The sequence below is a fragment of the Rhodoplanes tepidamans genome (genome assembly GCF_030813915.1).
Taxonomy (GTDB): Bacteria; Pseudomonadota; Alphaproteobacteria; order Rhizobiales; family Xanthobacteraceae; genus Rhodoplanes; species Rhodoplanes tepidamans.
Genome location: NZ_JAUSUJ010000023.1, coordinates 1 through 110,824, shown reverse-complemented (window position 1 = coordinate 110,824; position 110,824 = coordinate 1). Strand labels below are relative to the sequence as shown.

The 110,824-nt window shown below is 71.1% G+C and carries 100 protein-coding genes, 2 tRNA genes and 1 pseudogene (1 of these 103 cut by a window edge); 51 read left to right on the top strand and 52 right to left on the bottom strand.

The window, feature by feature from the left end:
* A protein-coding gene (locus J2S22_RS23740; protein ID WP_272779697.1) for an invasion associated locus B family protein crosses the window boundary here: on the top strand, positions 1 to 306 show its 3' portion. The gene continues 213 nt to the left of window position 1, outside the view; the window shows 306 of its 519 coding nt (coding positions 214-519); its start codon lies off the left edge, out of view; its stop codon occupies positions 304 to 306.
* A 34-nt stretch (positions 307 to 340) separates the two neighbouring features.
* Here J2S22_RS23740 and J2S22_RS23735 read toward each other — a convergent pair whose 3' ends face one another.
* Complete coding sequence (locus J2S22_RS23735) at positions 341 to 1,093, bottom strand: transglutaminase-like cysteine peptidase (protein WP_272779696.1); 753 nt, start codon at positions 1,091 to 1,093, stop codon at positions 341 to 343.
* A gap of 649 nt (positions 1,094 to 1,742) precedes the next feature.
* Here J2S22_RS23735 and J2S22_RS23730 point away from each other — a divergent pair.
* Positions 1,743 to 2,522: an outer membrane protein gene (locus J2S22_RS23730; protein ID WP_272779695.1), complete on the top strand. Its 780-nt coding sequence runs from the start codon at positions 1,743 to 1,745 to the stop codon at positions 2,520 to 2,522.
* Between the two features lie 443 nt (positions 2,523 to 2,965).
* Here the strand turns inward: J2S22_RS23730 and J2S22_RS23725 are convergent, their stop codons facing one another.
* Genes J2S22_RS23725 through J2S22_RS23710 form a run of 4 tightly spaced genes read right to left on the bottom strand, consistent with a single transcriptional unit; the run spans position 2,966 to position 6,107 of the window.
* Positions 2,966 to 3,592, bottom strand: coding sequence for a HupE/UreJ family protein (locus tag J2S22_RS23725; RefSeq protein WP_272779694.1), 627 nt, complete (start codon positions 3,590 to 3,592; stop codon positions 2,966 to 2,968).
* Entirely contained in the window at positions 3,589 to 4,197 is a 609-nt protein-coding gene (locus J2S22_RS23720; protein WP_272779693.1) for a HupE/UreJ family protein, read from the bottom strand. Before J2S22_RS23720 ends, J2S22_RS23725 begins: the two co-directional genes overlap by 4 nt.
* 42 nt (positions 4,198 to 4,239) lie before the next feature.
* Entirely contained in the window at positions 4,240 to 5,217 is a 978-nt protein-coding gene (locus J2S22_RS23715; RefSeq protein ID WP_272779692.1) for a HupE/UreJ family protein, read from the bottom strand.
* A complete protein-coding gene (locus J2S22_RS23710) occupies positions 5,214 to 6,107 on the bottom strand; it encodes a peptidylprolyl isomerase (RefSeq protein WP_272779691.1) in 894 nt (297 codons plus the stop codon). Before J2S22_RS23710 ends, J2S22_RS23715 begins: the two co-directional genes overlap by 4 nt.
* 292 nt (positions 6,108 to 6,399) lie before the next feature.
* Here J2S22_RS23710 and J2S22_RS23705 point away from each other — a divergent pair, with 292 nt between their 5' ends.
* Both J2S22_RS23705 and J2S22_RS23700 read left to right on the top strand, forming a co-directional pair.
* Complete coding sequence (locus J2S22_RS23705; RefSeq protein ID WP_272779690.1) at positions 6,400 to 8,316, top strand: hypothetical protein; 1,917 nt, start codon at positions 6,400 to 6,402, stop codon at positions 8,314 to 8,316.
* Between the two features lie 103 nt (positions 8,317 to 8,419).
* Complete coding sequence (locus J2S22_RS23700; RefSeq protein WP_272778136.1) at positions 8,420 to 11,068, top strand: fused MFS/spermidine synthase; 2,649 nt, start codon at positions 8,420 to 8,422, stop codon at positions 11,066 to 11,068.
* Here the strand turns inward: J2S22_RS23700 and J2S22_RS23695 are convergent.
* The 12 genes from J2S22_RS23695 to J2S22_RS23640 form a co-directional block, all read right to left on the bottom strand.
* Complete coding sequence (locus J2S22_RS23695) at positions 10,965 to 11,462, bottom strand: copper resistance protein CopC (RefSeq protein WP_272778135.1); 498 nt, start codon at positions 11,460 to 11,462, stop codon at positions 10,965 to 10,967. The two genes, J2S22_RS23700 and J2S22_RS23695, sit on opposite strands and share 104 nt — an antisense overlap.
* A gap of 62 nt (positions 11,463 to 11,524) precedes the next feature.
* Positions 11,525 to 12,145 carry a TIGR02466 family protein gene (locus tag J2S22_RS23690; protein WP_272778134.1) on the bottom strand — a complete coding sequence of 207 codons (621 nt, stop codon included), beginning with the start codon at positions 12,143 to 12,145 and terminating at the stop codon, positions 11,525 to 11,527.
* Positions 12,146 to 12,269: 124 nt separating this feature from the next.
* Positions 12,270 to 12,941 carry a general secretion pathway protein GspN gene (locus tag J2S22_RS23685; RefSeq protein WP_272778133.1) on the bottom strand — a complete coding sequence of 224 codons (672 nt, stop codon included), beginning with the start codon at positions 12,939 to 12,941 and terminating at the stop codon, positions 12,270 to 12,272.
* The gene (gspM, locus tag J2S22_RS23680) at positions 12,938 to 13,522 is read right to left on the bottom strand and encodes a type II secretion system protein GspM (RefSeq protein WP_272778132.1); all 585 of its coding nucleotides are present in this window, start codon (positions 13,520 to 13,522) and stop codon (positions 12,938 to 12,940) included. The genes J2S22_RS23685 and gspM overlap by 4 nt, the downstream gene beginning before the upstream one ends.
* Positions 13,519 to 14,574, bottom strand: a complete 1,056-nt coding sequence (locus J2S22_RS23675) for a PilN domain-containing protein (protein WP_272778131.1) — start codon at positions 14,572 to 14,574, stop codon at positions 13,519 to 13,521. The genes gspM and J2S22_RS23675 overlap by 4 nt, the downstream gene beginning before the upstream one ends.
* Positions 14,571 to 15,458: a type II secretion system minor pseudopilin gene (locus J2S22_RS23670; RefSeq protein WP_272778130.1), complete on the bottom strand. Its 888-nt coding sequence runs from the start codon at positions 15,456 to 15,458 to the stop codon at positions 14,571 to 14,573. The genes J2S22_RS23675 and J2S22_RS23670 overlap by 4 nt, the downstream gene beginning before the upstream one ends.
* Complete coding sequence (locus J2S22_RS23665; protein ID WP_272778129.1) at positions 15,455 to 16,165, bottom strand: PulJ/GspJ family protein; 711 nt, start codon at positions 16,163 to 16,165, stop codon at positions 15,455 to 15,457. Before J2S22_RS23665 ends, J2S22_RS23670 begins: the two co-directional genes overlap by 4 nt.
* Positions 16,162 to 16,563, bottom strand: coding sequence for a prepilin-type N-terminal cleavage/methylation domain-containing protein (locus tag J2S22_RS23660; protein ID WP_272778128.1), 402 nt, complete (start codon positions 16,561 to 16,563; stop codon positions 16,162 to 16,164). The genes J2S22_RS23665 and J2S22_RS23660 overlap by 4 nt, the downstream gene beginning before the upstream one ends.
* Entirely contained in the window at positions 16,541 to 17,053 is a 513-nt protein-coding gene (locus J2S22_RS23655) for a prepilin-type N-terminal cleavage/methylation domain-containing protein (protein ID WP_370878245.1), read from the bottom strand. The genes J2S22_RS23660 and J2S22_RS23655 overlap by 23 nt, the downstream gene beginning before the upstream one ends.
* Positions 17,010 to 17,477: a type II secretion system major pseudopilin GspG gene (gene gspG / locus J2S22_RS23650; RefSeq protein ID WP_272778127.1), complete on the bottom strand. Its 468-nt coding sequence runs from the start codon at positions 17,475 to 17,477 to the stop codon at positions 17,010 to 17,012. Before gspG ends, J2S22_RS23655 begins: the two co-directional genes overlap by 44 nt.
* Before the next feature lie 23 nt (positions 17,478 to 17,500).
* A complete protein-coding gene (locus J2S22_RS23645) occupies positions 17,501 to 18,724 on the bottom strand; it encodes a type II secretion system F family protein (protein ID WP_272778126.1) in 1,224 nt (407 codons plus the stop codon).
* A gap of 4 nt (positions 18,725 to 18,728) precedes the next feature.
* Entirely contained in the window at positions 18,729 to 20,411 is a 1,683-nt protein-coding gene (locus tag J2S22_RS23640) for a GspE/PulE family protein (protein WP_272778125.1), read from the bottom strand.
* 405 nt (positions 20,412 to 20,816) lie between these two features.
* On the opposite strand from J2S22_RS23640, the gene gspD reads away from it, so the two are divergent.
* From gspD to J2S22_RS23625, 3 genes are read left to right on the top strand one after another with little or no spacing between them, the layout of a single operon-like run.
* Entirely contained in the window at positions 20,817 to 23,105 is a 2,289-nt protein-coding gene (gene gspD, locus J2S22_RS23635; RefSeq protein ID WP_272778124.1) for a type II secretion system secretin GspD, read from the top strand.
* 11 nt (positions 23,106 to 23,116) lie between these two features.
* Positions 23,117 to 23,716: a prepilin peptidase gene (locus tag J2S22_RS23630; protein ID WP_272778123.1), complete on the top strand. Its 600-nt coding sequence runs from the start codon at positions 23,117 to 23,119 to the stop codon at positions 23,714 to 23,716.
* 10 nt (positions 23,717 to 23,726) lie between these two features.
* A complete protein-coding gene (locus J2S22_RS23625) occupies positions 23,727 to 24,251 on the top strand; it encodes a tetratricopeptide repeat protein (protein WP_272778122.1) in 525 nt (174 codons plus the stop codon).
* A 77-nt stretch (positions 24,252 to 24,328) separates the two neighbouring features.
* Here the strand turns inward: J2S22_RS23625 and J2S22_RS23620 are convergent, their stop codons facing one another.
* Positions 24,329 to 26,365, bottom strand: a complete 2,037-nt coding sequence (locus tag J2S22_RS23620) for a TonB-dependent receptor (protein ID WP_272778121.1) — start codon at positions 26,363 to 26,365, stop codon at positions 24,329 to 24,331.
* Positions 26,366 to 26,702: 337 nt separating this feature from the next.
* Between J2S22_RS23620 and J2S22_RS23615 the strand changes: the two genes are divergently transcribed.
* From J2S22_RS23615 to J2S22_RS23595, 5 genes are all read left to right on the top strand, one after another.
* Positions 26,703 to 28,568 carry a sensor histidine kinase gene (locus tag J2S22_RS23615; RefSeq protein ID WP_272778120.1) on the top strand — a complete coding sequence of 622 codons (1,866 nt, stop codon included), beginning with the start codon at positions 26,703 to 26,705 and terminating at the stop codon, positions 28,566 to 28,568.
* Positions 28,565 to 29,215: a response regulator transcription factor gene (locus tag J2S22_RS23610; protein ID WP_272778119.1), complete on the top strand. Its 651-nt coding sequence runs from the start codon at positions 28,565 to 28,567 to the stop codon at positions 29,213 to 29,215. The genes J2S22_RS23615 and J2S22_RS23610 overlap by 4 nt, the downstream gene beginning before the upstream one ends.
* Positions 29,216 to 29,291: 76 nt before the next feature.
* Complete coding sequence (locus J2S22_RS23605) at positions 29,292 to 30,539, top strand: MFS transporter (RefSeq protein WP_272778118.1); 1,248 nt, start codon at positions 29,292 to 29,294, stop codon at positions 30,537 to 30,539.
* A 494-nt stretch (positions 30,540 to 31,033) separates the two neighbouring features.
* Positions 31,034 to 31,106 (top strand) — tRNA-Thr (locus tag J2S22_RS23600).
* A 320-nt stretch (positions 31,107 to 31,426) separates the two neighbouring features.
* On the top strand, positions 31,427 to 32,578 hold the full coding sequence (locus J2S22_RS23595; RefSeq protein ID WP_272778117.1) for a slipin family protein: 1,152 nt from the start codon (positions 31,427 to 31,429) through the stop codon (positions 32,576 to 32,578).
* 103 nt (positions 32,579 to 32,681) lie between these two features.
* On the opposite strand, the gene J2S22_RS23590 is transcribed toward J2S22_RS23595, so the two are convergent.
* From J2S22_RS23590 to groES, 3 genes are all read right to left on the bottom strand, one after another.
* Entirely contained in the window at positions 32,682 to 33,242 is a 561-nt protein-coding gene (locus J2S22_RS23590) for a Uma2 family endonuclease (RefSeq protein ID WP_272778116.1), read from the bottom strand.
* 187 nt (positions 33,243 to 33,429) lie between these two features.
* On the bottom strand, positions 33,430 to 35,067 hold the full coding sequence (groL, locus tag J2S22_RS23585; RefSeq protein ID WP_272778115.1) for a chaperonin GroEL: 1,638 nt from the start codon (positions 35,065 to 35,067) through the stop codon (positions 33,430 to 33,432).
* A gap of 132 nt (positions 35,068 to 35,199) precedes the next feature.
* Entirely contained in the window at positions 35,200 to 35,514 is a 315-nt protein-coding gene (gene groES / locus J2S22_RS23580) for a co-chaperone GroES (protein WP_272778114.1), read from the bottom strand.
* 355 nt (positions 35,515 to 35,869) lie between these two features.
* Here groES and J2S22_RS23575 point away from each other — a divergent pair, with 355 nt between their 5' ends.
* Entirely contained in the window at positions 35,870 to 36,139 is a 270-nt protein-coding gene (locus J2S22_RS23575) for an usg protein (RefSeq protein WP_210208269.1), read from the top strand.
* 171 nt (positions 36,140 to 36,310) lie between these two features.
* On the opposite strand, the gene J2S22_RS23570 is transcribed toward J2S22_RS23575, so the two are convergent.
* The gene (locus tag J2S22_RS23570) at positions 36,311 to 36,523 is read right to left on the bottom strand and encodes a DUF2283 domain-containing protein (RefSeq protein ID WP_272778113.1); all 213 of its coding nucleotides are present in this window, start codon (positions 36,521 to 36,523) and stop codon (positions 36,311 to 36,313) included.
* 239 nt (positions 36,524 to 36,762) lie between these two features.
* Positions 36,763 to 38,013: a NupC/NupG family nucleoside CNT transporter gene (locus J2S22_RS23565; protein ID WP_272778138.1), complete on the bottom strand. Its 1,251-nt coding sequence runs from the start codon at positions 38,011 to 38,013 to the stop codon at positions 36,763 to 36,765.
* 263 nt (positions 38,014 to 38,276) lie between these two features.
* On the opposite strand from J2S22_RS23565, the gene J2S22_RS23560 reads away from it, so the two are divergent.
* Positions 38,277 to 38,651, top strand: coding sequence for a cyclophilin-like fold protein (locus tag J2S22_RS23560; RefSeq protein ID WP_272778112.1), 375 nt, complete (start codon positions 38,277 to 38,279; stop codon positions 38,649 to 38,651).
* 281 nt (positions 38,652 to 38,932) lie between these two features.
* Positions 38,933 to 41,857: a hybrid sensor histidine kinase/response regulator gene (locus J2S22_RS23555; RefSeq protein WP_272778111.1), complete on the top strand. Its 2,925-nt coding sequence runs from the start codon at positions 38,933 to 38,935 to the stop codon at positions 41,855 to 41,857.
* Between the two features lie 16 nt (positions 41,858 to 41,873).
* Here J2S22_RS23555 and J2S22_RS23550 read toward each other — a convergent pair whose 3' ends face one another.
* Positions 41,874 to 42,647: an SDR family oxidoreductase gene (locus J2S22_RS23550; protein WP_272778110.1), complete on the bottom strand. Its 774-nt coding sequence runs from the start codon at positions 42,645 to 42,647 to the stop codon at positions 41,874 to 41,876.
* A gap of 195 nt (positions 42,648 to 42,842) precedes the next feature.
* On the opposite strand from J2S22_RS23550, the gene J2S22_RS23545 reads away from it, so the two are divergent.
* Positions 42,843 to 44,297 carry a caspase family protein gene (locus J2S22_RS23545; RefSeq protein WP_272778109.1) on the top strand — a complete coding sequence of 485 codons (1,455 nt, stop codon included), beginning with the start codon at positions 42,843 to 42,845 and terminating at the stop codon, positions 44,295 to 44,297.
* Between the two features lie 118 nt (positions 44,298 to 44,415).
* Here the strand turns inward: J2S22_RS23545 and J2S22_RS23540 are convergent, their stop codons facing one another.
* The 4 genes from J2S22_RS23540 to J2S22_RS23525 form a co-directional block, all read right to left on the bottom strand.
* Complete coding sequence (locus tag J2S22_RS23540; RefSeq protein WP_272778137.1) at positions 44,416 to 45,162, bottom strand: proteasome-type protease; 747 nt, start codon at positions 45,160 to 45,162, stop codon at positions 44,416 to 44,418.
* A gap of 139 nt (positions 45,163 to 45,301) precedes the next feature.
* Positions 45,302 to 46,129, bottom strand: coding sequence for a transglutaminase family protein (locus J2S22_RS23535; protein WP_272778108.1), 828 nt, complete (start codon positions 46,127 to 46,129; stop codon positions 45,302 to 45,304).
* 26 nt (positions 46,130 to 46,155) lie between these two features.
* Complete coding sequence (locus tag J2S22_RS23530) at positions 46,156 to 47,097, bottom strand: alpha-E domain-containing protein (RefSeq protein ID WP_272778107.1); 942 nt, start codon at positions 47,095 to 47,097, stop codon at positions 46,156 to 46,158.
* Positions 47,098 to 47,101: 4 nt separating this feature from the next.
* Positions 47,102 to 48,520, bottom strand: coding sequence for a circularly permuted type 2 ATP-grasp protein (locus tag J2S22_RS23525; protein ID WP_272778106.1), 1,419 nt, complete (start codon positions 48,518 to 48,520; stop codon positions 47,102 to 47,104).
* A gap of 268 nt (positions 48,521 to 48,788) precedes the next feature.
* Between J2S22_RS23525 and J2S22_RS23520 the strand changes: the two genes are divergently transcribed.
* From J2S22_RS23520 to J2S22_RS23490, 7 genes are all read left to right on the top strand, one after another.
* Entirely contained in the window at positions 48,789 to 49,583 is a 795-nt protein-coding gene (locus J2S22_RS23520; protein WP_272778105.1) for a competence/damage-inducible protein A, read from the top strand.
* Positions 49,584 to 49,691: 108 nt separating this feature from the next.
* Entirely contained in the window at positions 49,692 to 50,213 is a 522-nt protein-coding gene (gpt, locus tag J2S22_RS23515) for a xanthine phosphoribosyltransferase (RefSeq protein WP_272778104.1), read from the top strand.
* A gap of 16 nt (positions 50,214 to 50,229) precedes the next feature.
* Positions 50,230 to 50,814 (top strand): hypothetical protein, encoded by a 585-nt coding sequence (locus tag J2S22_RS23510; protein ID WP_272778103.1) that lies wholly within the window; start codon positions 50,230 to 50,232, stop codon positions 50,812 to 50,814.
* A 347-nt stretch (positions 50,815 to 51,161) separates the two neighbouring features.
* Positions 51,162 to 51,248: transfer RNA gene (locus J2S22_RS23505), tRNA-Leu, on the top strand.
* Positions 51,249 to 51,631: 383 nt separating this feature from the next.
* Positions 51,632 to 52,162 carry a GNAT family N-acetyltransferase gene (locus tag J2S22_RS23500; protein ID WP_272778102.1) on the top strand — a complete coding sequence of 177 codons (531 nt, stop codon included), beginning with the start codon at positions 51,632 to 51,634 and terminating at the stop codon, positions 52,160 to 52,162.
* Between the two features lie 244 nt (positions 52,163 to 52,406).
* A complete protein-coding gene (locus J2S22_RS23495) occupies positions 52,407 to 52,730 on the top strand; it encodes a hypothetical protein (protein WP_272778101.1) in 324 nt (107 codons plus the stop codon).
* 353 nt (positions 52,731 to 53,083) lie between these two features.
* On the top strand, positions 53,084 to 53,485 hold the full coding sequence (locus J2S22_RS23490) for a hypothetical protein (RefSeq protein ID WP_272778100.1): 402 nt from the start codon (positions 53,084 to 53,086) through the stop codon (positions 53,483 to 53,485).
* Positions 53,486 to 54,221: 736 nt separating this feature from the next.
* Here the strand turns inward: J2S22_RS23490 and J2S22_RS23485 are convergent.
* Positions 54,222 to 55,262 (bottom strand): GMP reductase, encoded by a 1,041-nt coding sequence (locus J2S22_RS23485; protein WP_272778099.1) that lies wholly within the window; start codon positions 55,260 to 55,262, stop codon positions 54,222 to 54,224.
* A 288-nt stretch (positions 55,263 to 55,550) separates the two neighbouring features.
* On the opposite strand from J2S22_RS23485, the gene J2S22_RS23480 reads away from it, so the two are divergent.
* From J2S22_RS23480 to clpS, 4 genes are all read left to right on the top strand, one after another.
* Positions 55,551 to 56,537, top strand: a complete 987-nt coding sequence (locus tag J2S22_RS23480) for a Bug family tripartite tricarboxylate transporter substrate binding protein (protein WP_272778098.1) — start codon at positions 55,551 to 55,553, stop codon at positions 56,535 to 56,537.
* A gap of 539 nt (positions 56,538 to 57,076) precedes the next feature.
* Positions 57,077 to 57,601 carry a YbhB/YbcL family Raf kinase inhibitor-like protein gene (locus tag J2S22_RS23475; protein ID WP_272778097.1) on the top strand — a complete coding sequence of 175 codons (525 nt, stop codon included), beginning with the start codon at positions 57,077 to 57,079 and terminating at the stop codon, positions 57,599 to 57,601.
* Between the two features lie 67 nt (positions 57,602 to 57,668).
* Positions 57,669 to 58,655, top strand: coding sequence for a Bug family tripartite tricarboxylate transporter substrate binding protein (locus J2S22_RS23470; protein WP_272778096.1), 987 nt, complete (start codon positions 57,669 to 57,671; stop codon positions 58,653 to 58,655).
* Between the two features lie 265 nt (positions 58,656 to 58,920).
* On the top strand, positions 58,921 to 59,238 hold the full coding sequence (gene clpS / locus J2S22_RS23465; RefSeq protein WP_272778095.1) for an ATP-dependent Clp protease adapter ClpS: 318 nt from the start codon (positions 58,921 to 58,923) through the stop codon (positions 59,236 to 59,238).
* Positions 59,239 to 59,305: 67 nt separating this feature from the next.
* Here the strand turns inward: clpS and J2S22_RS23460 are convergent, their stop codons facing one another.
* Positions 59,306 to 59,824 (bottom strand): DsrE family protein, encoded by a 519-nt coding sequence (locus J2S22_RS23460; RefSeq protein ID WP_272778094.1) that lies wholly within the window; start codon positions 59,822 to 59,824, stop codon positions 59,306 to 59,308.
* A gap of 320 nt (positions 59,825 to 60,144) precedes the next feature.
* On the opposite strand from J2S22_RS23460, the gene J2S22_RS23455 reads away from it, so the two are divergent.
* Positions 60,145 to 60,642 carry a DUF2846 domain-containing protein gene (locus J2S22_RS23455; protein WP_272778093.1) on the top strand — a complete coding sequence of 166 codons (498 nt, stop codon included), beginning with the start codon at positions 60,145 to 60,147 and terminating at the stop codon, positions 60,640 to 60,642.
* Positions 60,643 to 60,684: 42 nt separating this feature from the next.
* Here J2S22_RS23455 and J2S22_RS23450 read toward each other — a convergent pair whose 3' ends face one another.
* Both J2S22_RS23450 and J2S22_RS23445 read right to left on the bottom strand, forming a co-directional pair.
* Positions 60,685 to 60,891, bottom strand: coding sequence for a KTSC domain-containing protein (locus J2S22_RS23450; protein ID WP_272778092.1), 207 nt, complete (start codon positions 60,889 to 60,891; stop codon positions 60,685 to 60,687).
* Between the two features lie 103 nt (positions 60,892 to 60,994).
* The gene (locus J2S22_RS23445; RefSeq protein ID WP_272778091.1) at positions 60,995 to 61,318 is read right to left on the bottom strand and encodes a hypothetical protein; all 324 of its coding nucleotides are present in this window, start codon (positions 61,316 to 61,318) and stop codon (positions 60,995 to 60,997) included.
* 351 nt (positions 61,319 to 61,669) lie between these two features.
* Between J2S22_RS23445 and J2S22_RS23440 the strand changes: the two genes are divergently transcribed.
* On the top strand, positions 61,670 to 62,122 hold the full coding sequence (locus J2S22_RS23440) for an FKBP-type peptidyl-prolyl cis-trans isomerase (RefSeq protein ID WP_272778090.1): 453 nt from the start codon (positions 61,670 to 61,672) through the stop codon (positions 62,120 to 62,122).
* On the opposite strand, the pseudogene J2S22_RS23435 reads toward J2S22_RS23440, so the two are convergent.
* Together J2S22_RS23435 and J2S22_RS23430 are read right to left on the bottom strand one after the other, a co-directional pair.
* Positions 62,067 to 62,249 (bottom strand): annotated as a pseudogene (locus tag J2S22_RS23435) (DUF2442 domain-containing protein); the annotation flags it as partial. The gene J2S22_RS23440 and the pseudogene J2S22_RS23435 overlap by 56 nt on opposite strands.
* Before the next feature lie 170 nt (positions 62,250 to 62,419).
* Positions 62,420 to 62,743 carry a nuclear transport factor 2 family protein gene (locus J2S22_RS23430; protein WP_272778089.1) on the bottom strand — a complete coding sequence of 108 codons (324 nt, stop codon included), beginning with the start codon at positions 62,741 to 62,743 and terminating at the stop codon, positions 62,420 to 62,422.
* A 56-nt stretch (positions 62,744 to 62,799) separates the two neighbouring features.
* Here J2S22_RS23430 and J2S22_RS23425 point away from each other — a divergent pair, with 56 nt between their 5' ends.
* The gene (locus J2S22_RS23425; RefSeq protein ID WP_272778088.1) at positions 62,800 to 63,243 is read left to right on the top strand and encodes a winged helix-turn-helix transcriptional regulator; all 444 of its coding nucleotides are present in this window, start codon (positions 62,800 to 62,802) and stop codon (positions 63,241 to 63,243) included.
* Between the two features lie 445 nt (positions 63,244 to 63,688).
* Here J2S22_RS23425 and J2S22_RS23420 read toward each other — a convergent pair whose 3' ends face one another.
* The gene (locus J2S22_RS23420) at positions 63,689 to 64,588 is read right to left on the bottom strand and encodes a hypothetical protein (RefSeq protein WP_272778087.1); all 900 of its coding nucleotides are present in this window, start codon (positions 64,586 to 64,588) and stop codon (positions 63,689 to 63,691) included.
* A 308-nt stretch (positions 64,589 to 64,896) separates the two neighbouring features.
* Between J2S22_RS23420 and J2S22_RS23415 the strand changes: the two genes are divergently transcribed.
* Positions 64,897 to 65,673 carry an NYN domain-containing protein gene (locus J2S22_RS23415; RefSeq protein ID WP_272778086.1) on the top strand — a complete coding sequence of 259 codons (777 nt, stop codon included), beginning with the start codon at positions 64,897 to 64,899 and terminating at the stop codon, positions 65,671 to 65,673.
* Positions 65,674 to 65,909: 236 nt separating this feature from the next.
* Here the strand turns inward: J2S22_RS23415 and J2S22_RS23410 are convergent, their stop codons facing one another.
* Both J2S22_RS23410 and J2S22_RS23405 read right to left on the bottom strand, forming a co-directional pair.
* Positions 65,910 to 66,845 (bottom strand): toll/interleukin-1 receptor domain-containing protein, encoded by a 936-nt coding sequence (locus J2S22_RS23410; RefSeq protein WP_272778085.1) that lies wholly within the window; start codon positions 66,843 to 66,845, stop codon positions 65,910 to 65,912.
* Positions 66,846 to 67,364: 519 nt separating this feature from the next.
* On the bottom strand, positions 67,365 to 71,201 hold the full coding sequence (locus tag J2S22_RS23405) for a vitamin B12-dependent ribonucleotide reductase (RefSeq protein WP_272778084.1): 3,837 nt from the start codon (positions 71,199 to 71,201) through the stop codon (positions 67,365 to 67,367).
* A 1,205-nt stretch (positions 71,202 to 72,406) separates the two neighbouring features.
* On the opposite strand from J2S22_RS23405, the gene J2S22_RS23400 reads away from it, so the two are divergent.
* The 3 genes from J2S22_RS23400 (at position 72,407) to J2S22_RS23390 (ending at position 77,215) form a co-directional block, all read left to right on the top strand.
* Positions 72,407 to 73,771 carry an SLC13 family permease gene (locus tag J2S22_RS23400; protein WP_272778083.1) on the top strand — a complete coding sequence of 455 codons (1,365 nt, stop codon included), beginning with the start codon at positions 72,407 to 72,409 and terminating at the stop codon, positions 73,769 to 73,771.
* A gap of 163 nt (positions 73,772 to 73,934) precedes the next feature.
* Positions 73,935 to 75,887 (top strand): sensor histidine kinase, encoded by a 1,953-nt coding sequence (locus J2S22_RS23395; RefSeq protein ID WP_272778082.1) that lies wholly within the window; start codon positions 73,935 to 73,937, stop codon positions 75,885 to 75,887.
* Positions 75,884 to 77,215, top strand: coding sequence for a sigma-54-dependent transcriptional regulator (locus tag J2S22_RS23390; protein WP_272778081.1), 1,332 nt, complete (start codon positions 75,884 to 75,886; stop codon positions 77,213 to 77,215). The genes J2S22_RS23395 and J2S22_RS23390 overlap by 4 nt, the downstream gene beginning before the upstream one ends.
* 80 nt (positions 77,216 to 77,295) lie before the next feature.
* Here J2S22_RS23390 and J2S22_RS23385 read toward each other — a convergent pair whose 3' ends face one another.
* From J2S22_RS23385 to J2S22_RS23375, 3 genes are all read right to left on the bottom strand, one after another.
* A complete protein-coding gene (locus tag J2S22_RS23385; protein WP_272778080.1) occupies positions 77,296 to 78,189 on the bottom strand; it encodes an amidohydrolase family protein in 894 nt (297 codons plus the stop codon).
* Between the two features lie 67 nt (positions 78,190 to 78,256).
* Positions 78,257 to 79,057 carry an SDR family NAD(P)-dependent oxidoreductase gene (locus J2S22_RS23380; RefSeq protein WP_272778079.1) on the bottom strand — a complete coding sequence of 267 codons (801 nt, stop codon included), beginning with the start codon at positions 79,055 to 79,057 and terminating at the stop codon, positions 78,257 to 78,259.
* Between the two features lie 106 nt (positions 79,058 to 79,163).
* Positions 79,164 to 79,715, bottom strand: a complete 552-nt coding sequence (locus J2S22_RS23375; RefSeq protein WP_272778078.1) for a carboxymuconolactone decarboxylase family protein — start codon at positions 79,713 to 79,715, stop codon at positions 79,164 to 79,166.
* 131 nt (positions 79,716 to 79,846) lie between these two features.
* Between J2S22_RS23375 and J2S22_RS23370 the strand changes: the two genes are divergently transcribed.
* Positions 79,847 to 80,791 (top strand): LysR family transcriptional regulator, encoded by a 945-nt coding sequence (locus J2S22_RS23370; protein ID WP_272778077.1) that lies wholly within the window; start codon positions 79,847 to 79,849, stop codon positions 80,789 to 80,791.
* Positions 80,792 to 80,815: 24 nt separating this feature from the next.
* Here the strand turns inward: J2S22_RS23370 and J2S22_RS23365 are convergent, their stop codons facing one another.
* Positions 80,816 to 82,129 (bottom strand): cation:dicarboxylate symporter family transporter, encoded by a 1,314-nt coding sequence (locus J2S22_RS23365; protein WP_272778076.1) that lies wholly within the window; start codon positions 82,127 to 82,129, stop codon positions 80,816 to 80,818.
* A 356-nt stretch (positions 82,130 to 82,485) separates the two neighbouring features.
* Positions 82,486 to 83,400, bottom strand: coding sequence for a DUF3313 domain-containing protein (locus tag J2S22_RS23360; protein ID WP_272840515.1), 915 nt, complete (start codon positions 83,398 to 83,400; stop codon positions 82,486 to 82,488).
* 203 nt (positions 83,401 to 83,603) lie between these two features.
* On the opposite strand from J2S22_RS23360, the gene J2S22_RS23355 reads away from it, so the two are divergent.
* Complete coding sequence (locus tag J2S22_RS23355; protein WP_272778074.1) at positions 83,604 to 84,239, top strand: TetR/AcrR family transcriptional regulator; 636 nt, start codon at positions 83,604 to 83,606, stop codon at positions 84,237 to 84,239.
* Positions 84,240 to 84,293: 54 nt separating this feature from the next.
* On the opposite strand, the gene J2S22_RS23350 is transcribed toward J2S22_RS23355, so the two are convergent.
* Positions 84,294 to 85,379 (bottom strand): mechanosensitive ion channel family protein, encoded by a 1,086-nt coding sequence (locus J2S22_RS23350; protein WP_272778073.1) that lies wholly within the window; start codon positions 85,377 to 85,379, stop codon positions 84,294 to 84,296.
* Between the two features lie 256 nt (positions 85,380 to 85,635).
* Here J2S22_RS23350 and J2S22_RS23345 point away from each other — a divergent pair, with 256 nt between their 5' ends.
* The 3 genes from J2S22_RS23345 (at position 85,636) to J2S22_RS23335 (ending at position 88,363) form a co-directional block, all read left to right on the top strand.
* Complete coding sequence (locus tag J2S22_RS23345; protein ID WP_272778072.1) at positions 85,636 to 86,052, top strand: NADH:ubiquinone oxidoreductase subunit NDUFA12; 417 nt, start codon at positions 85,636 to 85,638, stop codon at positions 86,050 to 86,052.
* A gap of 199 nt (positions 86,053 to 86,251) precedes the next feature.
* Complete coding sequence (locus J2S22_RS23340; protein WP_272778071.1) at positions 86,252 to 87,148, top strand: DUF2155 domain-containing protein; 897 nt, start codon at positions 86,252 to 86,254, stop codon at positions 87,146 to 87,148.
* Between the two features lie 144 nt (positions 87,149 to 87,292).
* Positions 87,293 to 88,363 (top strand): methyl-accepting chemotaxis protein, encoded by a 1,071-nt coding sequence (locus tag J2S22_RS23335; protein WP_272778070.1) that lies wholly within the window; start codon positions 87,293 to 87,295, stop codon positions 88,361 to 88,363.
* Positions 88,364 to 88,378: 15 nt separating this feature from the next.
* Here J2S22_RS23335 and J2S22_RS23330 read toward each other — a convergent pair whose 3' ends face one another.
* The 5 genes from J2S22_RS23330 to J2S22_RS23310 all read right to left on the bottom strand — a co-directional run bounded on the left by J2S22_RS23330 (position 88,379) and on the right by J2S22_RS23310 (position 93,875).
* Complete coding sequence (locus tag J2S22_RS23330) at positions 88,379 to 89,317, bottom strand: LysR family transcriptional regulator (protein WP_272778069.1); 939 nt, start codon at positions 89,315 to 89,317, stop codon at positions 88,379 to 88,381.
* Positions 89,318 to 89,394: 77 nt separating this feature from the next.
* Positions 89,395 to 91,080: a carbon-nitrogen hydrolase family protein gene (locus tag J2S22_RS23325; protein ID WP_272778068.1), complete on the bottom strand. Its 1,686-nt coding sequence runs from the start codon at positions 91,078 to 91,080 to the stop codon at positions 89,395 to 89,397.
* 55 nt (positions 91,081 to 91,135) lie between these two features.
* Entirely contained in the window at positions 91,136 to 91,972 is an 837-nt protein-coding gene (locus J2S22_RS23320) for an ABC transporter ATP-binding protein (protein WP_272778067.1), read from the bottom strand.
* Between the two features lie 83 nt (positions 91,973 to 92,055).
* The gene (locus J2S22_RS23315; protein ID WP_272778066.1) at positions 92,056 to 93,054 is read right to left on the bottom strand and encodes an ABC transporter substrate-binding protein; all 999 of its coding nucleotides are present in this window, start codon (positions 93,052 to 93,054) and stop codon (positions 92,056 to 92,058) included.
* A 32-nt stretch (positions 93,055 to 93,086) separates the two neighbouring features.
* Positions 93,087 to 93,875 (bottom strand): ABC transporter permease, encoded by a 789-nt coding sequence (locus tag J2S22_RS23310; RefSeq protein ID WP_272778065.1) that lies wholly within the window; start codon positions 93,873 to 93,875, stop codon positions 93,087 to 93,089.
* A gap of 462 nt (positions 93,876 to 94,337) precedes the next feature.
* Here J2S22_RS23310 and dsrO point away from each other — a divergent pair, with 462 nt between their 5' ends.
* The 4 genes from dsrO to J2S22_RS23290 all read left to right on the top strand — a co-directional run bounded on the left by dsrO (position 94,338) and on the right by J2S22_RS23290 (position 100,629).
* Positions 94,338 to 95,069 carry a sulfate reduction electron transfer complex DsrMKJOP subunit DsrO gene (gene dsrO, locus J2S22_RS23305; protein WP_272778064.1) on the top strand — a complete coding sequence of 244 codons (732 nt, stop codon included), beginning with the start codon at positions 94,338 to 94,340 and terminating at the stop codon, positions 95,067 to 95,069.
* Complete coding sequence (nrfD, locus tag J2S22_RS23300) at positions 95,066 to 96,166, top strand: NrfD/PsrC family molybdoenzyme membrane anchor subunit (RefSeq protein WP_272778063.1); 1,101 nt, start codon at positions 95,066 to 95,068, stop codon at positions 96,164 to 96,166. The genes dsrO and nrfD overlap by 4 nt, the downstream gene beginning before the upstream one ends.
* A 10-nt stretch (positions 96,167 to 96,176) precedes the next feature.
* Positions 96,177 to 99,266, top strand: a complete 3,090-nt coding sequence (locus J2S22_RS23295) for a molybdopterin dinucleotide binding domain-containing protein (protein WP_272778062.1) — start codon at positions 96,177 to 96,179, stop codon at positions 99,264 to 99,266.
* A 265-nt stretch (positions 99,267 to 99,531) separates the two neighbouring features.
* On the top strand, positions 99,532 to 100,629 hold the full coding sequence (locus J2S22_RS23290; RefSeq protein WP_272780771.1) for a YeeE/YedE family protein: 1,098 nt from the start codon (positions 99,532 to 99,534) through the stop codon (positions 100,627 to 100,629).
* A gap of 107 nt (positions 100,630 to 100,736) precedes the next feature.
* Here J2S22_RS23290 and J2S22_RS23285 read toward each other — a convergent pair whose 3' ends face one another.
* A complete protein-coding gene (locus tag J2S22_RS23285) occupies positions 100,737 to 101,126 on the bottom strand; it encodes a thioredoxin family protein (protein ID WP_272780770.1) in 390 nt (129 codons plus the stop codon).
* A 136-nt stretch (positions 101,127 to 101,262) separates the two neighbouring features.
* On the opposite strand from J2S22_RS23285, the gene J2S22_RS23280 reads away from it, so the two are divergent.
* Positions 101,263 to 102,000: a cytochrome c biogenesis CcdA family protein gene (locus J2S22_RS23280; protein ID WP_272780769.1), complete on the top strand. Its 738-nt coding sequence runs from the start codon at positions 101,263 to 101,265 to the stop codon at positions 101,998 to 102,000.
* A gap of 56 nt (positions 102,001 to 102,056) precedes the next feature.
* Here J2S22_RS23280 and J2S22_RS23275 read toward each other — a convergent pair whose 3' ends face one another.
* Complete coding sequence (locus J2S22_RS23275) at positions 102,057 to 102,752, bottom strand: hypothetical protein (RefSeq protein ID WP_272780768.1); 696 nt, start codon at positions 102,750 to 102,752, stop codon at positions 102,057 to 102,059.
* Positions 102,753 to 102,764: 12 nt separating this feature from the next.
* On the opposite strand from J2S22_RS23275, the gene J2S22_RS23270 reads away from it, so the two are divergent.
* The gene (locus J2S22_RS23270; RefSeq protein ID WP_272780767.1) at positions 102,765 to 103,337 is read left to right on the top strand and encodes a thioredoxin family protein; all 573 of its coding nucleotides are present in this window, start codon (positions 102,765 to 102,767) and stop codon (positions 103,335 to 103,337) included.
* 143 nt (positions 103,338 to 103,480) lie between these two features.
* Here J2S22_RS23270 and soxX read toward each other — a convergent pair whose 3' ends face one another.
* Both soxX and soxA read right to left on the bottom strand, forming a co-directional pair.
* Complete coding sequence (gene soxX, locus J2S22_RS23265) at positions 103,481 to 104,152, bottom strand: sulfur oxidation c-type cytochrome SoxX (RefSeq protein ID WP_272840532.1); 672 nt, start codon at positions 104,150 to 104,152, stop codon at positions 103,481 to 103,483.
* A 9-nt stretch (positions 104,153 to 104,161) separates the two neighbouring features.
* A complete protein-coding gene (soxA, locus tag J2S22_RS23260; RefSeq protein ID WP_272780765.1) occupies positions 104,162 to 105,022 on the bottom strand; it encodes a sulfur oxidation c-type cytochrome SoxA in 861 nt (286 codons plus the stop codon).
* Positions 105,023 to 105,467: 445 nt separating this feature from the next.
* On the opposite strand from soxA, the gene soxY reads away from it, so the two are divergent.
* The 6 genes from soxY (at position 105,468) to J2S22_RS23230 (ending at position 110,603) form a co-directional block, all read left to right on the top strand.
* On the top strand, positions 105,468 to 105,917 hold the full coding sequence (soxY, locus tag J2S22_RS23255; RefSeq protein WP_272780772.1) for a thiosulfate oxidation carrier protein SoxY: 450 nt from the start codon (positions 105,468 to 105,470) through the stop codon (positions 105,915 to 105,917).
* Between the two features lie 36 nt (positions 105,918 to 105,953).
* The gene (gene soxZ / locus J2S22_RS23250) at positions 105,954 to 106,289 is read left to right on the top strand and encodes a thiosulfate oxidation carrier complex protein SoxZ (protein WP_272780764.1); all 336 of its coding nucleotides are present in this window, start codon (positions 105,954 to 105,956) and stop codon (positions 106,287 to 106,289) included.
* A 93-nt stretch (positions 106,290 to 106,382) separates the two neighbouring features.
* Complete coding sequence (gene soxB, locus J2S22_RS23245; RefSeq protein WP_272780763.1) at positions 106,383 to 108,083, top strand: thiosulfohydrolase SoxB; 1,701 nt, start codon at positions 106,383 to 106,385, stop codon at positions 108,081 to 108,083.
* Between the two features lie 108 nt (positions 108,084 to 108,191).
* Positions 108,192 to 109,484 (top strand): sulfite dehydrogenase, encoded by a 1,293-nt coding sequence (soxC, locus tag J2S22_RS23240; RefSeq protein ID WP_272780762.1) that lies wholly within the window; start codon positions 108,192 to 108,194, stop codon positions 109,482 to 109,484.
* Positions 109,468 to 110,235 (top strand): c-type cytochrome, encoded by a 768-nt coding sequence (locus J2S22_RS23235; RefSeq protein ID WP_272780761.1) that lies wholly within the window; start codon positions 109,468 to 109,470, stop codon positions 110,233 to 110,235. The genes soxC and J2S22_RS23235 overlap by 17 nt, the downstream gene beginning before the upstream one ends.
* Positions 110,232 to 110,603 (top strand): c-type cytochrome, encoded by a 372-nt coding sequence (locus tag J2S22_RS23230; protein ID WP_272780760.1) that lies wholly within the window; start codon positions 110,232 to 110,234, stop codon positions 110,601 to 110,603. The genes J2S22_RS23235 and J2S22_RS23230 overlap by 4 nt, the downstream gene beginning before the upstream one ends.
* Positions 110,604 to 110,824 lie beyond the last annotated feature (221 nt).

The following is a 110,824-nucleotide window of genomic DNA, read 5'->3' as shown; positions in this document are numbered from 1 at the left end:
ATCGGCCGGCTGACCAAGACCGATCCGATCAGGATCGTGTTCCAGGTGCCGATCAACGTCTGGCTGCCGAGCGGCGTGAAGCTCGCCGCCGACGACAAGGACCCGGGCATCGTCGCCGGCTATCGGCGCTGCCTGCCGGCGGCGTGCCTGGCCGAGGCCGAGATCAGGGACGACGTGATCAGGAAGCTGCGGGCGCTCGCCGACAACGGCAAGCTGCAGTTCAAGGACGGGGCCCAGCAGGACGTCGCCATCCCGGTCTCGTTCAAGGGGTTCGGGCAGGCCTACGACGCCATGCTCCGGCCCTGAGCGGGCCGTCGCGCGTGTCTCCGCGTCGCGGCGCTCACCGGGCCGCGGTGCGCAGCACGGCGGCCGCGGCCGGGCCGTCCGGCTCCGCATAGGCGTCGACGCCGGCGGCCCCGAGCGCGAAGAGCGGGGCGAAGCGGGGCAGGGCGGCGTCGACGCGCGGCTCCGCCCAGCGGTTGTCGAGCAAGTACCAGCGGCTGCCGTCGCGCACCGACAGGACGGCATGGACGTCGCCGACCCAGCGGTCGCGGACGACGAGAAGGCGCAGATCGGCCTCCGGCGTGCCGGCCGCCCGCAGCACCGCGTATTTCAGGATCGCGATGTCCTCGCAGTCGCCCTGCCGGGTCGCCAGCGTGGCGAGCGGAGCCGACCAGCGGTCCGCGACGCCGTGCTGGTCGAGATCCGCGACGAACCGGACGGTCTCGTTGACGGCGCGGTTGAGGCGGTCGAGCCGCTCGACACCGGTGCGCGCGGCGGCCGCGTCGACGAGCGCGACGAAGGCTTCGGCCTCGGCCGGGCATGCCGCCGGCGCGGCGCGGCAGGCGGCGATCCGGGGCGCCTCCGCCGCCATCTCGGCCTGCACGGTCCGCCACCGCGCCGTCAGGCGTCCGTCGGGCGCGCGGACGAGCGAACGGCCGAACGGCTCGCCCGGTTCGGCGAGGGCCATCGTCGGACGCGTGACGGCAGCGGAGATCTGGGCGGTCGCCCGGTCGGCCGCCGCGCAGGCGACGAGGCCTGCGGCGGTGATCGCGAGGCAGAGAAGCCTCCGGGCGGAGAGAGAGAGCGACATGCTCGGCGCGCCTGTCCTCCGGGACGGGGGCCGAACGTGTCGAGGGTCCGCGAGCCGGATGGTCGTTGCCTCGGGGATACCCCACGGGCCGCCGGAATCGGGTTAACCGGGCGCGAAACGGCGATCCTTTCCGGTGCGCGTGGTGGCGAAAGCCGCAGCGGCGCAGTGAGAAATCGATTTCAATCAGCGACAATTCGACTCGATCGCATCGCGTCGCCCCGGCCGCGAACGGCCGGTGACACGCGCACGCCGGGCCGGACGCGCCCGCCATGCCGGGTGCCTCCGGGCCGCTCACACGCAGCGTCGACCGGATGTCGCTCAATAGGGTTTGTAACAGGGCGATGACGTTTTTGCGAAAGTCATGACAGTCTCATGTCTGTCGACAGAAAACTATCTGGCGATCAGCTCGTAAGTTGAAAAAAAGATCGCCCAATCCCGGGTGGGCGCGTGCGGCGGGCGAGCGAAATAAATCAGGTCGCTGAAACGACGGGAGTCCCCGACACTTGCACGGCGTTCCGTAGCGGTGTTTCGTGTCGGTGGTGTGACAGTGTTGTTCCGGCCACTGTTGCCCGTGGGATACAGCCCATTCGGTCGAGTTAGGTTATGAACCATCCCGCAGGCTTTTCTTTCCGTCCTCGGGGGGTATCACATGAACAGGCGCCTGATCGTCACGAACATTCTCGCCGCGGTGCTGTCCGCCGGCGCCGCCCAGGCGGCGGATCTGCCGGCCCGGATGCCGGTGAAGGCGCCGGTGGTGGCCGCGCCGGCCTTCACCTGGACCGGCTTCTACATCGGCGCCCATGCGGGCTACGGCTGGGGCAAGAACGAGTGGAGCGACGCCGCTGATCCACTGAACGATTTCTCGGTGCCGGGTGCCGATGCGCACTACGACATCAGCGGCGGCCTGGCCGGCGGCCAGATCGGCTTCAACTGGCAGGTCAACCAGTTCGTCCTCGGCATCGAGGCCGACGGCGCCTGGGCGAACATCAAGGGCGACGGCTCGATCTTCACTGGTGGGGTCGGCAGCTGCCTCTTGAGCAATGATCCCTGCACCTCCAAGATCGACTCGCTCGGTACCATTACGGGCCGGGTCGGTGTCGCCTTCGATCGCGCGCTCTTCTACGCTAAGGGCGGCGCGGCCTGGGCACATACCAAGCACACCGTCGGCTATACCGATCCGGCGTTCCCGGCCGACAACTATCACGCCGAGGTGGATGAGACGCGCTGGGGCTGGACCGTCGGTGCCGGCCTTGAGTATGCGTTCCTGCCGAACTGGTCGGCCAAGATCGAGTACAACTACATCGATCTCGGCGACGACCGTGTCACCTTCACCTACACGCCGGCTCAGACTTTCGGCACGAGTGGTGCGGACGATCTGACTCTCCACGTCGTCAAGGCCGGCATCAACTATCGCTTCTGGGGCAACTGAGCCTCGGCGCGAGAGCGCGGCGCGGGTCCGCCCGCGCCGCTCTGGTCCTTCTCCTGCGTCCAGACGACCCGACGTCCGAAGTCCCAAGCTCTCGGCGTCTCCTCGAAAGCCCCGGCCCTCGGCCGGGGCTTTTTCTTTGGTGGTCAGCCGGTCGTCGCGCCCGGACGAAATCGAAACGGCGCCGTCTGCGAGGACGGCGCCGCGGATCGCGACAGGATCGAGCGAGGGCGGAGCGGCCTCGTCCGCCGCGTCCTGGGATCGGCTGACTGGTCGGCACTCCTTCCGGAGCGCGGACCGCAGGTCCACGAACCCGGACTTCAGCCACGATTCTCGTGCGTGTCGCCGGATTCCGGGTTCGCACCGGAGGCTGCACTCGGACGGCGCGAAGCGCCGATCCGGGTGGCGCGCTCCGGAGTGACCGAGCTGTTCGGGCGGATTTCGTATCAGCCGGCCGTGGCCGGGGCGGCGAACTGCAGGCCCAAGACCATGATTCCGACCGCCGCGACCCAGCTGCCGGTGGCGCGCAGGGCGATCGGGCGCCAGCCGCCGACGCCGCGCAGGAAGGCGAGGGCGCCGCCGGTCGCGAGCGTCATCACGGCGTAACCGGCCGCGGTGGCGCCGGCGAGGAACAGCAGCCGGTCGGTGCTCGCCGGCAGTCCCTGGCCGTTCTGGAGCCCGTGCAGCAGGCCCATCACGGTGGACAGGCCGATCAGCACCGGCAGCGGCAGGCGGGCCGCAGCCGCCAGGGCCAGGCCGGTGGCCGCGACCAGCCCGATCCCGAGGATCGGCCCGAAGGGCGGGGCCGGCAGCAGCAGGGCGGCGGCGCCGCCGGCCAGCAGCGCGAGCGGAAACGCGACGATCACCCAGCGGGCCCGCCGCGCCCCCTGGAAGGCGGCGAGGGCGGCCAGCGCGACCCACGGCAGCAGCTGGTCGAGCTCGGTGAGCGGGTGGAGGGCGCCGCCGTAGAAGTCGCCGAGCCGCGTGTCGACCAGATGGGCGTGCGCGGCCGTCGGCGCCGCGAGCGCCGCCGCGACGGTGGCGGCGGCGAGCAGGCGGGCCTTCGTCCTCACGACAGCACCCCGACCGAGGCGAGCAGGAAGTAGAGGCCGACGCAGCCGATGGCGGCGCCGCAGGCGCGCACCAGCCGGGCGCCGGCCGGCCACGCCACCATGACGCCGATCAGGATGCCGACGAGATGCAGGAGGCCGGTGGCGACGACGAAGCCGACCGCATAGGCGGTCGGGTCGGCGGCGCCGGGCAGCTCGCGGCCATGGGCGTAGCCGTGGAAGATGGCGAAGACGCCGACCACCACGGCCGCGACCCACAGCGGCGGACGGACATGCAGCGCGATCAGCAGGCCGAGCGCGAGGCCGGACAGGGCGACCACCGGCTCGACCAGAGGCAGCGGCACGCCGGCGAGGCCGATCAGGCCGCCGATCGCCATCACCAGCGGGAAGGTGATCGGCAGCACCCAGATGGCGGGCGCGCCGAGCTGCGCACCCCACAGGCCAACCGCCACCATGGCGACCAGGTGATCCGGTCCGGTGATCGGATGCAGCAGGCCGCTCTGCAGCCCGACGGCGACGCCGCTGCCGGTGTGCGCCAGCGCCGGCGCCAGCGGGATCAGGCTCAGAAGGGCGGCGAGCGGCAGGCTCGGCTTCGACGGAACGGTCATGGTGGGGTCCTCACTCGTGTCTTGGCCAGCGATCGTGCCCGCTCACACGCGGGCCAGGAACCAGAACGCCGCGATGCTGCCGATCGCGTAGGCGGGCAGGGCGGCGCCCCAGCGCGGCAGCACGGCCCGCGCCTGCCGGTGCGCCCAGATCAGCGCCAGCACCGCGAACACGAAGGCGAGCTGTCCGATCTCGACGCCGATATTGAAGAACAGCAGCGCGATCGGCAGCGTCGCCTGCGGGATGCCGAGATTGGTCAGCGCGGTGGCGAATCCGAGCCCGTGCAGCAGCCCGAACGCGAAGGCGACGATCCACGGGTAGCGCGCCGTCAGCCCGATCTCGCCGCGCTGCAGCTTCACGATCTCGACGCCGACGAACACGATCGAGAGGGCGATCGCGGCGTTGAGCGGCTTCTCCGGGATGCCGACCCAGCCGAAGGTGGCGGCGGCGAGCGAGATGCTGTGACCCACCGTGAACGCCGTGATGGTCCGCACCAGCATCCAGCCGCTGCTCGTGAGCCAGATCAGGCCGAGCACGAACAGCAGGTGGTCGATGCCGCGCAGGATGTGGTCGATGCCGAGATTGACGTAGGTCTCGGCGAGGTCGAGCCAGACGGCGAGGTCGGTGCCGGGATCGCGGGCCGCCATGGCGGTCGGCTTGGCGGCGCTCACCGTGTAGGCCTGCATCGGCCCGTCGCGCGGAATCACCCGGATGGTCGCCACCGACTGCGTGCTGCCGAGACCCATGAAGCTCAGCCGGCCGATCAGCCCGCGCTCGCCGCAGACGAGCTCCGGCGGCTCCCAGCGGCAGTGCGCCGGGAAGATCGGCTGCAGGGTCGGGTCGGCCGGCGGCATTGTCCACTGGCCGAGATAGCGGCCGGGCGCGATCTCGCGCAGCGTGATCACGGCCATGCTGGCCTCGTGCGGCGCCGCGGGCAGGGCGGGCAGCAGCACGCCGACCAGGGTGACGACGGCGAGCAGCGCGAGCCGCAGGCGGATCCGGAGCTCGGTGACGGTCGTCATGGCTCGCCGCGCCGGATCACATAGGCCTTGCCGAGCTCGCGGGTCGCTGCGATGGCGAGCACCCGCCGGCGCTCGTCCTTCCAGGCCTGTGCGGCCTGGACGGACACCTCGGCGAGCGGCACCTTGCGGCCCGGCACGAAGCCGTCGAGCCGTACGACGTGCCAGCCGGTCGCCGAGCTCAGCGTCCGCCACTCGCCGGGCGGCAGCGCGACCAGCGCATCGACGAAGGCCTGGCCGAAGGACGGCACCAGCGTGTGGCGCGGCCGCTTGGGGAAGATCTGGGCCCGCAGGCGCACGTCCTCGGGCTCCTCGCCGGCCTCGATCTGCTGCAGCACGGCGCGGCTCTCGGCCTCGGCCGCGTCTCCCGTGAACGGCACGTCGATGAAGGTGACGAGGTCCGGGATGTCGTATTGGAGCCGGCGCTTCTCGTACCACTCCTGCAGCTCCTGCGGGGTCGGCTCGTTGACCTGCACGCCGCCGAAGATCAGGAGCCGCATCTTGTGGACGATGCGGTCGCGGATCATCTCGTCGCCCTTGTCGAGCCCCTGGGCCAGCGCCTCGCGGAACGTGATCTCGTTGAGGATCCACAGGTCGATCAGGCGGGCGAGCTCGTCGGAGCCCGGCTCGCGTCCCTCGTGGGCCCGCTTGAATGTGTCGACGATCGTCTGTCGGACGTCGGGCGTCACCTCGATCAGCCGTTCCTTGCTCACCGAAGGCGTCACCGCCGCGTGAACCGCGAAGATCACGGCGCCGATCAGCAGGAAATGAAGGAGCGGCTCGCGCAGCAGGCGCCGAATCGGATTGTCCCGGCCGCCGGCCGGCGTCTTCGCGCCGGCGTCGGGCGCCCCGACACGCGGCTCTGCACGCGGCTCCGCACTCGTCGATGACACGTCGTATGTCCCCCCGCACGATTCCTGGCCGGCCGGCGCTCGTCCCCCGGGCCGCCGTGCCGGCCGTCCAACTAAGGGAGAAGCCGTGTCGTGTTCATGACAGCGGCGTGCATCGGGATCGGCTCCCACACCCGCGCGGCGCGAGGCCCGCGAGGTCTCACCGGACCGTGAGCATTCGAGTGCGTGTTTCATTTTTCCGTCACGTCAGTTTCATCGCCGATTGAGAGGTTGCCCAGCGGAGCACCAACGTGGCGGGGCTCTATGGAAATGACATCGACATAGGGGTTGGAGAATGAAGAGCGGGACGCTGTCGCGTCAGGTCTTTGCGGGTGCGTCGGTTCTCGCGGTCGCCGCGGGAGCCGTGGTGCCGACGACGCCGTCTGTCGCCGACAGCTACATGGCCGGCGACTTCCACAACCATACGCCGTGCTCGGACGGCCGGTCGTCCGTCGAGACGATGGTGACCAAGGCCGTGCAGAGCTACGGGCTCGAATGGCTCGGTGCCGCCGATCACGGCGGCTCCAGCCCGCGCGACTGCCGGGTCGACGATCCCGAGGGCGACGGTTCGACCACCGGCCTCGGCAAGTATTTCGACGAGGAGCAGGGCTCGATCCCGGCCATGACCATCTACGGCAACACCGCGACCTCGCAGGGCCATCGCTCGATGTGGCGCTGGCAGAGCGTCGAGGAGATCGTCTATCCCGAGCTCGCCCGCCTCGCGCAGCAGCTCAACAAGCCGATGCTCTATGCCGGCGTCGAGACCAACGTGCCCGGCCACGAGCACACCAGCATGGCCGTGATCGGCAACCAGAAGCCGGAGAATTTCGGCGGCGATGTCGGCAACGCTAGCGCGGTCGCCGAGTTCGAGTACCGGTTCGACCGCAGCGACACCGACACCCAGCTCGGCGCTCCGAATCACAACTGGACCGGCAAGGTCGCCAATGCCTCCGGCACCGGGTCGGGCACCGCGAACCACAACAACAAGGCGGTTCCGAGCGTCGCGTGGTTGCAGGCGAACTATCCGCTCGACAGCTACTACGTGCCCGCCCATGTCGAGCGCGCCGGCGTGTTCAACGCCAACGGCAACAACGGCTTCAACGTCGAGCACTTCCGCGACTTCAACAATGCCGGTCCGACCGTCGCGGTCGGCTTCGAGACGATGCCGGGCCACCAGGCGAGCAACAATCGCGGCGAGTACCGGGCCGGCTTCTGCGGCACCGGCTGCGATTCGGTCGGCGTGACGACTTACGGCGGCACCGGCATCTACGGCGCCAAGATCGGCGGACTGTGGGACGCGCTGCTGGGCGAGGGCCGCAACTGGTTCTTCTACGCCAGCTCCGACTGGCACAACCGCGGCGCCTTCAGCATCTACGAGGCCGGCTCGACCAACGACTTCTATCCGGGCGAGTACCAGAAGCTCTACATTCCGCGCCCGGCGAACGGCACGACGCTCCGGCCGCAGGTCGTCGTCGACGCCGTCCGCTCCGGCAACTCCTACTCGGTGGCGGGCGACCTGATCACGGGCGAGCTCACCTACAAGGCCGAGGTCGTGGGCTACGCGGCCGCCGGTACGGCCAAGATGGGGCAGACGCTCGTCGTCCCACGCGGCCGCAGCGTGAGGATCACCCTCGAGGTAAACGTTCCGACCGGCACCAACCACTCGCCCTACAGCTTCAACAACCCGTCGCTGGCCCAGCTCCAGATTCAGGAGCCGCTCAACCGGCCGACGCTGCGCTTCGTCCAGTTCATCAAGGGCAACGTCACCGGCGTGATCCCCACGACGAGCTCCAGCTACACCAACGCGACCAACTCGACCGCCGGCGTGGCCGCGACGTTCAACTCCAGCAACTGGACGGCGAGCGGCCAGAAGCGGACCATGACGTTCACCATCTCGAACGTTCAGAACAACATGTATGTCCGGGCGCGCGGCAGCAACCTGCCGCCCGGCACGCCGAACGAGACCGACAACCTCGGCAATCCGCTCAACGACTGGGATCCGGAGAACTCCGCCCAGAGCGGCTTCGTGCCCTGCACGGATCCGGCCTGCCCGGACCACATGGCGGTGCGCGACGGCGTCAAGGTGTCGAGCTACGACGTCGCCGGGTGGTCGGACCTGTGGTTCTACACCAACCCGATCTTCATCCGCGTCTCCGGCCAGCCGCAGCTCCTCGTCGAGACCAACGCCGCCAAGGCCGCCGCGCTGAAGTGAGCCGAGATCGACGGCTGCGGCCCGCCGCCGCCGCTCGATGCAACCATCGGACCGGGGGCCGCTCGCGGCCCCCGGTTCGCTTTGCCGAAGGTGCGTGAGGTCCATGCTCGAGGCTGGCGCGTATTCCCCGGCCGGCGCCGCCGCGGCGCCGCGGCGGGTCCTCGTCGTGGCGACGATCGCGGCGCTCTCCGGCTTCGCCGGGCTCGGCTACGAGATCGTCTGGACCCGGCTCCTCGCGGTGTCTCTCGGCCACGAGATCGTCGCCGTGCTCGGGGTGGTCTCGGCGCTGTTCGCCGGGCTGGCGCTGGGCAGCCTGGTGCCGGGCCGGCGGATCGCCGCGAGTCCGCGCCCGGGCCGCTGGTACGCCGGCCTCGAGCTGGTCATCGGGCTGTGGGCGCTCGCGCTGGTGCCGCTCGCACCGCTCATGGCCGACCTCGTCCCGCTGCTGGTGCCGGTCGACGCGGCGCCGACGCGCCAGTGGCTGGTCGCCTTCGCGCTGCCGTTCTGGCTGCTGCTGCCGGCGACGCTCGCCATGGGGGCCACGCTGCCGGCGCTCGAGGCCGTGCTGGCGCCGCGCCTCGCCTCGGGCCGGGCGGTCGGCCCGGTCTATGCGGCGAACACGCTGGGCGCCGTCGCCGGCACGCTCGTCACGACGTTCCTGATCATTCCGGCTGTCGGGCTCTCGGCCACCCTGGTCGCCTGCGCGGCCGTCAACCTCGCCTGCGCGGCCGCGATGTGGCTCGCGGAAGGCGGCAGCGTCGCGCCGGCGCCGAAGCGTCCGGCGGCCGGCCGGCCGTCGCTCCGCGCGCTGGCGCCGCTGTTCGTCGGCGGGCTTCTGGGCCTCGGCTACGAGGTGCTGGCCATCCGGGTGGTCGGCCAGATCCTCGAGAACACCGTCTACACCTTCGCGCTGCTGCTCGCCGTCTGGCTGCTCGGCACCGCGCTCGGCGCCGCGCTGCGCGATCGCCTCGCGGCGCGGCCGACCGCAGGCGACGCCCTGACCAGTGGCCTCGTCGCCGCGACCGCGCTGGCCTGCCTCGGCGGTGCCGCCGCGATGGCCACGTCCGACGCGATTCTCCTCGGCCTGCGCGAGGCGCTGCCGGCCACCGTGCCGGGCCGGCTCGCCGCCGAGCTCGGCATCGCGGCGGTCGCCTTCCTGCCGCCGACCGTCGCCATGGGGGCGCTGTTCGCGCAGCTCGCCCAGGCGGCCAGCGACCGCGATGGCGGCATGGGACCCGGGCTCGCCGTCAACACACTCGGCGCGGCGCTGGCACCGATCGTCTTCGGGCCTGTCCTGATGCCGCTCGTCGGCGCCAAGCTCGCCTTCGCCGGGCTCGCCGCCGGCTACGTGCTGGCGCTGCCGAACCGGCGTCCGCCGGCACTCGCCGCCGCGGCGGCGATCGGGGTAGCGGCCGTGGCACTGGTGCTGTCGCCGCTGTCGCTGCGCTTCGTCCAGGTGCCGCCCGGCGGTGCGCTGGTCTGGCACCGCGACGGCGTGATGGCGGCGGTGAGCGTGGTGCGCAACCGCGCCGGCGACCATCACCTCCAGGTCAACAACCACTTCCGCATGGGCGGCAGCGCGTCGGAGCGCTCCGACCATCGCCAGGCCCACATCCCGCTGCTGCTGCATCCGGCGCCGCAGCGGGCGCTGTTCCTCGGGCTCGGCACCGGGGCGACCGTCTCGGCGGCGGCCGACCATCCGGGCCTCGTCGTCGACGGCGTCGAGCTGGTGCCCGAGGTGGTCGAATCGTTCCCGCTGTTCGCCCGCTCGGCCCCGCAGATCGGCCGCAACCCCGACCTCCACATCCACGTCGCCGATGCCCGCCGCTTCGTCCGCGCGCCCGGCGCCGGCTACGACGTGATCGTCGCCGACCTCTACCATCCGTCCGTCGACGGCTCGGGCGCCCTCTATGCGCGCGAGCACTTCGCCGCGATCCGCGACCGTCTCGCCGCGGGCGGCCTGTTCTGCCAGTGGCTGCCGCTGCATCAGCTCGACATCGCGACCCTGCGGGTGATCGTCCGCACCTTCCTCGACGTGTTTCCGCAGGCGAGCGCCCATCTCGCCCAGCTCAGCGTCGAGACGCCGCTGATCGCCCTCGTCGGTGCTGCAGGGCCGCGCACCTATCCGACGGAGTGGCTCGGCCGGCGGATCGTCGATCCGGCGCTGCGGGCCCGGCTCGCCGCCCTCGATCTGGCCGACGACTTCGGCCTGTTCGGCCTGCATCTCGGCGGCGCCGCGGCGCTGCGTGCCTTCGCCGGCGAGGGGCCGCTCAACACCGACGACCGCCCCGTGGTCACGGCGGAGGCGCCGCGGCTCGCCTATGCGGCGGCGGAGCGGCCGGGCGACCGGCTGCTGACCCTGCTCGCCGCGCTGCGGGGGACGCCGGACGACGTCCTGGCCGCGCCGGCGACGGCAGAAGCCGAGCCGGACGCCCGGGACCACGACCGGGACCGGCGCCGCCGGCTCGTCGCGTACTGGCAGGCGCGCGACCGCTATCTGGAGATCGGGGTGCGGACGCTCGGGGCCGGCGCGCGGGGCCGCGACCTGGTGGGCGAGATCGCCCCGCAGCTCGTCGATCTCGTCCGGCTCAGCCCGGACTTCGAGCCGGCCTATCGTCCGGTGCTGGCGATGGCGCGGCAGCGCGCGGTCAGCGACCCGGCGGTGGCGCGGCGGCTCCTAGAAGCGCTCGATAGGGCGAGGCCGGACCGACCCGAGGCACGCCGCCTGCTGTCGGCGCTGCCGCCGGGCTGACCGGCGCCGCGGTCGCGGTGCCGTCCGCCGATGCGATCGTGAACGGCACCGAGCCGCCGTCGGGATGCCAGTGGCGGCGCACATAGCCGTTCCACTCGATCGAGTAGTTGCCGGGCGGCAGCGGCTCCAGCGGCCGGAACTCGGCGGCCCGGACCTCGGTGGGGCTGCGGACCCAGTCGATCGGCCACTCGGCACGGGCCTCGTCGAACAGCCGGACGTCCTTCAGCTCGATCTCGATCGAGAACTGCAGCGTGATCGGCTCCTGCAGGGCCTGGAGCACGTCGTTGGCGTTCGGATAGGACTGGTCGAAGGCGCACTGGGCCCGGGCCTCGCCGGTCGTGACGGCGATCAGTCCGAGGAGCGGCAGGACCGCGATCAGGCCGCGCATGCGCATCGATGGTCTCCGTATGTCTGGTCGGGGGTATGTCTGCACGGTGTCGTTCCGGCGGCCGGCCGTCACGCGAAGCGGATCGCGTAGCCGAAATTGTCGAGCCGGTCGGGGATCGCGTTGAACGCGATGGTGATGCGCCGCTCGCCCTGATTGACCGGCACCTCGTGCAGCAGATAGCTCGGGAACATCACGAGGTCGCCGGCGCCGATCTCCGGCACCATCCACTTGCCGCCGTTGAACTGGTTGATGCGGGCGTTCGGGTTGTTGTTGCCGAAGATGAAGCCCGAACCGCCGAGGCTGCGGTGGAACACCAGGCGGGCGGAGGGATCGGGCGAGGTGAGATAGAACACCCCCGAGACGAAGCTGTTGGCGTGGGTGTGGATCGCCTGGCGGCCGCCGGGCTCCAGCACGTTGACCCAGATCTCCTTGATCTGCCACGCGAGCGGCTCGCCGAACAGCACCTCGCCGAACTCGGTCACCTTGGGCAGCGCCAGGGCGCCGAGGCTGGTGAACAGCGCCGACGTGTCGGCAGCCGCGACCGGCGTGTGCGACAGCCGGTCCGAGAAGGCGTTGGCGAGCGTCGTGGTGTTTTCGATCTCGGCGACGACGGCGGCGACGCGCTCGCCGTCCAGGAGCTTCTCCACCCGCATGACCGGGGTCGGGAAGAGACCGAAGATCTGGCTCACGGGGGCATCCGCACGTTTGGAGAAACGGAGAGGCGCGTCCCGTCCGAAGGGTGGGATGCACGACGCGCCGGTTCACTCTGGCGGCGGTGGATGACCGCCGCATGACTGCGATCCGATCCCGCGGTCAGTGGTCCGGATAGGGCTCGATCAGGGGCGGCGGGCGGCGCGGCACCACGACGACGGGCTTGCCGGGGCTCGTCGCCGGGCGGAGCGTCGGCGTGCGCGCCGTCGACTCGGCGTCGCGCGCCGGCAGCGTCAGCACCGCGCTGCTGCGCTCCTTCTGCAGCATCACGTCGCGGCCGCTCACCGAGCGCAGCACCCAGCCGTCGTGCGCCTCGCCGGTCTTCAGCCGCACCACGGCGCCGGCCGCCGGGTCGAGGAAGACGCCGAAGCCGCCGCGGGCGTTGACCACGATGCCGATCAGCTCCAGGCGCGGCCGGGCCGGCGGACTCGGCGCCGGCGGGGGCGGAGCCGCGGGAGGCGCCGGCGGCGCCGCCGCGACGATCGGGGGCGGCGGCCGCCGGCTCGCCGAGAACAGCGGTCGCGCGCGCGTCTCCGTCAGCGTCTCCAGCGGGATCGCCCACAGCGGGTTGCCGTGCCGCGCCGGCGGCTCCGCCTCGGCGGGGCGTCCCGGTGCGCCGTCGGCCCGCACCGCCGGCGGCGCGATGTCGACGACGCCGGTGCGCCGCTCGCCCGGGTCGAGATCGGCGGGCGATGGCGCGGCGAGCGACAGCACGGCGGTGCCGGCCAGGGCGAGGCCGGCGATCGCGGCGAGGAGGCGTCGGGCCCGGGTCATCGTGCGCCCTGCCACTGGCCGTAGACCGTCATCAGCACCCGCAGGCGGCCGTCCTGCGCCTCGGCCGCGGTCGCCGGCGCCTGCGCCACCAGCTGGTCGACGAACAGGAACGGCAGGCCGGCCTCGATCTCGTAGAGGAGCGACTGGAAATCCGCCTGACCGATCTCCAGGTTCGTCGTGACGCCGAGGAAGCCGGCGCCGAGCGGCGTGCCCTGGAGCTCCACCCGCGACGACAGGATGCGGCCGTCGAAGCGGGCGACGGCCTCCGACACCCGCTGCATCAGCCCGGCTCCGGCGACCGTCACGGTCGGCCCTTCGAGAAAGGGCGATCCGCGGCGCAGGCCGGCCGGCATCCCGGCGCTCGCGGGCGGTGCGGACCGCCGGCCCTCCAGCCGGTCGAGAATGTCGGCGGCGGCCGCCACCGCGGCCTGCCGGGCGACGAGATCGGTGACGGCGCCCCAGGCGAGCTGGACCAGCAGTGCCACCGCGGCCGCATAGGCCAGCACGGCGAGAGCGGCGCGGCCGGGCGGCACGCGCGGCGGGACGACGGGGGTGCGGACGGAGGCTGGCTGCGGGGTCACGGCGTCACCTCGATCGGCGCCCGGATGCGCGCCTCGATGTGGAAGCGCTCGCCCGGATCCTCGGCGGCCCGGGTGGTCGGCGCGTAGAAGGTTGCGCGGGTGAAGTTCGACGACTGCTCGAGCAGCCGGATCAGCGCCGGCGCATCCCGCGACAGGCCCATCACCTGCACCTTGTCGCCCTCGATGTGCATCTCGGTGACGAAGGTGTGGTCGGGCAGGGCGCGCGACAGCGCCTCCAGCACCAGCACGGTCGGAGCGCCGTCGTGCTTGCGCTGCTCCAGCGCCCGCACCGCGGCGGTCGCCGCGTCGCCGCCGCCGCGCGCCGCGAGGAGGGCGATGCGGCGCGCCGCGATGCGGCGGTCGAGGTCGGCCCGGGAGGCGTCGAGGTCGGCCCCGACGATCTGCTCGGCCAGCGTCGCCGCGACGGCGGCGAGCGCCGCCGCGATCAGCACGGCGAGGAGCGCTCGCCGCACCTGCGCGATGCCGATCCGGCCGGGCAGGGCGTGCTCCAGCACCCGCACGGGCGCCGCCGCGTCGTCCGGCCGGACCGCGACGACGATGGTCCGGGCGCCCTCTCGCGTCAGCGCGTCGAGCAGCGGCGCGATGCCGGTGCGGGCCGTCGCCGCCACGGTGAGCGCGATGCGCTCGCCTGCCGCCTCGGCCGGCGGCGTCCAGCCGTAGACGGCGTCGCCGGCGTGCCACGGCGTCAGGCGGTCGAGCTGGGCCCGCACGATGCCGTCCAGGAACGCCGCCGCCTGGCGCGGCAGGTCGAGCGGCCGGAACAGGAAGCGCCCGCGAGCGAGCTCGAGCGCGACCGCGCGGCCGGCGATCCGGGCGGCGACCCCGGCGGGCAGGCGACCGCCGTCGTCGAGCCGGATCGGCGCGGCCGCACCGGAGTCCGCCGCGTCCGCACCGGCCATGACGAAGCGGCCGGGCTCGGTCTCGACCAGCGTCACGCTGCGACGTCGGCCGAGCCGCCCGGCGGCGCCGACGAGCGCGCCGGCGACCGTGTCGATCCAGGCCGAGAAGCGGTCGAGCAGGCTGCGGCTCATCGTCGGGTCTCCTGCGGCGGACGCAGCGGCGGCGGCGTGTCGAGGTCGTCGCGCCAGGTCAGCACCCGGTAGGGATCGTCGCCGAAGTCGCGCACCAGGATCACGGCCTCGGCGGCCCGGGTGCCGCCACGGTCGAAGTCGATCCGCACCGTCACGCGGACGGCGTCGCCGCCCTCCGGCGTGGTGCCGCGCCGGAGCGGCGGGGCATTGCCGGCCGGCCCGTCCGGCGTCTCGCCCGGCAGGGCGGCGAGCACGACCGGATCGGCGTCGCGCGCCAGCACGTCGGGCCGGCCGCCGTAGATGGTGAGATGCGGCAGCGCCTGCTCGATCAGGGCCGGCGGGATGCCGAGCACCAGCCACAGCTCGTCGGCGTGCACGAACGGCTTGCCGCGCGGGCCGTGGTCGAGGCCGGCCTCGCGATAGCGCGAGCGTTCGCGCTCCAGCGTCGCGTCGCCGGAGGGCGCACGCCACGCGACGATCCGTTCGGCATAGGTGTCGGCGTCGTCGGGCTGCGCGCCGAGGACGACGAAGAGGCCGGCGAGCAGCTCCTTCGGCGCGGCGTTGAGGTCGATGCGGGCGGCCTCGTTGACGAAGGTGGCGAGCACCCGGGCCCGGCCCCGGCGAAACGCCAGGTCGCCGCGGGTCGGACGGACCTCCTTCGGCACGGCGGCCAGCCGCTGAGCGGCGAGCTCGACGCCGGCGGTGGCGAGCGCGCGGGCGAGCAGCGCCTCGTCGCGCACCGCTGCGGCGGTCGCGGCGCCCGAGACATGGACCGAATAGATGGTGACGAGCGTCGCCAGCGCGGCGAGGATCCACAGCACCGCGATCAGCACGAAGCCGTCGCACGGGCCGCCGGACGTCGGGCTCGGTCGCGCACGGCTCATCGGGTCGGCACTCCCGTGTCGGTCGTCGCGGCGGCCGGCGCCGCCGGGCGGGGGCCGCAGCCCTCGGCCGTCGTCTCCACCACGCATTCGGCGCGCAGCTCGGCCCGGATCGGCGCGACGGTCGAGGCGGCGAGGGCGCGGCCGCTGGTACCGTCGCGCACCACCACCCGCACGGCCCGCGGCAGCTCCTTCATGTCGATCCACTCGGCCTGCCAGACGCCGTCGCGCCCCGCATAGGAGAACGACACGCGGTACGGCGCGCCGAGCAGCGGCACCGCGTCGAAGAAGCGCGGCGGCAGGTCCTCCGGATCGCGCGGCAGGTAGGGCGCGGCGCTGCGCGCGAGCGCCAGCCCGTGGCCCGCCGCGGCGATCCGCACGATCTCCAGGCCCGGCCGGGCGTTGGGCCCGAGCGCGGTGCGCACGACCGTGACGGCGAGCGCGGTCCCCTCGAACAGCGGCGCCTTGCTCTCGCGGTCGCGCGGAACCATCTCGGCGGCGGCGAGGTCGGCGACGACGCGGTCCATCGCCAGCGCGACCTGCTCGGCGCGCTGGACCCGGACGAGGCCGCGGTTCCAGCCGGGCAGCCACTGCGCCGTCACGGTGGCGAGGGCGCCGAGCACCACGCCCATCAGGACCGTGGCGACCAGCGCCTCGACCAGCGTGAAGCCGGCCTCCGCCGCCCGACTGACAGATGCCGTCCGGCTCATTCGGTCGGCCTCCGGGTCAGCCGCACGGTCTCCAGCACCAGCGTCGCGCCGGACGGGCCGCGCACCGTCACGATCACGTCCTTCGCCTCCCACGGCGAGCCGGCGGGCACCCCGTCGGACGCGAGCGGCCGGACCTCCGTGCGCCAGCGATGGCCGGCGAGCTCGCCGTCCAGGCCGCCGGCGGCGAGGTCGCGGCGCGGCGGCAGGCCGGCCAGGACGGCGCGCGCCGTCTGCTCCAGGGCCACCCGTGCCTCGACGGTCCGCGTCGCGCGCGCGTTGGCGGCGACCACGCCGCCGATCGCGGCGAGCGCGGCGGCCACCACGGCGAGCGCCACCAGCACCTCGATCAGCGTGAAGCCGCGGCGGCGCCGCCGCTCACGCGCTGTGACGCGGGACAATCTCGACCCCTCCGGTCAGCCAGTTCACCCGCACCTCGAATCCGACCCCGTCGCGCGACAGAACGACCGCCCCGCCGCACGACAGGCCGGACGGCAGGAAGCCGATGCTCGACAGCGCCGGCCGGCCGGCGCAGCGCTGCGGCAGCATCGCCTGCATCCGCACGTCGCGGGGCAGGCGAAGGATCCGCCCAGTGGCGCCGGAGCGCAGGGCGCGCGCCGCCGCGTTCACCTCGGTCGCGACCGGCCGCCGGCGCCGCATGGCGGCGGTGCGGTCGGCCCGCAGCAGCGCCGCCGCCTCGACCGCGTAGGCCTGGAGCCGCGGCGTCGAGGTGCCGAGCGGCAGCCGCGGCAGGGCCAGGGCGGCGAGCGCCGCGACGATCGCCACCACGGCGACGATCTCGACGAGGCCGAAGCCGGCCTGTGCGCCGCCGCGGATGCGGCCGGGCTCAGCGCGTCCAGCTGGTGATGTCGGCCGCGGTTCCGCTGCCACCTTCCTGCCCGTCCGATCCGAGGGAGACGATGTCGTAGGGTCCGTGGTCGCTGGGCGACCGGTAGACATAGGGCTTGCCCCAGGGGTCGGCCGGCACGGTGCCGCCCTTGAGATAGGGGCCGTTCCAGTTGGCGGTCCCGGCGGTGCGCTGGACGAGCGCGCCGAGACCCTCCTGGCTCATCGGGTAGCGGCCGGTGTCGAGATAGAAGAGGTCGAGCGCGCTGGCGAAGCCCTGGATCTGGATCTTCGCGGTCTTGACCTTGGAGTCGCCGAGATAGTTCAGCACCCGGGGCCCGACCAGGGCGACGATCAGGCCGATGATGGTGATCACCACCAGGAGCTCCACCAGCGTGTAGCCCTCCTGGCCGCGGCGGCGCCGCCGGCGGATCGGCCGCGCGCGGGCCGGTGAGAACGTGGATTCCATGACTCCGTTCCGTTGCACTGCTTTCATCCGATGCTCTGGCTGACCGACAGGAGCGCGGTCATGACCGACACGATCAGTCCGCCGACGACCACGCTGATGGTGACGATGGCGAGTGGGCCGACGATGCCGACGACCCGCGCGAGCGCCGCCTGCAGCTTGGCCTCGTAAAAGTCGGCGATGCGGCCGGCGAGCAACGCCAGCTGCCCGGTCTCCTCGCCGAGGCGCAGCATGCGCACCGCCATGGCGGGCAGGGCGCCGCCGGCGGCGAGCGCCTCCGACAGGCGGCCGCCGTGGCGCACCTTGTCGGCGGCGGCGCTCCACACCGCGGCGCCGTCGCCGGTCGCCATCACCTCGACGATGATGCGCAGCGCCGCCGTCAGCGTGACGCCGTTGCCGAGCAGGATGCCGAGGTTGCGGCAGAACACGGCGGCGCGCCGGAACGAGAGGATCGTGCGCACGCCGGGCAGCCGCGCGGCGGCGCCGAGCAGTGCGACGCGGGCGCCGGGCCGGCGCAGCACCAGCCAGGAGGCGAGCGGCATCAGGACGGTCGCGGCGGCGACCTCGGCCGTGTGGGCCTGCAGGAGATCGGAGAGATCGAGGATCGCCTCGACGGCCGGATCGAGCTTCGCCCCCATGTCGCGCAGCACGGTGGAGAACTGCGGCAGCACGAACAGGAGGAAGAACACCAGCACGCCGCCGGCCGCGACCAGGATGAAGGCCGGGTACTGTAGGGCCTCGGCGAGGGTCTTGCGCAGCGCCTCGGCGCGGGCCCGTTCGGCCGCGAGCTGCTCGAGCGTGGTGTCGAGCGTGCCCGACGCCTCGCCGACCCGCACCAGGGCGACATAGACGGGCGGGAACAGGGCCGGATGCGCCGCGATGGCATCTGCGAAGGTCTCGCCCGACAGGACGCCGGCGCGGATCCTGCCGACCACCGGGCGCATGCGGCCGAGATCGGCGTCGCCGGCGAGCAGCTCCAGCGCGTCGTCGAGCCGCGCGCCGGCGCGCAGCAGCAAGGCGAGGTCGCGGGTGAACACCGTCACGTCGGCCGGACGCGGGCGGCTCGTCAGGGCGGCGAGCGACAGGTCGAGGCGGGGGCCCGCCGCCGCCTCGGCTCCGGCCGCCGTCTCGATCGGCACGAGCCCGAGGAACTCGATGCGCTGCGCCACCTCGGCGGCGTTCGGGGCGGCGATCGTCCCGGTCACCAGCTCGCCGGTCTGCGTCAGGGCGCGGTAGTGGAAGTTCGGCATCGGCTCAGCGCACCGTGGTGACCCGCAGCACCTCGGCGGGCGAGGTGAGGCCGGCCCGGCACTTGGCGATGCCGTCGTCCAGCATGGTGGTCATGCCGGCCGTGATCGCCGCCCGGTCGAGGGCGCCGGCGCCCGCGCTGCGGTCGATCTGCTCGCGGATGGCGTCGGAGAGCGTCAGGATCTCGAACACGCCGACGCGCCCGCGATAGCCGGCGCCGGCGCAGCGCTCGCAGCCGACCGGCTCGTGCACGGTGTCTCCGGCCGCGAATCCGAGCGCGGCGAAGCGCGGGTCGGCGGCGATGTCGGCCGCCGCGAGGGTGCGGGGCCGCTTGCAGCGGTCGCAGAGCTGGCGCACCAGGCGCTGGGCGACCACGGCCCGCAGCGTCGACTTCAAGAGGAAGCTCTCGACCCCGAGATCGAGCAGGCGCGGCACCGCGGCGGCGGCCGTGTCGGTGTGCAGCGTGGTCAGCACCAGATGGCCGGTGAGGGCGGCGTGGACGGCGATGTGGGCGGTCTCCGGGTCGCGCACCTCGCCGACCATGATCACGTCCGGGTCCTGGCGCACGAAGGCGCGCAGCGCCGCCGCGAAGGTGAGGCCGATCGAAGGCTTCACCTGCGACTGGTAGATGCCGCGAATCTCGTACTCGACCGGATCCTCGATCGTCAGGATCTTGCGGGTCGGCTCGTTGAGGATCGACAGCATGGTGGCGAGCGTCGTCGTCTTCCCGCTGCCGGTCGGTCCGGTGACGACGATCATGCCGTGCGGCAGGTCGAGCAGCCGGGTGAGCGTCGCCCGGTCGGCGGCCAGAAGCCCGAGCCGGTCGATCGACAAGAGGCCGCGGTCGCGCGGCAGCAGGCGGATGACGGCGGATTCGCCGTGCTGGGTCGGCATGATGGCGACACGCACGTCGAGCTCGTCGCGGCCGAGCCGCAGCCGCGCCGCGCCGTCCTGCGGCAGGCGCCGCTCGGCGATGTCGAGGCCGGCGAGGATCTTGATGCGCGAGATGATCGCCTGCGGCAGCACCCCGGCGGGCGCCGGCACCGGGCGCAGCAGGCCGTCGACCCGCATGCGCACCTCGAGGCCGGTGCGGAACGGGCCGATGTGGATGTCGCTGGCGCGCAGCTCCACGGCCTTCTCGAACAGGCCGTCGACGGCGCGCACCACCGGAGCGCCGCTGGCGAGGTCGCGCAGGCTGTCGATGTCGTCGGCGGCCCGGCCGGCCGCCGGCGCCTGGAGATCCGGCGCGGCCGTCGGCTCGTCCTCGCCGAGCCGCTCGGCCAGCACGGTGGCGACGTCCTCGAAGGAGGCGACCGCGAGCGCCACCGGACCGCCGAGCACGATCTCGGCGGCGCGCGGCCCGGCCGTGTCGGTCGGATCGGCGACGGCGAGGCAGGCGCCGCCGTCCGCGGCGCGATAGGGGAACACTGCGAGCTCGCGCAGGAAGCGCGGCGAGAACGCCCGGGTCAGCGGCGGCGCCGCCATCAGGACCGGCAGGGCGATGCGGGGAAGCGCGAAGAACTGCGCCACCGCGTCGGCGAAGTCGCCGGCGCCGAGATCGCTCGCCTCCCACAGCCGGCGCAGGCTCGGAGCGCCGGCATCGGCCGCGGCGACGTCCGCCTGCGGGTCCGCGATGCGGCCGGAACGGACGAGATGGCTCGCGAAGTCGCCGGCGCTGGCGGAAGTCATCGGAGCATCCTCGTCCTCGTCCGGCGCGATCACCGGCCCGCGCAGTCTCCGGGTCTGTCGATGGTGCCGACGATCCGGCCGGCACGACACCGGTCAGGCTCGCGTCGGGGCGATCGTCGCGCATGCCGTCGCGCCGCGGCTCGGCGGCGCCACGCGCAGCGGGCGGCATATTGGTCGCGCTGCATGAAGCTTTTGCGTCGGATCGATGACGAATGCGCCGCGACGGCTCGCGCACCGGAGGAAGTCCACAGGCGCTGCCGCCCGCCGGCGTGCTCTTATAAATCTGTCATATGGGACCGCTAACAACGATCATCCCGCATCGGCGTCTGCGGGCGACCGTCCGCCCGACCGGACGGTCGAGACAAGAGACAGCGGGTGGCGTGAGTGGACAGACCGGCCGGAACGATGCGATCGCATCGGGGCGGAGCAGCCGTCGCGGCCGCGCTTCTGTGTGTCGCGGGCCTTTGCGTCGGCCTCGGCGCGTGCAGCGGGCTCGTCGACGACAACCGCCCGCCGGGCGTGCTCGATCAGATTCGCTCGCTCGATCTGCTGCCGCGCCGGCCGGCGCCGGTCGGCCCCACCGGCGCCCTCCCGGACGATCGCCGCGCGGTCGAGTATCAGACGAGCAGCGCTGCGCCGCCGACGGGCGGCCGCGGCGACACGACCGGCGCCGTCGCGGGCGGCACGGTCGGGCAGGGGGCGGCGGCCGCCGCGGGCGGCGAGGGCTACGAGCTGAATTTCGAGAACACGCCGCTGTCCACCGTGGCCAAGGTGGTGCTCGGCGACATCATGGGGGCCGGCTACACGATCGACCCGCGCGTCCAGGGCACGATCAGCCTCGCCTCGGGCCGGCCGGTCGCCCGCTCCGACATGCTCTACGTGCTGGAGAACGCGCTGCGCACCAGCAACGTGGCGCTGATCCGCGATCCTTCCGGCTACCGGCTGGTGCCGCTGTCGGAGGCCGCCGGCGCCGGCGTCACCGACGCGGGCCTCGCCCGCGCCGAGCCGGGCTTCGGGCTCTCGGTGGTGCCGCTGCGTTTCGTGTCCGCCCAGACGCTGATGCCGCTGCTCGATTCCTTCGCCACCCGCACCGGCGCGGTACGGGCCGATCCGGGGCGCAACATCCTGCTGATCCAGGGCACCGGGAGCGAGCGTCGGGCCGCCATCGACACGGTGCTGAAGTTCGACGCCGACTGGATGCGCGGCCAGTCGGTCGGCATCTATCCGGTGCGCAACGGAACGCCGGAGCCGATCGTCGCCGAGATCGAGAAGGTGATGGACGCCGGCGAGGGCGGCATGACCCACAGCCTGGTCAAGCTCCAGCCGATCACGCGGATGAACTCCATCATGGTGGTCGCCCGCAAGCCGGAGCTGCTGCGCACCGCCGCGACCTGGATCGGCCGGCTCGACCGCGCCGACACCAGCACGGGCGTGCGCGTCTACCGCCTGCGCTACGGCGACGCCAAGCAGATGGCCAAGGTGCTCAACGAGATCTTCGTCGGCGGCACGTCGACCTCGCTCGACCAGACGGCGAGCCAGATCGCGCCGGGCTCCGGCGTGGCGGTGACGACCAGCAGCGGCGGCACGGACGCCGGCTCGGCACAGGCGAAGAGCGTGCAGCAGAAGCTCGGGCAGGGGCTCGGCCAGCAGCAGTCCGCCCTGGCGGCGGCCCGCTCCGCCGCGAGCGCCGATCCGCCGCCGTCCGGCGGATCGGGTGCGGCGGCCGCGGCGCTGCTGCCGGGCGTCCGGATCACGGCCGACTCGGTGAACAACACGCTGCTGATCTATGCGAGCCCGGAGCAGTACCGGATCGTCGAGCGCACCGTCGCCCAGCTCGACCAGCCGCTGCTCCAGGTGGCGATCGAGGCGACGGTCGCCGAGGTCACGCTCAACGACGCCCTCGGCTACGGCGTGCAGTTCTACCTGACCAGCAAGGACCTCGGCCTCGGCTCCGACAAGGGCTCGGTGCTCAACACGCTGTCGAGCAGCGTGTCGGACGCCTTCATCAGCCGCAGCGTGCCCGGCTTCAACCTGCTGATCGGGTCGGAGAGCAACCCGCGCATGATCCTCGACGCGCTGCACACCGTCACCGACGTCAAGGTGCTGTCCAACCCGTCGCTGGTCGTCGTCGACAACCAGCCCGCCACCCTGCAGGTCGGCGACGAGGTGCCGATCTCCACCGGCAGCGCCACGGTGCTGACCAGCAGCAACACCGTGGTGAACACCTACGAGTACAAGAACACCGGCATCATCCTGCGGGTGGTGCCGCGGGTGAACGCCAACGGCAATGTCCGGCTCGAGATCGAGCAGGAGATCAGCAACGTCTCCGATTCGACGACCACCACGTCGAGCAGCAGCTCCAGCTCGACCTCGACCAATCCGACCGTGTCGCAGCGCAAGGTCAAGAGCACGATCGCGGTGGCGAGCGGCCAGACCGTGCTGCTCGCCGGCCTGATCAGCGAGAAGCGCAACGGCACGCGGTCCGGCATCCCGGTGCTCGACAAGGTGCCGGTGCTCGGCGAGGCGTTCTCCCACACCGACAAGAGCGTCAGCCGCACCGAGCTGATCATCTTCATCCGGCCGCAGATCATCCGCGACGGCTCCGATGCCCACGTGGTCGCCGAGGAGCTGCGCGCCAAGCTGCGCGGCAACATCGGCACGGCGCCGGGCGGCCCGTTCCCGCGCTTCAACTGACGGGGCGATGGATGCCGGCCGCGCTGCGCAACGCCCTGGCGACGATCGGCGGCGATCTCCGCGACGGCGCCGTCGTGCCGGCGGTGGCGGCCGGGACGTGCGGGGCGGCGGCGAGCCTGTGGATCGAGCCCGGCCCCGGCGGCCTGCTGGCGGCGGGCTTGGCCGCAGTGGCGGTCGCGATCGCGGCGATCGACGCGCGGCGCTTCGTCATCCCGGATGCGCTGTCCGCGACCGGCCTCGTGCTCGGCCTCCTGTATGTCTGGACGACCGATCCATGGCCCGTCGACGCGCTGACGGCGGCGCTGCTGCGCGGCGCCGCGCTGGCGCTCGTCTTCCTGCTGCTGCGGATCGGCTACCGCCGACTGCGCGGCCGCGACGGCCTCGGGCTCGGCGACGTCAAGCTCGCGGCCATGGCCGGCGTCTGGCTCGACGTGCCGGCGATCCCGGTGGCGGTCGAGATCGCCGCGCTGGCGGGCCTCGCCGCCTACGGGGTGCGTCAGCTCCGCTCCGGCGGCCCGATGCGCGCGACGGCGCGGCTGCCGTTCGGCCTGTTCTTCGCGCCGGCGATCTGGATCGCCTGGATCGTGCAGCGCTGGCTCTTCGAAGGCTGAGGGACGCGGGATGATCCGGACCGTCACGACCCGTCGACACGCCTTGTGGGGCGCCGTCTCGGCGGCGGCTGTTCTCGGCGCCGGGCTCGCTGCCCCGGCCCGGGCGCTCGACGCCTTCGCGCTGCATGCGCGCGGCGACGACGCCGCGGCGGCGGTCCGGCTGGCGCGGCTCGCCGAGGCCGGCAACGCCCGCGCCCAGGGGCTGCTCGGCTTCCTCTACGAGTACGGCCGCGGCGTGCCGCAGAACTTCGAGATCGCGGCGATGCTGTACACCTGCGCGGCGGAGCAGGGCGAGGCCACCGCGCAGCATCTGCTCGGGCTCCTGTACGACAAGGGCCGCGGCGTGCCGCGCGACGTGGTGCTGTCGCACAAGTGGCTGATTCTCGCCGCGGCGCGCGCCGGCCGGCGGGACCGCGACGCCTACATCCGCATCCGCGACGCGGTCGCCACCAAGATGAGCGAGTCGCAGCGCGCCCTCGCCCAGGCGATGGCGACCGCCTGGGTGCCGGCACCGCCGACGCCCATGCGGTGGTGATGATCGCCGGGTGATCGGACCGGTTTCGATCCTCTTGCGCGGCCGGTCGGGTCGCGCCCGACGACGACGCCCGCCGCTCACCAGCTCTTGGCGAGCGACAGGCGGACGGCGAGGGGCTCGACCGCGTGGACGTGGCGGTCGTAGACGGCCTCGGTCTCGCCGGCGAGCCGGGACTCGTAATAGTACTCGATCTGGTTGGTCTTGGTGTTGAACAGGTTGTAGGCGTCGAGCTGCACCTTGACCCCGTTGTCGAAGCGGTAGCCGAGCCGGGCGTTGACCAGGAAGGACGACAGCGACCGCACGCTGTCGTCCTCGATCAGCGGCCGCGGGCCGAAATAGCGCGCCTTCAGCGAGCCGAACCAGCCGGTCTCGGTGCCGAGATTGACGGCGAGCGACCCGACCCAGGCGGGCGCGCCGGGGATGGAGGCGCCGGCCGGGTCGTCGTCGGTGAAACGGGCATGCGTGTAGGCGAGGTCGAGGTCGACGCTCAGCCAGCGATTGATCCGGTAGTCGTTGGTCCACTCGACGCCGACGCGGCGGCTCGGGCGGCTCGCCTCGGTGGTGCCGGCGTCGCCGACGAACAGCAGCTCGGAGTCCTGGTCGAGCACGAACACGGCGACCGACGTGGTGAGGCCGTCGATCGACTTGTTGCGCATGCCGACCTCGGCGCCCCTGGTGCGCACCAGCAGCGGCACGCGGTCGACCGGCGTCGTCTTGTCGAGCGGATCGACCGTGATGGTGGCGCCGCGGATGTCGTTGGAGTGGAAGCCGTAGCCGGCATTCAGGAAGAACTCGGTCCTGAACCACGGGCCGAGCACCAGCCCGGCCTTCGGGCTGGTGATGGCGTCCGACGCGTCGCCGGAGTTCAGCGGCGTGTCGCTGTCGACCGTCCCGGAGAACCAGTCGCGGCGGATGCCCACGGTGGTGCGCAGCCAGTCGGTCCACTGCACCGAATGGTCGGCCCACAGGCCGACGCTGCCCTCGGTGACGCTGTCGGCCCGGGTGGTCGAGAGGTACTGCCGCTGCGCCGTCTTCAGCAGGCCGATGGCGATGTCGTCGTAGCGGGTCTGCACGCCGACGCGGGTGACGGTCGGCCGGTCGAGGAGGTTGGACTTGAAGGCGTGGCTGGCGTTGACGCCGAGCACGGTGCGCCGGTCGGTCTGGCTGAACTGGTCGCCGTTGACCGGGTCGTCGAGGAAGTAGGTGAAGTTGTTGTAGAGGGTCAGGCTGGAGTTGATGGCGAAGGCGTCGATCCGGGTGGTGCCCTGCTGGTCGGAGCGGGCCCAGCGGCCCGACACGCTGTAGCGGCTCGCCTCGCCGCCGTCGGTCGGGTCGAGCGAGCCCCAGCGGCTGATGATGCCCTGGTCGATCGCCCGCTGCGCCACCTGATCGGTCGAGGTCCAGCGGTTGCGATAGGCCATGCCGGTGAGCGAGAAGCCGTTGTCGGCGGTGCCGTCGACCCAGCGGACGACGCCGTTGAGCTTGCGGACCCGGTCCGGCACGTCCCACGGGCCGTCGTAGGTGATGCCCTCGCCGGCGGCGATCAGGGTGGCGCCGGTGTCGGTCTTGGTCGACAGCACGGCGACGCCGCGGCCGTAGCCGAACATGCCGAGCGTACCCTCGACCATGTTCTTCGGCACGTCGCGCAGATAGTCGATGTGCACGGCGCCGGCCGAGGAGAAGTCGCCCTCGTCGGCGTAGTAGGGGCCCTTGCGCACGTGCAGCGACTGGACGAGCTCGGGCAGCAGGAAGTTGATGTCGGCGTAGCCCTGGCCGTGGCCGTGGGTGCGCATGTTGACCGGCATGCCGTCGACCCAGATGGCGAGGTCGGTGCCGTGGTCCAGGTTGTAGCCGCGCAGGAAGTACTGGTTGGCCTTGCCCTCGCCGGAGTGCTGGGTGACGACGAGGCCGGGCACCACCTCCAGCATCTCGCCGACCCGGGCGGCCGGGATGTCGCGCATCTCCTCGCCCGAGATGGTCAGCTCGCTGGCGGCGGCGGCCGGCGCCGAGGCGCGCGCCTTCGCCTCGGAATCGACCACCTCGAGGGCGGGGAGGTCGACATACTGGGCCGCCGCCCGGTCGCTGCAGCCGACGGCGAGCACGACGGGGAGCACGGCTGACACGCCGGCGACGCGACGAAACCCGAACGATCGCATATGCACTCCCGCGCGCCGGCGCGCGCCCTGCAAACCCGTCCGCGCGCGTGGAGGAGGCCCCCGGCATGCGCCCCGCGTGTCGCCCGCCGGCGTCTCGCGCGCCGAACGTAGTCGGGGCGCGGTGACACGATTATGAAGAATTGCTTAATTCGTGCGACGCGGGACAGGCCGTAGCGGCGGGGCCACACCCGGGTCGCCGCGGTCGGCCGTGCGCCGCCGCACCGCCGTCCGCCCGGCCGCGGCGCCGCATTTCAGCGGATTGAAAACCCCGGCGAGTCCGGTCACATCTGCGGCCATGCGCCTGGTCCGCCGTGCCCCGCGACCGTTCGGCGGCCGCGGGCGTCCGTTCCGCTTCGGCCTTCTCCTCCTGCTCGGCGCCCTCGCGGGGCTGCCGGCCGGCATCGCGCGCGCCGAGACGATCCGCATCGGCGTGCTCGCCTTCCTGGGGGCCGAGCAGAGCTTCGAGGACTGGGGCCCGACGGCGCGCGCCATCGAGGCGGGGCTGCCGGGCAGCACCGTGGTGCTGGTGCCGCACGACCATGCCGGGCTCGACCGCGCCGTGGCGGAGGGCGCCGTCGACTACGTGATCACCAATCCGGGCCACTATGTCGAGCTGGAGGTCGCGCACGGGGTGTCGCGCATCGCGACGCTCGACTCCGGCATGCCGGTCGCCTCGGCGATCATGGTGCGGCGCGAGCGCAGCGACCTGAACACGCTCGCCGATCTCGCCGGCAAGCGGGTGGCGATCGTCGGGACGACCGCCTTCGGCGGGTTCCAGGCGGCATGGCGCGAGCTCGCCGCCGCCGGCTTCGATCCGTTCCGCGACCTCGCCGGCCTCGACACGGTCGGCTTCCCGATGACCCGGGTGATCGACGCGGTGCTGTCGAACCGGGTCGACGCCGGGATCCTGCGCGGCTGCCTGCTGGAGCAGCAGGAGGCCGAGGGCGCCTTCGCGGCCGGCGCCCTGCGGGTGCTGGCGCCGCGCGACAGCCCCGGAACGACCTGCGCGGTGTCGAGCCGCGTCTATCCGGACTGGCCGATCGCCAAGCTGCGCACGACCCCGGCGGTCGCGGCGAAGCGGGTCGCCACCGCGCTACTGACCTATCAGCCGCCGCCGGGCGTGCCCGGCTGGACCGTGCCGCTCGACTACCAGCCGGTCCACGACGCCTTCCGGGATCTGAAGATCGGCCCCTACGAGTCGCTCCGCCACATCACCGCGCGCGAGCTGCTGGCGCGCTACTGGCAGGTGCTGGCGCTCGCCGGCATCGCGCTCGGCGCCTGGGCCGTGCACGCGCTGCGGGTCGAGCGGCTGGTGCGCCGGCGCACCGCCGAGCTCGCCACCGTGAACGCCGATCTCGTCCGCGAGATCGAGCATCGCCGTCGCGTCGAGGAGCAGGAGGCGCTGCACCGCAAGGAGCTCGACCACGCGGCGCGCCTGTCGATCCTGGGCGAGATGGCGGGCGGCATGGCGCACGAGCTGAACCAGCCGCTCGCCGCCATCGCCAACTACGCCGACGGATGCGAGCTGCGGCTGCGCACGACCCCGGTCGACACCGGCGCGCTGGTCCACGCGACGAAGCTGATCCGCCAGCAGGCGGAGCGCGCCGCCCAGGTGATCCAGCGCATGCGCGCCTTCGTGCGCAAGCGCGAGCCCGTGCACGCGCCGGTCGACCTCGACGAGGTGGTGACCGAGGCGCTGGAGTTCTTCGAAGGCCCGGGCCGCCGGGCCGGCGTGACGATCGAGACGGCGCTCGCCGGCGCGCTCCCGCCGGTGTGCGGCGACCGCATCCAGCTCCAGCAGGTGATCCTCAATCTCCTGCAGAACGCGGCCGACGCGTCGGTGGGACGCGGGGCGGGGCCGTGGCCGGTGCGGGTCGAGACGCTCGCCTGCGAGGGCGGCGCCTGCGTCGCCGTCGCCGATCGCGGCGAGGGGATGTCGGAGGAGGTGAAGGCGCGGCTGTTCGAGCCGTTCTTCACCACCAAGCCGGCCGGCCTCGGCCTCGGGCTGGCGCTGTGCCACTCGATCGTCGAGGAGCATCGCGGCCGCCTGCAGGCGGTCGACAATCCGGGCGGCGGCACCGTGATGCGGCTGTGGCTGCCGGCGGCGCCCGGCGAAGCGGGCGTCGCGCGATGCGGCGACGAGGCGGGGGAGGCCGCATGAGCGCGGGCGAGGCGAAGGCGCCGGTGGTCTACGTGGTCGACGACGACGACGCGATGCGGGACTCGCTGGTGTTCCTGCTGGAGCCGCTCGGGCTCGCCGTCGAGACGTTCCCGTCGGCCGCGGCGTTCCTGGCCGGCCACGATCCCGACCGCGTCGCCTGCCTGGTCGCCGACGTGCGGATGCCCGGCATGAGCGGGCTCGAGCTGCACGAGGAGCTGGTGCGGCGCGGCGCCGTGATGCCGGTGGTGATCATCACGGGCCACGGCGACGTGCCGATGGCGGTGCGGGCGATGCGCACCGGCGCGCTCGACTTCATCGAGAAGCCGCTCAACAACCAGGTGCTGATCGAGCGCATCCACCAGGCGTTGCGGCTCGCCGGGACGCGGCTCGCCGCGGCGCGCGAGATCGGCGCCATCCGGGCGCGGCTCGACCGGCTGACGGCGCGCGAGCGCGAGGTCGCCGGCCTGGTCGCCGCCGGCAAGCAGAACAAGGCGATCGCCCACGCGCTCGGCATCAGCCTGAAGACGGTGGAGATCCACCGCCACAACGCGATGGAGAAGATGGCCGCGACCACGGGCGCCGACCTCGCCCGCATGCTGACGCTGGCCGGCGGCACCGGCGAGCCCGCCCCGGACGGGCCGGCCTAGAGGCGCGGCGGTGCTGTGGCGCGGCGCCGCGGCCGTGCTAGGATCGGCGGCTCTCCCCCGCCACAGGACTTTCGACATGCCCCCGACCGAGCGGCGCGACGGCGCGACCCAGACGGCGCAGCAGACGCGGCGCTCGATCGCCTTCCTCAACGTGGCGCACGGCATCGACCATTTCGTGCTCGGCATCTATCCGACCGTGGTGATCGGGCTCGAGGCCGTCTACCAGCGCTCCTATTCGGAGCTGATCGTCCTCTCCACCGCGATGTTCGTCGCCTTCGGCCTGTTCTCGCTGCCGGCCGGCTGGCTCGCCGACCGCCTCAGCCGCCGCGCCATGATGGCGGCGTTCTTCATCGGCTGCGGGCTGTCGCTGGCCGGCTGCGCGGTGGCGCCGACGCTGACGATGCTGGCGGTCGCGCTGTTCCTGCTCGGCATGTTCGCCGCCATCTACCACCCGGTCGGGATGGCGATGCTGATCCAGGCCTCGGGCGCGCGCGGCCGCACGCTGGCCTTCAACGGCGTGTGCGGCAATCTCGGCGTGTCGCTCGCCTCCGGCGTCACCGCGGTGCTGGCCTCGTCGGTCCTCGGCTGGCGCGGGGCCTTCCTGGTGCCGGCCGTGGTGTGCCTCGCGCTCGGCGTCGCCTATCTGGCCATGGTGGCCGACGACCGCCACGAGACCGGCAGCCGCACGCGGGTCGCCGACATCGTGCTGCCGCGCCGCGCCGCGATCGCCTTCTTCGGCCTCTACACCATCATCTCGTTCTGCGGCGGGCTCACCTTCAACACCATCGTGGTGGCGCTGCCCAAGATCGTCGACGAGCGGCTCGGCGGCGGCGTCGGCCTCGCCGCGGTGGGCGGGCTCGCCAGCATCGTGTTCCTGTGCGGCGCCGTCGCCCAGCTCGTGGTCGGGCGCATCGCCGAGCGGGTCGCGCCGCATCTCCTGTTCGCCGTGGTGGTCGGCCTCCTGTTCGCCGGTGCCGCCTGGTCGGTGCGGGCCGACGGCATGATGCTGATCGCGGCGCTCGCCGTGGTGATGGCGGCGCTGTACGGGCAGGTGACGGTCGGCGACATGGTGATCGCCCGCTACACTGCGGACGCCTGGCGCGGCCGCGTCTACGCGGTGCGCTACTTCCTGTCCTTCGCCTCGGCCGGCGTCGCCGTGCCGGTGATCGCCTGGCTGCACGCGCGCGGCGGCTTCGACCTCGTGCTGATCGGGCTCGTCGCGGTGTCCGGGCTGTTCCTCGCCGCCGTGCTCGGCCTCGTCGCGATCGTCACCGTGTCGGCACCGCGCGTGATGGTGCCGCCGGACGCGGCCCCGGCCGAGTAGGGCCGCTCCATGGGCGGCGGCAGCGGTATCTGACTCCTTTTCAGCGAGGTGCGGATTATTTTCGCGCCGTTAACGTCGCGTTAACCGTTCGGCGGCATGCTGTTCGAGAAGGGCGCTGCGGCGCCCACGACCACGGCGGCAGATGACGCCGGATGTACGCGCATCGGACGGCGTGGTCGTGACTGATTTCCCGCGGGGGCGGGTAGAGGGGACCAGCGCCTGGTGGCGCTGACGGAAAGGCCCGGGCGGCGACGTCCGGGCCTTTTTCGTTTCTCGTCCGGCGCTCGTCGCGGGCGTCGCTCGCCCCGGCGCCTGCGAATCTGATCACGTCATCGATTTGTGACTTGAAACCGGTCGCGAACCGGATTATCAGCGCCGTCCCTTCACGAGGCCTCGGGTCCGGGTTCGCGAATCCCGGCCGGCGCGTGCCGCGGTGCGGCGTCGTGTTCCGCCGAGGAAGGGACGGTCGTGGCTCGGGCAGAGCGCGACCACAAGCGAGGATAGCTCAGTGGAAGAGCAGATGGCTTGTAACCATCCTGACGCGGGTTCGAATCCCGCTCCAGCGCGTCTCGACGGCCGCATAGGCTGACCCGCAAGGGGACCGGGCGCGCGCTTCAGTCGCGGTCCGGCCGATCTGCCGCAAGGCGTTTCGTTCGAACCCAGACACCGACAGACCGGCCTGCGCCGGGGCGGATACCGCCTGCGCGCGACGCCGGATGCATCGTCTCGCCTTCGCGCTCCGGCGCGGAGCGCGCGCGTGCGTCCGTCGTCGGCGCCGGCTGAAGCCGCGGCCCGCCGGCTCGGTCGGGAAGCGTGCGTCCGGGACCTGCTGTCCTCGATCGTCAACCGTCCCGGCCGCCGTGGCCGGGCGACCCTGGAGGTGTGCCATGAGCCGGCACCTGATCATGCTGCGCGTGACCGTGAAGGACGGCGAGCGCGCCATCCTCACGCGCAATGGCCGGTTCGAGCGGGTGCTCGAGCCCGGCCGCCATCGCGTCGTCGATCCGCTGCACCAGTGCGTCTGCGAGGTGCACGCGGTCGTGCGCGCCGAATTCCCGGCGGACCGCTGGGCCGTCCTGAAGGCGGCGCGGCCGGACGTCGCCGCGGCGCTGTTCGAGGCGGTGGAGACGCGGGCGAACGAGATCGCCATCGTCAGCCTCGACGGTCGCCCGGCCCAGCTCCTGATGCCGTGGCAGACCCGGGTGTTCTGGAAGGTCGCGACCCGCGTCGACGTCGAGCGCGTCGACGTGACGAGCGACCCGCGGATCCGCCCGGAGCACCTCGCCATGGTGGCGCGCGAGCGCAACCCGAGCGTCGCCGAGCACGTGGTCGAGAACCACGAGGCCGGCCTGCTGTTCGTCGAGGGCCGCCTCGTCGAGCGGCTGGCGCCGGGCCGGCACGCCTTCTGGTCGGTCGGCCGCAAGATCGAGGTCAAGCGCCTCGACCTGCGTCCGCAGGCCGTGGAGATCACGGCCCAGGAGATGCTGACCCGCGACCGGATCGCGCTGCGCGTGACGCTCACCGCGTTCCGCCGGATCGTCGATCCGGAGCGGCTCGTCGCCGCGGTGCCGGACGTGGACGCGTGGCTGTACCGGCTGGTGCAGTTCGCGATCCGCGACGCCGTCGCCTCGCGGACGCTCGACGAGGTGCTGGCCGGCAAGGCGGTGCTGGACGACGAGCTGCGCACCCGCGTGCGCGAGCGCGTCGACGGCGCCGGCGTGGAGGTGACGGAGCTCGGCGTGAAGGACCTGATCCTTCCCGGCGAGATCCGGGAGCTCGTGAACAAGGTGGTGGAGGCGGAGCGGACCGCCAAGGCGAACCTGATCCGCCGCCAGGAGGAGACCGCGGCGACGCGCTCGCTCCTCAACACCGCGCGGCTGATGGAGGAGAACCCGCTCCTCCTGCGGCTGAAGGAGCTCGAGTCGATCGAGCGGCTGGTCGAGAAGGTCGGCCGCATCGATCTGCACGCCGGCGACGGCGCCGGCCTCGACGCGCTGCTCACCCGGCTCGTCCGCATCAGGACCGATGCGGCGGCCTGAGGGCAGGGCGCGGCGGGGCAGGGCACCGCGCCCGACGACAACGACCGAGGCCCGGGCGGCGACGCCCGGGCCTTTTCGCATCTCGTCCGGCGGCAGCGGCCGATCAGTCGAACCTGACGCGCCGGTAGATGTCCGCGAGGGGCAGCGCGAGGCCGAGCGAAGGGACGTCGATGACGGCGGCGGGATCGTCGATTACGACGGGGCCGGCCGGAAAGCCACCGGCAGCACGGGTCCACACCCATGCCTTCGGCTCGTCGTGGGCGACGACCAGATAGGTGTGCAGGCTCGGAAGCCGCAGGTATTCGGCTGCCTTGTCGCCGAGATCGACCCGCTCGGAGGAGGGCGACATCACTTCGGCGAGGAATACCGGCGCCGTGGCGGTGCGGTCCGTGGTCGGGCCGTCGGCCGGGTCGACCACGATGTCGGGGAACCGGACGGTCGACGGACCGACGTCGACCCCGAACTCCGGGAGAACCGCCCACCTGTCGTGATCGACCCGCGAATCCAAGGCTCGGAAGAGATTGGCCGCGATCTGCCAATGGCCCCGTAAACCGCCGGTCATCATGACGACGCGCCCCCGCACGAACTCGTAATTCTCCTCCTGGCGCTCGGTCCAGGCCAGAAAGGCCGCCTTGTCCATCGGCATGGGGCGCTGGATGGTCATTCGAGTCCTCGTCGATCGAGGGGCAGTTTAATCCTCCGGCGGCACACACGCAAAAGGCCCGGGCTTTCGCCCGGGCCTTCGCCATCACGACACGGGACGCGTCGACCAGAAGTCCATGCCGCCCTGCGAAGTCGGCCTTGGCCGACTTCGCCACATGAAGTGGGGGCGGCGGCTTTATGGACTTCGATCAGAAATCCATGCCGCCGCCCGGCATGCCGCCGCCCGGCATGGCAGGCTGGTTCTTCTTCGGCAGCTCGGCGATCATGGCCTCGGTGGTGATCAGGAGGCCGGCGACCGAGGCGGCGTTCTGCAGCGCGGCGCGCACCACCTTGGTCGGGTCGATGATGCCCTTCTGGACCAGGTTGACGTACTGGCCCGTCTGGGCGTCGAAGCCGAACGTGTAGTCGGCGTTCTCCAGGATCTTGCCGACCACGACCGAGCCGTCCTCGCCGGCGTTCAGCGAGATCTGGCGCGCCGGGTAGGAGAGCGCCTTGCGGACGATCTCGACGCCGTGCTTCTGGTCCTCGTTCTGCACCTTCACGGCGTCGATCGCCTTGGTGGCGCGGAGCAGGGCGACGCCGCCGCCCGGCAGGATGCCCTCCTCGACGGCCGCGCGGGTCGCGTGCATCGCGTCGTCCACGCGGTCCTTGCGCTCCTTCACCTCGACCTCGGTGGCGCCGCCGACCCGGATCACCGCGACGCCGCCGGCGAGCTTGGCCAGCCGCTCCTGCAGCTTCTCGCGGTCGTAGTCGGAGGTGGTCTCCTCGATCTGCGCCTTGATCTGGGCGATGCGGGCGTCGATGTCGGCCTTGGCGCCGGCACCGTCGACCACCGTGGTGTTCTCCTTCTCGATCGTCACCTTCTTGGCGCGGCCGAGCATCTGCAGCGTCACGCTGTCGAGCTTGATGCCGAGATCCTCGGAGATCGCCTGGCCGCCGGTCAGGATGGCGATGTCCTGCAGCATGGCCTTGCGGCGGTCACCGAAGCCCGGCGCCTTGACGGCCGCGACCTTGAGGCCGCCGCGCAGCTTGTTGACCACGAGCGTGGCCAGCGCCTCGCCCTCGACGTCCTCGGCGACGATGAGCAGCGGCTTGCCGGTCTGCACCACGGCCTCGAGCAGGGGCAGCAGCTCCTGCAGGCCGGAGAGCTTCTTCTCGTAGATGAGGATGTAGGGATCCTCGAGCTCCACCCGCATCTTGTCGGCGTTGGTGATGAAATAGGGCGAGATGTAGCCGCGGTCGAACTGCATGCCCTCGACGACGTCCAGCTCGGTCTCCAGGCTCTTCGCCTCCTCGACCGTGATGACGCCCTCGTTGCCGACCTTCTTCATCGCCTCGGCGAGATAGCGGCCGATCTCCTCGTCGCCATTGGCCGAGATGGTGCCGACCTGGGCGATCTCGTCGTTCGAGGTGATCTTCTTGGAGTTCTTCTCGAGGTCCTTCACGACGGCCTCGACGGCGAGGTCGATGCCGCGCTTGAGGTCCATCGGGTTCATGCCGGCGGCCACCGCCTTGGCGCCTTCCTTGACGATCGCCTGGGCCAGCACGGTCGCCGTGGTGGTGCCGTCACCGGCGATGTCGGACGACTTCGAGGCCACCTCGCGCACCATCTGGGCGCCCATGTTCTCGAACTTGTCGTCGAGCTCGATCTCCTTGGCGACGGTGACGCCGTCCTTGGTGATGCGCGGCGCGCCGAAGCTCTTCTCCAGCACGACGTTGCGGCCCTTCGGCCCGAGCGTCACCTTCACGGCGTTGGCGAGCACGTCGACGCCGCGCAGCATCTTGTCGCGCGCGTCAGACGAGAATTTCACGTCCTTGGCAGCCATTGTTCGTCAGCTCCTGAATGAAACCGTTGCGTTCTCCCGACCCGGCGAGACCACGGTGCCGATCCAAGCGAATCCGGCAGGGCCCGTTCAGGCAGGTGCGTGTCCGAAAGTGGGTGTCCCGAGGTGTCGGGGTCAGGCGGCCTTCTTCTTGGCCTCGGTGTCGGTGAGAACGCCCATGATGTCGCTCTCCTTCATGATCAGATACTCGACGCCGTCGAGCTTGACCTCGGTGCCCGACCACTTGCCGAACAGCACCCGGTCGCCGACCTTGACGTCGAGCGGGATCAGCTTGCCGGCCTCGTCGCGGCCGCCCGGGCCGACGGCGATGATCTCGCCCTGCTGGGGCTTCTCCTTCGCGGTGTCGGGGATGATGATCCCGCCGGCCGTCTTCTCCTCGGCCTCGATGCGCTTGACGACGACGCGGTCGTGAAGCGGACGGAACTTCATGCTGTCCTCCTAAGTTCTTGACGACGAGTGTTGAATTGGGATGCGGGTCGACCGGCGGGGCGGTGGCCCCGGGTGCCCGGTTGCGAGTTGGTGGTGCCGCCTGCCGGGTTCAAGGGGGCGGCCGCAAAATTTTGGCACTCCGGTGCGGGGACTGCCAATCAGCCGCGGGGCCGGGGTTCGGGACGCTGCTGAAGCTTAATTCAAGTCTTGCGGCGTGATGCAGCGTAGAGACTTGGTAGCACTTTCCCTTCGAGGCTGCCACGCCCGTTTGGTGAACAGTTTGTTTACCAAATGCGCTTGCAATGAACGGAGGTGGCGTTGGAAGATTTCCCGGCAGACACGGATGGGGGACACCATGGCCTCTAAGGAGTTCTTGAAGCAACTGCACGGCTACGGCCTGACGACCGCACACATCCTGTATCGGCGGCCGGATCATCCCTGGCTGCTGCAGAGCTACCTCTGGCAGGAGTACGACCTCCACCCGCATTTCCCGGAGCTGAACAAGTTCCTCGGCTTCTGGCGGGAGAAGCTGGAGGGCCCGCTCCACTCGGTCACGGTCGCCCATTCGCGCCTGATCAAGCCGGCCGAGATCAAGGCCGTGGACGGGATGTTCACGCTGAACTGAGGGCGATGGACCCGCGTAGGGCGGGCACGCCGCGCGTGCCCGCGTCGTCAGCCGTAGTCGCGTAGCCCGGGTTGAGCGCAGCGAAACCGGGGGGCGGCGGTCGCCGGAGCAAGAAGCCCCGGATTTCGTTTCGCTCGATCCAGGTCCAGGCTACGAGACCCCGGGCTACGCTCACTCCGCCGCGTGGGCGGGCGGCAGGGCGATGGTCTCGATCTTGGTGAGGTCGAGCTTCTTCGAGGCGTGGTCGATGTCGAAGCCGACCACCTCGCCATCGGCGTCGAGATCGACGAGCAATCCGGCGACGATCTCCCGGGTCTCCGCGCCCGGCACATCCTTCAGCTCGATGTAGAGGCTGTCGGTCTCGGGATAGTAGTGCAGCTTCATCCGGGCCCCTCCCGAAAATCGCGGCCGAAGAAGGGGTTGTGGACCGTCTCACCGTCGTCCAGGGTCACCACCCGGAGATAGCGTGGCACGCCGTCGATCGCGACCACCTTCCCCCAAAATCGAACGCGACCGTCCGCTTGAATCTCGCGTCGGATCGGAGAGGCGATGACGTCGAGGCACCATTCGGAACTAAAATAGGGGCGCTTCCGCGCCGGAAACGTGGACTTTGCGCCCGCCCCTCACACCATCGTCCCCACCGTCGCACCGATCACGCAGGTGGACAGGGTGCCCGACACCACCGACTTCAGCCCGAGCGCGACGATCTCGTCGCGGCGCTCGGGCGCCATCGCAGCCAGGCCGCCGATCATGATGCCCAGGCTGCCGAAATTGGCGAAGCCGCACAGCGCGTAGGTGAGGATCAGGCGCGACCGCGGGTCGAGCGCCTCGGGCGGCAGCTTCGCCAGCTCCACATAGGCGATCAGCTCGTTGAGCACGGTCTTGATGCCCATCAGGCCGCCGGCCGTGACGGCCTGGTCCCACGGGATGCCGAGGAGCCAGCACACCGGCGCCATCACCAGCCCGAGGCCGCGCTGCAGCGTCACCGGCGCGCCCATCACGTCGGGCAGCAGGCCGAGGATCGCGTTGGCGAGATGCACCAGCGCCACCAGCACGATGATCATGGCGCAGATGTTCAGGAGCAGCTCGAGCCCGACCGTGGTGCCGCGCACGATCGCGTCCATGGTGCTGTTGGCGATCTTGGCGGGCGCCGTCGCGGGCGCCGCCGTCGTGCCGCCGGCGCGGTCCGGCACCATCAGGTGCGAGACCAGGATGGCGGCCGGGGCGCCCAGGATGGAGGCGACCGCGAGGTGGCCGGCGACGTCCGGGATCACGTCGCGCAACAGCGTCGCGTAGAGCACGAACACGGTGCCGGCGATGCCGGCCATGCCGCCCGTCATCACCATGAACAGCTCGCCCCGGGTCAGGCCGGCCAGATAGGGCCGGATGAACAGCGGCGCCTCGACCATGCCGACGAAGATGTTGGCGGCGGTGGAGAGCCCGACCGCACCGCCGATCCCCAGCGTCCGCTCCAGCACGATGGAAAAGCCGCGCACGATCGGCTGCAGGACGCCCCAGTGGAACAGCAGCGTGGTCAGCGCACTGACCACCAGCACGATCGGCAGCGCCTGGAAGGCGAGCACGAACGCGGTGCCGGGGATCTTGGGGTCGAAGGGCAGGGGGCCGCCGCCCAGATAGCCGAACACGAAGCCGGTGCCGGCCCGGGTCGCGGCGGCGATCGCGTCCACCCCGGCCGCGACCCCGGCGAAGGCCGCCGTGACGCCCGGCACCTTGAGGAGCAGCAGCGCGAGCCCGACCGTGAGGGCGAGGGCGACCAGCACGGTGCGGGGCCGCACGGCGCGCCGGTCCTCGCCGATCAGGAAGGCGAGGCCGAGCAGGGCGACGAGCCCGGCGGCGGACTGGATCTGTGGCAGGACCGTCACGATGCGTGTCTCCCCTCGGCCGGCGATGCGGAACGGCCCAGTGACTGCCGAGTGCAGGAATCGTGCGCGGAGCCCTCGCCCGGCAGCACACGCGACGACTCGGCGGACCGGCCGCATGTTGATACCGGCCGGGCCCGCCCTGTCCACGGCGGCGCACGGTCCGGCCGATTCCGGCCTCCCGCGACGCTTGTGCCGTGCACACCCCGGCGCGCGCGCGTGGTATGGTCCGCCATTCTCGCCAGCGGAGACCCGCCATGGCCCGTATTCGATTCGACTTCGGATTGCTGACCCTCGACGCGACCCTGCTCGACGGCCCCACCGCGGCGGCCGTCCTGGAGGCGCTGCCGTTCACGGCCTCGGTGCTGACCTGGGGCGACGAGGTCTATTTCGAGGTGCCCGTGAGGGCGGAGCGCGATCCGCAGGCGCGCGCCGTCGTGGTCCCCGGCGAGATCGCCTACTGGCCCGAGGGGCCGGCGATCGTCATCGGCTTCGGCCGCACGCCGATCAGCCAGGACGGGGAGACCCGGCTCGCCGCCCCCTGCAACCTGTTCGCCCGCGCCGAGGACGACGTCCGCACCCTCGCATCGGTCAAGGCCGGGGCCCGCGTCACGGTGATCCGGCTGGACTGACGCGGGCCGGCCCGCCGCGACCGGCATACCATCGGACTACCTCCTCACCGGTTCGGGCGAGGCCTCGACCGAACGCCGCAACGCCCTGTCAATCTTTCGAAAACAATCCGCCCTCCGGCGCCGGCCCGTTAACGGTTCGGTTCGCCGATGCGGCGCATCGTCGGCCCGTCATGAGCCGAGACACCGCAGCTTCCGCACCCGTGCCGGGCGCTCCGCCGACTCCGCCCGAACCGTCCGCCGCGGCAGCACCGCCGGGACCGGTGCCGGCCGGGCGCGCCGCCGTGGCCCGCCTGCGGCGGTCCGGCTGGGTCGGCCGCTACGGGCTGGTGCTGCTCGGCCTCGCCTGCGTCGCGGCGATCTGGGCCGGCGTGCTCTACGAGATCCGCGAGGACCGCCGCGCCGCCGCCCTGGAGGCGGCGCAGACGACCGCCAACCTGGTCCGCGCCTTCGAGGAGCACATCATCCGCTCGATCCGCGGCGCCGACCAGACGCTGCTGTTCGCGCGCGAGATCTACGCCCGCGATCCGGCCGGGTTCGACGTCCGGCCGTGGGCCGCCGCCAGCGAGGCGGCCAATGGATTCACGTTCCAGGTCTCGATCGTCGACCGCACCGGCCGGTTCGTCACCAGCAATCTCGATCCGTCGGGCCTCAACCGGATCGACCTCTCCGACCGCGAGCACATCCGGGTCCATCTCAACGGCACCGAGGACCGGCTGTTCATCAGCGAGCCGGTGTTCGGGCGGGTCAGCAACAAGTGGTCGATCAACATCTCGCGGCGGATCGCGGCGCCGGACGGCAGCCTGCTCGGAGTCGCCGTGGTGTCGGTCGATCCCGCCTACCTGTCGCGCTTCTACGATTCGATCGACGTCGGCCGGAAAGGCGTGATCGCGCTGGTCGGCACCGACGCCGTCGTCCGCACGCGGGTCGGCAACGGCGAGACCGTGATCGGCCTGCGGCTCACCGGCAGCCCGCTGTTCAAGGCGCTGGCCCGCGCGCCCACCGGCCTGATGGAGGCCAGGAGCTCGGTCGACGGCGTCGCCCGCACCTTCGCCTACCGCACCATCAAGGACCTGCCGCTGATCGTCCTGGTCGGCCTCGCCGACGAGGAGATCTACGCCCAGGCCGAGCGCAACCGCGTGAGCTATCTGGGCGGCGCCGCCGCCCTCACCCTGCTGACGATCGCCGTCATCCTGATGCTGCTGCGCTACCAGCGCGGGCTCCAGCGGGCCACCGAGGCGGCCGAGGCGGCGGTGCGCACCCGCTCCGACTTCATCGCCGTGATGAGCCACGAAATCCGCACGCCGCTCAACGGCGTCATCGGCATGGCCGGGCTCCTGATCGACAGCGGGCTCGGCGGCGAGCAGGCGCGCTACGCCGTCACGCTGCGCGATTCGGCCGAGCATCTCCTCCACATCGTCGACGACGTGCTCGACTTCTCCAAGCTCGATGCCGGCTGCCTCGAGCTCGAGCAGGTGCCGTTCGATCTCGCCCGGCTGGTCGAGGGCACGGTGCGCGGGCTCGCCCCGCGTGCCGCCGACAAGGGCCTCGCGCTCGCCGTGGTGCTGCCGCCCGACCTGCCGCGCAGTGTCGTCGGCGACCCCGGGCGGATCCGGCAGGTGCTGCTCAACCTGCTCACCAACGGCCTCAAGTTCACCGAGATCGGCGGCGTCACGGTCGACGTGTCGGTGGTCGCGTCGGCGACGCCGCGCCGGGTCGGCATCGCCGTCGACGTGGTCGATTCCGGCATCGGCATCCCGACCGAGGCGATGGGCCGGCTGTTCAGCGAGTTCCACCAGGCCGACAGCTCGGTGTCGCGACGGTTCGGCGGCACCGGGCTCGGCCTCGCCATCTGCAAGCGGCTGGTCGAGCGCATGGGCGGCACCATCACGGTCGACAGCGCGCCGGGCTGCGGCACCACGTTCCGCGTGTGCGTCGACGTCGGCCTGGCGGATCCGGAGACGCCGCTTCTCGGCGGCATGGCGGCCGACGCGCCGCGCATCCTGGTGATCGACCGCAACGCCGTGTCGCGCACCGCGCTGGTCCGCCAGCTGGCGCTGCTCGGCGCCGAGCTGAGTGCCGCCAACACGCGCGAGCTCGGCGTCTCGATGGCCTGGAACGCCGCGGTCGGCGCCAATCCGTTCACCTGCATCGTCATCGACGAGTCGGTGGCGACCGGCGACATCGTCCGCTCGCTGCGGGCCGAGCCCTGTATGGCGTCGGCCCGGCTGGTGCTCGTCGGCGCCGCGCCGCAGCCCGGGCAGGCGGTCGGCTACGACGCGGTGCTCCTCAAGCCGCTGTCCTTCGAGGCGATCCGCGACACCATCCTGGCCGGCAGCCGCGGCGGCGACGCCGGCGCGGACACGGCCGGCGACGAGCTGCCGCCGCTCGGCACCGCCCATCCGCTCCGGATCCTGGTCGCCGAGGACAATCCGACCAACCAGCTCGTCGCCCAGAAGCTGCTCGAGGGGCTCGGCTACCGGGCCGACCTCGTGCCCGACGGCAACGACGCCGTGGCGGCCGTGAAGACCGGCGCCTACGACCTCGTCTTCATGGACGTGATGATGCCCGGGCTCGACGGCCTGCAGGCGACCCGGGCGATCCGGGCCCTGCCGGAGCCGCTGGGCCGCACCCATGTCGTCGCGCTCACCGCCAACGCCTTCAAGCACGACGCCGAGACCTGCCGGGCGGCCGGCATGGACGACTTCGTCGGCAAGCCGATCACCCCCGACCGGCTGGAGGCGGCGATCCGCCGCTTCCTCGCCCAGGGCGCCCAGGGCGGCCTCGTCTCCGAGGCGGTCGGCGCCCGGCCGGCGGCGCCGCCCGAGCCGGTGCCGCCGACCTTCGACCGCGACGCCTACGACCGGCTCGGCGAGGAGATCGGCGCCGACGGCGCCCGCCAGGTGCTGGAGACGTTCCTGATGGATTCACGCGACCGGCTGGCGCAGCTGCGCTCGCATGCCGTCTCCGGCGCCGCCGGCATCGAGCAGGAGGCACACACGCTGAAGGGGGCCGCGGCGACGCTCGGCTTCGCCCGCCTGTCCGAGCTCGCCCGCCGGCTCGAGGAGAATGCCCGGACCGGCCGCCAGCGCGGCCTCGACGCCGAGGTCGAGGCGCTCGCCGCCGCCTTCGAGGAGCTCGGCGGGGTCGTGAAGGAGATCGACGCGCGCGCAGCGGTGCCGGGGGAGGCCACCGGCGTAGCCGCCTGATCGGCGGCGCGCGCGGTCAGCCCCGCCCGACGAACGGCATCTGGTTCGCCATCACGGTGAGGAACAGCACGTTGGCGTCGAGCGGCAGGCTCGCCATGTAGGCGACCGCCTGGCCGGCATGGGCGACGTCCATGCGGGCCTCCACCATGCTCTCGCCGTCCGGCTGCAGCACGCCCTGGCCCTGCGCCATCCGCTCGGTGAGCGGCGTCGCCGCATTGCCGATGTCGATCTGTCCGCAGCAGATGTCGAACGGCCGCCCGTCGAGCGCCACCTGCTTGGTGAGCCCGGTGATGGCGTGCTTGGTCGACGTGTAGGCGACGGCGCGCGGGCGCGGCGTGTGGGCCGAGATCGAGCCGTTGTTGATGATGCGCCCGCCGCGCGGCGTCTGCGCCTTCATGATCCGCACCGCCTCCTGGATGCACAGGAACGGGCCGGTGAGATTGGTGTCGACCACCTTCTTCCAGGTCTCGTAGGGCAGGTCCTCGATCGGCACCGCCGGGGCGCCGATGCCGGCATTGTTGAACAGGAGGTCGAGCCGCCCGAACCGCTCGCGCACCGTCGCGAACAGCGCCCTGATGGCGGCCGGATCGGACACGTCGGTCGGCACGCCGAGGCTCCGGCCGCCGGTCTCGGCGCCGAGCCGCGCCGTCTCCTCCAGCATCTCGGGCCGGCGGCCGGCCAGCACCACGGTGAAGCCCGTTCCCATCAGGGCGAGCGCGGCGGCCCGGCCGATGCCGGTGCCGGCCCCCGTCACCACCGCGATCTTCTCGTGCGTCTCCCCCGTGCTCATCGCTCTCTCCTTTTTGTGCTGCTCCGGGCCGGGACCGGCCGGGACGCGATCATAGCCGCTGGCGGCCTTTTTTCCGACGCAGTCTTCAACCGGTGGCAAAGCTGCAGTATGCTACCTGACAGTGCGATCCGGCCCGATCCGGCGACTCGTCGACCGTCATGCGCGGGTCGGCCGCCAGCCTGCGGAGTGTCGGCCATGCGCCTGTCCCTCGGTTCCCTGTCGCTCGTCGCGGGCGCGTTCGCCGCTCTCCTGGCCGGGGCCGTCGCCACGAGCGACGCGGCGCGGGCGGACCGGCGGGTCGCCTTCGTGGTCGGCAACGGCGCCTACACGTCGGTCGATCCGCTGCCCAATCCGCCGGTCGACGCGCGGGCGATGGCGAGCCTGCTGCGCAACGCCGGCTTCGAGGTGGTCGAGGGCACGGATCTGGGCCGCGACGCCATGACGGCGAAGCTGCGCGACTTCGCGCTGCGCAGCCAGGGCTCCGACATCGCGCTGTTCTTCTATGCCGGCCACGGCATCGCGGTGAACGGCAAGAACTACCTGATCCCGATCGACGCCGACCTGAAGTCCGAGATGGACGTGAAGCTCGGCGCCGCGATCGACGTCGACGTGACGCTCGACCAGACGATGAGCGACGCCAAGGTGAAGCTCGTCCTCCTCGACGCCTGCCGCGACAATCCCTTCGCCGCGAAGATCCGCTCGGCCACCCGCACCCGCAACGTCGTGGTGTCGTCCGGCCTCGCCGAGATGAAGTCGGGCGAGGGCACCCTGATCGCCTTCGCGACCGGGCCGGGCCAGACCGCGCTCGACGGCGCCGAGGGCGGCAACAGCCCGTTCACCCGGGCGCTCCTCGCCCATCTCGCGACGCCGGGGATCGAGATCCAGCAGGCGATGACCCGGGTCCGCGCCCAGGTCAGCGAGGAGACCAAGAAGCAGCAGCTGCCGTGGGGCCACACCAACCTCACCGGCTCCGTGTTCGTGAACCCGGCCGGAGCGCCGGCGCTCGCCCCGGCCGACACGCCGCTGTCGGCCGACGCGGCCCCCGCGGTCGGCACTCAGACGCGCTCGGCCGTGTCCGAGGCGGAGCTCGAGTTCTGGCGGACCATCAGGGACTCGAACAAGCCCGAGGAGCTCAACGCCTATCTGCTGAACTTCCCCAACGGCCAGTTCCGGCCGATCGCGCTGTCGCGCCTCGCCGCCCTGCAGGCGCAGCCGGCGAAGCCGCGGCCCGCCGCCGAGGCGGCCGACCCGGCCCTGTTCACGACGGAGGCGAGCCTCGCCACCGAGGACAAGCTCGGCCTCACCAAGGCGAAGCGGCGCGACGTGCAGAAGCGGCTCACGGCGCTCGGCTTCGACACCAAGGCCGACGGCAAGTTCTCCGACGAGACCCGCAAGGTGATCGCCCGCTGGCAGGCGGCACGCGGCTATCCGGAGAGCGGCTATCTCAACGCCCCGCAGCACAAGGCGCTGCTGAAGGAGGACATCGCCGGCGCCGAGGAGGACAGGCCCGCCGCCCGGACCGAGCGCAAGGTGGTGACCCGCGAGCGCCGCAGCGGCGGCGGTGGCGGGGGTGGAGGCGGGCGCCATTACAACAACGGCCCGCCGCCGATCTTCAACCTGATGCTGGGCGGCCCGTTCGGGCGACGGTGACGCGACGGCTGCGCACCGGCCTCACGGCCGTCGCCCCTCCGATGACGGTCCTCCGGCGGATCGCCGTCACGGCCGGCATGCGCCGAGACGGCGGGAGGCAGGCCCGGAGCCTGCCGGCCTAGGTCTTCTGCTGATAGGGCGGGGGCGGAATGTCGAGATGGGCGGCGCGCAGCGCCGCCGACCAGCGCCGGCGCAGGTCCTGGAAGTAGGGCTCCTCCGGCTCGATCCGGTAGGAGAGCTCGGCCACGCAGGCGTCGCGGCGCACCACCAGGACGTCGAGCGGCATGCCGACCGACAGGTTCGAGCGCATCGTCGAATCGAACGAGATCAGCCCCACCTTGAGCGCGTCGTAGAGGTCGGTGTCGTGGGTGACGGCGCGGTCGAGCACCGGCTTGCCGTACTTGTGCTCGCCGATCTGCAGATAGGGCGTGTCGCGCGTGCACTCGATGAAGTTGCCGGCCGAGTACATCATGAACAGGCGTGTCCGTTCGCCCCTGATCTGGCCGCCGAACAGGAAGGACAGGTCGAACTTGACGTCGGCCGCCTCGAGCGCCGGGCCCTCGGTGCGGGCGAGCGAGCGGATGGCGCGGCCGATGCGCTGCGCCGCCTGGAACATGGTCGGCGCGTTCATCAGCGTCTCGCGCTCGCCGGTCTCCGGGTTCTCCAGGCCCTCGTTGAGGATGCTCAGCACCGACTGGGTCAGCGACAGGTTGCCGGCCGAGGCGACCGCCATGATGCGCTCGCCCGGGCTGGAGAACACGTGCAGCTTGCGGAAGGTCGAGATGTTGTCGAGGCCGGCATTGGTGCGCGTGTCGGCGATCATCACGAGCCCGTCGCGCACCAGGATCCCGCAGCAGTAGGTCATTCCGTCGAGCCCCCTCGAATCGCGGCTGCGGGGCACCACGACACGGCGCTGTTCGGCCCGCAACATCCGTTCCTCCCTGATCCGGCGCGCATCAATGCACGATCCGGTGCCGCCGTCACGGGCCGCGGTCCCGCTGTCCTCAGCTCTGTACCTGCTGGAAGGCCTGGCCGACATGGACCGCGACCTCGAGGGTCTCGCCGCGGCCGCCGAACCGGGTGCCGCGCACCGGCGCGGCGCCGAGATAGTCGAGGCCCACCGCGACCCGCACATAGGCGTCGGTGGCGCACATCGCATGGGTGGGGTCGAAGGCGACCCAGCCGAGATCCGGCACGTGGGCCTCGACCCAGGCGTGGCCGGCCTCCTGGGCCGTGATGCCGTCGCTGCGCCAGTAGTAGCCGCCGACATAGCGGCACGGGACGCCGAGGCTGCGCGCCGCCGCGATGAACACGTGGGAGAGGTCCTGGCAGACGCCGCGCTTGAGGCTGAACGCCTCGGACGCCGTGGTGGCCGGATGGGTCGGGTCGGTGTCGAACGTCACCTCGGCATAGACGGCCCGCACCAGGCCGTGCAGCCGCGCCAGGGCGTCGTCCGGCTCGGCGTCGGCGACCGCCCGCGCGAAGGCGAGAATCGCCGGATCGGCGCGGGTCAGGTCGGTCTCGCGCAGATAGAGGCTCGGCGGGAAGCGCTCGATGGTGCCGCGGACGAGGCCGTTGGTGTCCTGGGTCTCCACCTCGCCCTCGACCAGCACCTCGAGGTGGTCGGTCGGCACGTCGTCCGAGAACGAGTGGGTGATGTTGCCGAACGCGTCCTCCTGGGTGGTGAGCCGGCAGTCGGCCGAGACGTCGATGCGCCAGCGCACGACGTGCTGGCCGTCGTGCGGCCGCGGCGTCATGCGCAGCGTCTGGATCACTCGGCTCGCGGGCGAGTCGTAGCGGTAGGTCGTCAGATGGGAGACGCGGATGCGCATGGGTCTGCCGGTGGCGGCGGCGGCGGTCACATCAGGTACTGACGCGAAATGGTGCCGCCGAGCTCGTTGTTGTCGGAGATGAATTCGGTGATGAACTCGTGCAGTCCGCTCTGGAAGATCTCGTCCATCTTGAGGTTGGAGAGCCGGGTCCGGATGCCGCGCGCCTTGCGCTGCGCCGCCCCCTGCCGGCCGTAGGCCTCGGCGATGTCGTCGCAGTAGCGTACCAGATTGTCGTAGCAGCTGGCGAGCGACCGCGGCATCTTTTGGTTGAGAATCAAGAGGTCGGCGATCAGCCAGGGCTTCAGGCTCTCGCGGTAGACCCAGTGGTAGGAGGTCAGCGCCGAGACCGAGCGCAGGATCGCCGCCCACTGGTAGTAGTCGAGCGGCCCGCCCACATGCGTGTCCTCGGGCAGCAGCAGGTGGTACTTGGTGTCGAGGATGCGGGCCGTGTTGTCGGCGCGCTCGATGTTGCAGCCGAGCCGGAAGAACCAGTAGGCGTCGGTGCGCAGCATGGTGCGGTAGGCCGAGCCGTCGAAGCGCAGCGAGGTCTCCTGCACGAAGCGCAGGAAGCGCAGGAACTCCTCGCGCGAGCCGGGCGCGTTGTTGAAGCGCTTGAGCTCCAGCCAGGCGCCGTTGATCACGTCCCACATCTCGCTGGTGAGCGCGGTGCGCACCGCCCGCGCATTGGTGCGGGCGAGCTCGATGCAGTTGCAGATCGAGCTCGGATTGGCCGACGAGAAGGCGAGGAAGTCCTTGACGTTGTCCTCGTCCGCCTCGGGATAGGCGGCGTGGAAGGAGCGGCTGCAGCCGGCGGTGGCGACCGCCGACTCCCATTCGTTGGTCGATCCCACATAGGCGAGCGGCAGCGCGGTGAGGCGCAGCGTCACCTCCAGGATGCGGGCCAGATAGTCGGCCCGCTCGACGTAGCGGGCGACCCAGTAGAGGTTGTCGGCGGTTCGCGACAGCATGTGGTTACGTGTCCAGCACCCAGGTGTCCTTGGTGCCGCCCCCCTGGCTGGAATTGACCACCAGCGAGCCGCGCTGCAGCGCGACCCGCGTCAGCCCGCCCGGCACGATGCGGACCGTGTCCTTGCCGGTCAGCACGAACGGGCGCAGATCGATGTGGCGCGGCGCCACCCCCCGCTCGACCCAGGTCGGGCAGGTGGACAGCGCCAGCGTCGGCTGGGCGATGTAGTTCTTGGGATCGGCCTCGATCCGGGTGCGGAACGCGGCGATCTTGCCCTTGTCGGCGGTCGGGCCGATCAGCATGCCGTAGCCGCCCGAGCCGTGCACCTCCTTGACCACCAGCTCGTCGAGATGCTCCAGCACGTAGGCGAGGTCCTTGGGCTCGCGGCAGCGCCAGGTCGGCACGTTGCGCAGGATCGGCTCCTCGGCGAGGTAGAACTTCACGATCTCCGGCATGTAGCTGTAGATCGCCTTGTCGTCGGCGATACCGGTGCCGACCGCGTTGGCGAGCGTCACCTGGCCGGCCTGGTAGGCCGACATCAGCCCGGGCACGCCGAGCGTCGAATCGGGCCGGAAGGCGAGGGGATCGAGGAAGTCGTCGTCGACCCGCCGGTAGATGACGTCGACCCGCTTCGGCCCCTCGGTGGTGCGCATGTAGACGACGCCGCCCTTGACCAGCAGGTCGCGCCCCTCGACCAGCTCGATGCCGAGCTTGTCGGCCAGGAACGAGTGTTCGAAATACGCCGAGTTGTAGATGCCGGGCGTCAGCAGCACGACATTCGGGTCGGCCGCGGCGGTGTCGGGCGCGACCGACTTCAGGGTCGCCAGCAGCTCGTCCGGATAGTTCTCGACCGGGGCGACCCGGTAGCGCGAGAACAGGTCCGGGAACAGCCGCATCATGATCTCGCGGTTCTCCAGCATGTAGGAGACGCCGGAGGGCGTGCGGGCATTGTCCTCGAGGACGTAGAAGGTGTCCGGCCCGACCCGGACGATGTCGATGCCGGCGATGTGGACGTAGACGTCGTGCGGCACCTTCTGGGCGTTCATCTCGGGCCGGAACACCTGGTTCTGGAACACCAGGTCGACCGGGATGATGCCCGCCTTGAGGATCTCGCGGCGGCCGTAGATGTCCTTCAGGTACATGTTGATGGCCTTGACCCGCTGGGTCAGGCCGCGCTGCAGCAGCGCCCATTCCGACGACGACAGGATGCGCGGGATGACGTCGAACGGGATCAGCCGCTCGGTCGAATCCGCCTCGCCATAGACCGCGAAGGTGATGCCGATGCGCCGGAACAGCAGCTCCGCCTCCTGGCAGCGCTGGTCGATGAGGTCCGGCGACAGGTCGCGGAGCCAGGCGTCGAGCCCGGCATAGGCGGGACGGATGGTCCCGTCCGTCCCCTTCATCTCGTCGAAACAATCCGCCATGACTGGCCCCCGACGGCATCCGACCGGAGGCGGATGCCCCACGGCCGACTCGATGCAAGCATCGAGCCACTGTTCCATGCGACGACAACCCCGTCGACCCGCCGCCGGATGAGGCAGTGTCGCAGCCCGGCGCACGCGCCGCCCAAGGATTGGGCATGCGGTGGCGACTTACCGGGCGATCGCCGGTGGATGCGGCCGAGATCCGCGTCCGGCGCGCTTGAGCGGTCCTCGCGGTCGGGATACAGGACAGCGACGCCGGAGTTGCAGAATGAACGAAAAGACGACCGATTCCGCCGCCTTCGGGGATGCCCCGAGCGCCGTGGTGACGGCCGGCCTTCTGGTGATCGGCGACGAGATCCTGTCGGGCCGGACCAAGGACAAGAACATCGGCTACATCGCCGAGTACCTGACGGCGATCGGCATCGACCTCAAGGAGGTGCGGGTCGTCTCCGACGTCGAGGCCGACATCGTCGCCGCGCTCGACGCCCTGCGGCACCGCTGGACCTATGTGTTCACCACCGGCGGCATCGGCCCGACCCACGACGACATCACGGCCGACGCGGTCGCCAAGGCGTTCGGGGTGCCGCTTGACGTCGACCCGCGCGCCGTCGACCTGATCGCCGAGCGGGTCGGCCGCGACGGCCTCAACGCGGCGCGCCTGCGCATGGCCCGCATCCCGCGCGGCGCCGACCTGGTCGACAACCCGGTGTCGAAGGCGCCCGGCTTCTGGATCGGCAACGTGATCGTCATGGCCGGCATCCCGAGCGTCATGCAGGCGATGCTCGACGGCGTCGCGCCGAAGCTCAAGACCGGGGTCAAGCTCCTGTCCGCCTCGGTGCGGGCGGACCTGCGCGAGGGCGACATCGGCACCGAGCTCGGGCTGGTGGCGAAGCAGCACCCCGACGTGATGATCGGCAGCTACCCGTTCACCGACGAGACCGGCGGCCCCAACACCAGCCTGGTGGTGCGCGCCCGCGACCCCGCGCGGCTCGCGGCGGCGACGGCGGCGGTCGAGGAGATGCTGGTGAAGGTGCGCGCCGCGCTCGCGGCGGCGCCGCGGTAATTCGCCGGGCGTCCCGGACCGGCTGCGGCCGGGCCGGGCCCCGACACGACAACGACGCACGCACCGTCCGCCGGACGGGCCGCGTGCTTTCTGTTCTGGAGAGACCCCATGGCCGCGGCCGCGACCCCCGAAAAGCACTTCCCGGTGTCCTGGGACATGTTCCACCGCGACTGCCGGGCGCTGACCTGGCGGCTGGCCGGGCAGGGGCCGTTCGACGCCCTCGTCACGGTGACGCGCGGCGGCCTCGTCCCGGCCGCCATCGTCGCCCGCGAGCTCGGCATCCGGGTGATCGAGACGATCTGCGTGGCGAGCTACGGCGGCGCCGCCGGCGTGCCCGACACCCAGCAGGGCAGCCTGCAGATCCTCAAGAGCGTGGCCGCCGAGATCGTCAAGCTCGGCCGCGGCGACGGCGGCCGGGTGCTGATCGTCGACGATCTGGTCGACACCGGCAAGACCGCCCGGGTGGTACGCGACTTGCTCCCCAAGGCGCATTTCGCCACCGTCTACGCCAAGCCGATGGGGCGGCCCCTGGTCGACACCTTCATCACCGAGGTGTCCCAGGACACCTGGATCTTCTTTCCGTGGGATACCGGACTCGCCTTCCAGCCGCCGATCGCCGGTGGCGCGTGAGCCGGGAGGACCTGACATGAGTGGCCGGCAGGACGACGACTTCGAGGACGACGACGGCATCGAGGAGGAGCTCGACCGCCACTACGAGGCGCTGCGCCGCTTCGTCTACGACTACATCGACGAGAACGACGTTCCCGACGAGATCATCGCCGCGCTGCTGAGCGACCTCGCGCTGGAGATGCGCAAGGTCGCCTATGTGCTCGACACCGAGAAGCCCTCGGTCGGCGGCCTCAAGATGATGCTCGACCGCTACAAGACCGACCTCGAGTCGGCGGTGCGCCGCCACAAGCAGGAGGCCGAGGAGTTCATCGCCGGCATGCAGGAGGCGATGACCGAGGCCAAGGACCGCCTCCAGGAGGAGCTCGAGTCGCTCGACGAGGACGACGACGGCGAGGAGGACACCGACGAGGAGGCCGACGACGACCTCGACGATGACGACCTCGACGACGACGATGACGACTCCGAGGATGAGGACGACGACTCCGAGGACGACGACGAGTCCGAGGAGGCCGGGAAGGGGACGGACGAGCCCGGGCGCGAGCCGTCGGAGCCCGCCGACGCCCCGAAGAAGGACAAGCCCGGCAAGGGCAAGGCGAAGTAGAGGAGGGGCCCGGTCGGCGCCGCTCGGTTCGAGGACGGATTCGCCCGGGCTTTCCACCGTCGCCTGATGCCGGATCGCGTGACCGGTTCGCCGTCATGCCGGGGCGCGAGCCGAAGGCTCGCGAACCCGGAATCCAGCCCGGACCTCGGGCGTGCCGCTTTCCGGGCTCGCGCGCTGTCGCTCGAGCCCGGAACGGCCAGGCGCCTGACCAGGCCGGTCCAGGATGGGGTGGCGCGCGGGACAGGGCGGCCGTCGAAGGACCGCGGCGGAGACGTCTCGGAGCGGCCCCGCCGCGCCGGCACTGCGCGGTTGCACCGCCGCCCCTCCTTGCTAGATTGCCGGCGCTCGCGGACGTGGCGGAACCGGTAGACGCAGCGGACTTAAAATCCGCTGGGGGAAACCTCGTGCGGGTTCGAGTCCCGCCGTCCGCACCAGCCCATGAAAGCCCTTTCCGTGACCGCTCATGCCGCCGCGTGGTTGCTTTGACTCACCCCTCATGGTGAGGAGCGGCCGCAGGCCGCGTCTCGAACCATGAGGCCGCCCTCGCCCTTCAAGACGCGGGAAGGTGATGGGTTTTGCCTTCGGCTCGACCCATTTTAGGCGCCGAGGCAGCCATAGCCCCGGCTTTCTCGTCGCCTCGACGTGCGAACCGAATTCCGGGGCTTTGTCGCCCGGGCTCCCGACCCCGGGTGTCGCTCGCGCTCCACCCGGGCTACGACGGGGCCGTCACAGCGGCCAGCCGGCGGCGCGCGATCACCCGGTCGAGCGAAGCGCGGGACTGCGCGCCTTCGGAAAGGACGACCGACGGAGACGTCGAATGGACGCGATCGAGACCGACCGGCTGATCCTGAGAAACTTCAGGACCGGAGACGCGCCCGACCTGCTCGCCTATCTGCGCCGGCCCAGGGCGAGCTGCTTCCTCTCGCTCAGGCTGGACGATCTCGGCGCCGCCGAGGCGGAGGTGGACAGGCGCAGCCGGAGCGACGAGCACGTCGCGGTGTGCGTACGCAGCGGCGACAGGCTGATCGGCGATCTGTTCTGCGTCCCGGAGCCTCCCGACACCTATACGGTCGGCTGGAACTTCAACGCGGACTTCGGCGGTGCCGGGTTCGCCTTCGAGGCCGCGCGGGCGCTCTTCGCGCATCTGTTCGCGGTGAAGCAGGCCCGGCGCCTCTACGCCTATGTGGAGGAGGGCAACGTCGCGTCGCAGCGCCTGTGCGAACGGCTGGGCATGAGGAGAGAGGGACTGTTCGTCGAGTTCGTGTCGTTCACGACCGACGCCGACGGCGCGCCGGTGTTCGAGAACACGATGCAGTACGCCATCCTTCGACGGGAATGGGTCGCCTGACGACCGCCGGACCGGGCCGGCGGCGTTCGCGGGCCGCGCTCTCTCGACTGCGTCGCCCCGCCGAGGTCCGCCTCGGCCCGCCCCACAGCGCGCGTAATCATCCATTTGGCACCGCATGGCTTTCCGCCCGTGCTCGCGCGGGCGTTACTTTACTACCGAGGGTGGGCGTGGTCGGCTCCCGTCGAGGGGTGTCTCGGCCCGGCGGCCGCGGGGACGGCCGGACGGGCGACATCAGGAGCGTGAGATGCGGAAATCCATCCTGTCGCTGGCGGTCGCCGGCTGCGCTGGCCTTCTGCTCGCCACCAGCCTTCCGACCGAGGCCGACGCGCGCGGGCGCGGCGTCTATGTCGGGCCGCGCGGCGGCGTGGCCGTCTATCGCGGCGGCGGGGTCTATCGCGGCGGGTACTATGGCGGGCCGTACCGCGGCGCCTATGTGCGGCGCGGGGTCGGTGCGGCGGCCGTCGGGGCCGCGGCGGTCGGCGCGGCGGCGGCCTACGGCGCCTATCCTTATGGTTACGGCTACTACGCGCCGCAATGCGGCTACTACCCCTATCCGCCCTGCTACTGACGGCGTGCGGGCGCGCGGCCGTCGTGCGCCCGCTCCGGCCGTGCCGCCCGGCCGGCTGTCGGCGCGACGTCGAGGCCTCGCGACATCGCGATCTCTGACGTCGCGATCTCGAGGCGTTGACGGACTCTTTGCGGCGACCGGACGTTTCGCCGGGTCGGGCAGGTGCGGCGTTAACTCCGCGGCGAAGTCGGTGGCCGATCTCCCGTCCCGAGCGGCGCCGGTAGGCGCGCCTTCACGCCTGCGCGTTATCACGTCGTCGAGAACCTGAAGAAGACGGCGCCGGCCCGGCCTCGCCCGGTGCGCCCCGGCCGAAGCGTCGCGTGTGACCACGTGCGTCGAAGGGAGTGCTTTCCATGTCGCGTCTGACTGCGCGTTCGAATGCGATCGTTACGGCGGCCGCTCTCGCCGCAGGCGTCGTCGGCCTGACGGCGGACGCCGGGGCGGGGAGCTGGAGCGGGCGGTGCTGGGGCTGCGGCCCGAACTCGGGCGGCTACGCCACGGTCTATTACGCGCCGGGCTTCGCCCCGACGCAGTACCGGCCGGCACCGGTCTACTATGCGCCGCGATACTATCCGCCGACCTATTATCCGCCGCTCGCTTATGCGCCGCGGGTGGCGCCGGCCTATTGGGGCTATTACCAGGGCTGCTGCTTCGCGCGCGAGCCGTTCGTCGGCACGCCGTGGGGCTGGCAGGCGGCCGACACCGGCTGGTCCTACGGCTGGCGCGATCCGTGGTGGAACTGGCGCCGCTGGTGAGCGGCGCCGCCGGCGACGGCGCACGGGCGTGTCCGCCGGCGACGGCGGTGGCCTCATGGTTCGAGACGCGCTCCTGCGGAGCGCTCCTCGCCATGAGGGGTGAGGTCAGGGGCGAGGCCGATGCACGCGGTCGGCGCCGCCTGAATCGCGCCTGAACGCACCGTCGAACCAGAAAAGCCTGAGACGAACCGACCCGCGAAACGCAAAAGGGCCGCCCGGTGACACGGGCGGCCCTCTGTGCCTGCCGGCCTGGTGGCCCCGGCGGCCATCTGCGCGACGCGGTGCTGGGGGGAAGGGGGGCAAGGGGACCAGCAACTCGTCACCCCGACAACCGGCGACCGCGCGGTTGGTTCCATCACCCCGCGAAATTTTTCGCAGGCCGAAGCCGCGGGGGCCGGAGCGGCCGTCGGCGCGGCCGGACGGCTGTCGTTCGTTCGCCTGCTCGGTCGACGCACCCGGTCTCCACCGGTGCGGCGACGGGTCCCTAAACGCTGCGGCGCTCTGGGTGCTCCGCCTTCGCGAGGGCTTTGCATAATCCGGTCATTCCGGGGCGCGCCGAAGGCGCGAACCCGGAATCCAGCTCCGAACTCGGCATTCTGGGCTGGATTCCGGGTCCGGCGCTCCGCGCCGGCCCGGAATGACCGGACTATGCAAAGCCCTCGCCGTCGCGGAGCACGACCGGGGAGAGGCCGGGCGTGGCGGTCCACCACGCCGGCGCGTCCGCGTCGGGACCGCGTCAGTCGAACACGGTGTTGCGCTGGGCACCGACCATCACGAAGGTGGTGCGCTTCGGCACCTCCTTGAGGCGGGTGGCGCCCATGTAGGTCATGGCGGAGCGCAGGCCGCCGGTGATGCCCTGCATGGTCGCCTTCACGGGCCCGCGATACGCCACCTCGACCGTCTTGCCCTCGGAGGCGCGGTAGTCGGCGACGCCGCCGTGATACTTGTTCATCGCGGTGTCGGACGACATGCCGTAGAACTCCATGCCGACCGCGACGCTCTCGCCGTCGCGCAGCTCGTGGCGCACCCGGCCCTCGCACTCGTCGTGGCCGGCCAGCATGCCGCCGAGCATCACGAAGTCGGCGCCGCCGCCGAACGCCTTGGCGACGTCGCCCGGCACCGTGCAGCCGCCGTCCGAGCAGACATGGCCGCGCAGCCCGTGCGCCGCGTCGGCGCATTCGATCACGGCGGAGAGCTGCGGATAGCCGACGCCGGTGAGGTCGCGGGTCGTGCACACCGAGCCGGAGCCGATGCCGACCTTGACGATGTCGGCGCCGGCCAGGATCAGCGCCTCGGCCATCTCGCCCGTGACGATGGCGCCCGCCATGATGACGGCGTCCTTGTTCTCGTCGCGCACCCGCTTGACGGTCTGCAGGAACTGCTCGCTGTAGCCGTTGGCGACGTCCATGCAGATCTTGGTGACCGGCACCTGGCGGCGCACGAAGGCGAGCTTGTCGAGATCTTCAGACGTGATGCCGATCGAGTAGAAGACGTTCTGGGCGACCTCGGTGCGGAAGAACTCGATCAGCCGCTCGGCCGGATAGTGCTTGTGCAGCGCCACCATGGCGCGGAACGGCGCGAACGCCTGCGCCATCGTGAAGGTGCCGACCGTGTCCATGTTGGCGGCGATCAGCGGGAAGCCGGTCCACTCCGACCCGGTGTGGACGAACCGGAACGTCCGGGTGATGTCCACCTCGGAGCGCGAGTTGAGGGTCGACCGCTTGGGCCGGATCAGGACGTCTTTGAAGTCGAGCTTGGGGTCGGTTTCGATGTGCATGGCAAAGGGTCCGGCCGGAAGACCGGCTGTAGGGAACCGGCAGGGACCGGTCCGCGGCGGTTGGAAGGAGTGCCCGGCGGTGGCAAACGGGGCACTTTAGCAGATATTGCTACGGAAAGCTGAACCGTCCAGGGGAGCGCGGGCCCGGGGCTGCCATGCGCTCGCGCCCCGGCCGGCCGCCGGTGCGCCGCGCCCGGCCTCGCCCGCCTTAGCTCCGAACCCGTATTGCGACCCGGAGTCGAAGTCCTACTCTCGGGGGGCCCGCCGCCGCACCCCGAGGGACCCGGCATGACGAAACGCCCGCGACACTGCCTCGCCGCCGTCGTCGCCGCGGCCGTCCTGGCCTGCGTCGCCGCGCCCACGCCCGCCGCGGCGCAGGAGTATCCGACCCAGGTGATCCGGCTCGTCGTGCCGACGCCGCCGGGCGGGATGGCGGACCTGCTCGGGCGCATCATCGCCCAGAAGATCTCGGAGAACACCAAGGCCACCATGGTGGTCGAGAACAAGACCGGCGCCGCCGGCCTGATCGCCGCCGAGCTGGTCGCCAAGGCGCCGCCCGACGGCTACACGCTGTTTCTCGGCTACCATTCGACCCAGTCGATCCTTCCCCTGATCACGGCCCGGATGCCCTACGATCCGGTGAAGGACTTCACGCCGGTCATCTATCTGGCGATCGCCCCCAACGTGCTGGTCGTCAATCCGGCGGTGCCGGCCGGCTCGGTGCAGGAGCTGGTCGCCTGGGTGAAGGCCAATCCGGGCAAGGCGAGCTACGCCTCGCAGGGCAAGGGCACCACCGGACATCTCGGCGGCGAGATGCTGGCGCAGGCGACCGGCATCCGGATGACCCACGTGCCGTATCGCGGCGGCGCGCCGGCCCTGCAGGACGTCATCGGCGGCCAGGTGACGATGATGTTCGATATCGTGCCGCTCGCCCGCGAGCACGTGACGTCCGGCAGGGTGAAGGCGCTCGCCGTGACGGCGCCGCAGCGCGTCGCGCCGCTGCCCGACGTGCCGACCACGGCGGAGGCCGGCATCCCGGACGTGCAGGGCGGCGCCTGGTGGGGCCTGTTCGCCCCGGCCGGCACGCGGCGGGAGGTCGTCGACTGGCTCAACGCCGAGACCCGCAGGGCCTTCGACGGCGACGTGCGGGCGCGGCTGACCGAACAGGGGCTCCGCTTCGCGCTCGGCACGCCGGAGGAGCTCGCCGAGCACGTCCGGCGGGAGACCGAGCGCTGGCGCGCCGTCATCGAGAAGGCCGGCATCAAGCCGGAGTGACGCCGGCGACCGCCCGGCGGCCCGGCGGACCTCGCCAGCGCGGGCCAATTCGTCGCAGGCGGCCCGGCGCGCCACGGTGCGCCGGCGGCTCCGGTCCGGCCGCCGCGCGTCGGGACTGCGGATTTCCGCGCCCTGCGCGAGGGCGCCGGCGGGACTTCGCCGAGGCGGGCGCCGCGGCCATAATCAAATCCGATAGCCTTGCGAAATCTCCGTATTGGACCTTCGTCCGAGGACCTTCCAACGTGCTCGCCACAGACGCGAACTTCTCCGAACGGCCTCGTCCCAGTCCCGAGCGCGTCCCGCTTCTGCACCCCCGGCAGTGAGCACCGCGCTTTCCTTCGGCAGCACGCGCCGACCCCCGAGTCGCACTCCTGCGCCGCGTGCCGCACCCCCGGGGACCCTGGTCCGATCGCGTCCAAGAACAGACGGCCGTCCGCCACCGGCGGCGCCGCGCGACCATTGGAGGACGACGCATGCAATCGACCAAGCCACCGAACATCGCCCGGGCATGGACGGCCCTGGCCTGTGGAGCCGCCCTCATGACGACGCTGTCCGGACCGGCCGCCGCGCAAGGCCCGTTCTTCCAGCTCTCCTCGCCTGCCTTCACCGACAACGGGCTTCTCGCCAAGAAGAACGCAGGCAAGAATCCCGCCAATCCGAACTGCGTCGGCGAGAACGTCTCGCCGCCGCTCGCCTGGTCCAACCCGCCCGCCGGCACCCGCAGCTACGCCATTCTGATGCACGACCAGGAGGGCCGGAACGGCCTCGGCGTCGTGCACTGGCTCGCCTACGGGATCGACGCCGCGGTGACGTCGCTGCCCGAAGGGGCGGGCGACGGCTCGTTCAAGGGCATCACGGGCGGCAAGAACATTCTCGGGCAGGGCACCTATTTCGGTCCCTGTCCGCCCAAGACCCACGGGCCGCACCACTACGTGTTCACGATCATCGCGACGGATCTGGCGCCCGACGCCCTGCAGCCCGGGCTGACCATGCCGCAGCTCCTCGAGGCCATCGGCACGCACGCCAAGGGCGCCGCCGGGCTGATCGGCCGCTTCGGCCACTGACCCGCCGCCGCACCGTCGTGCCCGACGGGCCGCCTCCGGCCCGCAGCTTTCGACAAGGATCGAACCCATGAAGACCCGCTTCCGTGCCCTCCGCGTCGCGCTCGCCCTGGCGGCCGGCGCGCTGCTCGTCGCCGCGCCGCGCGCCGCCGACGCACAGGACTATCCCAAGCAGGTGATCAAGCTCGTCGTGCCGACGCCGCCCGGCGGCATGGCCGACCTCCTCGGGCGCGTCATCGCCCAGAAGATTCAGGAGAACACCAAGGCGACCGTGATCGTCGAGAACAAGACCGGCGCGGCCGGCCTGATCGCCGCCGACATGGTGGCGAAGTCGCAGCCCGACGGCTACACGATCTTCCTCGGCTATCACTCGACCCAGTCGATCCTTCACCTGATCACGGCCAAGATGACCTACGATCCGGAGAAGGACTTCGTTCCGATCACCTATGTGGCGATCGCGCCCAACGTGCTGATCGTCAACCCGAACGTCCCGGCCAAGACGCTGGCCGAGCTGATCGCCTACGCCAAGGCCAACCCCGGCAAGCTCACCTACGCGTCGCAGGGCAAGGGCACCACCGGCCATCTGGGCGGCGAGATGCTGAAGCAGGCGACCGGCATCGACATCACCCACGTGCCGTATCGCGGCGGCGCGCCGGCCCTCAAGGACGTGATCGCCGGCCAGGTCGACATGATGTTCGACATCGTGCCGCTCGCCCGCGAGCACGTGAAGGCCGGCCGGGTGCGGGCCCTGGTGGTCACCTCGGCGCAGCGCGTCGCGGCGCTGCCGGACGTGCCGACCACCACCGAGGCCGGCGTCCCGGAGGTGCAGGGCGGCGCCTGGTGGGGTCTGTTCGCGCCGGCCGGCACGCCGAAGCCGATCGTCGCCTGGCTCAACGCCGAGACTCGCAAGGCCTTCGACTCGACCGTGCGCAAGAACCTCGAGGAGCAGGGCCTGCAGTTCTCCCTCGGCACCCCCGAGCAGCTCGCCGACCACGTCAAGAAGGAGACGACGCGCTGGGGCACCGTGATTCAGAAGGCCGGCATCAAGCCGGAGTGACGCCGGTGGCGGCCCCCGGCCGCCCGCCCGGACACCTTTGGCGCGGACGGCGACGTCCGCGCCTTTTTGTTGCTGCCCGGAGACCGGCGCCGCCGCCGCGGCGCGCCGCGGCCGGCGCGTCCCTTCACGCGGCCTCTTCACGCGATCGTGATCGCGGCAGTCCGGCGGGACTCGTCCGCCGCGGCTATGCTCACGGACCGCCGGTCCGCGCCGCGAGGTGCCGCGGATGCGAGGCGTTTCCCGGTTCCGCGTGCAGGAGAATCGCATGAGCCAGCCTCCGCTGAGGCCGCTGGTGAAGCCCGGCTCGGCCACGCGGCCGAAGACCCAGCGCCCGCCGCTCCACAAGGTCATCCTGCTCAACGACGACTACACGCCGCGCGAGTTCGTCGTCGGGGTGCTGAAGGCGGTGTTCCGGATGAGCGAGAGCCAAGCCTATGCCGTGATGATGACGGCACACCGCAAGGACGCCTGCGTGGTCGCGGTGTTCGCCCGCGACGTCGCCGAGACCAAGGCGACCGCGGCGACCGAGCTCGGCCGCGCCGAGGGCTACCCGCTGTTCTTCACCACCGAGCCCGAGGAGTAGGGCCGGGCGGCGCCCCGCGCCGGCCGGACGCGGCGCGAGGAGAGCCTTCGGCGCGGGACCTCTCGGTTCAGGCGACCTTGAGATAGCTGTAGCCCTTGCTCTGCAGCTCGGCCACGGTGGCGACTCCGGACGGCACGAGCTTGAGAAAGCCGTCGCCGCGCGCCTTGGCCGGATCGATCTTCAGGCGCTCGAAGGTGATCCGGCACAGATAGGCCTCGACCCCGTATTTCGACAGGCCGGTGAAGCGGGCATAGAGCTCCGGATCGACGGTCTGGCTCGCCCATGGCGTGCCGGCGAGCTCGCCGAGGAAGAACTTCAGCCCCGGGCCGTGCGCCACCACCACGATCTTCAGCCGCATCGGGTCGAAGTCGTAGACCGACAGATGGTTGGCGATGTTGTTCAGCATCTGGCCGAAGCGGGCCTGGTCGCCGAAGTCGCAGTGGTAGACGCAGGCGACGTCGGTGTCCTTGCTCAGCGCGGCGAAGTCGAGCGCGGTCGGTGCGGCGCGGGCCGGCGCGGCGGCGGCGACCGATGCGGCGGCGCCGAGCGCGAGCCGGCCCATGAAGTTGCGACGGCTGGCCGTCATGATGTCCTCCCTCGCGGCCGTGCGGGCCTTGTCGGTCGGCCGTCGTGATCTTGGAGCGGGCCCGCTGCCGAAGTGTACAGGACGGGTCGCGTCCGCAAAGGCGCAACGTCGTGATGATGACCGCAACGCGCATCGGCATGGTCTTTGGGGAGCCGCGCGTGCCGCCCGAACGATCGCCGGCGGCCGGCTCGGCTCTCGCCCGCGAGCCCCGCCCGCGTGGCACCCCGCGAGGACCGGCTCCGCAGCAGCCCCGATTGCGTCGCGCCGCTTTCACACTTACAGGCTAGCCCCCTAGGTCTCAGGTAGCCGGGTGGGGTGGCATGGTTCGGATCGTGGTCGCGGCGTGCAGCCTCTGCGCGCTGGTTCTGCTCGCAGCCTGCGCGACGACCGGGGCGCTGGAGCCGCAGACCAAGGCGCTCGATACGCGCCAGTCGCGGCTGTACTTCGTCCGCGAATCGAGCTTCCTCTATTCGGGCGGCGCGCCGAACGTGCTGGTCGACGGCCAGGAGGTCGGCCGTCTCGGCAACGGCTCCTCGTTCTTCGTCGACCGGCCGCCGGGACCGCACCAGGTCGTGCTCGAGACGCCGCTCAATCCCGGCCGCTACGCCGCCACGGTGACGACCAAGCCGGGCGGCGTCTACTACCTGAAGATCGGCCCGCGCGGCGACCATCTGGCGATCGGCATCATCGCCGGTCTGGCCGGCCAGATCATCGATGCCGCGGTGTCGGAGAACTCCGGCCCCTACACCCTGACGCCCGTCGACGAGGCGACCGGCGCCGCGCTTCTGGCGCAGGTGAAGGAGAAGGACAAGCCGTGACGGCGGCTCGCCGCCGGTCCGCCGACGGGCCGCGACCGAAGGTCAGCGCTTGCGCGCCGTCGCGAACGCGTCGCGGATCCGCTCGTTGAAGAAGCGGCCCTTGGACTCCGCCTTCAGGAAGGCGTCGTAGATCGTCTCCGGCACGCCGCCATAGACGTAGACGCGTCCGGTCACGAAGGTGATCTCCAGGACGTGCTCGGCCGCGTCGTAGCGGGCGGAGCGGATCGCGGACGAGTCGACGTCGGGCACGGCGGCTCCCTGGCGGCGGGCGGGGTTCGCTGCAGCATCGGCCCGGGCGCCGGCCGCGCACGAGAGCACACCAGCACACGAGATCGTGGAGCGCGGCGCGTCGTCAGCGACCGCGGCGCACCGTCGGGCGGCCGGGGCGGTGCGGCCGGATCGGCTGGGCGTGTCCCCGCCAGCGGCGGTTCAGGTCCAGCCGCTCGGCCTGCTCCTGGGGGGTCGGGTAGCCGGCGCGCGGGCCGGTCGGCACCGGCGTCGCGCGGCCCGGCCCGGCCGGCGGCGGCGCCGGGGCGGCCTGGGAGCCGGTGATCATGCGCTGGTCGACGCCCTGGGCGCCGGCGGGGCCCGGGCCGAGCGGGGCGACCGCGAGAAGGGCCGCCCCGATCAGGCCGGCCATGCGGCCCTTCGGGACGAGGACAGGCGTGCGCGTCACCAGAGCTCCCTGTCGAGGCGGCGGCAGAAGGGGTCGTACGCGCCGGAAACAGGTCAGACGTCGGCGCGTACCGATGCGCTGGTGTCGCAGCGAGAAACCGGCAAAATGGCTGCGTCCGTCGTCCCTGTTGCGGCCGGTTGTCATCCGGCGCGTACGGTCGACAACGCACCGCGGCCGGACCGGGTTTCCGGAGATTCGGCGGCGGCGAACGACGGCCGCGCCGGCAAACTTCCGGGGTGCCTCGCCGCCGCGTTCGGGCTAGGGTCGCGCCGCCGGCCGGGCGCGGGTGCGCCGGCGGCCGGCATCGTCGCGGCCCGCCGTTTCGCGCCGGCCGCTCCGCGAGGAGAAGGCATGATCCTTTCGAACCGCCGGCAGGCCCTGTCGGCCCTCGGCTTCGTCGCCGCGTCGGCCGCCACGGCCGGCTTCGGCTCCGCCCACGCACAGACCGGGAAATCCATGACCACCCCATCGGGCCTCACCATCACGGACATCACCGAAGGCACCGGCGCCAGCCCGACCCGCGGCCAGACCTGCGTCATGCACTACACCGGCTGGCTCTCCGAGAACGGCGCCAAGGGCAAGAAATTCGACTCCTCGGTCGACCGCGGCCAGCCCTTCGAGTTCCCGATCGGCATGGGCCGGGTGATCAAGGGCTGGGACGAGGGCGTCGCCACCATGAAGGTCGGCGGCAAGCGCACGCTCGTCATCCCGCCCGAGCTCGGCTACGGCGCCCGCGGCGCCGGCGGCGTCATCCCGCCCAACGCGACGCTGATCTTCGACGTCGAGCTGCTCGGCGTGAAGTAGGGCGATACGCCCGCCCGGCGACCGAGATGTCCTCGTCGAGCTGCTCCCAGTGGACTCCGGTGCGGCTCAGCTCGCCCCGCGCCCGGTCCTCGGGCGAGGCGCGGAGCAGCCGCGGAAACCAGGCGAGCGCCGTCGTCGCGTCGCCCGAGTGAGCGCAGCGAAGCCCCGGGGGTGCGGCGCGGCCGCCGGAGCAAGAAGGCCCCGGATTCGCGTCGCGCGATCCAGGCTACGAGGAAGCCGGGCCCCGCTTGCTCGCTGCGACGGTCGGGCGAGGCGCCGGCGAGGCCGACGGCAGGCTCAGGGCGCGATCTCCAGCCGGGTGATGGCGTCGCCGTCGAGCACGAAGGCGTAGCGCAGGTCGATCGGGCTGCCGGGAAAGTCGCCCGTCACCCGCGCCGTCACCACGGTGCGGCCGTCCGCCTCGGCGACCGCGAGCGGCTCGGCGACGTAACGGTATTTGGTCGTCGCCGCGGCATGCCAGTGGCGGATGGCGTCGCGGCCCGCATGGGTGGCGCGCTCGTCCACCACGACGGCGGTCTCGCCGAAGCAGGGGCCGATATCGGCGCCGCTGCGGCCGGCGGCGAAATAGGCGGCGACGGGCGGGGGCAGTTGGAGGGGCATGCGACGATCCCGATGCTGTGTTGCGTCCGTCCCCGAGATCGTCCCATCCTCACCGAATGACAAGAACGCACGAAAAGGTAAGTGCACCCGCCGGTGAGGGCCACGCCCGGCACACCCGCGAGAGCGCGGCCGCCGGCGTCGAGCAGGCGCTGAAGCTGCTCGATGGCCGCTGGAAGCTCGTCATCCTGTTCCACCTGTTCGGCGGGCGGGTGCTGCGCTTCTCCGACCTGGAGCGGGCGATCCCGGCCGTGTCGCAGAAGATGCTGGCCCAGCAGCTCCGCCAGATGGAGCGCGACGGCATCGTGCGCCGCACCGTCCACCAGCAGGTGCCGCCGAAGGTCGAGTACGGCCTCACCGCCTGGGGCCAGGCCCTGTGCCCCGCCCTCGACGCGCTCTTGACCTGGGCGGCGCTTCGCGACAACCCGACGGCGGCCGCCGCGGAATCCGTCGGAGCTTCGCCCGTCCGGACGAGCGCCGTAGCCGATGCGGAGCCGCCGTGACGCGCAGCTTGGTTGGGCGGGCAAAGCGAAGCGTGCCCACGCCGTCGGCAGGTGGGGAGGTCGGTCCGCGCGGGCCCGGCGCGTCCCGCGCCTTGGCCCAGCCGACGGTGCGTCTCGCAACCTCGCAGCCCGGGGGGAGCGCTAGCGACACCCGGGTGCGGCGGTCGCCGGAGCAAGAAAGCCCCGGATGTCGCGGGCGCTCCGTCTGGGTGAGCGAAAGGCGCGGCCGACGCGCGCTACCGGCTTCGTCGGGCGGGCAAAGCGAAGCGTGCCGACGCCGTCGGCCTGTGGCGAGGTCGGTCCGCGTGGGCACGGCGCGTGCCGCGCCTTTGCCCACCCTACGGAACGGTTCGCAAGCTCGTAGCCCGGGGTGAGGGCAGCGAAGCCTGGGGTGCGACTGCCGCCGGAGCAAGACAGCCCCGGACTTCGCTTCGCTCACTCCAGGCTAAGAAGAGCCCAGGCTACGCTTGCTCCGTGAGTCCAAACGGAAGAATGGCGAGCTTCCGTCGCTATAAGATTGCTGTTTGGCCCATTGGTCGAACTGGAATTGCTCGGCGGGACGCAGATAGACCGCAATCAGATCTTCGCTGGTACCAGTCAGGACCACCGTGAATGCGCCTTTGCCGAGATGCGCCACGAGATCGTTCATGGCGTTGAACAGGGGTGTCAAATCTGCTCGCTTGGAGTGTTCGATTTCGAAGGTTTCGGAGCTTCCGTCGTCGAGCGTAACCTCGCCGAGGAGCCGATTCGCTGTCGTCGTTTCGACGACCGACTGGATCACAAAGTCACTACATGCCAGGGACTCGAGTTGGCGGATCTTTTCCTCGAGAAACGTTCCCGGATCGTGTTCGTTGACTATCGTGATTATGTCTGCGTTCTCGAAGATCGGACAGGAATGATCGTCCAGGATTGTTTCGATTGCGTCGTCATCCAAGGCCCTGAAACTTGGCAAGTCAGCTTTGAGGGCGTCGAAATCATCGAAGGCATAAAATGCATCGGTTTCGCCCGCCAGGTGTAGAAACACGAGGAGATCGAAGCTGTTCTTCGCCAACGCCTCTTGCTTATTCGCAAAAGCGACCGCCAGATCGTCGCCCTCAAAGAAATTCGCGAAGTCGCGGAGAATCCGAACAGCGATGATTTCTCGATTCAGAGTCGAGGAGACCCGCAACCCTGCGTGCTCGAGTCGATCCAATGCGTCGCGCACAAACTGCCGATTGGATTCATTTCCGAGGAGCGCACGTGTCGCCTCGTTCCATCTGTGCAAGCCTTCGCTCAGTGGATCCTGCGCAGCGTTGGCCTGATGAGCGGCGTAGAAGCGGCCAAACAATCTCGACCATAACGACATGGGTGCCTATCGTCCTTATTTGACCAGTACGTCGTAGGGTGGGTCAGCGCCGACGGCGCGTAACCCACCATTCGGCGGATGTTTCGAGCTTGATTGGTGGGTTACGGCGCTGCGCGCCAGACCCACTCGACAAGGAACCGGGCGACGCTTGCTCGACGTCGCGGGCGCCCGGTCCGTGCGAGGAGAGGCCCGGCGCCGGCCGCTAAGGGAGCCTAAACGATGGCGGGATTATAAGCCTGAGATCGCGTCTCGGTTGCTCTGTCTCCGGGCCGGCACGACAAGTCCGGGCGGAGGGCTCTGTGTCGATCATGCACGTGGAAAAGCGGTCCCGGCTCGCCGTCCTGATCGACGCCGACAACGCGTCGCCCAGGATCGCCGACGGGCTGTTCGCCGAGATCGCCAGGATCGGAGACGCCAGCGTCCGCCGGATCTACGGCGACTTCTCCAACGGCCGCTCGAAGGGCTGGGCCGAGGTGCTGTCGAGGCACGCCATCGTCCCCCAGCAGCAGTTCGCCTACACGCCCGGCAAGAACGCCGCCGACATCAGCATGGTGATCGACGCGATGGATTTTCTGCACAGCGGGCGCTTCGACGGGTTCTGCCTGGTGTCGTCGGACAGCGACTTCACCCGCCTCGCCGCCCGCATCCGCGAGCAGGGCGTCGACGTCTTCGGCTTCGGCGAGCAAAAGACGCCGGACAGCTTCCGCCGGGCGTGCCGCCGGTTCGTCTGCACGGACAGCCTCGTTCCGGCGCCGCCGGCCGGTTGGCCGGCCGCGCCGCCGCGTTCCGCGAGCCCGCCGTTGCCGGACGAAGCGGCGCTCATGGTGGCGGCGATCATCGAGGCGGTGGTGGGCGGGATGGAGACGAGGGACGGCTGGGTGCCGCTGAGCGCCCTCGGCGACCGGCTCGGCGAGGCGACGCCGGACTTCGACCCCCGCACCTTCGGGTTCCGCAAGCTGAGCGATCTGGTTCGGGCGGCGGCGCCGTTCGGCATCGAGATGTCGAAGACCCACCCGCTGCGGGTTCGAAAGACGCCGGCCCGAACGCCCGATCGGAAGAAGCCGCAAACTCGTAGCCCTGGATGAGCGCAGCGACGCCCGGGGTGCGGCGGTCGCTGGAGCAAGACAGCCCCGGATGTCGCGGGTGCTCCGTCGGGATGGGCAAAAGGTGCGGCCGACGCCGGAGCAAGTAAGCCCCGGATTTCGCTTCGCTCAATCCAGGCTACGAAGAGCCCGGGCTACGCTTGCTACGAGGAAGCCGGGCTACGCTTGCTCAGTCCAGGGTACGAAGGGGCGGGCTGCGCTTCTACGAGGAAACATGGTTACGCTTGCTGCAAAGGCCCAATCAATAGAGACCAGTAAAACTCGGCTGCACCTTCGATTGACAATTGTTTGTTTTCATACCTTCCAATTGTGGTCAGTCCAATAGCTTTCAGGTAAAGACTTTGATCTGTCGACTGGACGGTGAGGTCCTCGTTGCTGCTACCTTCGCCCGCTCGATCATTATGCGAGAACGATATGCCTCCGCCGAACATTCCGCCTAATAATATCCTGCATCGCGCGACCGAGTTGCCATTCTGATAGATTGCTGCGGTGAAACGATTTGCGTCGACTCTTCTGTAGGTTGTTTTAATTGAGGGGTTCCGTGCCTCTAACTCGCTGAGCGAGTTATCAAAGAACGATGCCATGTACTCGAATGCTTGATGCAGAAATTCGTCACGATCAGCATCCGTAAAGCTCCTTTTCAGTCGCAAATTGCTTGAACGCGGGCCGCTTCCAGAACGAGCAGGCATTCCGAGGGAGGCGATCCGGTGGACAGATTGCTGTTGAGGGAGAGCGGCTCTTACCTGTTTGACAACGTCTAGGAAGGCTTCATCCAGATCGGGCCACGATTTTATAGGCTTTCCATCCTTTGGGGCGGCAAGCAGCGTTCCGAAGGGAGCATGGTGCCAGTCGCAGTGTCTCAATATTACAGGGATCACGCGAGCGTCGCCTGAGACATGCCGCTCCATGGCCCTGGCGACCTCGATTTCAAAACAATACCGCGATGCCAGGAAATCCGGCGACACCAGCAGTAGTATGATGTTTGCTGCATCGAGGTTCGTGCTGATGGAATTGTCGAACTCATCACCCGCCAAGATGCGGCGATCATGCCATGCCTCTATCAACCCTTCGTGCTTTAGCATCGCCAAGTGCGTCTCAAGGCGGTCGCGCAGGTCCTCGTCCCTGTGTGAATAGGAAAAGAAAAGCGTAGACAAGCGACATTCCCTTCAAAGCCGTGGCGTCGTCAGACGCCACGGCGCGGTTGAACTGGTCCTTTGACGTTACCGGACAGGGTCGAGGTCAGTCCGGTTACACCTTGGGCAATGAATATTGGACAAATCACGGCCCTGCCGTTGTGCTTCGCGCACTTCATCAAACGACAGCACTTCGCACGCGAATTGATGGCCACAGTTCCGACAGCGGTACTCCTTCATTGTTGCCATGCAGACTTCTCCGATCATGATGCAAAAAGGCCCATCGACTCGGAGGTGGGAATCTCAGTATCCTGAATTTGCCAAGACAGGAGAGGTTCGCCTCTTCGCCCCGCGTAGGCCTTCGGCTGATCGCGGTAACCGAGGTCGATCCGTCGACCTCGGTTTTCTTTTGCCTCTAGCAGTGTGTGTGAGGCGAATATGGACCCTCTTTGTTCTCTTAATGATTGAACGGCCGGGGTTCCAGCCGCTCAATCGTCGTTTGCGATTCAGCTCAATATATCGCCGTGTCTCCGTCCGCTCTCACGAGCACCCCGTCGTGGACCCGCACGTGTCGCACTTCATGCACGTCCCGTTGCGGACCAAAGTAAAATTCCCGCACTCGCCGCAGGGGTCGCCTTCGTAGCCTTTGGCCTTGGCTTCGGCGCGCTTCTCGGCGGCTTGGGCCTTGGCGTCGGCGCGGGCGTCGGCCTTGGCGGCCGGGGCGGGCTCGGTCCAGGGCAGCTCGTCGAGGGCGTGGCGCAGCGCCGGCTCGGCCTTGAGGGCCGCCGCGGTGCCGCCGGCGCCGCGCGCGAAGGGCGCGACGTTGGAGGGGGCGTGGCCCGCGGTCGCGTGGGCGCCGCCTTGCGCGGTCGGCGGGGCCGCGGCGGCGCGGCTGTCGGTGTGGCTGCCGCCGGCCGGGGCCGGGGACGCGCCGTGGCCGCCCGGCATGACGACGAGCTTGTCGGTGCGCGAGCGGGTCAGGCCCTTGGAGACGAAGCGCGACGCCGGGGTGCCCTCCATCTTGCCCTCGGCGACGCCCTTGCCGAGCGCGTCGAAGCCGCCCGTGGTCGACGGGTCGACATGGGCGAGGTCGAAGCGCGACATGTAGGAGACCGCGAGCTCGCGGAACACGTAGTCGAGGATCGAGGTCGCGTACTTGATCGAGTCGTTGCCCTGCACCGGGCCGGACGGCTCGAAGCGCGTGAACGTGAAGGCGTCCACGTACTCCTCCAGCGGCACGCCGTATTGCAGGCCGAGCGACACCGCGATGGCGAAGTTGTTGAGGAGGGAGCGCAGCGCGGCGCCCTCCTTGTGCATGTCGATGAAGATCTCGCCGAGCCGGCCGTCGTCGTACTCGCCGGTGCGCAGATAGACCTTGTGGCCGCCGACCACGGCCTTCTGGGTGTAGCCCTTGCGCCGGTCCGGCATCTTCTCGCGCTCGCGCATCACCACGATGCGCTCGACCACCTTCTCGACGATCTTCTCGGAGAGCGCCGCGGCGCGGGCCGCCATCGGCTTCTCGATGAAGGCGTCGATGTCGTGATCCTCGTCGTCCTCCTCGTCGGCGACCAGCTGGGCGGAGAGCGGCTGCGACAGCTTGGAGCCGTCGCGGTAGAGCGCGTTCGCCTTGAGGCCGAGCTTCCACGACAGCATGTAGGCCGCCTTGCAGTCCTCGACCGTCGCCTCGTTCGGCATGTTGATGGTCTTGGAGATGGCGCCCGAGACGAACGGCTGGGCCGCCGCCATCATGCGGATGTGGCTCTCCACCGAGAGGAAGCGCTTGCCGTTGCGGCCGCACGCATTGGCGCAGTCGAACACCGGATAGTGCCGGGGATCGAGATGCGGCGCGCCCTCGACCGTCATGGCGCCGCAGACGAACACGTTGGCGGCGTCGATCTCGCGGCGGGTGAAGCCGAGCGCGGCCAGCATGTCGAAGCTCGGCTTGGCGAGGTCCTCGGCCGGCAGGCCGAGCGTCTCGGTGCAGAAGGCCTCGCCCAGCGTCCACTTGTTGAAGGCGAACTTGATGTCGAAGGCGGTCGGCAGCGCCTTCTCGATCTTCTCCAGGATGTCGGGCGTGAAGCCCTTGGCCTTCAGGTTGGCGTGGTTGATGCCGGGTGCGTCGGCCAGCGTGCCGCGGCCGACCGCGTAGGCCTCGATGTCGGCGATCTGCGCCTCGCCGTAGCCGAGCGCCCGCAGGGCCTCGGGCACGGCGCGGTTGATGATCTTGAAGTAGCCGCCGCCGGCGAGCTTCTTGAACTTCACCAGCGCGAAGTCGGGCTCGATGCCGGTGGTGTCGCAGTCCATGACGAGGCCGATCGTGCCGGTCGGCGCGATCACGGTCGCCTGGGCGTTGCGGAAGCCGTGCTCGGTGCCGAGCGACAGCGCCTTGTCCCAGGCCCGCATGGCGTGGTCGACCAGCCGCTTGTCCGGGCAGCTCGCGTGGTCGAGCCGCATCGGCAGCGTCTGCAGCTTCTCGTAGGCGTGCTTCTCGCCGTGCGCGGCGCGGCGATGGTTGCGCACCACGCGCAGCATGTGCTCGCGGTTCTTCTTGTAGCCCGGGAAGGCGCCGAGGATCGCCGCCATCTCGGCCGAGGTGGCGTAGGAGACGCCGGTCATGATCGCCGAGAGGGCGCCGCACAGGGCGCGGCCGGCATCCGAGTCGTAGGGGATGCCGGACGACATCAGGAGGCCGCCGAGATTGGCGTAGCCGAGGCCGAGGGTGCGGTACTCGTAGGAGAGCTGGGCGATCTCCTTGGACGGGAACTGGGCCATCAGCACCGAGATCTCGAGCACGATGGTCCACAGCCGCACGACGTGCTCGTAGCCCTCGACGTCGAAGCCGAACGCGGCGGTGGTGCCGGCGCCGGCCTCGCCCTTCTGGCGGAACGCCATCAGGTTCATCGAGGCGAGATTGCACGCCGTGTCGTCGAGGAACATGTACTCGGAGCACGGATTGGAGGCGCGGATCGGCCCGGAGGCCGGGCAGGTGTGCCAGTCGTTGATGGTGGTGTGGAACTGCAGGCCGGGATCGGCCGAGGCCCAGGCGGCGGCCGCGATCTTCTCCCACAGGTCGGCGGCCTTGACGGTCCGGGCGACCTTGCCGGGCTTGGTGCGCCAGGTGAGGTCCCACTCGCGGTCGGATTCGACCGCCTTGAGGAACTCGTCGGTCACCCGCACGGTGTTGTTGGAGTTCTGGCCCGAGACGGTGAGATAGGCCTCGCTGTCCCAGTCGGTGTCGTAGATCGGGAACTCGATGTCCTTGTAGCCCTGGCGCGCCAGCTGGATCACCCGCTTGATCACGTTGTCGGGCACGTGATTGCGGCGCGCCGCCTTGATCTCGCGCTTGAGCACCGGGTTCTTCTCGGGCGTGAAGCAGTCGTCGCCGGAGCCCTGGCAGTTGACGCAGGCCTTCATCACGGCGCGCAGGTGCCGCTGGGCGATGCGCGAGCCGGTGACCATGCTGGCCACCTTCTGCTCCTCCAGCACCTTCCAGTCGATGTAGGTCTCGATGTCGGGATGGTCGACGTCGACGATCACCATCTTGGCGGCGCGGCGCGTGGTGCCGCCCGACTTGATGGCGCCGGCGGCGCGGTCGCCGATCTTGAGGAACGACATCAGGCCCGACGACTTGCCGCCGCCGGAGAGTCTTTCACCGGCGCCGCGCAGGCGGGAGAAGTTGGTGCCGGTGCCGGAGCCGTACTTGAACAGCCGCGCCTCGCGCACCCACAGATCCATGATGCCGCCCTCGTTGACGAGGTCGTCCTGGATCGACTGGATGAAGCAGGCGTGCGGCTGCGGGTGCTCGTAGGCCGACTTGGAGCGGTGCAGCTTGCCGGTCTTGAAGTCGACGTAGTGGTGGCCCTGGCTCGGGCCGTCGATGCCGTAGGCCCAGTGCAGGCCGGTGTTGAACCACTGCGGCGAGTTCGGCGCCACCATCTGCATGGCGAGCATGTAGCGCAGCTCGTCGAAGAAGGCCTGGGCGTCGGACTCGGCGTCGAAATAGCCGCCCTTCCAGCCCCAGTAGGTCCAGGTGCCGGCGAGCCGGTCGAACACCTGGCGGGCCGAGTGCTCGCCGACGAAGCGCTCCTTCTCGGGCAGGGCGGCCAGCGCCGCCTCGTCGGGCGCCGAGCGCCACAGCCAGGACGGGACCGTCTCCTCCTCGACCTTCTTCAGATGCACGGCGACGCCGGCCTTGCGGAAGTACTTCTGGGCCAGCACGTCGGAGGCGACCTGCGACCACGCCGCCGGGACCTCGACGGCGTCGGCGCGGAACACCACCGAGCCGTCCGGATTGCGGATCTCGCTCGTCGTCAGGCGGAACGGAATGTCCGCGTAGGGTGACTGTCCGTCCTTGGTGTAGCGCCGCTCGATCCGCATCGTCTCGCCTCTTGCCTTCTCGGCCGCGTCCTCGCGACGCCGCCGACCTGTCCCCCGCCGCGAGCCGAACGGCCCGCGACCCACTCATCGGCTCCGTGCTCCGACTGAACGCCTGCTACTCGCCGGTGATCCGCGCGCGGTCCCGGTCTCGTGTGTCACGCCGGGCCGGGCGGCTCCCTTCTCGGGTGAGGCACGGGCACGACAGAGGGTGTCCACAAGGGCCAGTTGGCCCCGGTGGAGGTCTGTCGCAAGCCTCAGGGATCCGTCCGGCGAGGACGTGGTACCAGCCGCGCCGCAGGGGCCGAAAGCTAGGCCGACTCCGCCGAGGCAGTCAAGCAATAGCGTGAGAGTCTGAATCATCCCCTAAATGTGGTGGGCGAGGGGAAGAATTGCGGGGATATTTTTAACGGCTCGGCAACCCTCTGGAATCCGTCGAGGATTCTGTAAAGCCTCGGACGGACCCGGATGTGTCTCGGTAGCGTCGCACCGGGCGCCGGTGTCACACGGGCGTCACAGGGCCACCAAATCGGCTGTGAAATGCACCGGTCTTCGCTCGTGCCGAAAGGTACTTAGGTAGGTTTTCCGACCGCGCCGGTGTCGGGGGAGGGGGCGAGGGGCCGGGGGTGCGCTGCGCCCTGAGTCGCCCGGGCTGCGGGGACCGGATCGGGTCGTCCGGCCGGCCGCACGCGGCGCGGCTGCACGGCCGCGCCGCCCTGGGGTCGTGGCGCGGGTCGAGCCGTTCGGCTTTCCGAACGGCGCACCGGCCGCCGGTTCGGGATCCCGAACGGCGCGGTTGTGCCGGGGCGAAAATCGCCCGTCGTTCCAGGCCTTCCGGTCCGGCCGAAACCGGCACGCCGCGTGCGAGGAGACGTCCCGGTCGAAGGGCCAACCCGAGCCCCCGCGAGGCTGTCTCTTCCGCTGCGAGGACTACCCGACGGCGCGGGGCGGACGATGCATCGCCATTCGGCGACCTTTTCCGACGCAGGGGTGACGCGATCGCGCTCACCCGCCCGGCGGCTTTGCTCCGCTTCGATCACGTTCGCCGCTTCCGCTGCTTCCGCTGCTTGCACGCCTGTCGAGCCCTGCCGCGCCCGGAACGTCTCCGGGGGGCGCCGCGCCGCCGCCGGCCCGGCCGCCCCGGGTCGAGCGTCCCGGGCGCGGCGCGACGACGTCCCCAATCGCAGGAGGGTCACTTGATACTCGGAATGTCCGTTCCGGCCTTCGTCTCGCTCCTCGGCATCGTCATCGTGGTCGGCATCTCGATGTACAACGAGGATCTCAATGTCGGGATCGTGGCGATCGCCTTCGCCATCCTGATCGGCGCCGTGTTCGCCGACATCCCGGCCGCCAAGGTCATGCAGTCGTGGCCGGTCGACCTGTTCATGATCCTGGCCGGCGTCACCTTCCTGTTCGGCATCGCGACCACCAACGGGACCATGGACAAGGTGACGGCCAACGCCATCCGGCTCGCCGGCGGCAACACGGCGATGATCCCGCTCATCGTCTTCGCGCTGATCGCCTTGATCACCACGATCGGCCCCGGCAACATCGCCACCGTCACGCTGATGGCGCCGGTCGCCATGGCGATCGCCGGGCGGATCGGCCTGTCGGCGTTCCTGATGACGCTGCTGGTGGTCGGCGCGGCCAACGGCGCGGCGTTCTCGCCGATCGCCCCGACCGGCATCATCTCGCAGTTCTTCATGACCCGGATGGCGCCCGAGCTGGCGGCGCTCGGCAAGCCGCTCGGCGACATCGACCTGATGGCGTGGCGCGTCTATCTCGACTGCGAGCTCGCCCAGATGATCGGCAACATGGGCGGCTTCTTCGTGCTCGGCGGTCTCGCCTGGATGCTCGAGCAGAAGCACTCGATGCTGAGCATCGACGAGGTCGCGCCCAAGCCCGAGCCGTTCACCACCCATCAGTGGATGACGCTCGCCGCCGTCGGGACGCTGGTCCTGCTCGTCATCCTGCCCGGCCTGTCGGTGACCAGGCCGATCTTCACGCCGACCGTGATGAACGTGCTCGGCAACGGCAAGGCGCCGAACGTCGGGGCGCTCGCCTTCATGCTGGCGACCGTGCTGCTGATCCTCAACGCCGGCGACAGCAAGGAGGTGGTGCGGTCGATGCCGTGGTCGGTGATCATCATGGTCGGCGGCATGGGCATCCTGATCGAGGTGATGGACAAGGCGGGCGGTCTCGGCGCCCTCGTCGACCTCATCGCCACGGTCTCCGGCCCGGTCACGGTCACCGGGGTGCTCGGCCTGGTCACCGGCGTCCTGTCGGCCTATTCGAGCTCGTCGGGCGTCGTCATGCCGATGTTCCTGCCGCTGGTTCCCGGCCTGGTCAAAACCGTCGGCGGCGACCCGGTGTCGATGATCGCCTCGATCAATGTCGGCTCCCACATGGTCGACACCTCGCCGCTGTCGCTGTTCGGCGCCGTCTGCCTGGCCTGCGCCGCGGCCCACGAGGACAAGGGCCGGCTGTTCCGCCACCTGATCCTCTGGGGGTTCTCGATGTCGGTGGTGGGCGCGCTCCTCTGCTACGTGTTCTTCGGCCTGCTCGGCCTGTGAGGGAGGGCGCGGCACCTCGCCCGGACGGCTTAGCGCGTACGTAGTGCCAACGTGGTGCCGGGGGCGGAGTTTCCGTAGACTCCCGCCGCCCGCGCCGCGCCGGGACTGCCGCACGACGCGGGTGGCACGGGCCGTCGGGTCGTTCGCCGGGGTCGAGATGGCGATGGGGACAGCAGCCGCGTCACCGAGCGCAGCCGCGTCACGGAGCGCACCGCGCGCCGCCCGTCCGGGCACCGTGGCGCGCCGGCTGGGGGTGGCGGTCCTCGCCGCCGCGGTCACGGTGGCGATCGCCGGCGTCGTGTACATGCGCGATCTCGAGGGATCGATCCGGGCGCTGCGCGGCAGCGCCGATCACCGGCTCGATCTCTACGCCGGCAGCCTCGAGCGCGAGATCGAGAAATACGCCCGGTTCCCCTACGTGGTCGGGCTGCACCCCGACGTCGTCGCCCGCCTGCGCGGCCCGGCCGACGCGGCGCTCGCCCGCCGGGTCGACCGCTACCTCGAGACCCTGAACCGGCGGATCGGCACCGCGGTCGTCTATGTCCTCGACCGCACCGGCCGCGTCGTCGCCGCGTCGAACTGGAACGAGCCGGACAGCTTCGTCGGGCTCGACCTGTCCTACCGGCCCTATTACCGCAATACCGCGATCGACCGGGTGGAGCGCTTCTACGGCATCGGCACCAGCGGCAACCGGCCCGGCTACTATCTGGCCACCGCCGTGCACGAGAACGGCGTCGTGGTCGGCACCAGCGTGGTGAAGATCGACCTCGAGCAGCTCGAGCAGTCGTGGTCGGCGGCCGAGTCGCCGGCGATCCTCACCGACGAGCACGGCGTGATCAGCCTGTCCTCGGTGGAGGCGTGGAAGTACGGCACGCTGCAGCCGCTCGACCCGGCGGCGAGCCGCGACATCGCCGAGGCCCGGCAGTACCACGACCGCGCTCTCGCGCCGATCGGCATGACGGTGGTGAAGACTCTCGACGCCACCGCCCGGATCGTCGACCTGCCCGGCCAGTCCGGGTCCGGCCAGTCCGGGTCCGGTCCTGCCGGGGCGGGCGGCCGCGTCTTCGCGATCAGCGGCCTGTTCCTCGCCCAGGCCCGGATGCTGACCGAGGCGCCCTGGCGCCTCACCGTCTTCTCGGATCTGCGCGAGGCCGTCGACCTCGCCCGCACCCGCGCCGTGCTGGCCGGCCTCGGCGTCCTGCTGCTCGGCGGGGCGTCGGCCGCGCTCGTCCAGCGGCAGCGCCACATGCGCGAGCTGGTCGCCGCCCGCTCGGCGCTGCAGCGGGCGCATGCCGAGCTGGAGCGGAAGGTCGCCGACCGCACCTCGGAGCTGACCGCCGCCAATGCTCGCCTGGTGCAGGAGGTGGAGGAGCGCCGCCGCGCCGAGCGGGCGCTGCGCGACGCCCAGACCGCCATGGTGCAGGCCGGCAAGCTCGCCGCGATCTGCCAGTTCGCCACCGGCATCGTGCACGAGCTGAACCGGCCGCTGGCGGCGATCGCGGCGCTGTCCGGCAACGCCGTCCGGTTCCTGGAGCGCGGCGACGTCGAGACGGCGAGCGGCAACCTGGAGCGGATCCGCCCGCTGGTCGAGCGCATGGGCCGGCTGACCGGCGAGCTGAAGGGCTTCGCCCGGAAGTCGTCGGGCGAGGCGGGGGCCGTCCGGGTCCGGAAGTCGTTCGACAACGCGCTGTTCCTGCTGCACCACCGGGTCGTCCACGGCCGCGTCGCGGTGAGCGAGGAGATCGACGCCGCGCTGGTCGTCCGCTGCGACCCGAACCGGCTGGACCAGGTGCTGGTCAACCTGATCGGCAACGCCCTCGACGCCATGGACGGCCGCGACGACGGCCGCCTCGAGCTCGTCGCCGCGGCGGGGCCGGCCGGCTTCGCCCGGCTGGAGATCCGCGACAACGGCCCGGGCTTCTCGGACGAGTGGCTGCAGCACGCCTTCGAGCCGTTCTACACCACCAAGGCGCCGGGGACCGGGCTGGGGCTCGGGCTGGCGATCTCGGCCGGCATCGTCCGCGACTTCGGCGGCGAGCTCGGCGCCGCCCGGCGGGCCGCGGGCGGCGCCGTCTTCAGCCTGACGATTCCTCTGGCGACCGAACGGGCATCATGAACCGGGCCGAGCTGAAAGTGCTGGTGGTCGACGACGACCCGGACATGCTGCTCGGCTGCGAGCAGGCCCTCCAGCTCGACGGCTGCGCCACCCTGGGGGCGACCTCGGTCGACAAGGCGCTCAAGCTCCTGCGCGGCGGGCTGCCGGGCGTGATCGTCAGCGACATCCGGCTGCCCGACCGCGACGGGCTGTCGCTGCTGGCCGAGGTCCAGGCGATCGATCCCGACCTGCCCGTGGTGCTGATCACCGGCCACGGCGACGTGGCGCTCGCCGTGCAGGTGATGAAGTCCGGGGCCTACGACTTCGTCGAGAAGCCGTTCGCGCCCGAGTATCTGGTCGACGTCGTCCGGCGCGGGCTGGAGAAGCGCGTGCTGACGCTCGAGGTGCGGGCGCTGCGCCATCAGCTGCGCAACCAGAGCCGGCTGGAGGAGCGCATCATCGGCCACTCGGCCGCCATCGACCGGCTGCGCCGCCTGATCGCCGAGGTCGCCGACACCCAGGCGCCGGTGATGATCCACGGCGAGACCGGCACCGGCAAGGAGCTGGTGGCGCACTGCCTGCACGAGGCGAGCGGGCGGCGCGGCCGCTTCGTCGCCGTCAACTGCGGCGGCCTGCCCGAGAGCCTGGTCGAGAGCGAGCTGTTCGGCCACGAGGCCGGCGCCTTCACCGGGGCCAGCAAGCGGCGCATCGGCCGGATCGAGTACGCCAACGGCGGCACGCTGTTCCTCGACGAGATCGACAGCATGCCGCTCAGCGTCCAGGTCCGCCTGCTGCGGGTGCTGCAGGAGCGCAGCCTCGAACGGCTCGGCTCCAACGTCGCGATTCCGGTCGACTGCCGGATCGTCGCCGCCACCAAGGAGGATTTGGTCCAGATGGCGGAGGCCGGCCGGTTCCGCGCCGACCTCTACTACCGTCTCGACGTGGTCACCCTGACGCTGCCGCCGCTGCGCGAGCGGCGCGAGGACGTGCGGCTGCTGTTCGAGCACTTCCTGCAGGCGAGCTGCGTCACCCACGGCCGGCCGCCGCCGGCGATCCACCCGGCCAAGCTGCAGCAGCTCACCGCCCATCCCTGGCCCGGCAACGTGCGCGAGCTGCGCAACGTCGCCGACCGCTTCGCCCTCGGGATCGAGACGGCGTTCCCGCCCTTCGCCACTGCCGGCGCCGCGCCGCCGTCGCTGCCGGAGGCGGTCGACGCGTTCGAGCGCGCCATGATCGCCGACGCGCTGCGCCGCCACGGGATGAACCTGTCGCAGACCGCCGTCGCGCTGCGCATCCCCAAGACCACCCTGCACGACAAGATGCGCAAGCACGGCCTCGGCGGGGAGTGAGGGGAGGGGGGCGGCCGCATCCGAACCGCTTGCGCCGCCCTCCGCCCGGCGACTGTCGGCGCCGGGTGTCGCTTCAGACCTCACTCGAACCCGAACAGCGCGGCCGGGTTGTCGACCAGCATCTTCCGGCGGATCGTCTCGTCGGGGGCGATCTCGGCGATCAGGTCGACCAGCACGCCGTCGTCGGGAACGTGCTTGTGGTTGGGGTGCGGCCAGTCGGTGCCCCACAGGATGCGCTCCGGGGCCTGCGCGGCGAGGATCCGCGCGACCGCGACGGCGTCGCGGAAGCAGGGCGGCGTGTCGGACAGGCGGTCGACGCCGCTCAGCTTGACCCACACCCGGCCGCCGTCGAGCAGGCGCCGCAGGGCCTGGAATCCGCGGCTGCTCTCGCCGTCGGCGATGTCGAAGCGACCGATGTGGTCGATCACCACCGGGGCGTCGATGGCGCGGATGAAGGCCTCGTGCTCGGCGAGGCCGTCGTGCATCGTGTGGACGGCGATGTGCCAGCCGAACGGCGCGACGAGCCGGATGACGGCGCGGATGTCGTCGGGCGACTGGCCGTGGAGATGCGAGACGAAGTGCAGCCGCACCCCGCGAAAGCCGGCCTCGTGCAGCCGCGCCACCTCGGCCGGCGGCGTCGACGGCGTCAGCAGGGCGACGCCGCGATAGCGGTCCTTCAGGCCGGCCAGCGCGTCGAGCACGGCCGAATGGTCGGTGCCGTGGCAGGCCGACTGGACGAACACGCCGCGCTCGAAGCCGAGATGCCGGTGCAGGGCGAGCAGGTCGGCGAGCGGGGCGTCGTGCGGCGTGAAGGTGCGGTCGGCGGCGAAGGGGAAGCGGTGTGCCGGACCGAAGATGTGATAGTGCGCGTCGCAGGCCTTCGGCGGGAGCGCCAGGTCGGGCTTCTTCGGATTCGGGACGGGCGGAGCGCAGGTCGGCTCCGGCCCGAGCGGGCGCTTCGGTGTCGCGCTCATGGGCATGCTCCGTGATCGGATGAAAGGCCGTGCGGCCGGGAGGGGCCCGGCCGCCGGAGGGGCGGGGTCAGTCGCAGCGGGCGCTCATGCCGCCGTCGACGACGATCTCGGTGCCGGTGACGAAGCGCGCCTCGTCGGAGGCGAGGAACAGGGCGGCGGCGGCGGTGTCGCGTCCGTCGCCCATGAAGCCGAGCGGGATGCGGGCGACGCGCGACTTGAGCAGCGTCTCGACGTCGCCGCCGGTGCGCTGCCCGGCGAGCCGCGCCTCGACCATCGGGGTGTGCATCTGGCCCGGCACCACGGTGTTGGCCCGGATGCCGTCCTTGGCGTACTGCACGGCGACGACCCGGGTGAGCTGGATGACGCCGGCCTTGGTGGCGGCGTAGCCGACCTGCGGCGAGCCGGTGAAGCGGATGCCGGAGGTCGAGGCGGTGTTGACGATGGCGCCGGCGTGCTGCGCCTGCATGATCGGGATGACGTGGCGGCAGGTGAGGAAGACGCTCGTCAGGTTGTAGGCGAGCTGGGCGTTCCACGCCTCCTCGGTCATCTCGGCCGGGCCGCCGGGGGCCGAGCCACCGACATTGTTCACCAGCACGTCGATGCGCCCGAACCTCTCGTGGGCGCTCTTCACCATGGCGGCGACGCTGACGCCGTCGGTGACGTCGCACTGCGCCGTCACCACGGTCCCGCCGAACTCGGCGATGCGGGCGACCGTCTCCTCCATGGACGCGGGATTCTTGTCGACGGCGAAGATGTTCGCGCCTTCGCGCGCGAACATGACGGCGGCGGCCCGCCCGTTGCCCCAGCCGGGGCCGACGCAACCCGCCCCGGTGACGATCGCGACCTTGTCCTGCAGTCTTCCGGTCATGACAGAACTCCTGCTCGTTCGAGCGTATGGGCCCGCGCGGGGCCCGGATGCGGGGGGCCGTCGACCGCGGCCGCCCGGTGCCGCAGGCCCACCTCCCCGGGAAAGCTCATGGATCCAGCTCCGGCTGCACGCCGTCCGGCAATCCGATCGCGAAAGCGTTCAGCGTCATGGCGACGAGCGTGTAGTAGCCGACGAGGCCGACCAGCTCGACGACGCCCCGCACGCCCAGCAGGGCCTCGGCGCGCGCGTGCACGGCGTCCGGCACATGGTGCGTCCGCAGCAGCGTGGACGTGTAGTCGTAGACGGCCCGGGCCTTCGCGTCGTCTCCGAACTCCGGCGTCTCGCGTGCGGCGATCGCGGCGACCACGGCCGGGTCGAGACCGGCCGCAAGGCCGTCGCGCTTATGCGCGTACCATTCGAAATGCGCCGTCCAGGTCCGCGCCACCACCAGGATGGCGAGCTCGGAGTAGCGTGCACCCAGGATCGTGTCGTAGCGGCAGAACTCGCCGAGCCGCTGGGCGCGGGCGCCCATCTCGGGGCTGTGCAGCCAGGCGCGCAGCGGCGCCGGAACGCGGCCCCGCTTGCCGGCGACCGCCTCGTCGGCGACGCAGCGCTGCGCCTCGTCCATCTCGTCGCGGGAGAGGTCCGGGATTCTCATGGAAGTGGTCCTCGCAGGGGCCGCGGTGGCGGCCGGTTCACCGCACGGTCGGAACGCGCTATGCCGGGCGGCCGTGCCGGCACGCACGCCGCCGCGTCGCCGGCGGTCGTGATCGGTCGAAAGGGAGCGACATGGACGTCCGCGAGCTCCGCTACTTCATCTGCGTCGCCCGTTCGGGAAGCTTCAGCCGGGCCGCCAGCCGGCTCAACATCGCCCAGCCGGCGCTGAGCCGGCAGATCAAGAAGCTCGAGGACGAGCTCGGCGTGCAGCTGCTGCAGCGCCACGGCCGCGGCGTGACCATCACCGAGCGCGGCGCGCTGCTGCTCAGCGAGGCCGAGCAGGTCATCGAGCGCCTGTCCCGCTCGCTCGATCTCGTCAAGGGCGGTCAGGAGGCCTTCACCGGGGAGGTGGCGGTCGGCGTGCCGCCGACCTCGGGCCTGCTGATCGTTCCGGAGCTGTACGAGAGCTTCCGGGCCCGCTGGCCGCAGGCCACCCTCATCGTGCGGGAGGGCATCAGCACGCTGCTCGAAGAGTGGCTGATGGCACGGCGGATCGACGTCGCCGTCATGCACAATCCGACGCCGCTCGAAGGGATCGAGCTGACGCCGATCCTGCAGGAGCGCATGGTGCTCGCCTGCGCGCCCGGCCATCCCGCCGCGCGCCCCGCCGGGATCAGGTTCCGCGACCTCGCCGACGTGCCGCTGATCCTGCCGACGCTGCCGCACAGCAACAGGCGGCTGCTCGAGCGGGAGGCGATCCGGCACAACATCCGCCTCGCTCTGGCGCTGGAGATCGACAGCGTGCCGCTGATCAAGGTCATGGTGAAGCGGGGCGTCGGCGCGACCATCCAGACCTATGCGGGCGTGGCCGACGAGACCGCCCGTGGCGAGTTCGTGGTACGCCCGATCGAGCACCCGCCGGTGACGTCGACGATCTGCATCGGCATGCCGGGCGAGGCGCAGGCCTCGTGGCTGACACTGGAGGCCGCGCGCCTCGTGCGCGCCTGCGTGGCCCGCCTGGTCGCCGACCGGATCTGGGCCCGCGCCCGCATGGTCGAGGAGATGCGGCAGCCCTGACATCGGGCGTGCTCTCCACCCGGGTCAGTGCGCCGACTGCGGCGCGGCCGCCGGCTCGGCGACCGGCGCCGGGGCGGGCTCTTCGCCGCGGTCCTTGGCGGTCAGGTAGGCGTCCCAGCGGGCGCGGTCGAAGCCGTTCTCCGAACGGGCGATGTAGAGGGTCGCGACGACGTTGCCGATGACGTTCACGAGGGCCGTGCAGGTCGCCATCAGCCGGTCGACGCCGAACAGCAGGCCGAGGCCGTTGAGCGGCAGGCTGCGCACCGTCTGCAGCGTCGCGGCGAGCTTGATGAAGGCGCCGCCCGCCACCGTGGTGCCGCCCTTGGAGGTCAGGAGCAGGATCGCCAGGACGCCGAGCTGCTGGCCGAGGGTGAACGGCGTGTCGGTCGCCTGGGCGATGAACCCGACCGCGATCGCCATGTAGATCGACGTGCCGTCGAGGTTGAAGCTGTAGCCGGACGGCACCACGAAGCCGACCACGGCGCCGTCGCAGCCGGCCCGTTCGAGCTTCTCCATGACGCGCGGCAGCACCACCTCGCTCGACGCGGTGCCGAGCACGATCAGCAGCTCCTCGCGGATCAGGCCGAGCACCTTGAAGATCGACAGGCGCAGGGTCGCCAGCACGGCGCCGAGGCCGAAGACGACGAAGAAGACGGCCGAGGCCCAGTAGAGGATCACGAGCTTGGCGAGGTAGAGCAGGGTCGCCGCCCCGAACGCTCCGACCGCCGCCGTGATGGCGCCGAAGGCGCCGATCGGGGCGAGCTTCATGATGAAGCCGAGGATGCGGAACAGCACGTCCTGGCCTTCGGTGATGCCGCGGATCAGCACCGAGTCCTTGCCGACGCCGCCGACGCTCAGCGCCGCGCCGGTCAGCACCGAGATCAGCAGCACCTGCAGGATCTCGCCCTTGGCGAAGGCGTCGACCAGGGTGTGCGGGATGATGCTGAGGAAAAAGCCGATGGCGGTGAAGTTGCCGGCCGAGGTGGCGATGCGGCTGACGTTCTGGTCGACCGCGAGGTCGGTGGCGTGCAGGCCGACGCCCGGCTCGAAGATGTTGACGGCGACGAAGCCGATCGCCATCGCGACCGTGGTCAGCACCTCGAAGTAGATCAGCGCCTTGAGGGCGAGGCGGCCGAGCTGGCGCATGTTGGCGACGTGGGTGAGCCCGACCACCACGGAGCAGAAGATGATCGGCGCCAGCATCATGCGCAGGAGACCGATGAAGGCGTCGCCGAGCGGCTTCATCGCGACGGCGGTGGGCGGATCGACGATGCCGAGCACGATGCCGGCGACGATGCCGATCAGAACCTGAACGTAGAGCTGCTTGAAGTACGCCATGGCCGTGTCCAGTTCCGTGGGGGAGGGCGCGCGAGACGTGGTCTTCCGGGGGGCGCCGCACCTTCCTGGACTTCGGAGTGGCCGTCTAATGCTGATTTGCGATGGTTTCCTATAACGCAGCGGCGTCGGACGGGAGTCGGGCCGGGCCCGCTCTCTCCGACCGACCGCCGCCGCCGGGGCGAACCCGGCTCCGGCCCGTCACCGGGGCGGTCGGTCGTCGGCGCGGAGAGCGATCGCGGCCGGCCTCCGTCCAACCGACGCCGGCTCCACCGCTGTGCGGGCCGGCGAGGCGCCGGTGGTCTCGGCGAACGTCCCGCGCAGCCGGTAGACCGGCAGGCGCGCGGGAACGCCCGCTCTCACTCCGTCGCCGCGGCGGCCGGCGCGGCGCCCTGGTCGGTCCAGCTCGGCGGGGCGCCGACCTGCTCGCCGAGCAGGCCGACGAGGCCGGGCGGTCGTCCGAACGCCTCGCAGGCCGGATACTTGGGCGCCTTGCCGAGCAGATGGCCGATCTTCTCCAGCGACGGCGGCGACGGCAGGCCGCCGAACGGCGACCTCCCGGTGACCAGGAGCTTGCCGAAGTCGGCACCGAACTCGGCGGCGAGCACGTAGGCGTCGCCGTTCTCGGCGATGCGGGTCGGGCCGAACAGGACGGTGGCGCCGCGGCCCCAGACCATCGCGGCCTGCGGCCGCCCGGCGGGGTCGCGCGCCTCGGCCTCCAGCGACAGGCTGCCGAGTCCGACCGGGATCCGCGGCACCGGCCCCGGCACCCCCGGCAGCAGGATCGACTTCGCCACCGAGCCGCCCTTCGACAGGCCGGCCGCGACCGGGTCGGTCGGCGTCAGCTGGGTCACCACGGCGTGCACGGTGAGGTCGGCATGCTCGGAGGGACGCACCACCGCGAAGCGCTCGCTGAGGGCGGCGCACAGCGCCCGGTCGACCGCGTTGGCCACCAGCCTGCGCTGCTCCGCGGTGAGCGGCGTGCGCGCCGCCGGGTCGGAGAAGACGGTCGGCACGATCTTTACGGTCCGGGCCACCAGGACGTCGTCCGGGCTCACCTCGAGAAGGCTGCGGGTGACCAGGCCGTTCGCCGGCTCCAGCCGGTCGTAGGACTGCAGCGTCCCGGCCCGGTCGAGCGGCGCCGACGCGCAGCCCGCGAGCAGCCACAGCAGCATCGCCGGTGGCCAGCGGGCGGCGGGGGCGAAACGGGCGGCGGCGCGACGGGAGCCGCCGCGCGGGCGGGCGGGGCGGCGGAGACTTCGACGGTCGATCATGGCTGAACCGGCGCGAGCGCGCCCCCCTGGAGGTCCGGTGCATCAGAAAAAGTGCACTCAGTGTAATAAATAACGTGTCGGATTTGCGACGCGCCGCGGCGGGCGGCGCGGCCGCCGCGCGGCGCGGCGATTCCGCAGGATCCCAAGGATCTTGCACCGGGTGTAAAATTGCATTCGGGGCGGGGCCGTGCCATCTATGGCCGATGCACGACCGTGTTCCGGACCGCGAGGGGCTGCGCGAGCGCAAGCGCCGCGAGATGCACGAGCGCATCGCGGCGATCGGCCTCGAGCTGTTCCTGACGCGGGGCTACGAGGCGACGACCCTGGACGACATCGCCGCGGCGGTCGGCATCTCGCGGCGGACGTTCTTCCACTACTTCGAGGGTAAGGACGAGATCCTGCTGGCGCATTCGGCGCAGCGCCAGGCGGATCTCAGGCAGGCCGTGCTGGCGCGCTCGACGGCCGAGCTGCCGATCGAGGTCGCGCAGGCCGCCCTGGTGACGGTGGCCGGCCGCTTCGATTCGGCCCGCACGCTGGCGATCGCGCGGCTGATGCGCGAGACCAAGACGCTGCGGCCGGGCCGGCGGAGCGGGTTCGACGACTACGAGCAGGTGCTGTTCGAGGCGTTGTGCGAGCTGTGGCCGGCCAGGGAGCGGCGCGAGCGGCTGCGGCTGGTCGCCGTGACGGCGATCGGCGTCCTGCGTCTCGCCGTCGAGGCGTGGCTCCAGGACGACGCACGTCGTCCCGTGGCGCGCTACATCCGGGCCGGCTTCGAGAGGCTGAGCGAGGAGATGCGGCCGGCCGCCGCCCGGGCGGGGCGGCGCGCTCCGAAGGACTGACCGGCCCACGCGGCGGGCCCGGCGCGGTCCGGCCCGGCGGGCGGGGCAGGCGGCCTATGCGGTCCCGCCGGCCCAGGCCGGTATCGTGGCACCGTCGGCTTCGCGGCCGCCCGCCACCGCGGCGCGCACGTGCGGCAGGCCTTCGGGGTGCTGCTCGCGCAGGAAGCCGATCATCTTCTCGCGGACCTCGCAGCGCAGGTCGAAGGCCTCGCCGGCCGTGCGGGCGCTGACCAGGGCGCGCAGCTCCATGGTGCGCTCGGTGGTGTCGGTCACCTGCAGGCCGCAGACCCGGCCGTCCCACAGCGGCGAGCCCCTGGCGATGTCCTCCAGCCTCGCCCGCAGCCGATCGACCGGCACGGCGTAGTCGACATAGAGCATCACGGCGCCGAACAGGGCCGGGTTCTCGCGCGTCCAGTTCTGGAACGGCTTCTCGATGAAGTAGGTGAGCGGGACGATCAGGCGGCGCAGATCCCAGATCCGGACGACGACGTAAGTCGATGTGATCTCTTCGATCTCGCCCCACTCGTTCTCGACGATCACGGCGTCGCCGAGGCGGATCGGCTGGGTAATGGCGAGCTGCACGCCGGCGATCAGGTTGGAGAACAGCGGCCGCGCCGCGAGGCCGACCACGAGGCCGGCGGCGCCGGCCGAGGCGAACAGGCTGACGCCGTACTGGCGCACCGTCTCGAAGTTCATCAGCGCCGCCGCGGCCGTCACGACGACCACCAGGATGGTCGCGACCCGCTTGAGGATCCGCACCTGGGTCAGGTGCTTGCGGGCCAGCAGGTCGTGCGGCATCTCGCTCCGGTAGCCGCGCATGTAGAAGGCGGCGCCGAGATCGACGGCGATCAGCGCGATCCAGCCGAGCAGCATCACGAAGACGACGCCGAGCAGCTTCACGGCGATGTCGGCGGCGGTCGAATCGAACGGCATGGCCGGCAACAGCAGCGCCACCACGAAGATGACGGTCGCGAGCCGGCTCGGTCCGCGGCTGCGCGCGAGCAGGGTCAGCACGAAGGGCCGCGCCCGGAAGACGCGGCGCAGCAGCCGGCCGACCAGGGCGTGCAGGCCGAGGACGACGACGACCGCGAGGACGAGGGCGATCAGCCCGACGACGCTCCCTGGAACCTTCGAAAGCACCTCGGCGGTTCCCGCCAACACCCTGTCGATAAAGTCCAAATTGCCCTCCTCTCGGTCGGCCCGCCGGGCTCTCCCGGCGGCTGCTCCCGCAGCGCAGCATCCGGGGTCAACAGACCGGATTCCGGAGCGGTTCCAGCCGGATTCGGCGGGGCCGCCGCGCGCCCCGCCGGAGGGCGGCCGGCCGCACATGCGCCTTCTGGACTTCGCCTCGTCCGGGTGGCAGAAACGCCGAAAGCCTCGGGCCCACAGGTGGACGATGGACCTCAAGACCTTCCTGACCCGCTTCTTCACGTGGTGGAACGGCCAGACCTTCGGCACGCAGGTGTGGACCGCGCGCCACGGCGAGCTGGTCGGCGAGGACGCCCAGGGCAACAAGTACTACCGGGAGAAGGGCGGGCGGATCAGCCCGGCGCTCGGCTTCGAGCGCCGCTGGGTGATCTACAACGGCGTCGCCGAAGCCTCGCGGATCCCCCCCGAGTGGCACGGCTGGATGCACCACATCGTCGACGTGCCGCCGACCCAGGAGACGGTAACGCCGCGCGAGTGGTGGAAGCCGCACGTGCCGAATCTCACCGGGACGCCGGGCGCCTACCGGCCGCCGGGCTCGACGCTGGCGCAGAACCGCCGCCCGGCCGCGACCGGCGACTACAAGGCCTGGACGCCCGGCCGCTGAGTCGCGTCGCCCGGACCCGGACGGGCGGAAAGCCGGCCTGCAGAGAGGCGAAAAATCGAGGCCCGGCCATCGTTTCGTCTCCCTTTCGGTGCCGTAATCCGCGTGTTAAGTGCGCCCCGTGTCGCGTGCGCGGCCGCGCGCCGTCGCCGCCCGGCGCTCCGCCGCGGGCGTTCCGCCTCCGATTCGGATGACGAGATCCATGTCAGGTTTGTCGCGCGCGCCGCTGGTGCTCCTCGGTCTGCTGCTGACCACCGCGCCCGCACCGGCGCAGTTCGGCAGCATCTTCGGCAACGATCCGCCGCCGCGGCCGCCCTCGGCGGTGCCGACCCGGCGCGAGCCGCTGCCGCCGCCCGGCTCCCTGCAGCCGGTGACGCCGCTGCCGCGCGAGGAGGCCTATCCGGGCGAGCCGCTGCCGCCGCCTCCGACCGCCGGGCGACCGCGCCCCGGCACGGGGACCGGCAGCGGAATCGGCCTCGGCCCGGTCGAATCGCAGCCGCTGGCGCCGCCGCCCGGCGCCGCCACGGCGCCCGAGGCCCCGCCGTCCCCCGGCACCCCGGCTACCGCGGCTCGGCCCGGCCAGCCGCCGGCCGCCGGCCAGCCGGCGCCGGCTCCTGGCCAGGCACCGCAGCTGCCCGAGGAGGTCGTCACCGAGGTGCCGACCGTGAAGGTGCCGAATCCGATCGCGGTGTTCTCCGGCCTCGACAAGATCACCGGCCGGATCACCCGGTTCGAGGTGTCGCTCGACGAGACCGTTCAGTACGGCGCCCTGCAGGTGCGGCCGCGCGCCTGCTACACGCGCCCGCCCACCGAGGCGCCCAACACCACGGGCTTCGTCGAGGTCGACGAGGTGACGCTCCAGGGCGAGGTGAAGAAGCTGTTCCGCGGCTGGATGTTCGCGGCGAGCCCCGGCCTGCACGGGGTCGAGCACTCGATCTACGACGTCTGGCTGTCGGACTGCAAAGGCGCCGCCGCCGTCGCCGAGGCGCCGCCGCCCGCGGCCGCCCCGCCGCCCGCGCCGCCGCCGCGCCAGCGGCAGCAGCGCCAGAGTCGCCCGCCCGCCGCCCAGGCGATCCCGGCAGCACCGCGCGTTCAATAGGTCCTTCCGGCTACGGTTCGTCCCGGCCGGCTGCCTGAATTATCAGCAGCCGGGGACTTCGCATATTAAGTCCTCCGTAAGTATTATACCGACCTAATCAGGTCACCTCAGATCGCATTCAGCACTAGATTGTGACGGCCCGCCATGACCCCCGTGAGCCAGTCGCTCGCCGTCGCCGAAGGTGACGGCGACACTGCCGACATCTCGGCGCTGACCGAGTCCCTGACCGCCGAGGTCAACCGGATCGCCTGCGACAAGACCCGCGCGATCCAGCAGATCACCAATCAGATGAAGATGCTGGCCCTCAACGCGCTGATCGAGAGCGCGCGGGCCGGCGACCAGGGCCGCGGCTTCGCCGTGGTGGCCCAGGAGGTGCGGGCGGTCGGCCAGCAGATCGACGCGCTCGCCGGCGACCTCGAGAGCCAGCTCACCCGCCGCACCGGCGCGCTGATGTCGTCGATCGCCCGGATGACCGAGCGGTCGCTCGGCGACCGCATGGTCGACCTCGCCCTCAACGCCGTCGAGCTGATCGACCGGAATCTCTACGAGCGCACCTGCGACGTGCGCTGGTGGGCGACCGACTCGGCCGTGGTCTCCTGCGCGGCCGATCCGGGCGACGCGGCGCGCGCCTACGCGTCGGAGCGGCTCGGCGTGATCCTCGCCGCCTACACGGTCTATCTCGACCTGTGGCTCTGCGGGCTCGACGGCACCATCCTGGCCAACGGCCGCCCCGACCGCTTCGCCGTGCAGGGCGGCAGCGTCCGGGAGGAGGCCTGGTTCCGCGAGGCGCTGGCGCTGCGGACCGGCGACGACTACGTGGCCGGCGACATCGAGCGGCAGTCCAAGCTCGGCGATGCCCAGGTCGCGACCTATTGCGCCACGGTGCGCGAGGGCGGCCGCGCCGACGGCAAGCTGCTCGGCATTCTCGCCATCCATTTCGACTGGGAGCCGCAGGCCCGCGCCATCGTCGACGGCGTGCGGGTCGGCGACGACGCCCGGATGCGGGTGCTGCTGGTCGACCGCCGGCTGCGGGTGCTGGCCGCGTCCGACGGCGTCGGCATCCTGACCGAGCACGTCGCGCTGCGCACCGACGGCCACCGCGCCGGCTGCGCGCACGATCCCTCCGGCGCCCTCGTCGCCTTCCACGCGACCCCCGGCTACGAGACCTACAAGGGCCTCGGCTGGTACGGCGTCATCGTGCGCAAGGCCGGGTAGGGCGCGCGTCAGCCGTCAGGACTCGCCCATCAGGAATCCGGCGTCGTCGCGGATGCGGCGCTCCAGGAAGCTGAGCACCGCCCGGATGCGGGCGACGTGCAGCAGATCCTCGTGCACCGAGAGCCAGATGTCGCGCACCGTGAAGAGCTTCGGCATCACCGGCCGGAGGTCATTGTTGTGGGCGGCGACGAAGGACGGCAGCATGCCGATGCCCTGGCCGGTCGACACCGCGACGTACTGGGCGACGAGGCTGGTGCTGCGGAAGCCCATGTGGCCGGGCCGCAGGATGTCGGAGAGCCAGCGGTTCTCGCGGATGTGGACGTGCTCGTCGATGAAGTCGACGAAGGTGTGGGTGTCGAGCTCCTTCAGGCTCCGCGGCGGGGGCCGCTCGGCGAAGTAGCCGCGCGACGCGAACAGCGAGATGCGGAACTCGCCCACCTTCTTGACCGAAAGCCGCTTGCCGGACGGCCGGAAGAAGCTGACGAACACGTCCGCCTCGCGGCGGCTGAGATCGAACAGCCGCGAATCCGTGATCAGCTCGATCTGGATCGAGGGATGCAGCCGATTGAAGTCGGCGACGCAGCGGGTGAGATAGAGGCTGCCGATGCCTTCCATGCTGGCGATGCGCACCGCGCCGGCCGGCTCGGCCTCCCCGACCCCGACCGCCTCGACGATCGAGTTCGCCTGGTTCTCCATTCCCTCGGCGTATTGCAGCAGCCGTAGGCCCGTCTCGGTGAGAGTGAAGCCGGACTTGCTGCGCCGGAACAGCGTGCAGTTCAGGCTCCGCTCCAGCTCGCGCACGCGCCGGCTGACCGTGGTGTGGTCGACCTTCAGCTTGGCGGCGGCGCGCACCAGGTTGCGCTGGCGCGCGACCTCGAGAAAGAAGACGATGTCGTTCCAGTCGTAGCGGATCGGCCGGGAGGATTTCGGCGAGACGGGAGGGGCGGGCGGCATCGCCGTCATCATCGCGGGAAGCCGCCCGGCTGGCAAGCCGGCCTCCCGCGCGGCTCTCCGGAGCGCGGCGGCGTCGGTCACGCGGCGACGATCGGGGCGTAGGTGTCGACCAGCCGGTTGGCGAACATGTCGACCTTGGGGATCATCTGCTTCTGCCGGCAGACCGCGAGGTCGATGTGTTTCGGCATCACGGCGCCGAGCTTCGTCACGCGGGGCGCCGCGACGTTGATGTCCCACTGGGGGAAGCCGGTCGGCGGCACCACCAGGCTGCCGCCCGGATAGGCGGTGTCGACCCGGTTGGCGAGCACGACGGCGACGCGGTTGTCCTCGGCGCGCGGCACAGCGAGCAGCTCGCGCTCGAACGGCTCGCGCAGCGACGCCGGCCACAGGACGACGTCGGCCGCGGCGATCGCCAGGCAGCGCGACGTCTCGGGGAACACCGCGTCGTAGCCCGACATCACGCCGATGCGGCCGAACGGCGTGTCGAACACCGGATAGGCGTCGCCGGGCTTCGCCCAGACCCGCTCCTCGGCGGTGAGGTGGGCCTTGTGGTAGCGGCCGATCTCGCCGTCCGGGCCGAGCAGCACGGTGGTGACCTGCAGGCCGGCCGCCGCGCGGGTCACGGTCGGCACCGCGATCAGGCACCGATAGGCGCCGGCGATGCGGTCGAGCGGGGCGAGGATCGCGGCCTCCCGGTCGGCGAGCCGGCCGGCCTCGGCGGCCGTCAGGATGGCGCGTTCGGCGAAGGCGTATTCGGGCAGCACGAGCACCTTGGCGCCGAGCTTCGCGGTATGGTCGACCATGTCGATCACGTCGGCGTCGGTGGCGGTCTCGGCCGCTCCGGGGCAGGTGACGTGCATCTGGACGGCGGCGACCTTGGTGACGGACCTCGACGGCACCAGCGGGACGTCGGCGATGCCGCACACCGGCGTCTCGGCGTAGGGCTTCGCCATCAGGCCGTAGGTGTCGGGCCGGCGGTCGGCGATCTTGTCGTTGCCGGCGTAGATCGACTTGTCGGCGGCGGCGTCGGGATCGACCTCGGCGATGGCGAGCCCGTGGGTGTCGTAGGGTACCTTGGCGTGCACGCGGCCCTTCGGGTCGACGATCATGCTGCCGCCCGGATAGTAGATCGAGCGTTCCCAGCCGGCCTTGGTGGCGGCGACCAGCCAGACGCCGTTCTCGTAGGCGCGCGCCGGCCCCCACATGTCGGCCTGGTCCATGGCGAAGAAGTTCGCCATGTCGACGATCACCTCGGCGCCCTGCAGGGTCATGGCGCGGAAGATCTCGGGAATGCGCCCGTCGAAGCAGATCAGCAGGCCGATGCGGCCGAGATCGGTGTCGACCACCGGGCAGCCCCGCTCGCCGAAGGCGAACCAGTTCTGGTCGTGAGTTGCCAGGAACTGCTTGTGGTAGTGGCAGGCGACCCGGCCCTCGCGGTCGTACAGGATGCCGGTGTTGAAGATCTTCTCCTTGGCCGGATCCCACTCGGTGATGCCGCTGGCGATGTAGACGTGGTGCAGGCGGGCGAGCCGCGAGAGCGCCGTGGTAAACGGCCCTTCGGCGATCGTCTCGGCGAGGCTGCGGGCGTGCTCGGGCGAGTCGAACAGGTATCCGGTGTCCATGCATTCGGGGAAGACGATCAGCTCGGCGCCCTGGCGGACCGCGTCCTCGACGTATCGCGTGGCGAGCGCGATGTTGTGGTCGAAGTCCCCGAGGCGCGCCAGCGTCTGCACCGCGGCCGCGCGAAAGCGACGGGTCGTCATGTGTCTCTCCCCAGATGGTCGGTATGTCGGGTCGGCTGTCGGTCCGGGCCGGCGCTCAGCGCCGCACCTCCGCGGTGAACCGGTCGAGGCAGTGGCGCTTCAGCGCGACGAAGCGTTCGCTGGTGGTGACGTCGAGGGTGCGGGGCCACGGGAGATCGATGTCGACGATCTCGGCCACGCGGGTCGGCCGCTTGGTCAGCAGCACCACCTTGTCGGCGAGCTGGATCGCCTCGTCGAGATCGTGCGAGACGAGCAGCACGGTCCGACGCGAGGTCATGAAGATGCGCTGGAGCTGCTCGCGCATGAAGATGGTCATCTCGTAGTCGAGCGCCGAGAACGGCTCGTCGAGGAACAGCACCTCGGGATCGGTGACCAGCGCGCGCAGGATCGACACGGTCTGCTGCTGGCCGCCGGAAAGCTTGTAGGGATAGGTCTTCAGGTCGATGGAGACGGCGAACTCGGCGAGCAGCGCCTCGACGCGGCGCTCGCGCTCGCGCCGCGGCAGGCCGAGCACCTCCAGCGGATAGTGGATGTTGGTGATCGCCCGCCGCCACGGGAACAGGGCGTCGCGATAGTTCTGGAACACGTAGGAGATACGGGTGTCGGCGATGCCCTGGCCGTCGTACAGCACCTCGCCCGCGTCCATCGGCATCAGGCCGGAGATCAGGTTGATGAAGGTGCTCTTGCCGCAGCCGTTCGGTCCGAACACGGCGATCGACTGGCCCATCGGCAGGGCGATGTCGAAGCCGTCGTAGACCACGGCGCCGTCGAACGCCTTCGACAGGCCGCGGACAGTGAGCCAGGGCTGCCGGGCCGGGGCGACGGCCGGCGGCGCGGCGGCGTCCGTCGCGACCTCGCGCAGCGGCTGCGATCCGTGGAGGGCGGTGAGCATGGCGGTCGGGATCCGGGGAGGTCGCGGCGGGCAGGGCGGTCGGCGGGGCGTTCGGGCGCCCCGCGGCCGGCGCCGGGTGGGACTCAGCTTCCGAGATCGGCCTTGGTCAGCAGCTTCTCGCGGACGTCGATCCGGGCCGGGAGGACGCCCTCGGCGTGGAAGATGTCGACCAGCGCCTGGTAGGACTTCAGGTCGGTCTCGTCGAGATCCTTGAAGCCGCGCAGATAGGGCTGTGCCAGCAGCGCGAGCTGGTCGGCCTTGATCGGCGTGTATTTCGGGATGGCGGCCTTGTACTTGGCGAAGTCGGCGTTGACCAGGTCGGTCGCCGCGTCGATCGCCTCCACCACCTTGCGGGCGACGGCCGGCCGCTCCTTGAGGAACTTGGTCGTCATCACCGAGGCGCCCGAGTAGAACGGATCGGCGATCACGCTCGCCACCGGGTTGGTCATCGCGCGCTTCGCCTTGCCGGAGGCGACCGCGACCGAGCCGACCGGCTCGAGCGACAGCGTCGCGTCGACGGTGCCGCCGACCACGGCCGGCACCTGCATGGCCACCGCGAGCTCCTGCAGCCGGACGTCCTTGTCGGGGTCGAGGCCGGCCGAGCGGATCATGTGGCGCGAGATGGTCCGCCACTGGATGCCCGGCACGTGGCCGAGGCTCTTGCCCTTGAGGTCGGCGAAGCTCTTGATCGTGCTCTCGGGCTTGACGATCAGGCCGTCGTTGATGCGGTCGACCTTGATGCCGCCGCCCTGCAGGCCGAACACCTTCAGCTTCCCAGGGAACTTGGACTCGGCCAGCATGGTGATGCCGGCCGCCGCGCCGGGGGGGCCGAAGTCGGCGCGCTCGCCGACCAGCGCGTCGATGATCTGGTTGGGCGACTCGAGCTTCACCGACTCGATCTGGATGCAGGCCTTCTCGAACAGCTTCTCCTCGAGTGCCACGTAGTATGCGGTGGTCTGCATGATCGGCAGCCAGACCGCCGTCACCTTCTCCATCTTGTCGCACGCGGCCTGCGCGGGCCCGGCGCTCAGCAGCGCGGTCGTGCAGGCGGCGAGCAAGGCGTTTCGGACCGTGGGACGCATGGCGGCGGCTCCTGGGTTGAGGTGCGGGGGGATCAGCGACCGGACCAGTGGATGAAGGCGCGCTCGATGAACAGGAGCGACAGGTTGAGCCCGTAGCCCATCGCCCCGGCGACCAGGATCGAGCCATACATGTCGGTGAGCGAGTAGGAGATCTGGGCGTCGATGATGCGGTGGCCGAGGCCGTCGGTGGCGCCGATGAACATCTCGGCCACGATGATGACGACGAGCGCCAGCGACACGGCGGTGCGCAGGCCGACGAAGGTCTGCGGCATCGTCTCGAAGAAGATCACGTCGCGGAAGATGCGCAGCGACCCGGCGCCCATCGAGCGTGCCGCCTGGATGCGGGTCTGGCGGGCGTTCATCACCCCGTAGGCGACGTTGAAGACGATCACCAGCCAGGCCGCGAAGGCGGCGACCGCGATCTTGGCGATGTCGCCGAGGCCGAACAGCAGCAGGAACAGCGGGAACAGGGCGGTCGCCGGGGTCGAGCGGAAGAAGTCGACCAGGAACTCGAGCGAGCGGTAGACCGCGGCGTTGGCGCCCAGCACGATGCCGGCCGGCACGCCGGCGACGATCGCGATGGTGATCGAATAGGCGACCCGCACCAGCGTGTAGAGGAAGTCACGGGTCATGCTGCCGGCCAGGATGCTGCCGGCGGTGTCGCGCAGCGTGTCGAACGGCGAGGGCAGTAGGTCCTTGTTGACGAGCTGTCCCTTGAACGCGATCCACCAGATCAGCACGAGCAGGGCCGGGCCGACCGCGAGCTCGATCGTACGGCGCAGCCGTCGGTTCTTCAGGGTCGACGCGAGGACGTTCGGCATCGGCGGGGCAGCCCGGGTGGGTCTTCGAAGGATCGGCTCGACCGGACGGCGGCGGATGCGGCCCGGTCGTCGTGACAGCAGGATGCTGCCGGCGGCGGGGCTCGCGGCAAATGGCCAGTTGTGCAACGGAATGTGCAAGGATGCATATTCAAAAGCGATTACGTGTTGTTCAATTTGCATCCGTGTTGATCAAAACATAGGCGGCCGGACCGGGGAAGCCGTTGTCGCGCAGCGCCCGCACCTTCGGGGCTCCGCCTTCGGCCGAGTGTCTCGGGATGAGGAGAGATGTCGGCGGAGACGGGCAGGGCGGCGCGGCGTCGGCTTAGGGGTTAACCCCTAAGTCCTTGGGGGAAATCTCCAAATTACCACCGTGCGGGGATCGGCGTAGCGTTCCGGCATGCCGCGGAGCGGTCCGGAGCGCGTGGGCGTGCGGGCCGCCCGAGAAGAAGCAAGGAGCCCGGCATGCCAGACTCTCGTCGTGATTTCCTGCGCGGCTTCGCCGCCGTGACGGTCGGGGCCGCGGCGGTGGCGCCCGCCGGGGCGGCGCCGACGCCGCAGGCGGCCGTTTCGCCGGACAAGACGCCGCGCTGGGCCATGGTGGTCGATGTGGCGAAGTGCATCGGCTGCCAGTCCTGCACCGTGTCCTGCATCTACGAGAACGCCGTGCCGGAGGACAGCTTCCGCACCATCGTCTCGACCTACGAGGTGCAGGAGGGCGACCGCGCCGCCATGGTGATGCTGCCGCGGCTGTGCAACCACTGCGCCGATGCGCCCTGCATCCCGGTCTGTCCGGTCGGCGCCACCTTCCAGCGCGCCGACGGCATCGTGGTCGTGGACGCCGACCGCTGCGTCGGCTGCGCCTACTGCGTCCAGGCCTGCCCCTACGACGCGCGCTTCGTCAATCACGGCACCCAGAAGGCCGACAAGTGCACGTTCTGCGCCCACCGGGTGGAGGCGGGGCTCTTGCCGGCCTGCGTCGAATCCTGCGTCGGCGGCGCCCGCATCTTCGGCGATCTCGACGACCCGAAGAGCACGGTCTCGAAGCTCGTCGCCAAGGGCGACGCCAAGGTGCTGAAGCCCGAGCTCGGCACGCGGCCGCACGTCTTCTATCTCGGCCTCGACGACCGGCTGACCGGCAAGGTCGAAGGCGAGCCCACCCTGTGGCACCCCACCGGACGGGAGACCCACGCATGACCATCCTCGAAGTCGTCAACGTCTCGCGCGACGTCACCTGGCTGCCCTGGGCCGTGCAGTACTTCTTCCTCGTCGGCCTGTCGGTCGCGGGCTTTCTCCTGTCGCTGCCGGGCCTCGCCTTCGGGGCGCGGAGCCAGAGGGGCTTCGGCCGCAACGCCCTGATCGGCGCGCTCGCCTGCGGGCTCGTGGCGCCGGTGGCGCTGCTCGCCGATCTGCATCAGCCCGGCCGGTTCTGGCGCTTCTACACCAACCCCAATCTCGGCTCGTGGATGGCGTGGGGCGCGTTCTTCATCCCGTGCTATGTCGGCGGCCTGCTCGCTTACGCCTGGGCGGCGCTGCGCGGCGATCTCGCCGCGGCCGGACAGGGCGACGACCTCGTCTCGCGCCTGCGCCGGCTGATCGCGGCGGGCGGCGCGCCGGCGCCGCGCCTGACCAAGATCCTCGCCGGCTGGACCGTGGTGTTCGGCCTGCTGATCCTGCTCTACACCGGCATGGAAACCATGGTGGTCAGGGCGCGGCCGCTGTGGAACACGCCGATCCTGCCGCTGCAGTTCGCCGCCACGGCCTTCACGGGCGCGGCCGGCCTGACGCTGCTGATCGCCCGGCTGCGCGGCGACACGACGCACGCCGGTGACGCCGTCGCGGCGCGGGCGATGACGGCGGCGCTCCTCGCCACCATCGCGCTCGGCCTCGCCTGGTTCGCGCTCGGCATCTTCGGGCTCTCCGACATCCACGCCCGGGCGCTGGCGAGCGTCGCCGGCCATCGCGCCTGGCAGGTGACGGCCGTGTGGGCCGCCGCCGCGACGGCGCTGCCGCTCCTGCTCCTGTGGCTGCGGCCGCCCGGCTGGGCCTGGCTCGTCGGGCTGCTCGGCCTGCACGCCGCCTGGATGTTCCGCTGGACCGTGTTCATCGGCGGACAGACCGTGCCGAAGACCGGCGCCGGCCTCTACGTCTACCAGCTCCCGCTCGGCCATGACGGCCTGCTCGGCATCGGCGGCTCGCTCGGCCTGTGGCTGTTCGTCTTCGTCCTGATCACCACGCTGCTGCCGGACCCCGTCGCCTCGCGGGTGCGGCCGGCGCTCGCCCCCGCCGAGTAGGAGACCCGCCATGGACCGCAGAACGCTTCTGAAGACCGGCGTCGCCGCCGGCGGGCTCGGCGCCTTCGCGGCCGGCTATGCCGACACGGCCCGCAAGGTGGTGGAGGGCGTCGCCGACTCGCTCGCCCCGAAGGCGAAGGCCGCGAACATCCACGGCGCCTCGCTGAAGCCGGAATTCACGGTCGATCCGGCGACCGGCGGCCTGACGCCGGACCCGGACCAGCAGGTCTCCTATGTGATGTGCATGGGCTGCACGACCTATTGCGGCGTCCGGGTGCGGGTCGACAAGACGAGTGGCGCGGTGCTGCGCGTCGCCGGCAACCCGTTCCATCCGCTCTCCGCCGATCCGCCGCTGCCGCCCGACATGTCGATCAAGGACAGTTTCGTCGCGGTGTCGCGGGCCGGCGAGAAGGGGCTCGACGGCCGCTCCACCACCTGCGGGCGCGGCTCGGCGATGCTCGGCTGGATGGCGAGCCCGTATCGCGTCACCCAGCCGCTCAAGCGTGTCGGCCCGCGCGGCGCGGGGCGCTGGCAGCCGATCTCCTTCGAGCAGATGGTGCGCGAGGTCGCCGAGGGCGGCGACCTGTTCGGCGAGGGCCATGTCGACGGCCTGAAGGCGCTGCGCAGCTTCGATCCGATCGACCCGAAGGCGCCGGAGCTCGGGCCCAAGGTCAACCAGGTCGGCCTGATGTCGTCCACCAACGAGGGCCGCGAGAACTTCGCCCGGCGCTTCGTGCAGAAGGCGTTCGGCTCGCTGAACTTCATCGGCCACGGCGGCTATTGCGGCGGCTCCTACCGCTCCGGCTCCGGCGCCGCCATGGGCAACGTCAAGCGGCTGCCGCACGCCAAGCCCGACTTCGCCAATTGCGAGTTCATCATCTTCTGCGGCACGGCGCCGGCCAATGCCGGCAACCCGTTCAAGCGGCAGGCCGCCATGGTCGCCAAGGGGCGCACCGACGGCAAGCTGAACTACGTGGTCGTCGACCCGGTGATCGGCCACTCGGACAGCCTGGCGGCGAAGCACCGCGGACGCTGGATCCCGATCAGGCCGGCGACCGACGGCGCCTTCGCCATGGCGCTCGCCCGCTGGATCATCGACAACGAGCGCTACGACCGGACCTTCCTGGTGCAGCCGAACCCGAAGGCGGCGGCCGCCGCCGGCGAGGCCGGCTGGTGCAACGCGACGCATCTCGTCGTCGCCGAGCCCGGCCATCCGCGCGAAGGATTCATGCTGCGCGCCTCAGACCTGGGTCTCACGATCGAAGGCGAGACATACGCCGAGAAGGACCCGTTCGTCGTGGTCGATCCGGCGACCGGACAGCTCGTCCCCCACACGGCGCTCGCCGGCCCGGCCGAGCTGATCGTCGACGGTGCCTTCGCGGTCGGCGACAAGCCGCTCCGCCTGCGCTCCTCGTTCGACCTCTATGCCGAGAGCGCGCGGCGCTTCACCATGGAGGAGTATGCCGCGACCTGCGGGATTCCCGCCGAGACGCTGGCGGGGCTGGCCAGGGAATTCACCAGCCACGGCAAGAAGGCCGCCGTGAACACCCATGGCGGCACCATGGCGGGCAACGGCTTCTACAACGCCTTCGCCCTGATCGCGCTGAACACGCTGATCGGCAACATCAACGTGAAGGGCGGCGCGATGGTCTCGGGCGGCGCCTTCCCGGCGGAAGGCAAGGGGCCGCGCTACGACCTCGACGGATTCCCGGGCCAGGTGACGCCCAAGGGCACCCCGCTGTCGCGCAACGTCCCCTATGAGAAGTCGAGCGAGTTCAAGCGCAAGAAGGAGGCCGGCAAGGCCTATCCGTCGGAGGCGCCGTGGTATCCGGCGGCGCCGCAGCTCGGCTCCGAATGGCTCACCAGCGCGCTCAACGGCTATCCGTATCCGATGAAGGCGCTGTTCGTCTGGAACGCCAATCCGATCTACGGGATCCCGGGCCTCAAGGGCGCCGTCGCTACGGCGCTGAAGGACCCGAAGAGGCTGCCGCTGATCGTCGCGATCGATCCGTTCATCAACGAGACCGGCGCCTTCGCCGACTACATCCTGCCCGACTCGCTGCTGTTCGAGACCTGGGGCTTCGCGGCGCCGTGGCACACGGTGCCGAGCCGCACCTCGACGGCGCGCTGGCCGGTCGTCGAGTCGAAGAACGCGAAGACGGCCGACGGCGAGCCGATCACCATGGAGGCGTTCTTCATCGCGCTGGCCAAGACGCTCGGCCTGCCGGGCTTCGGGCCGAACGCCATGAGGGATGCGGCCGGCACGCTCCTGGCGCTCGACCGGCCGACGGACTGGTTCTTCCGCGCCGCCACCAACGTCGCCTTCGCGGGCCAGAAGCCGGTCGGCGACGCGACCGACGAGGACATCGCGCTCACCGGCTTCGGCCGCCACGTGCCGGCCCTGCAGGCGACGCTGAAGCCCGAGGAGTGGCGCAAGGCCGCCCACGTCTTCACCCGCGGCGGGCGGTATCAGCCCTATGCGCAGGGCTACGACGGCGAACGGATGGCCCAGAAGTTCGCGCCGGCGCTGACGCTGTACAACGAGCAGGTCGGCACGGCGCGCAGCTCGATGACCGGCCGGCGCCATTCCGGCGTGCCGCAGTGGACGCCGCCCGCCTTCGCCGACGGCACGCCGATGCGCAAGGTCTATGCGGAGGCCGACTGGCCGATGCTGCTGATCAGCCAGAAGTCCGTGCTGATGGGCGCCTACACGATCGGGCTCGACCGCCTGCGCGGCATCCATCCGGAGAATCCGGTGGCGCTGCACGCCGACGACGCCGCGCGGCTCGGCATCGCCAATGGCGACAAGGTGCGGATCGCCACGCCGGGCGGCGAGGTGGTCGGCACGGCGCTGGTCCGCAAGGGCGTGATGCGCGGCGTGATCGCCGTCGAGCACGGCTTCGGCCACACCGAGTTCGGGGCGCGGTCCCACCTGATCGGCGACACCCGCCAGCCGGATGGGGCCGCGCTCGCCGCCGGCATCAACCTCAACGATCTCGGGCTGTCGGACCCGACCCGCAAGGGCCTGTCCGTGTGGCTCGACCCGGTCGCCGGCTCCGCCGTCCGCCAGGGCCTGCCGGCTCGCATCTCGCGGGCGTGAGATCCGGCGCGCGAGTTCACCCATCGAGTCATTCCGGGGCGCGGACCGCAGGTCCGCGAACCCGGAATCCAGCCATACCGACGGAGCTTGCCGCTGGATTCCGGGTTCGCGCTTTCAGCGTGCCCCGGAATGACCGAAGCACGTGGGCGCGCGCCCGCGCCGGGCGTCGCCCATCGCCACTCTTCGTTGCGAATTCTCAAGGTTCTCATATTCGGCCCGCTGCATCCTCGTCGCGCCCGAAGCGTCCGGGCCGGCGGAGGCGTGCGTGGACCTGATCACGATCATCGAGACGGTGGGCGAGGGGCCGGTGCTGGCGCTGGCCGGCGTCGCGGTCGGCGCCGCCTTCGGCTTCGCGGCGCAGCGCAGCCGGTTCTGCCTGCGCGCCGCCGCGATCGAGTTCTTCCACGGCCATGTCGGCCAGAAGGTGGCGATCTGGCTGATGGCCTTCGCCACCGCGGTGGTGTGGACCCAAGGATTCATCCTGATGGGCCTGCTCGACGTCTCCGAGGCGCGCCAGCTCGCCCAGCGCGGCAGCCTGTCGGGCGCCATCGTCGGCGGCCTGATGTTCGGCGCCGGCATGATCATGACGCGCGGCTGCGCCAGCCGGCTGCTCGTCCTGTCCGCCACCGGAAATCTCCGCGCGCTGCTCACCGGACTGGTGATGGCCGTGACGGCCCAGTCGGCCTATCGCGGCGCGCTCGTTCCGCTGCGCGAGACGATCACCGGCTGGTGGACCATCGACGGCACCGGCGCGCGCGATCTCCTGGTGGTGCTTGGGCTCGGCCACGGCCACGCGCTCGCCTTCGGCCTCGTGTGGTGCGCCGCCGCCTACTTCTACGCGGTGAAGAGCCGGCTTCCGGCCGCGACCTGGTTCACGGCCTCGGGCGTCGGCGGCATGGTGGCGGTCGGCTGGCTCGTCACCTACACGATCTCCCAGGCGAGCTTCGCGCCGGCCCGGGTCACCAGCCTCACCTTCACGGGCCCGTCGGCCGACACGCTGATGTTCGTGCTCGACCAGTCGCGCATGGTGTGGAACTTCGACATCGGCCTGGTGCCGGGCGTCTTCCTCGGCTCGCTGATCGGCGCGCTCCTCACCAAGGAGTTCGTGCTGCAGGGCTTCAAGGACGGGCAGAGCATGCGGCGCTACATCGCCGGCGCCGTGCTGATGGGCTTCGGCGGCATGCTGGCCGGCGGCTGCGCGGTCGGCGCCGGCGTGTCGGGCGGCGCCATCTTCGCGCTCACCGCCTGGGTGACGCTCGCCTGCATCTGGCTCGCCGCCGGGATCACCGACTTCCTCATCGACCGCGAGGCGGCGGCGCCGGCGGGCCCGGCCGCCGAGCCGGCTTCGGGACGGGCGCGGTGAAGGACCTGCAGGCGAATCTCTGACGCGTGCCCCGGACGAGCCGCGTCAGGCCACCGGCCCGATGCGGCGCAGAGCCGGGGCCCAGGGGCGGTCCGGGGCGATCGGTCTCACTCTCCCGGCAGCAGCTCCAGGAGCTTGGCGAGCCGCGCCCAGAAGAACTCCTCGCCCGGATAGCCCTCGATGCGGCCGAGCTCGCGGTCGTCGAGGGTGAGCACGAAGGTGGGCGTGTAGCGGACCGGGCGGGCGAGCGTCAGCCCCGCGGCCGGCACGTCGCGCTTCTCGACCTCGCGGATCGGGGCGCGGCGCCCCTCGGGCGTCTTCGGATAGATCGGGCCGATGCGCGCGTCCCACTCGCGGCAGTACGGGCAGCCGACCTCGCGCACATAGACCAGCGCCACGCGCGGCATCGCGGCCGCGATCGATGCGGCGGGACCCGTCGTCGCGGCGGCGGCGGCGAGCAACAGGACGGTGCGGCGGCTCGGATCACGAACGGTCATGGCTGCGGGACGGCATGAATTCACGATGGCGAATGATTGCCAGACGGCGCGGTTCGCGCCACCATGCGCATCATACGACACGCACGACACGAAACGCGAGCGCCGCGACCGAGCGGTGCCGGACGGGGGGATCAGCATGACGCTCGAGGTCGGGCTCGCCGCCGCTGCGATGGCGGGCCTGCTGTCGTTTCTCAGCCCCTGCGTGCTGCCGCTGGTGCCGCCCTATCTCACCTGGCTGGCCGGCGCGTCGCTCGACGAGCTCGCCGGCGACACGCCGCGGCCCGGCACCACGGCCCGGGCGTTCCTGCGGGCGCTGGCGTTCGTCGCCGGGTTCTCGGCCGTGTTCGTCGCGCTCGGCGCCAGCGCGTCGCTGCTCGGGCAGCTGCTGATGGACCACCTGACGATCCTGTCGCGCATCGCCGGCGTGATCATCGTGGTGCTCGGCCTGCACTTCGTCGGCCTGTTCCGGATCCCGCTGCTCTATCGGGAGGCGCGCTTCGGCCTCGGCGGCCAGTCGGCCGGGCTCGCCGGTGCCTTCGTCATGGGGCTCGCCTTCGCGTTCGGCTGGACGCCGTGCGTCGGGCCGGTGCTCGCCTCGATCCTGCTGATCGCCGGCGCCGAGGATTCGGCCGGGCAGGGCGCCGCGCTGCTCGCCGCCTATGCGGCCGGCATCGGCGTGCCGTTCCTGGCCGCCGCCGTGTTCGTCCGGCCGTTCCTCGGATTCCTGAAGCGGTTTCGTCGCCATCTCGGCGCGATCGAAAAGGTCATCGGCGGGCTGCTGATCGTCACCGGGGTGCTGATCTTCACCGGCACCATGGCCGACATCGCCGGCTGGCTGCTGGAGGCCGTGCCGGCGCTGGGCCGGATCGGGTGACGAAGAGGTGCCGCCTTCGGATTCGGGAGGGGGCGTCACGGAGTCGGCCCGGGCGCTCACCCGTAGCGGAATCTCAGAAGCTGCTCGTAGGCGCGCAGCTCGATGAGGAAGCGGTGCAGGAGCTCGGCGTCGCCGGCCGCCACCGCCTCGGGGATGCGGCCGAGCGAGCCGCGGCTGCCGTCGACCAGCCGGCGGAAGCCCGCGTCCGCCTTGACGGCGGCCGGTGCTTCGCCGTCGCAGCGCGCGACGGCGGCGTCGCTCGCCCGGGCGGCCGCTGCGATCGCGCTGCGGAGCGCGGCGTCGGCGAGGTCGGGTGCCCGGGTGCGGTGGGTGTCGAGCGTCGCGTAGACGGTGGAGAACTCGCGCACGCAGTCGGCCAGCACCCGGACGCCGGCGGCGCGCCGCGCCTCGGCGAGATCGACGGCGAGCGCCTCGGTCGCCGTGGTCGCGGCCGCGAGGTCGCCGGCATCGATGGCCTCGACCGCGGTCTTCGCGCGCATGGCGTGGGGGGCTGGCAGGGCCTTCTGCAGCCGCTCCAGCGCGAGCGCGGCGAGATCGCCGTTGCCCGTGCGCAGATAGCCGGCGGCGAGCCGGCGGTCGGCCAGCACGGCCTCGTCGGCGGCCGCGAGCGGCGCCTGGGCGAGGGCGGGGGCCGCCGAGGCGAGGAGGAGGAGGCTCGTGATCAGCAGCGGCGTCGTGCGGACGGCGCTGCGGACGGCGGGGAAATGAGGTAGAGTCGGGAAAAATCTCATGAGGAAACGTCCATGCTGTCACGTCGTGTCCTGATCGCCGCGGCGCTCTCGGCGCCCGGGTTCGCCGCCGCGCCGGTGCGGGCCGAGGAGCTCGAGCTGAACGAGGACGGGCTGCCGCACGTCGACTGGTTCCTGCAGAGCCTGCTCGAGCTCGCCGACGACGTCGCGCTCGCCCGGCAGAACGGCAAGCGCCTCGCCGTGATGTGGGAGCTGCGCGGCTGCCCGTACTGCCGCGAGACCCACGTGAAGAATCTCGGGGACCCGGCGATCGCGGCCTATATCCGCGAGCGCTTCGAGGTGCTGCAGCTCAACGTCGCCGGCGACCGCAGGGTGGTCGACCTCGACGGCGAGACGCTCTCCGAGCGCCGGCTCGCCGAGAAGTACGGCGTGCGCTTCACCCCGACCTTCCAGTTCTTCGGCGAGAGCCCCGAGACCATGAAGGCGAAGGCCCCGCGCGAGCGCGAGGTGGCGCGGGCGCAGGGCTATCTCGAGCCGAAGCATTTCCTGGCGCTCTTCCGCTTCGTCGCCGAGAAGGCCTACGAGAAGGGCTCGCTGCGCGACTGGCTCCGCGCCCAGGGGGCGTGATCGTCATCGTCATTCCGGTCACGGCTGCGTCAGCAGCCGTGACCCGGAATCCAGTGGCGATACGGGCGCTGGTGCATCTTGGTTGGATTCCGGGTTCGCGACTTCGCCGCGCCCCGGAATGACCGGTCCAGATGCGCCCGCCCTCACTTGTTCACCGGCGACTCCGGATCGAGCAGGAACGCCACCGCGTCCTTGATCTGCTCGATGGTCAGGAACTTGTTGTGGCCGAAGCGCGGCATGTTCGAGCAGGCGAACACGGCCTGGGCGTTGAACACCCGCTCGTAGACCTCCTTCTGGGCCTCCGGCGTGTTGCCCTTCAGCTTGCCGTAGGCGAGCAGGCTGGGGCCGAGCGTGCCGTAGCTGATCTCGGTCGGGGCGAGCTGGTGGCAGGCGTAGCAGTTGCCGCCGTTCGCCCGCTTCGGGTCGTCGCCCATGCGGCCGCCGAAGCCGGAGAGCGCCAGCTTCTCGCCGTTCTTCCAGCTCCCGAGATACTTGCCGTCGGCCGGATAGGTGACGTTCTTCTTTTCCCGGGCGAGGATCGCGTCGGCCACCGCCTGCGGCGGCTGGTTGCGATACTGGGAGCAGAGCGCCATGGTCTCGTCCTGGACGACCCGGGCGGCGAGATCCGGCGGCAGGCCCTTCCAGGCGGCGGCGACCGCCTGCTCGAGCCGCTCGCGGGTGATCCCGGGGGCCACCTCGGCGCCCGGTCCGGCACCGGCCTGGGTCTTGACGTCGGTGGCGGACGCCGCGCCGGACAGAAGGAGAGCGGCCGCCGAGGCCGCGGCGGCAAGGGCCGCAAGTGACATCCTGGGCATCGGGGGTCCTCAGCGCTTGATGGAGGGCACTTCGATCGTGCCGCCTTCGGCCTTCTTGGTCAGGTAGGCGGCGAGCGCCACCGTCACCTCGGAGGCGTAGCCGACGTCCGGCATGCGCATCTGCCAGTAGCAGTCCCAGATGCGGTGCTGCATGGTGCGCAGCGACGCCTGCGACACCCGGTAGGTCGGCCACGTTCCCATGGTCGCCTGCGCGGCCTTGGGGCTGTCGAAGAACGGCAGGGTCTGCAGGCGGATGCGCTGGCCCTCCTGGCCGTGGCAGGTCTGGCAGGAGAAGTCGTTGAGGCTGGAGCGGCGGTAGAACAGCGCCTCGCCGAGCGCCACCGCCTCGCGCTCCTTCGGATGCTCCATCCGGGCGGCGTACTTCATCCCGTTGGACTTGTTGGCGACGTAGGCGACCAGCGCCTCGATCTCGGTCGCCGGGTTGCCGCCCGAGGAGGCGAACGGCTTCTTGCGGATCGGCGTGGTGTCGATCCCCTGGATCGTCTCCATGCACCAGAGGATGCGCGATTCGGCGTCCATCACCCGGCCGACGTCGGCGAAGTACCGCGGCAGCTCGGCATAGGCGCCGTCGACCGTGCCGGGCCCCTTGCCGAGGTCGCAGGTCTCCAGCGTCGCGTTCTTCGGGCCGCGCGCCGTGGTCCACAGCGTCTCGCCCGTGTCGACCGCGAGATAGCCCGGGTTCGACATCGGGTCGGAGATCATGGCCCGGTACTTTTCGAGGAGCTTGTCGGCGTCCTCTTCGGTGGCGGGTTGCGGAGCGGGGGTCTGGGCGGTGGCGATCGACAGCGTCACCGCGACCGACGCGGCCGTCACGACGGTCCGCGCCAGGGCGAAAAGTCCTGGACTCATGTTTCCTCCGACCATGGGGCGCGGCCGCCGGCCGATGCCGGTCTCTTGAAGCGCCTGGACGTGATCAGCTTATATTCCCGAAGGCGAATGAAAAGTGCTTTTTTCCGTTCGGCCCGGATCGCGGAGGACAATGTGCTTCGTATACGCTGCGCTGCAGCAACAAATGCGCTGTCATTAGCCATTTCGCCTATTGCGCGCCGCGGCCGGACAGGCTAGAGAAGTTTCAAAATAATGAATGTATGGAGGAAGCGGGTCCCGGAGGCGCGACGGCGTCTGAGATGGCGCGTCATGTCCGGCAATCCGTGAAGACCTGACTGGCTGACGACGACCCGGGCGGCGACGTCCCGGGTGCGGCGACGACCCGGGTGTGGTGACGACCCGGCCCGGTGACCACGCAACGCGGCCCGGCGGGGCCGCCGCCGACGAGGAGAGGTTCTCGATGACGATGACTGTGAGCCGACGCGAAGCGTTCGCGCTGGGCGCCGGCGTGGTGACGGCGATGGCCCTCGGCGGCGCCGGCCCCGCCTGGGCCAAGAACGATTCCGACGAGCTGATCAAGGCCTTCACGGGCGGCAAGGCGCCGGTGAAGGGCAAGGTGAAGCTCGATCTCCCCGACATCGCCGAGAACGGCAACACCGTGCCGCTCGCCTTCACGGTCGAGAGCCCGATGACCGACGCCTCGCACGTCACCGACGTGCTGGTGGTCGCCGACGGCAATCCGCGCGGCGGCATCGCCACCTTCCATTTCTCCCCGCGCTCGGGCGTCGCCGAGGCGGCCACCCGCATCCGGCTCGCCGAGACCCAGAACGTCATCGCCATCGCCAAGATGAACGACGGCTCGTTCTACACGGACACCCGGCAGGTCAAGGTCACCATCGGCGGCTGCGGCGGCTGATCCGGTACGATCCTCAGCATTTCAGGGAGAAACGACATGGCGACACCCGCGCCGCGGCCGCGCATCCGTCTCGACAAGAAGGAGGCCAAGAAGGGCGACCTCGTGGAGGTCAAGGCCCTGGTGGCCCACATCATGGAGTCGGGGCAGCGCAAGGACAAGGACGGCAACGTCATCCCGCGCAAGATCATCAACAAGTTCACCTGCGAGGTGAACGGCAAGCTGGTCTTCGCCGCCGACCTCGAGCCCGCCGTCTCGGCCAATCCTTACATGCAGTTCAAGTTCCGGGCCGACGAGAGCGGCAAGGTCGTTCTCACCTGGACGGACGACGACGGCAGCAAGATCGTCGGCGAAGACACGATCACGGTGAGCTGACGGCGGCCCGCCGCCCGGCTCGACTGCAACGATCGTTCCGAGGAAACGCCTGGACGGCCGGCACCGCTGTGCCGGCGCGGGAGGACGCGCGCCATGACGACGCGACGAGACCTGCTGCAGTATTCGGCGGCCGTGGCCGCCGCCCTGGCCGGAACCGGCCTCGGGGGAGGGACGATCGGCCGCGCGCTCGCCCAGCAGCGCGTGACCGAGGCCGACCTTCTCGCCTTCGAGCCGCTCGGCAACGTGACGATCCTGCACGTCACCGACATCCACGCCCAGCTGAAGCCGGTCTATTTCCGTGAGCCGACCGTCAATCTCGGCGTCGGCGAGGCCAAGGGCGTGCCGCCGCACGTCACCGGCAAGGCGCTGCTGGAGGCCTACAAGGTGCCCCCCGGCAGCCCGCTCGCCTATGCGCTCGCCGACATCGACTTCGAGGCGCTGGCGAAGAGCTACGGCCGGGTCGGCGGTCTCGACCGGGTCGCCACCGTCGTCGAGGCGGTGCGGGCCGAGCGCGGCGACCGCGTGCTGCTGCTCGACGGCGGCGACACCTGGCAGAACTCCTTCACGTCGCTCGCCACCAAGGGCCAGGACATGGTGGACTGCATGGCGCTCCTGAAGCCGGACGCCATGACGGCCCACTGGGAGTTCACGCTCGGCGCGGAGCGCGTCAAGGCGCTGGTCGACACGCTCGGCTTCCCGTTCCTGTGCCAGAACGTGCGCGAGAGCGAGTTCCAGGACGAGGTGTTCAAGGGCTCGGCGACCTTCGAGCGCGGCGGCGTCAAGATCGCCGTGATCGGCCAGGCGCTGCCCTACACGCCGATCGCCAATCCACGCTGGATGATCCCCGACTGGTCGTTCGGGATCCGCGAGAAGGAGCTGCAGGCCGAGGTCGACAAGGCCCGGGCCGGCGGCGCCGGGCTGGTGGTGCTGCTGTCGCACAACGGCTTCGACGTCGACCGCAAGCTCGCCGGCCGGGTGAACGGCATCGACGTGATCCTCACCGGCCACACCCACGACGCGCTGCCGGCGCCCGTGCAGGTCGGCAAGACGCTGCTGATCGCCTCGGGCAGCCACGGCAAGTTCGTGTCGCGCCTCGATCTCGACGTGCGCGACGGCGCCGTCAGGGGCGTCCGCCACAAGCTGATCCCGGTGATGGCCGACGCCATCCGGCCGAACGCGGCGGTCGCCGCGGCCATCGCGAAGCACCGCGCCCCGCACGAGGCGATGCTGGCCGAGGTGGTCGGCCGGACCGAGACGACGCTCTACCGGCGCGGCAACTTCAACGGCACCCTCGACGACGTGATCTGCGACGCGCTGCTCGCCGAGCGCGACGCCGAGATCGCGCTGTCGCCCGGCTTCCGCTGGGGGCCGACGCTGCTGCCGGGGCAGAGCATCACCCGCGAGGACGTCTACAACGCGACGGCCATGACCTATCCGGCGGCGTACCGGATGGCGATGACGGGCGGACGGCTCAAGGAGATCCTCGAGGACGTCGCCGACAACATCTTCAATCCGGATCCGTACCTGCAGCAGGGCGGCGACATGGTGCGGGTCGGCGGGCTCTCCTACACGATCGACGTCGGGAAGCCGATCGGCAGCCGCATCGGCGACCTGGTGCTCGCCCGCACCGGACAGCCGCTCGCCGCCGACAAGGACTACACGGTCGCGGGCTGGGCGAGCGTCAACGAAGGCACCGAAGGCCCGGCGATCTGGGACGTCGTCTTCTCCCACCTGAAGAAGACCCCGACCGTTGCGCCGACCGGCGCCTCGACCGTGAAGATTCTGGGGGCGTGAAGCGCGCGTGCCCGTCGGGCACCGCGCCGGCGCTCCCTCTTCCCGCACGCGGGGAGAGGTGACCCCGGGCTCGCACAGACCGGCATAACAAGACACCGGAGAGCGTGAATGTCGACACACACCCTCGATCACGAAGCCGGCCTGTCGCGCCGCTCGCTTCTCGGCAGGGGCCTGGCGCTCGGCGGCGCCGCGGCCCTCGGCCCCGGCACGGCCGCCGTCGCCGCGGAGCCCGGCAATCCCGCCAACCTTCCGCCCAACGTGCCGGAGTGGTCCAAGACGCTCGGCGACGGCGTCGCGGTGCGCGCCTACGGCAAGCCGTCGAAGCACGAGGCGCACGTGATCCGGCGCGACGTCGAGTGGCTGACGGCGTCGCGCGAGAGCTCGGTGTCGTTCACGCCGCTGCACGAGCTCGACGGCATCATCACACCGAACGGCCTGTGCTTCGAGCGCCACCATTCCGGCATCGCCGAGCTCGACCCGAACGACTACCGGCTGATGATCCACGGCCTGGTCGACAAGCCGTTGATGTTCACGCTCCAGGATCTGGAGCGGCTGCCGCGCACCAACCGGGTCTATTTCGCCGAATGCGCGGCGAACTCCGGCATGGAATGGCGCGGCGCCCAGATGAACGCCTGCCAGTTCACCCACGGCATGATCCACAACGTGATGTACACGGGCGTGCCGCTCAGGGTGCTGCTGGAGGAGGCGGGCCTCAAGACCAACGCGAAGTGGCTGCTGCTGGAGGGCGCCGACTCGGCCGCGATGACGCGCTCGCTGCCGCTCCAGAAGGCGCTCGACGACTGCCTGATCGCCTTCCGCATGAACGGCGAGCGACTGCGCCCCGAGAACGGCTACCCGGTGCGCATCTGCGTGCCCGGCTGGGAGGCCAACATGTGGGTCAAGTGGCTGCGCCGCATCGAGGTCGGCGACCAGCCCTGGCACCACCGCGAGGAGACGTCCAAGTACACGGACCTCCTGGAGAACGGCAAGGCGCGGCGCTTCACCTATGTGATGGACGCCAAGTCGGTGATCACCAGCCCCAGTCCGCAGACGCCGTTCCGGCACGGGCGCGGCTTCACCGTGGTGTCCGGCATCGCCTGGTCGGGACGGGGAAAGGTCGCCCGGGTCGACGTGACGCTCGACGGCGGCCGCAACTGGCGCACGGCGCGGATCGACGGGCCCGTGTTCGACAAGTCGATGGTCCGCTTCTACGCCGAGTTCGACTGGGACGGCCGCGAGCTGTTCCTGCAGTCGCGCGCCATGGACGAGACCGGCTACGTGCAGCCCACCAAGGACGAGCTGCGCAAGGTGCGCGGGGTCAACTCCGTCTATCACAACAACGGCATCCAGACCTGGCGGGTGTCGCCGGAGGGCGAGGTGGAAAATGTCGAGATCGCGTGAGATCGCCATCCTTCTGGCCGCCGCCGTGATCGGCGGCGCGAGCTTCGCCGCGGCGCAGAGCGCCAAGCCCGCCGGCAAGGAGCCGCAGGCCAAGCCGGCCGGCAAGGAGACCCCCGCCAAGACAGCGGCGGCGCCGGCCGTCGCTGCCGCACCCGCGAAGGTGCATTACGGCATCGGCCGCGAGGCGAAGCCGGAGGAGATCGCCGGCTGGGACATCGACGTGCGGCCGGACGGGCAGGGGCTGCCGCCCGGCAAGGGCACGGCCCGCAAGGGCGAGGAGCTGTTCGTCACCCAGTGCGCCGCCTGCCACGGCGAGTTCGGCGAGAGCGCCGGCCGCTGGCCGGTGCTGGCCGGCGGCGCCGGCTCGCTCGCCTCTCACGATCCGGTGAAGACGATCGGCTCCTACTGGCCCTACGCCTCGACCGTGATCGACTATGTCCGCCGCGCCATGCCGTTCGGCAATGCGCAGTCGCTGGAAGGCGACGACCTCTATTCGATCGTCGCCTACGTCCTCTATCTCAACGACGTGATCACGGACCAGGACCAGGAGCTGTCCGACAAGAGCTTCCCGACCGTGAAGCTCGCCAACGAGGCGAACTTCTTCGACGACGACCGCGAGGTCTCCGAGAAGGCGTTCTGGAAGAAGGACCCGTGCATGACGAACTGCGTGGCCGGCGCGCCGAAGATCCTCGGGCGCGCCCGGGCGATCGACGTGACCCCCGAGGACGGCAAGGGGCCGCGGGTCGAATGACGCCGCGCCGCTCGCCGTCTCCCGCGCCGGCGGCCGTCGCAGCCGGGACCGTCGCGGCTGCGGCCGCCACCACGGTCGCGCTCGCGGTGGCCGCCGGCGCGGTGGCGGCGGACGGCCCGAAGGGCGACCGCGAGCTCGGCCAGTACCTCTCGTCGGAATGCGTCACCTGCCACCAGATCAGCGGGCGCTACGACGGCATCCCGCCGATCGTCGGCTGGCCGGAGGACAGCTTCGTCGAGATCCTCGGCCAGTACCGCGATAAGACGCGCGAGAACCCGGTGATGCGCAGCATCGCGGTGAAGTTCTCGGACGAGGAGATCGCGGCACTGGCCGCCTACTTCGGCAGCCTGAAGCCGCAGACGGACTAGGGGGGCAGGGCGGCGAGCCGGGCTCGCCACGCCGCCCCATATTCACCTCTCCCCGCCACGCGGGGAGAGGTCGGATTTCGACCCGCAGGGACGAAATCCGGGTGAGGGGGCGTCTCCGTATCCACGAGGCGGGGGGGGGCCCCCCCCCCCCCCCCCCCCCCCCCCGGGGGGGGGGGGGGCGGGGGGGGGGGGGCCCCCCCGCCCCCCCCCCCCCCCCCCCC

What these genes read in the sequence shown, in the direction of transcription:
- J2S22_RS23340 (WP_272778071.1), top strand. Translation starts at nt 86,252, where the DNA reads ATGTCAGGTTTGTCGCGCGCGCCGCTGGTGCTCCTCGGTCTGCTGCTG.
- J2S22_RS23330 (WP_272778069.1), bottom strand. Translation starts at nt 89,317, where the DNA reads ATGCCGCCCGCCCCTCCCGTCTCGCCGAAATCCTCCCGGCCGATCCGC.
- J2S22_RS23575 (WP_210208269.1), top strand. Translation starts at nt 35,870, where the DNA reads ATGGCCTCTAAGGAGTTCTTGAAGCAACTGCACGGCTACGGCCTGACG.
- J2S22_RS23570 (WP_272778113.1), bottom strand. Translation starts at nt 36,523, where the DNA reads ATGAAGCTGCACTACTATCCCGAGACCGACAGCCTCTACATCGAGCTG.
- J2S22_RS23295 (WP_272778062.1), top strand. Translation starts at nt 96,177, where the DNA reads ATGGACCGCAGAACGCTTCTGAAGACCGGCGTCGCCGCCGGCGGGCTC.
- J2S22_RS23425 (WP_272778088.1), top strand. Translation starts at nt 62,800, where the DNA reads ATGACAAGAACGCACGAAAAGGTAAGTGCACCCGCCGGTGAGGGCCAC.
- nrfD (WP_272778063.1), top strand. Translation starts at nt 95,066, where the DNA reads ATGACCATCCTCGAAGTCGTCAACGTCTCGCGCGACGTCACCTGGCTG.
- gspG (WP_272778127.1), bottom strand. Translation starts at nt 17,477, where the DNA reads ATGGAATCCACGTTCTCACCGGCCCGCGCGCGGCCGATCCGCCGGCGG.
- J2S22_RS23545 (WP_272778109.1), top strand. Translation starts at nt 42,843, where the DNA reads ATGCGCCTGTCCCTCGGTTCCCTGTCGCTCGTCGCGGGCGCGTTCGCC.
- soxZ (WP_272780764.1), top strand. Translation starts at nt 105,954, where the DNA reads ATGGCGACACCCGCGCCGCGGCCGCGCATCCGTCTCGACAAGAAGGAG.
- J2S22_RS23315 (WP_272778066.1), bottom strand. Translation starts at nt 93,054, where the DNA reads ATGCGTCCCACGGTCCGAAACGCCTTGCTCGCCGCCTGCACGACCGCG.
- J2S22_RS23380 (WP_272778079.1), bottom strand. Translation starts at nt 79,057, where the DNA reads ATGACCGGAAGACTGCAGGACAAGGTCGCGATCGTCACCGGGGCGGGT.
- J2S22_RS23420 (WP_272778087.1), bottom strand. Translation starts at nt 64,588, where the DNA reads ATGTCGTTATGGTCGAGATTGTTTGGCCGCTTCTACGCCGCTCATCAG.
- J2S22_RS23590 (WP_272778116.1), bottom strand. Translation starts at nt 33,242, where the DNA reads ATGACCATCCAGCGCCCCATGCCGATGGACAAGGCGGCCTTTCTGGCC.
- J2S22_RS23405 (WP_272778084.1), bottom strand. Translation starts at nt 71,201, where the DNA reads ATGCGGATCGAGCGGCGCTACACCAAGGACGGACAGTCACCCTACGCG.
- J2S22_RS23520 (WP_272778105.1), top strand. Translation starts at nt 48,789, where the DNA reads ATGAACGAAAAGACGACCGATTCCGCCGCCTTCGGGGATGCCCCGAGC.
- gspD (WP_272778124.1), top strand. Translation starts at nt 20,817, where the DNA reads ATGCGATCGCATCGGGGCGGAGCAGCCGTCGCGGCCGCGCTTCTGTGT.
- J2S22_RS23415 (WP_272778086.1), top strand. Translation starts at nt 64,897, where the DNA reads ATGCACGTGGAAAAGCGGTCCCGGCTCGCCGTCCTGATCGACGCCGAC.
- J2S22_RS23530 (WP_272778107.1), bottom strand. Translation starts at nt 47,097, where the DNA reads ATGCTGTCGCGAACCGCCGACAACCTCTACTGGGTCGCCCGCTACGTC.
- J2S22_RS23705 (WP_272779690.1), top strand. Translation starts at nt 6,400, where the DNA reads ATGAAGAGCGGGACGCTGTCGCGTCAGGTCTTTGCGGGTGCGTCGGTT.
- J2S22_RS23270 (WP_272780767.1), top strand. Translation starts at nt 102,765, where the DNA reads ATGCTGTCACGTCGTGTCCTGATCGCCGCGGCGCTCTCGGCGCCCGGG.
- J2S22_RS23695 (WP_272778135.1), bottom strand. Translation starts at nt 11,462, where the DNA reads ATGCGCATGCGCGGCCTGATCGCGGTCCTGCCGCTCCTCGGACTGATC.
- J2S22_RS23345 (WP_272778072.1), top strand. Translation starts at nt 85,636, where the DNA reads ATGGACCTCAAGACCTTCCTGACCCGCTTCTTCACGTGGTGGAACGGC.
- J2S22_RS23490 (WP_272778100.1), top strand. Translation starts at nt 53,084, where the DNA reads ATGTCGCGTCTGACTGCGCGTTCGAATGCGATCGTTACGGCGGCCGCT.
- soxB (WP_272780763.1), top strand. Translation starts at nt 106,383, where the DNA reads ATGACGACGCGACGAGACCTGCTGCAGTATTCGGCGGCCGTGGCCGCC.
- gpt (WP_272778104.1), top strand. Translation starts at nt 49,692, where the DNA reads ATGGCCGCGGCCGCGACCCCCGAAAAGCACTTCCCGGTGTCCTGGGAC.
- J2S22_RS23400 (WP_272778083.1), top strand. Translation starts at nt 72,407, where the DNA reads ATGTCCGTTCCGGCCTTCGTCTCGCTCCTCGGCATCGTCATCGTGGTC.
- J2S22_RS23390 (WP_272778081.1), top strand. Translation starts at nt 75,884, where the DNA reads ATGAACCGGGCCGAGCTGAAAGTGCTGGTGGTCGACGACGACCCGGAC.
- soxX (WP_272840532.1), bottom strand. Translation starts at nt 104,152, where the DNA reads ATGCCCAGGATGTCACTTGCGGCCCTTGCCGCCGCGGCCTCGGCGGCC.
- J2S22_RS23735 (WP_272779696.1), bottom strand. Translation starts at nt 1,093, where the DNA reads ATGTCGCTCTCTCTCTCCGCCCGGAGGCTTCTCTGCCTCGCGATCACC.
- dsrO (WP_272778064.1), top strand. Translation starts at nt 94,338, where the DNA reads ATGCCAGACTCTCGTCGTGATTTCCTGCGCGGCTTCGCCGCCGTGACG.
- J2S22_RS23535 (WP_272778108.1), bottom strand. Translation starts at nt 46,129, where the DNA reads ATGCGCATCCGCGTCTCCCATCTGACGACCTACCGCTACGACTCGCCC.
- J2S22_RS23670 (WP_272778130.1), bottom strand. Translation starts at nt 15,458, where the DNA reads ATGAGCCGTGCGCGACCGAGCCCGACGTCCGGCGGCCCGTGCGACGGC.
- J2S22_RS23485 (WP_272778099.1), bottom strand. Translation starts at nt 55,262, where the DNA reads ATGCACATCGAAACCGACCCCAAGCTCGACTTCAAAGACGTCCTGATC.
- J2S22_RS23675 (WP_272778131.1), bottom strand. Translation starts at nt 14,574, where the DNA reads ATGAGCCGCAGCCTGCTCGACCGCTTCTCGGCCTGGATCGACACGGTC.
- J2S22_RS23460 (WP_272778094.1), bottom strand. Translation starts at nt 59,824, where the DNA reads ATGACGGCCAGCCGTCGCAACTTCATGGGCCGGCTCGCGCTCGGCGCC.
- soxC (WP_272780762.1), top strand. Translation starts at nt 108,192, where the DNA reads ATGTCGACACACACCCTCGATCACGAAGCCGGCCTGTCGCGCCGCTCG.
- J2S22_RS23375 (WP_272778078.1), bottom strand. Translation starts at nt 79,715, where the DNA reads ATGAGAATCCCGGACCTCTCCCGCGACGAGATGGACGAGGCGCAGCGC.
- J2S22_RS23645 (WP_272778126.1), bottom strand. Translation starts at nt 18,724, where the DNA reads ATGCCGAACTTCCACTACCGCGCCCTGACGCAGACCGGCGAGCTGGTG.
- J2S22_RS23550 (WP_272778110.1), bottom strand. Translation starts at nt 42,647, where the DNA reads ATGAGCACGGGGGAGACGCACGAGAAGATCGCGGTGGTGACGGGGGCC.
- J2S22_RS23525 (WP_272778106.1), bottom strand. Translation starts at nt 48,520, where the DNA reads ATGGCGGATTGTTTCGACGAGATGAAGGGGACGGACGGGACCATCCGT.
- J2S22_RS23360 (WP_272840515.1), bottom strand. Translation starts at nt 83,400, where the DNA reads ATGATCGACCGTCGAAGTCTCCGCCGCCCCGCCCGCCCGCGCGGCGGC.
- J2S22_RS23370 (WP_272778077.1), top strand. Translation starts at nt 79,847, where the DNA reads ATGGACGTCCGCGAGCTCCGCTACTTCATCTGCGTCGCCCGTTCGGGA.
- J2S22_RS23510 (WP_272778103.1), top strand. Translation starts at nt 50,230, where the DNA reads ATGAGTGGCCGGCAGGACGACGACTTCGAGGACGACGACGGCATCGAG.
- J2S22_RS23310 (WP_272778065.1), bottom strand. Translation starts at nt 93,875, where the DNA reads ATGCCGAACGTCCTCGCGTCGACCCTGAAGAACCGACGGCTGCGCCGT.
- J2S22_RS23470 (WP_272778096.1), top strand. Translation starts at nt 57,669, where the DNA reads ATGAAGACCCGCTTCCGTGCCCTCCGCGTCGCGCTCGCCCTGGCGGCC.
- J2S22_RS23285 (WP_272780770.1), bottom strand. Translation starts at nt 101,126, where the DNA reads ATGACCGTTCGTGATCCGAGCCGCCGCACCGTCCTGTTGCTCGCCGCC.
- J2S22_RS23480 (WP_272778098.1), top strand. Translation starts at nt 55,551, where the DNA reads ATGACGAAACGCCCGCGACACTGCCTCGCCGCCGTCGTCGCCGCGGCC.
- J2S22_RS23320 (WP_272778067.1), bottom strand. Translation starts at nt 91,972, where the DNA reads ATGCTCACCGCCCTCCACGGATCGCAGCCGCTGCGCGAGGTCGCGACG.
- J2S22_RS23325 (WP_272778068.1), bottom strand. Translation starts at nt 91,080, where the DNA reads ATGACGACCCGTCGCTTTCGCGCGGCCGCGGTGCAGACGCTGGCGCGC.
- J2S22_RS23235 (WP_272780761.1), top strand. Translation starts at nt 109,468, where the DNA reads ATGTCGAGATCGCGTGAGATCGCCATCCTTCTGGCCGCCGCCGTGATC.
- J2S22_RS23395 (WP_272778082.1), top strand. Translation starts at nt 73,935, where the DNA reads ATGGGGACAGCAGCCGCGTCACCGAGCGCAGCCGCGTCACGGAGCGCA.
- J2S22_RS23685 (WP_272778133.1), bottom strand. Translation starts at nt 12,941, where the DNA reads ATGACCCGGGCCCGACGCCTCCTCGCCGCGATCGCCGGCCTCGCCCTG.
- J2S22_RS23475 (WP_272778097.1), top strand. Translation starts at nt 57,077, where the DNA reads ATGACGACGCTGTCCGGACCGGCCGCCGCGCAAGGCCCGTTCTTCCAG.
- J2S22_RS23275 (WP_272780768.1), bottom strand. Translation starts at nt 102,752, where the DNA reads ATGAGATTTTTCCCGACTCTACCTCATTTCCCCGCCGTCCGCAGCGCC.
- J2S22_RS23720 (WP_272779693.1), bottom strand. Translation starts at nt 4,197, where the DNA reads ATGACCGTTCCGTCGAAGCCGAGCCTGCCGCTCGCCGCCCTTCTGAGC.
- J2S22_RS23385 (WP_272778080.1), bottom strand. Translation starts at nt 78,189, where the DNA reads ATGAGCGCGACACCGAAGCGCCCGCTCGGGCCGGAGCCGACCTGCGCT.
- clpS (WP_272778095.1), top strand. Translation starts at nt 58,921, where the DNA reads ATGAGCCAGCCTCCGCTGAGGCCGCTGGTGAAGCCCGGCTCGGCCACG.
- J2S22_RS23540 (WP_272778137.1), bottom strand. Translation starts at nt 45,162, where the DNA reads ATGACCTACTGCTGCGGGATCCTGGTGCGCGACGGGCTCGTGATGATC.
- J2S22_RS23560 (WP_272778112.1), top strand. Translation starts at nt 38,277, where the DNA reads ATGGCCCGTATTCGATTCGACTTCGGATTGCTGACCCTCGACGCGACC.
- J2S22_RS23595 (WP_272778117.1), top strand. Translation starts at nt 31,427, where the DNA reads ATGAGCCGGCACCTGATCATGCTGCGCGTGACCGTGAAGGACGGCGAG.
- J2S22_RS23455 (WP_272778093.1), top strand. Translation starts at nt 60,145, where the DNA reads ATGGTTCGGATCGTGGTCGCGGCGTGCAGCCTCTGCGCGCTGGTTCTG.
- J2S22_RS23335 (WP_272778070.1), top strand. Translation starts at nt 87,293, where the DNA reads ATGACCCCCGTGAGCCAGTCGCTCGCCGTCGCCGAAGGTGACGGCGAC.
- J2S22_RS23665 (WP_272778129.1), bottom strand. Translation starts at nt 16,165, where the DNA reads ATGAGCCGGACGGCATCTGTCAGTCGGGCGGCGGAGGCCGGCTTCACG.
- J2S22_RS23730 (WP_272779695.1), top strand. Translation starts at nt 1,743, where the DNA reads ATGAACAGGCGCCTGATCGTCACGAACATTCTCGCCGCGGTGCTGTCC.
- J2S22_RS23615 (WP_272778120.1), top strand. Translation starts at nt 26,703, where the DNA reads ATGCGCCTGGTCCGCCGTGCCCCGCGACCGTTCGGCGGCCGCGGGCGT.
- J2S22_RS23440 (WP_272778090.1), top strand. Translation starts at nt 61,670, where the DNA reads ATGATCCTTTCGAACCGCCGGCAGGCCCTGTCGGCCCTCGGCTTCGTC.
- groES (WP_272778114.1), bottom strand. Translation starts at nt 35,514, where the DNA reads ATGAAGTTCCGTCCGCTTCACGACCGCGTCGTCGTCAAGCGCATCGAG.
- J2S22_RS23625 (WP_272778122.1), top strand. Translation starts at nt 23,727, where the DNA reads ATGATCCGGACCGTCACGACCCGTCGACACGCCTTGTGGGGCGCCGTC.
- J2S22_RS23500 (WP_272778102.1), top strand. Translation starts at nt 51,632, where the DNA reads ATGGACGCGATCGAGACCGACCGGCTGATCCTGAGAAACTTCAGGACC.
- groL (WP_272778115.1), bottom strand. Translation starts at nt 35,067, where the DNA reads ATGGCTGCCAAGGACGTGAAATTCTCGTCTGACGCGCGCGACAAGATG.
- J2S22_RS23355 (WP_272778074.1), top strand. Translation starts at nt 83,604, where the DNA reads ATGCACGACCGTGTTCCGGACCGCGAGGGGCTGCGCGAGCGCAAGCGC.
- J2S22_RS23365 (WP_272778076.1), bottom strand. Translation starts at nt 82,129, where the DNA reads ATGGCGTACTTCAAGCAGCTCTACGTTCAGGTTCTGATCGGCATCGTC.
- J2S22_RS23715 (WP_272779692.1), bottom strand. Translation starts at nt 5,217, where the DNA reads ATGACGACCGTCACCGAGCTCCGGATCCGCCTGCGGCTCGCGCTGCTC.
- J2S22_RS23430 (WP_272778089.1), bottom strand. Translation starts at nt 62,743, where the DNA reads ATGCCCCTCCAACTGCCCCCGCCCGTCGCCGCCTATTTCGCCGCCGGC.
- soxY (WP_272780772.1), top strand. Translation starts at nt 105,468, where the DNA reads ATGACTGTGAGCCGACGCGAAGCGTTCGCGCTGGGCGCCGGCGTGGTG.
- J2S22_RS23610 (WP_272778119.1), top strand. Translation starts at nt 28,565, where the DNA reads ATGAGCGCGGGCGAGGCGAAGGCGCCGGTGGTCTACGTGGTCGACGAC.
- J2S22_RS23630 (WP_272778123.1), top strand. Translation starts at nt 23,117, where the DNA reads ATGCCGGCCGCGCTGCGCAACGCCCTGGCGACGATCGGCGGCGATCTC.
- J2S22_RS23230 (WP_272780760.1), top strand. Translation starts at nt 110,232, where the DNA reads ATGACGCCGCGCCGCTCGCCGTCTCCCGCGCCGGCGGCCGTCGCAGCC.
- J2S22_RS23605 (WP_272778118.1), top strand. Translation starts at nt 29,292, where the DNA reads ATGCCCCCGACCGAGCGGCGCGACGGCGCGACCCAGACGGCGCAGCAG.
- J2S22_RS23495 (WP_272778101.1), top strand. Translation starts at nt 52,407, where the DNA reads ATGCGGAAATCCATCCTGTCGCTGGCGGTCGCCGGCTGCGCTGGCCTT.
- J2S22_RS23700 (WP_272778136.1), top strand. Translation starts at nt 8,420, where the DNA reads ATGCTCGAGGCTGGCGCGTATTCCCCGGCCGGCGCCGCCGCGGCGCCG.
- soxA (WP_272780765.1), bottom strand. Translation starts at nt 105,022, where the DNA reads ATGAGTCCAGGACTTTTCGCCCTGGCGCGGACCGTCGTGACGGCCGCG.
- J2S22_RS23280 (WP_272780769.1), top strand. Translation starts at nt 101,263, where the DNA reads ATGACGCTCGAGGTCGGGCTCGCCGCCGCTGCGATGGCGGGCCTGCTG.
- J2S22_RS23640 (WP_272778125.1), bottom strand. Translation starts at nt 20,411, where the DNA reads ATGACTTCCGCCAGCGCCGGCGACTTCGCGAGCCATCTCGTCCGTTCC.